Source organism: Microbacterium sp. CCNWLW41, from assembly GCF_037083505.1.
Genome location: NZ_JBAOJP010000011.1, coordinates 228,651 through 330,087, shown reverse-complemented (window position 1 = coordinate 330,087; position 101,437 = coordinate 228,651). Strand labels below are relative to the sequence as shown.

The 101,437-nt window shown below is 72.2% G+C and carries 97 protein-coding genes, 1 tRNA gene and 1 riboswitch (1 of these 99 running past the window's edge); of the genes, 36 read left to right on the top strand and 62 right to left on the bottom strand.

The window, feature by feature from the left end:
* The 4 genes from V6R91_RS31400 to V6R91_RS31385 form a co-directional block, all read right to left on the bottom strand.
* A partial coding sequence (locus tag V6R91_RS31400) for a translation initiation factor IF-2 N-terminal domain-containing protein (protein WP_336398608.1) occupies positions 1-305 on the bottom strand: 305 nt, incomplete at its 3' end.
* Positions 306-396: 91 nt separating this feature from the next.
* The gene (locus tag V6R91_RS31395; protein WP_336398607.1) at positions 397-648 is read right to left on the bottom strand and encodes a YlxR family protein; all 252 of its coding nucleotides are present in this window, start codon (positions 646-648) and stop codon (positions 397-399) included.
* Positions 649-682: 34 nt separating this feature from the next.
* A complete protein-coding gene (gene nusA / locus V6R91_RS31390) occupies positions 683-1,672 on the bottom strand; it encodes a transcription termination factor NusA (RefSeq protein ID WP_336398606.1) in 990 nt (329 codons plus the stop codon).
* A 103-nt stretch (positions 1,673-1,775) separates the two neighbouring features.
* Positions 1,776-3,698 carry a lipase family protein gene (locus V6R91_RS31385; RefSeq protein ID WP_442928204.1) on the bottom strand — a complete coding sequence of 641 codons (1,923 nt, stop codon included), beginning with the start codon at positions 3,696-3,698 and terminating at the stop codon, positions 1,776-1,778.
* Between the two features lie 109 nt (positions 3,699-3,807).
* Between V6R91_RS31385 and V6R91_RS31380 the strand changes: the two genes are divergently transcribed.
* Entirely contained in the window at positions 3,808-4,644 is an 837-nt protein-coding gene (locus V6R91_RS31380; RefSeq protein ID WP_336398604.1) for a DUF1206 domain-containing protein, read from the top strand.
* A gap of 61 nt (positions 4,645-4,705) precedes the next feature.
* Here the strand turns inward: V6R91_RS31380 and V6R91_RS31375 are convergent, their stop codons facing one another.
* The 5 genes from V6R91_RS31375 to V6R91_RS31355 all read right to left on the bottom strand — a co-directional run bounded on the left by V6R91_RS31375 (position 4,706) and on the right by V6R91_RS31355 (position 11,624).
* On the bottom strand, positions 4,706-6,733 hold the full coding sequence (locus V6R91_RS31375) for a PhoX family protein (RefSeq protein ID WP_336398626.1): 2,028 nt from the start codon (positions 6,731-6,733) through the stop codon (positions 4,706-4,708).
* Between the two features lie 152 nt (positions 6,734-6,885).
* Positions 6,886-7,932, bottom strand: coding sequence for a TIGR00730 family Rossman fold protein (locus V6R91_RS31370; RefSeq protein WP_336398603.1), 1,047 nt, complete (start codon positions 7,930-7,932; stop codon positions 6,886-6,888).
* A 125-nt stretch (positions 7,933-8,057) separates the two neighbouring features.
* A complete protein-coding gene (locus V6R91_RS31365; RefSeq protein WP_336398602.1) occupies positions 8,058-9,857 on the bottom strand; it encodes a proline--tRNA ligase in 1,800 nt (599 codons plus the stop codon).
* Positions 9,858-9,897: 40 nt separating this feature from the next.
* Positions 9,898-11,091 carry a hypothetical protein gene (locus tag V6R91_RS31360; protein WP_336398601.1) on the bottom strand — a complete coding sequence of 398 codons (1,194 nt, stop codon included), beginning with the start codon at positions 11,089-11,091 and terminating at the stop codon, positions 9,898-9,900.
* Positions 11,088-11,624, bottom strand: a complete 537-nt coding sequence (locus tag V6R91_RS31355) for an RNA polymerase sigma factor (protein ID WP_336398600.1) — start codon at positions 11,622-11,624, stop codon at positions 11,088-11,090. Before V6R91_RS31355 ends, V6R91_RS31360 begins: the two co-directional genes overlap by 4 nt.
* A 106-nt stretch (positions 11,625-11,730) precedes the next feature.
* Between V6R91_RS31355 and V6R91_RS31350 the strand changes: the two genes are divergently transcribed.
* Both V6R91_RS31350 and pcp read left to right on the top strand, forming a co-directional pair.
* Positions 11,731-13,170: an RNB domain-containing ribonuclease gene (locus V6R91_RS31350; RefSeq protein WP_336398599.1), complete on the top strand. Its 1,440-nt coding sequence runs from the start codon at positions 11,731-11,733 to the stop codon at positions 13,168-13,170.
* A gap of 9 nt (positions 13,171-13,179) precedes the next feature.
* Entirely contained in the window at positions 13,180-13,815 is a 636-nt protein-coding gene (gene pcp / locus V6R91_RS31345) for a pyroglutamyl-peptidase I (RefSeq protein ID WP_336398598.1), read from the top strand.
* Between the two features lie 9 nt (positions 13,816-13,824).
* On the opposite strand, the gene V6R91_RS31340 is transcribed toward pcp, so the two are convergent.
* From V6R91_RS31340 to ispG, 3 genes are read right to left on the bottom strand one after another with little or no spacing between them, the layout of a single operon-like run.
* Complete coding sequence (locus V6R91_RS31340) at positions 13,825-15,030, bottom strand: benzoate/H(+) symporter BenE family transporter (protein ID WP_336398597.1); 1,206 nt, start codon at positions 15,028-15,030, stop codon at positions 13,825-13,827.
* Positions 15,027-15,923: a phosphotransferase gene (locus V6R91_RS31335; RefSeq protein ID WP_336398596.1), complete on the bottom strand. Its 897-nt coding sequence runs from the start codon at positions 15,921-15,923 to the stop codon at positions 15,027-15,029. Before V6R91_RS31335 ends, V6R91_RS31340 begins: the two co-directional genes overlap by 4 nt.
* Positions 15,923-17,074, bottom strand: a complete 1,152-nt coding sequence (gene ispG / locus V6R91_RS31330) for a flavodoxin-dependent (E)-4-hydroxy-3-methylbut-2-enyl-diphosphate synthase (protein WP_336398595.1) — start codon at positions 17,072-17,074, stop codon at positions 15,923-15,925. Before ispG ends, V6R91_RS31335 begins: the two co-directional genes overlap by 1 nt.
* 123 nt (positions 17,075-17,197) lie before the next feature.
* Between ispG and V6R91_RS31325 the strand changes: the two genes are divergently transcribed.
* The gene (locus V6R91_RS31325) at positions 17,198-18,430 is read left to right on the top strand and encodes a low temperature requirement protein A (RefSeq protein WP_336398594.1); all 1,233 of its coding nucleotides are present in this window, start codon (positions 17,198-17,200) and stop codon (positions 18,428-18,430) included.
* A gap of 7 nt (positions 18,431-18,437) precedes the next feature.
* Here V6R91_RS31325 and nhaA read toward each other — a convergent pair whose 3' ends face one another.
* The gene (nhaA, locus tag V6R91_RS31320; RefSeq protein WP_336398625.1) at positions 18,438-20,258 is read right to left on the bottom strand and encodes a Na+/H+ antiporter NhaA; all 1,821 of its coding nucleotides are present in this window, start codon (positions 20,256-20,258) and stop codon (positions 18,438-18,440) included.
* A gap of 334 nt (positions 20,259-20,592) precedes the next feature.
* Between nhaA and V6R91_RS31315 the strand changes: the two genes are divergently transcribed.
* Positions 20,593-22,536 carry an anthranilate synthase family protein gene (locus V6R91_RS31315; RefSeq protein ID WP_336398593.1) on the top strand — a complete coding sequence of 648 codons (1,944 nt, stop codon included), beginning with the start codon at positions 20,593-20,595 and terminating at the stop codon, positions 22,534-22,536.
* Between the two features lie 132 nt (positions 22,537-22,668).
* Here V6R91_RS31315 and V6R91_RS31310 read toward each other — a convergent pair whose 3' ends face one another.
* A complete protein-coding gene (locus V6R91_RS31310) occupies positions 22,669-23,964 on the bottom strand; it encodes a M50 family metallopeptidase (protein WP_336398592.1) in 1,296 nt (431 codons plus the stop codon).
* Between the two features lie 118 nt (positions 23,965-24,082).
* On the opposite strand from V6R91_RS31310, the gene V6R91_RS31305 reads away from it, so the two are divergent.
* The 3 genes from V6R91_RS31305 to V6R91_RS31295 all read left to right on the top strand — a co-directional run bounded on the left by V6R91_RS31305 (position 24,083) and on the right by V6R91_RS31295 (position 27,279).
* Complete coding sequence (locus V6R91_RS31305; RefSeq protein WP_336398591.1) at positions 24,083-24,658, top strand: hypothetical protein; 576 nt, start codon at positions 24,083-24,085, stop codon at positions 24,656-24,658.
* Between the two features lie 114 nt (positions 24,659-24,772).
* Positions 24,773-25,501, top strand: a complete 729-nt coding sequence (locus tag V6R91_RS31300; RefSeq protein WP_336398590.1) for a YcnI family protein — start codon at positions 24,773-24,775, stop codon at positions 25,499-25,501.
* A 113-nt stretch (positions 25,502-25,614) separates the two neighbouring features.
* Positions 25,615-27,279: a Mur ligase family protein gene (locus tag V6R91_RS31295; protein ID WP_336398589.1), complete on the top strand. Its 1,665-nt coding sequence runs from the start codon at positions 25,615-25,617 to the stop codon at positions 27,277-27,279.
* Between the two features lie 66 nt (positions 27,280-27,345).
* On the opposite strand, the gene dxr is transcribed toward V6R91_RS31295, so the two are convergent.
* Together dxr and V6R91_RS31285 are read right to left on the bottom strand one after the other, a co-directional pair.
* The gene (gene dxr / locus V6R91_RS31290) at positions 27,346-28,431 is read right to left on the bottom strand and encodes a 1-deoxy-D-xylulose-5-phosphate reductoisomerase (RefSeq protein ID WP_336398588.1); all 1,086 of its coding nucleotides are present in this window, start codon (positions 28,429-28,431) and stop codon (positions 27,346-27,348) included.
* Positions 28,432-28,468: 37 nt separating this feature from the next.
* Positions 28,469-29,440, bottom strand: coding sequence for an FKBP-type peptidyl-prolyl cis-trans isomerase (locus V6R91_RS31285; protein WP_336398587.1), 972 nt, complete (start codon positions 29,438-29,440; stop codon positions 28,469-28,471).
* A 75-nt stretch (positions 29,441-29,515) separates the two neighbouring features.
* On the opposite strand from V6R91_RS31285, the gene V6R91_RS31280 reads away from it, so the two are divergent.
* A complete protein-coding gene (locus V6R91_RS31280; RefSeq protein WP_378882783.1) occupies positions 29,516-30,340 on the top strand; it encodes a lysophospholipid acyltransferase family protein in 825 nt (274 codons plus the stop codon).
* Positions 30,341-30,385: 45 nt separating this feature from the next.
* On the opposite strand, the gene V6R91_RS31275 is transcribed toward V6R91_RS31280, so the two are convergent.
* Positions 30,386-30,865, bottom strand: a complete 480-nt coding sequence (locus V6R91_RS31275; RefSeq protein WP_336398586.1) for an OsmC family protein — start codon at positions 30,863-30,865, stop codon at positions 30,386-30,388.
* Positions 30,866-30,917: 52 nt separating this feature from the next.
* Here V6R91_RS31275 and V6R91_RS31270 point away from each other — a divergent pair, with 52 nt between their 5' ends.
* Together V6R91_RS31270 and ald are read left to right on the top strand one after the other, a co-directional pair.
* Entirely contained in the window at positions 30,918-31,907 is a 990-nt protein-coding gene (locus V6R91_RS31270; protein WP_336398585.1) for an asparaginase, read from the top strand.
* A 56-nt stretch (positions 31,908-31,963) separates the two neighbouring features.
* A complete protein-coding gene (gene ald / locus V6R91_RS31265) occupies positions 31,964-33,079 on the top strand; it encodes an alanine dehydrogenase (RefSeq protein ID WP_336398584.1) in 1,116 nt (371 codons plus the stop codon).
* 88 nt (positions 33,080-33,167) lie between these two features.
* On the opposite strand, the gene V6R91_RS31260 is transcribed toward ald, so the two are convergent.
* From V6R91_RS31260 to V6R91_RS31245, 4 genes are all read right to left on the bottom strand, one after another.
* Positions 33,168-36,035: an FtsK/SpoIIIE domain-containing protein gene (locus V6R91_RS31260; protein WP_336398583.1), complete on the bottom strand. Its 2,868-nt coding sequence runs from the start codon at positions 36,033-36,035 to the stop codon at positions 33,168-33,170.
* A gap of 67 nt (positions 36,036-36,102) precedes the next feature.
* On the bottom strand, positions 36,103-36,915 hold the full coding sequence (locus tag V6R91_RS31255; RefSeq protein ID WP_336398582.1) for a PP2C family protein-serine/threonine phosphatase: 813 nt from the start codon (positions 36,913-36,915) through the stop codon (positions 36,103-36,105).
* Between the two features lie 136 nt (positions 36,916-37,051).
* Positions 37,052-38,029: an aldo/keto reductase gene (locus tag V6R91_RS31250; RefSeq protein WP_336398581.1), complete on the bottom strand. Its 978-nt coding sequence runs from the start codon at positions 38,027-38,029 to the stop codon at positions 37,052-37,054.
* A gap of 88 nt (positions 38,030-38,117) precedes the next feature.
* Positions 38,118-38,891 (bottom strand): large exoprotein, encoded by a 774-nt coding sequence (locus tag V6R91_RS31245; protein ID WP_336398580.1) that lies wholly within the window; start codon positions 38,889-38,891, stop codon positions 38,118-38,120.
* Between the two features lie 189 nt (positions 38,892-39,080).
* Here V6R91_RS31245 and V6R91_RS31240 point away from each other — a divergent pair, with 189 nt between their 5' ends.
* Positions 39,081-39,533 (top strand): DUF4282 domain-containing protein, encoded by a 453-nt coding sequence (locus V6R91_RS31240; RefSeq protein ID WP_336398579.1) that lies wholly within the window; start codon positions 39,081-39,083, stop codon positions 39,531-39,533.
* Between the two features lie 13 nt (positions 39,534-39,546).
* Here V6R91_RS31240 and V6R91_RS31235 read toward each other — a convergent pair whose 3' ends face one another.
* The 13 genes from V6R91_RS31235 to prmC all read right to left on the bottom strand — a co-directional run bounded on the left by V6R91_RS31235 (position 39,547) and on the right by prmC (position 50,830).
* On the bottom strand, positions 39,547-40,323 hold the full coding sequence (locus V6R91_RS31235) for a YaaA family protein (RefSeq protein WP_336398578.1): 777 nt from the start codon (positions 40,321-40,323) through the stop codon (positions 39,547-39,549).
* A gap of 88 nt (positions 40,324-40,411) precedes the next feature.
* Entirely contained in the window at positions 40,412-40,672 is a 261-nt protein-coding gene (locus V6R91_RS31230; protein WP_194397897.1) for a F0F1 ATP synthase subunit epsilon, read from the bottom strand.
* Between the two features lies 1 nt (position 40,673).
* Positions 40,674-42,119 (bottom strand): F0F1 ATP synthase subunit beta, encoded by a 1,446-nt coding sequence (gene atpD / locus V6R91_RS31225; protein WP_336398577.1) that lies wholly within the window; start codon positions 42,117-42,119, stop codon positions 40,674-40,676.
* 22 nt (positions 42,120-42,141) lie between these two features.
* Positions 42,142-43,038 (bottom strand): F0F1 ATP synthase subunit gamma, encoded by an 897-nt coding sequence (locus V6R91_RS31220; protein WP_336398576.1) that lies wholly within the window; start codon positions 43,036-43,038, stop codon positions 42,142-42,144.
* 20 nt (positions 43,039-43,058) lie between these two features.
* Positions 43,059-44,696, bottom strand: coding sequence for a F0F1 ATP synthase subunit alpha (gene atpA / locus V6R91_RS31215; RefSeq protein WP_336398575.1), 1,638 nt, complete (start codon positions 44,694-44,696; stop codon positions 43,059-43,061).
* Positions 44,697-44,758: 62 nt separating this feature from the next.
* Positions 44,759-45,550 carry a F0F1 ATP synthase subunit delta gene (locus V6R91_RS31210; protein ID WP_336398574.1) on the bottom strand — a complete coding sequence of 264 codons (792 nt, stop codon included), beginning with the start codon at positions 45,548-45,550 and terminating at the stop codon, positions 44,759-44,761.
* Positions 45,550-46,104 (bottom strand): F0F1 ATP synthase subunit B, encoded by a 555-nt coding sequence (locus V6R91_RS31205; RefSeq protein ID WP_336398573.1) that lies wholly within the window; start codon positions 46,102-46,104, stop codon positions 45,550-45,552. The genes V6R91_RS31210 and V6R91_RS31205 overlap by 1 nt, the downstream gene beginning before the upstream one ends.
* A gap of 29 nt (positions 46,105-46,133) precedes the next feature.
* Entirely contained in the window at positions 46,134-46,367 is a 234-nt protein-coding gene (gene atpE, locus V6R91_RS31200) for an ATP synthase F0 subunit C (protein WP_292728372.1), read from the bottom strand.
* A 62-nt stretch (positions 46,368-46,429) separates the two neighbouring features.
* Complete coding sequence (gene atpB / locus V6R91_RS31195) at positions 46,430-47,224, bottom strand: F0F1 ATP synthase subunit A (protein WP_336398623.1); 795 nt, start codon at positions 47,222-47,224, stop codon at positions 46,430-46,432.
* 169 nt (positions 47,225-47,393) lie between these two features.
* Positions 47,394-47,882 (bottom strand): hypothetical protein, encoded by a 489-nt coding sequence (locus tag V6R91_RS31190; protein ID WP_336398572.1) that lies wholly within the window; start codon positions 47,880-47,882, stop codon positions 47,394-47,396.
* Positions 47,879-49,075 carry an MraY family glycosyltransferase gene (locus V6R91_RS31185; protein ID WP_336398571.1) on the bottom strand — a complete coding sequence of 399 codons (1,197 nt, stop codon included), beginning with the start codon at positions 49,073-49,075 and terminating at the stop codon, positions 47,879-47,881. Before V6R91_RS31185 ends, V6R91_RS31190 begins: the two co-directional genes overlap by 4 nt.
* Positions 49,072-49,869, bottom strand: a complete 798-nt coding sequence (locus tag V6R91_RS31180) for an L-threonylcarbamoyladenylate synthase (protein ID WP_336398570.1) — start codon at positions 49,867-49,869, stop codon at positions 49,072-49,074. Before V6R91_RS31180 ends, V6R91_RS31185 begins: the two co-directional genes overlap by 4 nt.
* A gap of 82 nt (positions 49,870-49,951) precedes the next feature.
* Positions 49,952-50,830, bottom strand: coding sequence for a peptide chain release factor N(5)-glutamine methyltransferase (gene prmC / locus V6R91_RS31175; RefSeq protein ID WP_336398569.1), 879 nt, complete (start codon positions 50,828-50,830; stop codon positions 49,952-49,954).
* Positions 50,831-50,956: 126 nt separating this feature from the next.
* Between prmC and cysK (V6R91_RS31170) the strand changes: the two genes are divergently transcribed.
* From cysK (V6R91_RS31170) to epsC, 3 genes are all read left to right on the top strand, one after another.
* Complete coding sequence (gene cysK / locus V6R91_RS31170; protein ID WP_336398568.1) at positions 50,957-51,895, top strand: cysteine synthase A; 939 nt, start codon at positions 50,957-50,959, stop codon at positions 51,893-51,895.
* Between the two features lie 86 nt (positions 51,896-51,981).
* The gene (cysK, locus tag V6R91_RS31165) at positions 51,982-52,935 is read left to right on the top strand and encodes a cysteine synthase A (protein ID WP_336398567.1); all 954 of its coding nucleotides are present in this window, start codon (positions 51,982-51,984) and stop codon (positions 52,933-52,935) included.
* Complete coding sequence (gene epsC, locus V6R91_RS31160; RefSeq protein WP_336398566.1) at positions 52,932-53,516, top strand: serine O-acetyltransferase EpsC; 585 nt, start codon at positions 52,932-52,934, stop codon at positions 53,514-53,516. Before cysK (V6R91_RS31165) ends, epsC begins: the two co-directional genes overlap by 4 nt.
* A 25-nt stretch (positions 53,517-53,541) precedes the next feature.
* On the opposite strand, the gene V6R91_RS31155 is transcribed toward epsC, so the two are convergent.
* The 10 genes from V6R91_RS31155 to V6R91_RS31110 all read right to left on the bottom strand — a co-directional run bounded on the left by V6R91_RS31155 (position 53,542) and on the right by V6R91_RS31110 (position 65,958).
* The gene (locus tag V6R91_RS31155) at positions 53,542-53,943 is read right to left on the bottom strand and encodes a hypothetical protein (protein WP_336398565.1); all 402 of its coding nucleotides are present in this window, start codon (positions 53,941-53,943) and stop codon (positions 53,542-53,544) included.
* A 76-nt stretch (positions 53,944-54,019) separates the two neighbouring features.
* Entirely contained in the window at positions 54,020-55,114 is a 1,095-nt protein-coding gene (gene prfA / locus V6R91_RS31150) for a peptide chain release factor 1 (protein WP_336398564.1), read from the bottom strand.
* A gap of 6 nt (positions 55,115-55,120) precedes the next feature.
* Positions 55,121-57,310 (bottom strand): transcription termination factor Rho, encoded by a 2,190-nt coding sequence (gene rho, locus V6R91_RS31145; RefSeq protein ID WP_442928206.1) that lies wholly within the window; start codon positions 57,308-57,310, stop codon positions 55,121-55,123.
* Positions 57,311-57,519: 209 nt separating this feature from the next.
* A complete protein-coding gene (gene thrB / locus V6R91_RS31140; protein ID WP_336398562.1) occupies positions 57,520-58,467 on the bottom strand; it encodes a homoserine kinase in 948 nt (315 codons plus the stop codon).
* The gene (thrC, locus tag V6R91_RS31135) at positions 58,464-59,552 is read right to left on the bottom strand and encodes a threonine synthase (RefSeq protein WP_336398561.1); all 1,089 of its coding nucleotides are present in this window, start codon (positions 59,550-59,552) and stop codon (positions 58,464-58,466) included. The genes thrB and thrC overlap by 4 nt, the downstream gene beginning before the upstream one ends.
* 22 nt (positions 59,553-59,574) lie before the next feature.
* Positions 59,575-60,927: a homoserine dehydrogenase gene (locus V6R91_RS31130; protein WP_336398560.1), complete on the bottom strand. Its 1,353-nt coding sequence runs from the start codon at positions 60,925-60,927 to the stop codon at positions 59,575-59,577.
* Entirely contained in the window at positions 60,924-62,378 is a 1,455-nt protein-coding gene (gene lysA / locus V6R91_RS31125; RefSeq protein WP_336398559.1) for a diaminopimelate decarboxylase, read from the bottom strand. Before lysA ends, V6R91_RS31130 begins: the two co-directional genes overlap by 4 nt.
* 150 nt (positions 62,379-62,528) lie before the next feature.
* Entirely contained in the window at positions 62,529-63,350 is an 822-nt protein-coding gene (locus tag V6R91_RS31120) for an LmeA family phospholipid-binding protein (RefSeq protein WP_336398558.1), read from the bottom strand.
* 2 nt (positions 63,351-63,352) lie between these two features.
* Positions 63,353-65,020, bottom strand: coding sequence for an arginine--tRNA ligase (argS, locus tag V6R91_RS31115; protein WP_336398557.1), 1,668 nt, complete (start codon positions 65,018-65,020; stop codon positions 63,353-63,355).
* Between the two features lie 83 nt (positions 65,021-65,103).
* Positions 65,104-65,958, bottom strand: a complete 855-nt coding sequence (locus tag V6R91_RS31110) for a transglutaminase-like domain-containing protein (RefSeq protein WP_336398556.1) — start codon at positions 65,956-65,958, stop codon at positions 65,104-65,106.
* Positions 65,959-66,117: 159 nt separating this feature from the next.
* Between V6R91_RS31110 and V6R91_RS31105 the strand changes: the two genes are divergently transcribed.
* The 4 genes from V6R91_RS31105 (at position 66,118) to V6R91_RS31090 (ending at position 67,943) form a co-directional block, all read left to right on the top strand.
* Complete coding sequence (locus V6R91_RS31105; RefSeq protein WP_336398555.1) at positions 66,118-66,942, top strand: SGNH/GDSL hydrolase family protein; 825 nt, start codon at positions 66,118-66,120, stop codon at positions 66,940-66,942.
* A 43-nt stretch (positions 66,943-66,985) separates the two neighbouring features.
* Positions 66,986-67,058 (top strand) — tRNA-Arg (locus V6R91_RS31100).
* Between the two features lie 200 nt (positions 67,059-67,258).
* On the top strand, positions 67,259-67,597 hold the full coding sequence (locus V6R91_RS31095) for a DUF7882 family protein (protein WP_194397877.1): 339 nt from the start codon (positions 67,259-67,261) through the stop codon (positions 67,595-67,597).
* An 82-nt stretch (positions 67,598-67,679) separates the two neighbouring features.
* Positions 67,680-67,943 carry a hypothetical protein gene (locus V6R91_RS31090; protein WP_336398554.1) on the top strand — a complete coding sequence of 88 codons (264 nt, stop codon included), beginning with the start codon at positions 67,680-67,682 and terminating at the stop codon, positions 67,941-67,943.
* A 326-nt stretch (positions 67,944-68,269) separates the two neighbouring features.
* On the opposite strand, the gene V6R91_RS31085 is transcribed toward V6R91_RS31090, so the two are convergent.
* From V6R91_RS31085 to V6R91_RS31070, 4 genes are all read right to left on the bottom strand, one after another.
* Entirely contained in the window at positions 68,270-68,590 is a 321-nt protein-coding gene (locus tag V6R91_RS31085; RefSeq protein ID WP_336398553.1) for a DMT family transporter, read from the bottom strand.
* Between the two features lie 10 nt (positions 68,591-68,600).
* Positions 68,601-68,664, bottom strand: a riboswitch (guanidine-III (ykkC-III) riboswitch).
* A gap of 61 nt (positions 68,665-68,725) precedes the next feature.
* Complete coding sequence (locus tag V6R91_RS31080; RefSeq protein ID WP_336398552.1) at positions 68,726-69,634, bottom strand: CPBP family intramembrane glutamic endopeptidase; 909 nt, start codon at positions 69,632-69,634, stop codon at positions 68,726-68,728.
* A gap of 15 nt (positions 69,635-69,649) precedes the next feature.
* Positions 69,650-70,414 (bottom strand): tRNA (guanosine(46)-N7)-methyltransferase TrmB, encoded by a 765-nt coding sequence (gene trmB, locus V6R91_RS31075; RefSeq protein WP_442928203.1) that lies wholly within the window; start codon positions 70,412-70,414, stop codon positions 69,650-69,652.
* Positions 70,415-70,423: 9 nt separating this feature from the next.
* Positions 70,424-71,281 (bottom strand): DUF3097 family protein, encoded by an 858-nt coding sequence (locus V6R91_RS31070; protein ID WP_336398551.1) that lies wholly within the window; start codon positions 71,279-71,281, stop codon positions 70,424-70,426.
* Positions 71,282-71,510: 229 nt separating this feature from the next.
* Between V6R91_RS31070 and V6R91_RS31065 the strand changes: the two genes are divergently transcribed.
* From V6R91_RS31065 to V6R91_RS31050, 4 genes are all read left to right on the top strand, one after another.
* A complete protein-coding gene (locus V6R91_RS31065) occupies positions 71,511-73,550 on the top strand; it encodes a TPM domain-containing protein (RefSeq protein ID WP_336398550.1) in 2,040 nt (679 codons plus the stop codon).
* A gap of 96 nt (positions 73,551-73,646) precedes the next feature.
* On the top strand, positions 73,647-74,387 hold the full coding sequence (locus V6R91_RS31060; protein ID WP_336398549.1) for a PspA/IM30 family protein: 741 nt from the start codon (positions 73,647-73,649) through the stop codon (positions 74,385-74,387).
* 223 nt (positions 74,388-74,610) lie between these two features.
* The gene (locus tag V6R91_RS31055; protein ID WP_336398548.1) at positions 74,611-75,447 is read left to right on the top strand and encodes an arginase family protein; all 837 of its coding nucleotides are present in this window, start codon (positions 74,611-74,613) and stop codon (positions 75,445-75,447) included.
* Positions 75,444-75,899: a Fe-S oxidoreductase gene (locus V6R91_RS31050; RefSeq protein ID WP_336398547.1), complete on the top strand. Its 456-nt coding sequence runs from the start codon at positions 75,444-75,446 to the stop codon at positions 75,897-75,899. Before V6R91_RS31055 ends, V6R91_RS31050 begins: the two co-directional genes overlap by 4 nt.
* Before the next feature lie 4 nt (positions 75,900-75,903).
* On the opposite strand, the gene V6R91_RS31045 is transcribed toward V6R91_RS31050, so the two are convergent.
* The 3 genes from V6R91_RS31045 to V6R91_RS31035 form a co-directional block, all read right to left on the bottom strand.
* Complete coding sequence (locus V6R91_RS31045) at positions 75,904-76,380, bottom strand: SIP domain-containing protein (RefSeq protein WP_336398546.1); 477 nt, start codon at positions 76,378-76,380, stop codon at positions 75,904-75,906.
* Between the two features lie 77 nt (positions 76,381-76,457).
* A complete protein-coding gene (locus V6R91_RS31040; RefSeq protein WP_336398545.1) occupies positions 76,458-77,240 on the bottom strand; it encodes a tyrosine-protein phosphatase in 783 nt (260 codons plus the stop codon).
* A complete protein-coding gene (locus tag V6R91_RS31035; protein WP_336398544.1) occupies positions 77,237-77,746 on the bottom strand; it encodes a carboxymuconolactone decarboxylase family protein in 510 nt (169 codons plus the stop codon). Before V6R91_RS31035 ends, V6R91_RS31040 begins: the two co-directional genes overlap by 4 nt.
* Before the next feature lie 67 nt (positions 77,747-77,813).
* Here V6R91_RS31035 and V6R91_RS31030 point away from each other — a divergent pair, with 67 nt between their 5' ends.
* From V6R91_RS31030 to V6R91_RS30995, 8 genes are all read left to right on the top strand, one after another.
* The gene (locus V6R91_RS31030) at positions 77,814-78,794 is read left to right on the top strand and encodes an alpha/beta fold hydrolase (protein WP_336398543.1); all 981 of its coding nucleotides are present in this window, start codon (positions 77,814-77,816) and stop codon (positions 78,792-78,794) included.
* 185 nt (positions 78,795-78,979) lie between these two features.
* Positions 78,980-80,494: an ABC transporter substrate-binding protein gene (locus V6R91_RS31025; RefSeq protein ID WP_336398542.1), complete on the top strand. Its 1,515-nt coding sequence runs from the start codon at positions 78,980-78,982 to the stop codon at positions 80,492-80,494.
* Complete coding sequence (locus tag V6R91_RS31020) at positions 80,491-81,441, top strand: ABC transporter permease (RefSeq protein WP_336398541.1); 951 nt, start codon at positions 80,491-80,493, stop codon at positions 81,439-81,441. The genes V6R91_RS31025 and V6R91_RS31020 overlap by 4 nt, the downstream gene beginning before the upstream one ends.
* On the top strand, positions 81,438-82,394 hold the full coding sequence (locus tag V6R91_RS31015; protein WP_336398540.1) for an ABC transporter permease: 957 nt from the start codon (positions 81,438-81,440) through the stop codon (positions 82,392-82,394). The genes V6R91_RS31020 and V6R91_RS31015 overlap by 4 nt, the downstream gene beginning before the upstream one ends.
* The gene (locus V6R91_RS31010; RefSeq protein ID WP_336398539.1) at positions 82,391-83,179 is read left to right on the top strand and encodes an ABC transporter ATP-binding protein; all 789 of its coding nucleotides are present in this window, start codon (positions 82,391-82,393) and stop codon (positions 83,177-83,179) included. Before V6R91_RS31015 ends, V6R91_RS31010 begins: the two co-directional genes overlap by 4 nt.
* Positions 83,176-83,988 carry an ATP-binding cassette domain-containing protein gene (locus V6R91_RS31005; protein ID WP_336398538.1) on the top strand — a complete coding sequence of 271 codons (813 nt, stop codon included), beginning with the start codon at positions 83,176-83,178 and terminating at the stop codon, positions 83,986-83,988. The genes V6R91_RS31010 and V6R91_RS31005 overlap by 4 nt, the downstream gene beginning before the upstream one ends.
* Before the next feature lie 35 nt (positions 83,989-84,023).
* A complete protein-coding gene (locus V6R91_RS31000; RefSeq protein WP_336398537.1) occupies positions 84,024-85,103 on the top strand; it encodes a M4 family metallopeptidase in 1,080 nt (359 codons plus the stop codon).
* On the top strand, positions 85,072-85,524 hold the full coding sequence (locus V6R91_RS30995) for a hypothetical protein (protein ID WP_336398536.1): 453 nt from the start codon (positions 85,072-85,074) through the stop codon (positions 85,522-85,524). The genes V6R91_RS31000 and V6R91_RS30995 overlap by 32 nt, the downstream gene beginning before the upstream one ends.
* A gap of 3 nt (positions 85,525-85,527) precedes the next feature.
* On the opposite strand, the gene V6R91_RS30990 is transcribed toward V6R91_RS30995, so the two are convergent.
* The 4 genes from V6R91_RS30990 to V6R91_RS30975 are packed head-to-tail and all read right to left on the bottom strand — an operon-like array spanning position 85,528 to position 88,557.
* Positions 85,528-86,166 (bottom strand): GNAT family N-acetyltransferase, encoded by a 639-nt coding sequence (locus V6R91_RS30990; RefSeq protein ID WP_336398535.1) that lies wholly within the window; start codon positions 86,164-86,166, stop codon positions 85,528-85,530.
* 45 nt (positions 86,167-86,211) lie between these two features.
* Positions 86,212-86,904 (bottom strand): uracil-DNA glycosylase, encoded by a 693-nt coding sequence (locus V6R91_RS30985; RefSeq protein WP_336398534.1) that lies wholly within the window; start codon positions 86,902-86,904, stop codon positions 86,212-86,214.
* A gap of 1 nt (position 86,905) precedes the next feature.
* Positions 86,906-87,772 (bottom strand): metal-dependent hydrolase, encoded by an 867-nt coding sequence (locus tag V6R91_RS30980; protein WP_336398533.1) that lies wholly within the window; start codon positions 87,770-87,772, stop codon positions 86,906-86,908.
* The gene (locus V6R91_RS30975; RefSeq protein ID WP_336398532.1) at positions 87,769-88,557 is read right to left on the bottom strand and encodes an SDR family oxidoreductase; all 789 of its coding nucleotides are present in this window, start codon (positions 88,555-88,557) and stop codon (positions 87,769-87,771) included. Before V6R91_RS30975 ends, V6R91_RS30980 begins: the two co-directional genes overlap by 4 nt.
* A 237-nt stretch (positions 88,558-88,794) precedes the next feature.
* Between V6R91_RS30975 and V6R91_RS30970 the strand changes: the two genes are divergently transcribed.
* From V6R91_RS30970 to V6R91_RS30960, 3 genes are all read left to right on the top strand, one after another.
* On the top strand, positions 88,795-90,117 hold the full coding sequence (locus V6R91_RS30970; RefSeq protein WP_336398531.1) for a bifunctional o-acetylhomoserine/o-acetylserine sulfhydrylase: 1,323 nt from the start codon (positions 88,795-88,797) through the stop codon (positions 90,115-90,117).
* Between the two features lie 115 nt (positions 90,118-90,232).
* A complete protein-coding gene (gene metX, locus V6R91_RS30965; protein ID WP_336398530.1) occupies positions 90,233-91,438 on the top strand; it encodes a homoserine O-acetyltransferase MetX in 1,206 nt (401 codons plus the stop codon).
* 71 nt (positions 91,439-91,509) lie between these two features.
* A complete protein-coding gene (locus tag V6R91_RS30960) occupies positions 91,510-93,165 on the top strand; it encodes a peroxidase family protein (protein ID WP_336398529.1) in 1,656 nt (551 codons plus the stop codon).
* Positions 93,166-93,172: 7 nt separating this feature from the next.
* Here V6R91_RS30960 and V6R91_RS30955 read toward each other — a convergent pair whose 3' ends face one another.
* The 4 genes from V6R91_RS30955 to V6R91_RS30940 all read right to left on the bottom strand — a co-directional run bounded on the left by V6R91_RS30955 (position 93,173) and on the right by V6R91_RS30940 (position 96,452).
* The gene (locus V6R91_RS30955) at positions 93,173-93,895 is read right to left on the bottom strand and encodes an NUDIX hydrolase (RefSeq protein WP_336398528.1); all 723 of its coding nucleotides are present in this window, start codon (positions 93,893-93,895) and stop codon (positions 93,173-93,175) included.
* A 4-nt stretch (positions 93,896-93,899) separates the two neighbouring features.
* Complete coding sequence (locus V6R91_RS30950) at positions 93,900-94,214, bottom strand: thiamine-binding protein (RefSeq protein ID WP_336398527.1); 315 nt, start codon at positions 94,212-94,214, stop codon at positions 93,900-93,902.
* A 96-nt stretch (positions 94,215-94,310) separates the two neighbouring features.
* Positions 94,311-95,522, bottom strand: coding sequence for a hypothetical protein (locus tag V6R91_RS30945; RefSeq protein ID WP_336398526.1), 1,212 nt, complete (start codon positions 95,520-95,522; stop codon positions 94,311-94,313).
* 54 nt (positions 95,523-95,576) lie between these two features.
* The gene (locus tag V6R91_RS30940) at positions 95,577-96,452 is read right to left on the bottom strand and encodes an ADP-dependent NAD(P)H-hydrate dehydratase (RefSeq protein ID WP_336398525.1); all 876 of its coding nucleotides are present in this window, start codon (positions 96,450-96,452) and stop codon (positions 95,577-95,579) included.
* A gap of 43 nt (positions 96,453-96,495) precedes the next feature.
* Here V6R91_RS30940 and V6R91_RS30935 point away from each other — a divergent pair, with 43 nt between their 5' ends.
* On the top strand, positions 96,496-97,566 hold the full coding sequence (locus V6R91_RS30935; protein WP_336398524.1) for an NADH:flavin oxidoreductase/NADH oxidase: 1,071 nt from the start codon (positions 96,496-96,498) through the stop codon (positions 97,564-97,566).
* A 43-nt stretch (positions 97,567-97,609) separates the two neighbouring features.
* On the opposite strand, the gene V6R91_RS30930 is transcribed toward V6R91_RS30935, so the two are convergent.
* The gene (locus V6R91_RS30930) at positions 97,610-98,668 is read right to left on the bottom strand and encodes a hemolysin family protein (protein ID WP_336398523.1); all 1,059 of its coding nucleotides are present in this window, start codon (positions 98,666-98,668) and stop codon (positions 97,610-97,612) included.
* Complete coding sequence (locus V6R91_RS30925; protein ID WP_336398621.1) at positions 98,665-99,996, bottom strand: hemolysin family protein; 1,332 nt, start codon at positions 99,994-99,996, stop codon at positions 98,665-98,667. Before V6R91_RS30925 ends, V6R91_RS30930 begins: the two co-directional genes overlap by 4 nt.
* Positions 99,997-100,218: 222 nt before the next feature.
* On the opposite strand from V6R91_RS30925, the gene V6R91_RS30920 reads away from it, so the two are divergent.
* Positions 100,219-101,319 (top strand): YihY/virulence factor BrkB family protein, encoded by a 1,101-nt coding sequence (locus V6R91_RS30920; RefSeq protein ID WP_336398522.1) that lies wholly within the window; start codon positions 100,219-100,221, stop codon positions 101,317-101,319.
* A gap of 40 nt (positions 101,320-101,359) precedes the next feature.
* Here V6R91_RS30920 and V6R91_RS30915 read toward each other — a convergent pair whose 3' ends face one another.
* Positions 101,360-101,437 carry the 3' portion of a GuaB1 family IMP dehydrogenase-related protein gene (locus tag V6R91_RS30915; protein ID WP_336398521.1) on the bottom strand. Its footprint extends 1,380 nt past the window's final position, so 78 of the gene's 1,458 nt are visible here — the last part of the coding sequence; its start codon lies off the right edge, out of view; the stop codon is at positions 101,360-101,362.

Below are 101,437 nucleotides of genomic sequence, written 5' to 3'. Positions count from 1 at the left end.
TCGGCGGCCGGAGCGGCCGGGCGCGCGGGTCCCGGCTTGCGGGCCGGACCGGGCTTCGCCGCGGCTGCGCCGGGCTTCGCAGGGGCGCCGGGCGTGGCGGGCTTCGCCGCCGCGGGCGCTGCGGCAGCGCCCTTGCCTGCACCGTCCGCCTCGAGGGCGGCGCGGAGCTTGCGAGCCACGGGGGGCTCGATGGTCGACGAGGGGCTCTTGACGTATTCGCCGAGCGCCTTCAGCTTCTCGAGCGCGACCTTGCTGTCGACGCCGAGCTCGGAGGCGATCTCGTGCACGCGTGGTTTGGCAGCCACAAATTCTCCTGTCTGGGTCCACCCAGACAGGGCAGACCGTTAGTCGCGGACGGGTCTCATTTCGAGCCGTTCACTTTGTTTCCATAGCCGTTCAGCCTTTTCGCTGGATGTGCTCTTCGATGGTCTGCGTGTCAAGCGGGCCTGACACACGCAATGCCCGCACGAAGGCGCGGCGCCGGATGGCGGCATCCACGCACTCCTGCGTCTCGTGCACCCACGCGCCTCGTCCGGGCATCGATGCGCGCTCGTCGAGGACGAGGACGGATTCGATGGAGACCACTCTCAGAAGAGCGGACCGGGGAGCACGCGTGCGGCATCCGACGCACGTTCGTACAGGATCCATGGTACACCGACCGGCTGGGAGCCAGCGCCGACGGTCACCCCTCCTCGAGGATGGAGTCGGGCTGGATGTCGATCTTCGCGCCGGTGAGCTTGGCCGCAAGGCGTGCGTTCTGCCCCTCCTTGCCGATCGCGAGCGACAGCTGGTAGTCCGGCACGAGCGCGCGCACGGCCTTGCTCGAGGCGTCCAGCACGAAGCTCGACGTGACCTTCGCCGGCGACAGGGCGTTCGCCACGAACTTCGCCAGCTCCGGGTCGTAGTCCACGATGTCGATCTTCTCGCCGCCGAGCTCCTCGGTGACGGCCCGGACGCGCCGGCCCAGCTCGCCGATGCAGGCGCCCTTGGCGTTGATCGAGGGGTCGTTGGCCTTGACCGCGATCTTCGTGCGATGACCCGCCTCGCGGGCGAGCGAGACGATCTCGACGAGGCCGGCGGGGATCTCGGGGACCTCGAGGGCGAAGAGCTTGCGCACGAGGCCGGGGTGCGTGCGCGAGACCGTGATCGAGGGGCCCTTCGCGCCCTTGGCCACCGACGTCACGTAGACGCGCAGGCGGGAGCCGTGGGCGTAGTCCTCGCCCGGCACCTGCTCCTCCGGCGGCAGGATCGCCTCGACGGTGCCGAGGTCGACGTGCACCATCCGGGGGTTCGGGCCCTGCTGCACGACGCCGGCGACGATGTCGCCCTCTTTGCCGCGGAACTCCCCGAGCACGGCGTCGTCGGCGATGTCGCGCAGACGCTGGCTGATGACCTGCTTCGCCGCGAAGGCCGCGATGCGCCCGAAGTCCTCCGGGGTCGACTCCTCCTCGCCGATGACGGCGCCCTCGTCGTCGCGGAGCGGGATGAACACGGCCACGTGACCGGTCTTGCGGTCGAGCTGCGCCCGTGCGCCCTCGGGCAGCTCGCCGGTGGGCGAGGTGTGCTTGGCGTAGGCGGTCAGGATCGCCTGCTCGATGATCCGCACCAGCTCGTCGAAGGGGATCTCCTTCTCGCGCTCGACAGTCCGCAGCAGTCCGAGATCGATGTCCACAATGGCCTCCGTATTCAGCTCTCACCGGCGCGCGCCGCGCGCCGGAACCCTACAACGTTACCGGATGCCGACTCCCCCGGCGCGAGGAGCCGGTCGGCGCCGATCACCGCGGGCAGTCGTCGACGTGCGTGGCCGCGCGACCGAATCGCGCCTCGGTCCAGTCGATGATCACGGGCACGAAGGCGGAGCCGGGCAGCAGTGGACGGAGGTGGTCGTAGCCGCGGTACTCGAGGCTGCGCACCTGCTCCCCCAGCGCGCACAGGCGGTCCACGAAGTCCTGCTGCAGGCGGGGCGGGATGACTTCGTCCTGGTCGCCCCAGGCGATGAGGATCGGATGCCCCCAGGGCCCCGTCGGCGTGTTGTCCTCGAGCCGGCGGCCCAGGGGTCCCGCGGTGAGGTCGCCGACGTACAGCGGGCGGTCCTCCGACACCCCCAGCGCGGTCGCCACCGACACGACGACGCCGGGCTCCGAGGGGCAGCGCTGCGTCATCTCCCGGACGATCGCCTCCGAGCCCGGGGCGATGTAGCGGTTCAGGTCGACGTCGGGATACGTGTCGGCGTACGGGACGAGCACCCAGGAGATCAGGATGGACAGCAGCACGTTGGCATCGCCGCGCGTCAGCTCCTCCGCGAGCTTCACCGGCTCTGCCGCGGGGGCGAGCAGCGCCGTCCCGAGGATGTCGAGGTCGGGCGCGTAGTCGCCGGCGACCTGCGACATCCAGAGAGCCGCGTGGCCGCCCTGCGAGTGGCCCCACACCACCGTCCGGCGGGAGAGGGTGAGACCCTCCAGCTCGTCGGCCGCGATCACCGCGTCCAGTGACGACCGCGCTTCCCCGCGCCCGATGAGGTAGGGGAAGACCCCGGGCGCGCCCTGGCCGGAGTAGTCCGAGGCCACGACCACCCAGCCCTCGGCCACCGCCCGATCGAGCCCCGGGATCGCCCATCTCGTCGCCGAGGCGTCCCGCAGGCTCGGGGCGCAGCCGCGCGCGACGCCGGTCGTCCCGTGGTTCCACGCGACCACCGGGCGCGGACCCGGCGGCGGGTCCTGCGGGATGATCACGAGGGCGCTCGCGACGGCCGGCTGCCCGAGCGCGTCGCGCGTCGTGTAGAGGATGCGCCGCACGTCGGCGTCCGGCGGCTTCTGACCGGAGAAGTCGTCCGAGCGGATCAGACGGCCGTGCTCGTACGGCACGACCTCGGGCGGATCGTAGAACCCGTCCACCACCTGCGCGCCGTCCTGGAACCAGGAGTTCGCCCACCAGCCGCCCGCGGCCAGCCCGACCAGGAGCGCCGCCAGCGCGTAGCGGCCCGCGGCGAGCCAGGCGGCGCGGGTGCGCGACGGCCGCTTCGGCGGGGTGGCGTCGCGGGCGGCCGACGACGGGCGCGAGGGCGCGGCATCCGCCTTCCGACGATGGCCCCGCACCCCGCCCTGCGCACCCGACGGCACGGTCCGTCGCCCCTCGACGAACGCGCGGACCGCGCGCACGAGCAGCGTCGCGCCGAAGACGATCGTGCGCACGCCGAACACCACCGCCACGACGAGCACCGTGACGTCCGGCCATGCGTACGAGAGGATGCCGAACGCGATCTGCGCACCGCCCCACACCGCCGCCAGCACGCGCTGGCTGACCGTGCCGCGGGCGATCGCGTCGTACAGCGAGGCCAGCCCGCCGAGCACCAGCAGCACGGCGATGAGCTGGGGCAGCAGCTCGAGCGTGCGGCCGAGGCCGAGCAGGACGGCGAGGCCGAGCGCGACCCACGCCGCGCCGAACAGCACCCGCGACCACAGCGGCGTCTCGGGCGCCGAGAGCATGCGGGCGACGCCGGAGAAGATCGCACTCAGACCGACGTAGATCGTCAGCAGCAGCAGCGACGTCAGCGGCCGCGTGACGATCAGCAGCCCGGTCAGCAGCGCGAGGGCGCCCACGACGACCAGCACGACCGGTGAGGCACCGCGCACCACGCGCGGGACGATGCTCCATCCGGACGCGGCAGCCCTGAGGTCCGCGCGCATCATCCGCACCATTTTAGGTCAGCCGTCCGGCGAGCCCTCCCGCGGTCGCCCGTCCGATGGACCATCCCGGCACCCGCGTCAAGCCCGTGCAGGGGCCGGGAGCGCGGTCTAGCGTGAGGGGGTGGAGAGCACCGACGGCGTGAGGCAGGGCGCCAAGCAGCTCGCGCGCGAGGCCGAGTCGAACACCGTCTTCGAGGTGATGGCGCGCGCCGGCTACGCGGCCAACGGCGTGATCCACGCCCTCATCGGGATCATCGTCCTCGTCATCGCCTCCGGGGGTGACGGCGACGGCGACCAGGCCGGCGCGCTCAAAGCCGTCGCGGGCGCGCCCGCCGGCTTCGTGCTGCTGTGGCTGGTAGCGGTCGGGCTGTGGGCGCTGGCTGTCTGGCGCGCCGGTCAAGGGCTGCTGGCTCGCGACTGGACCGGCGACACGAAGGGAGCCGCCCGCAAGTGGGGGCGGCGGGTGGCCGAGTGGGGCCAGGCGGCCGTCTTCGCGGCACTCGGCGCGATCGCCGCCGCCGTGGCGCTGGGCGCCCGACCGGACGGCGAGCAGGCCGCCGAGACGGCGAGCCAGATGCTGCTGCGGATCTGGGGCGGGTCGATCGTGCTGTTCCTCATCGGGCTCGGCATCGGCATCGGCGGGATCGCGTTCATCGTCATGGGCGTGCGCCGGAGCTTCCGCAAGCGGATCCGGATCCCCGAGGGCAAGCGCGGACGCAGCGTCACCATGCTGGGCATCGCGGGCTTCGTGGCCAAGGGTGTCGCACTGACCATCGTCGGCGTGCTCCTGGTGGTCGCGGCCGTCGGCACGGACGCCGAGGTCGCGGGTGGCCTGGACGGCGCGGTGGATGCGCTCCTGGACCTCTTCCTCGGTCCGGCGCTCGCATGGATCGTCGGTCTGGGGCTGATCGCCTACGCCGTGTTCACCATCGCACGGGCCCGCCTCGCCCGGATGTGACCGCGCGACGAGGGCGACGCGCGCCCCCGGGTAGGAGGCGCGGCGTCGCAGTGGGGACGGGTCAGGCGCGGTACACCTGCACGACCGAGGGGCGCGGCGCGTTCGGCGCATCGCCGGGCGCGGCGGAGCCGTAGTCGGGGAACCGCGACGTCGGGGCGGCGTACGAGCCGTCCTCGCCCGGATGCTGCACCGCGACGAAGACGAGTCCCTCGGCATCGTGGATCACGGGGCCGCACGTCTCGGCATCCCGCGGCACCGCGAGGAACTGCTGCACGTGACCGCGCTCGGCCCCCTCGAGCGGCACGAGGAACAGCCCGTCGTTGTAGCCGATGGTGCTCGGGGCGCCGTCGGTCGAGATCCACAGATTCCCCGCCGAGTCGAACGCGACGTTGTCGGGGCACGAGATCGGCGAGACCAGCTCCTTCGGGAAGCCCGCGAAGTACGAGTTCGCGAACACGGCGGGATCGCCGCACAGGAGCAGGATGCTCCACCCGAACGTGGTGCCCGACTGGCCCTCGGTCTCGGTGAGCTCGACGACGTGGCCGTAGCGGTTCCCCGTGATGGGGTTCGCCTCGTCGAGCGTCGCAACGGAGCGGGCCGAGTTGTTCGTGAGCGCCAGGTAGACCTTGCCGGTCGTGGGGTGGGGCTCGACGTCCTCGGGGCGGTCCATCTTCGTCGCGCCCACGGCATCCGCCGCCAGACGCGTGTAGACGAGCACCTCCTCGGTCGAGAAGCCGGGGACGACCGACTGCCCGTTCTGCGTGAGCGGGATCCACGTGCCGGAGCCGTCGAACAGGCCGTCGGCCGGGAGGACGCCGGTGCCGGTGATCTGCGCGGCCGGCGAGTTGCCCGCGAACTTCGCGACGTACAGGTCGCCCTCGCTGAGCAGCTCGAGGTTCTTCTTGCGCGACCCGGAGATCCGGTTCTTCGAGACGAACTTGTACAGGTAGTCGTTGCGCTCGTCGTCGCCCATGTAGGCCACGACGCGGCCGTCCTCGGCGACGGTGACGTTGGCGCCCTCGTGCTTGAAACGGCCCATCGCAGTGTGCTTGCGCGGCGTCGAGGTCGGGTCCTGCGGGTCGATCTCGACGATGTAGCCGAACCGGTTCGGCTCGTTGACGTAGTCGGGGCTGTGCGCGTCGAAGCGCGGGTCGTAGGTCTCCCACCGGGTGGACGTCGAGGTCGACGACGTGGACTGGTAGCGCTTCTGCGCGGGGGCGTCCGCCGCCCAGGCGAAGTACCCGTTGAAGTTCTCCTCACCGGAGAGGATCGTGCCCCACGGCGTCGTCCCGCCCGCGCAGTTGCCGAGCGTTCCGTGCACCCAGCGACCCTCGGGGTCGGCGGCCGTCTTCACGAGGTCGCTGCCGGCTGCGGGGCCCGTGAGCTCGAAGACGGTCTCGACGGTGATCCGGCGGTTGCGCGTGCCGCCGACGACGTACGACCACGGCTCGCCGGTGCGCGTGCGCGTGATCTCCACCACCGACATGCCCATCGCGGCCTTGTAGATGTCGCCGCGACGCCGCCGCTCGGCCGGGTCGGTCGTGGGCGGGAACATGATGTCGGGGTTCACGTACTCGTGGTTGGTGACGAGCACGCCGGTCTTGCCGCTCGGGTCCGCGAGGATGTCGAGGTAATCGCAGTTGTAGCCGAACTGCAGGGCCTGCGTCGTGGGCGTCTGGGCGGCGATGTCGAACACCGGAGCGTGGGAGAACAGCGGGTCGCCCCAGCGGATGATCGGCTGCCACGTGTAGCCCGAGGGCACGACGACCTCGTCGACGAAGCGGTTGACCGGCGCGATCGGGTCGAACGCAAGGCCCCCGCTCACCGGACGGGCGAACGCGGCACCCGCTCCCCCGACGCCGGCCGAGCCCGGGCCCGAGAGCGGCGCCTGCCCGCGCGTGGCCCCCACCGCGATCGCGACCGCGCCGGCGGCGCCGAGGCCGAGCAGCGCGCGCCGCGACAGCGCGGCGGCGGCGACCTGCTGGAACGTCTCGTTCTGCGACGGGTTGCATTCGGGCCCCAGGCACGCGTTGGCGCACTTGTACTGGCACGTGACCGCGAGGCGCTTGCCTCGCGCGTGGTCGGCCATGGGGAGGGAGCGGCGGAATCCTTCGACGATACTCACGATCGTCCTCTCTGCGTTCGAGACGGTTCGGTGGGACTGGCCGAAGCCTCGCCGCGCGTGGCGACGTCCACCGGAACGCCGAGTGAACGGCCGGAGACGAGCGTGTGAGAACCGGCTCATGCCGGCGCGGCAGCCGACCCGAGCGCGTTCACGGCCCGGATGAGTCGGTACAGCTCCCCCACGCGGAACTGGTCGAGCCGCAGCACCAGCCGCGGCAGATCGACCCTGTCGGCGTCCTCGCGCTCGATCGTGAGCGGGCCGCGGCGCTCGATGCCACCCTCGGTGAGCATCGGGGCGAACTCCTCGTTGAGTGCGGCCACCTCCTCGTCCGTCGGCTCGGCTCGCAGCCGCAGGACGAGCCGCTTGCCCACCCATCGCAGCGAGTCGTAGTTGCGGTAGAAGCCCGTGAGCTCGTCCACGGCCTCGGTGACCGAGTCCGTGATGAGCACGCGGTCGAAGTCGCCGTCCGAGATGACGCCCGAGCTGAGCAGGTGGTCGTCGATGAACCGCCGCAGGCCCTCCCAGAAACCGCCGCCGGGTGCGTCGAGCAGCACGATCGGCACCGGATCGGCCTTGCCGGTCTGCTGCAGGGTGAGCAGCTCGAACATCTCGTCGAGCGTGCCGAAGCCGCCGGGCACGCACACGAACCCGCGCGACTCCTTCACCAGCATGAGCTTGCGGGTGAAGAAGTACTTCATCGCGACGTTGCGCGCACTCGCGCCGACGACCGCGTTCGGCTTCTCCTCGAAGGGCAGCCGGATCGACACGCCCAGGGAGTTGTGCGGGCCGGCGCCTTCCGCGGCGGCCTGCATGATGCCCGGACCTGCGCCGGTCACCACGAGCCACCCGCGGGCGGCGAGCGCTGCGGCCACCTCGGATGCCTGGCGGTAGAGCGCGTCATCGGGCCTGGTCCGTGCGGAGCCGAAGATCGTGGCCTTGGGTGCGTCGTCGTAGGGCGCGAAGAGCCGGAACGCCGCGCGCATCTCGGTCAGCGCAGAGCTGGCGATCTTGAGGTCGAGTCGATCGGCGCCGTCCATCCCGAGCCCGATCCCGGTGGCGAGGATGCGCGCGACGAGGTCGGCGTTGTCGCTGATGCCGGCGTCGGCGAGGATCCGGCGCAGATCCTCGGTGACCTCGGAGGGAACCACGGTGCTGTCGGCCATGCCTCCACGTTGCCACGTCGGAGCACCGGCCGGGCCCGATGTGCGCAGGGGTTGCGTGCGACCGCCGGCCGTGGAAGACGCCGGCGCCGCCGGCCGTCGTCAGCCGCGGCGGCCCCGCGCGCGCGTCAGCGCGCCGTGAGGCGCGCCACCGCGTCGGCGACCGGCACGACCTCGCGGTCGCCGGTGCGGCGGTCCCACAGCTCGACCTGGCCGTCGGCGGCGCCGCGGCCGGCGATGACGATGCGCGGCACGCCGACGAGCTCCGCGTCGCCGAACTTGACCCCCGGCGACACCTTCGGCCGGTCGTCGTAGACCACGTCGAGACCGGATGCCTCCAGGTCGGCGGCGAGCGTCGCCGCGAGGTCGTACGCGACCTGGTCCTTGCCGGTGGCGACCACGTGCACGTCGAACGGCGCCACGGCCGGCGGCCAGATGAGACCGCGCTCGTCGTTGTTGAGCTCGGCGATGATCGCGAGGATGCGCGTGACGCCGATGCCGTACGAGCCCATCGTGACGGTCACGAGCTTGCCGTTCTCGTCGAGGACCTTCAGGCCCAGCGTCTCGGCGAAGAAGCGGCCGAGCTGGAAGACGTGGCCGATCTCCATGCCGCGTGCCAGCTCCACGGGACCCGACCCGTCGGGCGCCGGGTCGCCGTCGCGCACGTTCGCCACGTCGATGAACCCGTCGCCGGTGAAATCGCGACCCGCGACGAGCGTGTGCACGTGCTTCTGGTCGATGTTGGCGCCGGTGACCCAGGCGGTGCCGTCGACGACGCGCGGGTCCAGCAGGTACCGGATGCCGGTCGCCGACTCTTCGCCGAGGACCGGCCCGGTCTCGGACCAGGGGCCGATGTAGCCCTTCACCAGCAGCGGGTTGCTCTCGAAGTCCTGCTCGGTCGCGGGCTCGACGGCGGCGGGGGCGAAGGCGACCTCGACGCGCTTGTCGTCGACGTCGCGGTCGCCGGGGATGCCGACGATCACGAGCTCGCGGCGCCCGTCGAGGTGGGTGAGCGCGAGGACCACGTTCTTGAGCGTGTGCGCGGCCGTCCACTCGGACGCCCCGTCGGTGGCGGGACCGGCGATGCCCGACGCGGGAGCGTCGAGGTGCGTGTTCGCGTGGTTCACGAGCGTCTCGATCGTCGGCGTGTTCGGCGAGTCGAAGATCACGGGGGCGCCGATCCCGTCGAACGGGATCGGGTCGGGCGCGATCGTGGTGAACGCCTCGACGTTAGCCGCGTAGCCGCCGGCGGAGCGGACGAAGGTGTCCTCGCCCACGGCCGTGGGGTGCAGGAACTCCTCGGAGCGCGCACCCCCCATCAGGCCGTTGTCGGCGGCCACGATGACGTACTCCAGCCCGAGCTTCTGGAAGATCCGCTCGTAGGCGTCGCGCTGCGACTGGTACGAGGCATCCTGTCCCTCGTCGGTGTAGTCGAACGAGTAGGCGTCCTTCATGGTGAACTCGCGCCCGCGGAGCAGGCCGGCGCGCGGACGGGCCTCGTCGCGGTACTTGTCCTGGATCTGGTAGATCGTCAGGGGCAGGTCCTTGTACGACGAGTAGAGGTCCTTCACGAGAAGCGTGAACATCTCCTCGTGCGTCGGCGCCAGCAGGTAGTCGGAGCCCCTGCGGTCCTGCAGCCGGAAGATGCCGTCGCCGTAGGAGGTCCAGCGGCCGGACGCCTCGTACGGCTCCCGCGGCAGCAGCGCCGGGAAGTGCACCTCGTAGGCGCCGGCGCCGGCCATCTCCTCGCGGATGACCGCTTCGATCCTCGCCTTGACCTTCAGGCCCAACGGCAGCCAGGTGAAGACGCCGGGCGCGGCACGCCGGATGTAGCCGGCGCGCACGAGCAGCCGGTGACTCGTGACCTCGGCGTCGGCGGGGTCTTCACGGAGCGTGCGGAGGAAGTAGTGCGACAGACGGGTGACCACGAGGGTCAAGTGTATGACGAGCGGCTGCAGCGCCCTCGCGTCACGGGTGCATGAGTGCGAACACGTCGGCCGTCAGCGCCAGGGCATCGGTCGTCGGACGGATGAAGTCCGGCGTCACCAGGAGGACGTTCACGCCGTCCGTCGCGACGACCACCGCGCCGGAGCCCTCGTAGCGGTCCAGTCCCGGTGCGATGACCGCGGCCTGGGCGCCGTCGACGGTCACCGGCTCCGCGCCCGCCGCGGCGAGCGCCGTCGGGAACGCGATCGCGCCGCCCGGGACGACGTCGACACGGACGACTTCGCCGGAGCTCGTGTCGCCGCTGCCCGAGGTGAAGTGCAGTTCGCACCAGCTGGTCGCCTCGGCGAAGAGGGCGATGCCCTCGAGCCGCTCCGTCGCCTCGCCCCGGCTGCTCTGGCCGAGCAGCGCCACGCGCTCGAAGCCGTACACCGCGGGATCGACGGATGCCGCGACCTCGGCGCAGTCCGGGAGCGACCACCACTGCGGGGTGCGCAGGGCGGGGCTGGGGGTCGGGTGATCGGCCAGCCGCGTGGACGCCTCGGCGAAGAGGCCGGCGACGCCCGCGGCCGTCACGGCGTCCGTGTCACCGGCGGCGCGCACCACCATCCAGGTGCCGTCCACCGTGCCCGCCTGGGTGCACTCGACGCGGGCGCCGTCCTCGATGGACGCGCAGCCGGTCGGCGTGCCGGCGCGCAGATCCTCGCCCACCACCGCCTCGGGGTAGGCGAACAGGTGCGCCGTGGCAGCGAGATAGACGCCGTCCGACACCCACACGCAGTCGATTCCGCCGAGCACGTCGTCGGCGCCCGTCCTCCACCGGTAGTCCGAGAGCATCATGTCGATCCCGGCGACCGCCTCGACCGAGGCCTCGTCCAGGGCGGCGGCGCAGTCCCCGGCGAAGGGCGTGACGCCCTCGGGTGGGGCGGCCGGCGCCGTCGGCTGCGGCGTGGGCTCGGGGGTCGGCTCGGGCGTCGGCGTCGGCGTCGGCGTGGGCGTGGGCTCGGTCTGGCTCGTCGTGGGCGCAGGACGGGCGTCCGTGCCGAGGAGCGCCGCCGTCGTGACGGCGCCGCCGCCCACCGCCCCGACGAGCACGAGCGCGATCGCACCCGCGGCGATCCGCGACCGCCGCCTGTCCGCGGGGCGGATGCGCTGGGCGCCGGCGAGGACGAGGTCGCGCAGCTCGCCGCGCTCCCGCGGTGTCAGGTCCTCGTTCATGTCCATGCCCCCTCGATCGATGCCATCTCATCGCGCAGCCTCGCCTTGGCGCGGGACAGTCGGGACTTCACGGTGCCGACCGGGATGCCGAGCGTCTCGGCCGCGGCGCGGTCGGGATAGCCCTCGAGCACCGTCAGGACGACGACGCTCTGCTCGCGGGCCGGCAGTCGCTTCAGTGCGGCGAGCACGCCGCTCTCGTCCGAGCCCTGGGGTGCACCCGGGTTCGGCGCGACCGGCGTGCGCGCCAGGAGCGCGCGGTACCGGCGGCCCGAGCGCTCGAGGTTTCGGGCGCAGTTCGACACGGCGTTCAGCAGCCACGGCAGCGGTGAGCCGTCGACCAGCCGGACCGACTCGCGCTTGCGCCAGAGCTCGAAGAACCCGATCGTCACGGCATCCTTCGCGTCCTCGCGCGCGGTCAGCAGGCGTCGCGCGTGGCGGAAGAGACGCGCCTCGTGGCGGTCGAACAGCGCCGCCAGCGCGGCCTCGTCGCCGGCCAGGACCCGCTCCCACAGGGAGGCGTCATCAGCGTCCATACCCTGTAGTGTCCGCGTTCGCGCGGAAGGTTCCCACCCCGCCGTACAACGGCCGGATCGACCGCGTCCGCGGCGCCTCCCGCACACCGGTGCCTACACTGTTCGCGTGCCCGCACACCGCTCCCGACTCGTTCCCGCCCGCGCGCACGACGAGCTGGTCGAGTCGCTGCGCCGGCTGCGCGACGAGCTGGATCTTCCCGGCGCCTTCCCCCCGGAGGTGGAGGCCGAGGCGCAGCAGGCCGCCGCGTCGGTGTCCACCGAACCCGGCGGGGAACTGGACGACCTGCGGGACCTCGACTTCCTCACGATCGACCCCGCCGGCTCGACCGACCTCGACCAGGCGCTGCACATCGAGCGGACGCGCACCGGGGCGGTGCTGCACTACGCGATCGCCGATGTGCCGGCCTTCGTCCGGCCGGGAGGCGCCGTCGACGTCGAGGCGCGTCGACGGGGCCGGACGCTGTACGCGGTCGACGGACGGGTGCCGCTGCACCCCGCGCCGATCAGCCACGACGCCGCTTCGCTGCTGCCGGGCGTGCAGCGCAGCGCCTACGTGTGGCGCTTCGTGCTCGACGACGTCGCGCGTCCCGTGGAGGCATCCGTGCGACGTGCGACGATCCGGTCGCGGGCGCAGTGGACCTACGTGGACGCGCAGGCCGCGCTGGACGCCGGGACGGCGCCGCCGAGCCTGGCGGCGCTGGCATGGCTCGGCCCCCTCCGCCTGGAGCGGGAGGCCGAGCGCGGCGGCGCGAGCCTCAACGTGCCCGAGACGCGCATCGTCGCGGACGGCGACCGGTACCGGCTCGAGCGCGACGCGCCGCTGCCGGTCGAGGACTGGAACGCGCAGGTGTCGCTGATGACCGGGATGGCCGCGGCCGACATCATGCTCGCGGGCCGCGTCGGCATCCTCCGCACCATGCCGGCGGCGGAACCCGACGACGTCGCGGCCTTCCGGGCGCAGACCTCGGTGCTCGGCATCCCCTGGCCGTCGGGCATCACGTACGGCGACTACCTCCGCGGTCTCGACCGCCGCGCCCCTGCCGCGCTGGCGATCCTGGCCGCCGCGGGCGGGCTCTTCCGCGGCGCCGGCTACGTCGCGTTCGACGGGGAGCCGCCCGCGGATCCCTCCCAGGCCGCGATCGGCGCCCCTTACGCGCACACCACCGCGCCGTTGCGCCGGCTCGTCGACCGCTGGTCCCTCGTCGTCTGCGAGGCGCTCACCGCCGGCGACGAGGTGCCGGCGTGGGCGCGCGAGAGCCTGGCCTCGCTGCCCAAGACCATGGACCGCAGCGGCGGCCTCGCCGCTCGGCTCGAGGCGGCGACCCTGGACCGGGTCGAGGCCGCCCTGCTCTCGGGCAGCGAGGGTGCGGTCTTCGACGCGATGGTGCTGGGCAGACGCAACGGCGCCGCAAGAGTGCAGCTGGTCCAGCCCCCGGTGACCGCGAAGGTCGCCGATCTCGACGCGGTTCCGGGCACCACGGTGCGGGTGCGGCTGCGCACGGCCGACATCGCCACCGGAACCGTGGTGCTGGAGCCCACCGCATAGCCTGGTGCGATGGCCACCGTCCTCCTCACCGGATTCGAGCCGTTCGGCGGCGACGCCGTCAATCCGTCCGGCGAGGCGGTGCACCTGGTCGCGGAGCGCTGGAGCGGACCGGAGCGCCTCGTCACCGCGGTGCTGCCGGTGACGTTCGCCGGGGCGGCGGATCGACTGCGAGCCCTGATGGCCGAGCATCGGCCGGAAGCCGTGATCGCGGCGGGCCTCGCCGGTGGGCGCGAGGCCATCGGCGTCGAGCGCGTCGCCGTGAACCTCGTCGACGCGCGGATCCCCGACAACGACGGCGCGCAGCCGGTCGATCAGCCGAGCGTCCCGGACGCGCCGCCCGCACGTTTCGCCACCCTGCCGGTCAAGGAGATCGCCCGGCGGATCGCCGCCGCCGGCATCCCCGCCGAGGTCTCGTACACGGCGGGCACGTTCGTCTGCAACCACGTCTTCTTCACCGCCCTCGAGGTCGCGGCATCCGGCACCCGCGCGGGCTTCGTGCACGTGCCGTGGTCCGCCGAGCACGCGCCCTCGGCGGGGTCCGCGACCCTTCCGGTGGCCGACATCGCCCGGGCCCTCGAGATCGCCGTGCGCACGAGCCTGGACGTCGCCGCGGACGCCGCGGTGCCCGGCGGGGCGCTGCACTGACTCCGCTCGTCAGCGCGCGCGGCGGCCGAGGTGCAGCACCTCGCGCACGACGAGCCCCGCGATGAGCGCCCAGAACGCCGCGCTCACGCCGGCGACGGCGACTCCCGACGCCGCGACGAGGAACGTCACGACCGCCGGCAGCCGCTCGCCGGGGTCGTCGATCGCCTGCTGCACCGACGATCCGAAGGCCGCGAACAGCGCGATGCCGGCGACGGCGGGGATGACGGCGTCCGGCGCCACCACCACCAGCGCCACCAGTGCGGCCGACAGTCCGCCGAGCACCATGCCGCTGATCCCCGTCGACACTCCCGCCACCCACCGTCGGGCTGGGTCCGGGTCGGCGTCGGGCGCGGCGGCGAGCGCGGCGCTGATCGCGGCGAGGTTGATCGCGTGCCCGCCGGCCGTCGCGCCGACCGCCGTGCCGACGCCGGTGACCACCATCGCGGGACGCCACGGCACCCGGTAGCCGAAGCTGCGCATGATCGCGACGCCGGGCACGTTCTGCGACGCCATCGTGACCAGGAAGAGGGGCAGCGCGAGTCCCACGACCGCTCCCACGGTGAGGGTGGGCGCGGTGAACTCCAGCCGCGGAACCAGCAGGGCCGGGTCGAACGCGGCGCCGCGGGCCATGACGTCGACCGCGACGACGACGGACGCGGCGACGAAGGCCAGCGGCACCGCCCACCGCGGCGCGAGCCGCACGAAGACGAGCCACGTGATGACGACCGGCGCCACGCCCCACGGGTTGGTCACGAGCCCGGTGACCGGCGCGAGGCACAGCGGAAGCAGGACGCCCGCCAGCATGGCCTGCGCGATCGAGGGCGGGATCCGGGCGATCAGCCGCCCGAGCTGCGGCCACAGGGCCGTGAGCAGGATGAGTCCCGCCGTGACGAGGAACGCACCGACGGCGGCCGGCCAGCCGCCGTCGACGGCACCCGTGGCCGCGAGCACCGCGGCGCCCGGCGTCGACCACGCCACGGTGATCGGCATGCGGTGGCGCCACGCCAGGAGCAGACCCGAGGCGCCCATCGTGAGGCAGAGGATCAGCAGCCCGCTCCCGGCCTGCGCGGGGGTCGCACCCACGGCGTCGAGACCGGTCAGCACGACCGCGAACGTGCTCGTCACCCCGACGAGCGCCGTGACGATGCCGGCGACGATCGGGCGGGACAGGGGTGCCGACGCGGGTGCGGTCGCGACGGACTCGGCGTCGGTCATGACATCGGATCCTGCCACGACGGACGGCGACCGCCCGCCTGGCCGGCATCGAACTCCGCGAGCGCGTCGGCGATCATGCGGTGCCCCTGCGCCTCGAAGGCCGTGTCGCCCACCTGGTGCGCCCACGCCGCGGTGCCGATCGCCTCGCGCAGCCGCAGGAGGAGCCAATGCGCCGGATTCCTGGGGTCCCGGCCGTAACCGTCGAGGAAGGCCGCCTCGCACGCGGGATCGTCGCGCCACTCCTGCGCGGCGAGCCGGGTGAGGTCGGTCGCCGGCGGCCGGAATGCGAACCGGCCGAAGTCGATGACACGCAGGATGCCACCGTCGGTGAGCCAGTTGCGCGGCTGCCAGTCCCCGTGCGTGGGCACGAGGTCCGCCTCCACGGGCGCGAGGACCGCCAGCGCATGCCGCAGCCGCTCCTCGACGTCGCCGGAGATCGCGTGATCCGCATCGAGCCAGGCGATCGCACGGCCGGTGGCGGCGGCATCCGTCCCCTCCGACGGCCGCGAGGCCTGATCGTGGAACGCGCGCAGCAGCTCCCCCGCGCGGCGGTGCACGTCGGGGTCGGCCGCGGCCGGCGTCCGGTACACCAGCCGGCCCTCGAGCCACTCGGTGACCAGGATGCGCGCCGGGCGATCGGCGTGGAGCAGCCCGGGCGCGCGTCCGGACCGCGCCCACCCCGCGGTGTAGCCGCCCTCGTACGCATCGAGCTCGCGGCCGAGGTGGTGGTTCTGCGCTCCCCCCGCCTTGACGACGAGATCGCGGCCGTCGTGCCGCGCGCGGAGCACGACGGTGTCCGCCTGGTTCCAGCTCAGATCCGCGACGATCTCGACGCCCGGCAGCCACGACGCGACGAGCGCGCGCTGCGCCGCCGACAGGCGGCCGAGGCCCATCAGGCGGTGACGACCTGCGCGGTGCCGACCGGCGCGGCCGGGCCCATCTCGTCGGCGATGCGGTTCGCCTCCTCGATGAGGGTGGCGACGATGTCGGCCTCGGGAACGGTCTTGATGACCTGTCCCTTGACGAAGATCTGCCCCTTGCCGTTGCCGGATGCCACGCCGAGGTCGGCTTCGCGCGCCTCGCCGGGCCCGTTGACGACGCAGCCCATGACGGCGACGCGCAGCGGGACCGTCATGTCCTTGAGCCCCTCCGTGACGGAGTCGGCCAGCGAGTAGACGTCGACCTGGGCGCGTCCGCACGACGGGCACGACACGATCTCGAGCTTGCGCTCACGCAGGTTCAGCGACTGCAGGATCTGGTGGCCGACCTTGACCTCTTCGGCGGGCGGCGCCGACAGCGAGACGCGGATGGTGTCGCCGATGCCCTCCGCCAAGAGGATCCCGAACGCGGTCGCCGACTTGATCGTGCCCTGGAACGCGGGCCCGGCCTCGGTCACCCCGAGGTGGAGCGGCCAGTCGCCGCGCTCGGCGAGCAGGCGGTAGGCCTTGACCATCACGATCGGGTCGTTGTGCTTGACCGAGATCTTGAAGTCGTGGAAGTCGTGCTCCTCGAAGAGGGACGCCTCCCACACCGCGCTCTCGACGAGGGCCTCGGGCGTCGCCTTGCCGTACTTCTCGAGCAGCCGCCGGTCGAGCGAGCCGGCGTTGACGCCGATGCGCAGCGAGACCCCGGCCGCCTTCGCGGCGGCGGCGATCGCGCCGACCTGGTCGTCGAACTTGCGGATGTTGCCCGGGTTGACGCGCACCGCGCCGCAGCCGGCGTCGATGGCCTGGAAGACGTACTTGGGCTGGAAGTGGATGTCGGCGATCACCGGGATCTGGCTCTTCTTCGCGATGATGTGCAGCACATCGGCGTCGTCCTGGGACGGCACCGCGACCCGCACGATCTCGCAGCCGGAGGCGGTCAGCTCGGCGATCTGCTGCAGCGTCGCGTTGATGTTGGTGGTCGGCGTGGTCGTCATCGACTGCACGCTCACCGGCGCGTCGCCGCCGACCAGCACCTTGCCCACCTTGATCTGGCGGGTCTTGCGACGGGGGGCGAGCGTTTCGGGGACCTTGGGCATCCCGAGATTCACGGCTGGCACGGCACCAGCCTACGGGGCGGATCTGACCGTCGGCTCCGAGCCGCCGCCGTCGATGACGGATGCCGCGCGCCGCGGCATCCGTCATCGTGCCGGGCCGTACGGGGGACGGTGTATCTTCCGGGCATGAGCCTGAGCCACCGCATCGGACGCATGACGGGCAGGGACCCGCACGAGGCTCACCGGGCTGCCACGCCGCTGGAGCTGCTTTTCGACCTCGTCTTCGTCGTGGCCTTCAGCCAGATCGGCTCGCAGACGGCGCACCAGCTCGAGCTGGGACACCTGCCCACCGCCCTCGTCGGGTTCGCCTTCACGACGTTCGCCGTGACGTGGGCCTGGATCAACTACTCCTGGCTCGCCTCGGCGTACGACAACGACGACCTCTTCTTCCGCCTCGCGACGATGGTCGTCATGATCGGCGTCCTGGTCGTCGCGCTCGGCGTGCCGCCGGTGTTCCACTCGCTGGAGGAGGGGCGGATCTTCGACAACACCGTCATGGTGGCGGGCTACGTGGTCATGCGGCTGGCGACGGTGGCGCTGTGGGCCCGCGTGGCGATGCACGACGAGGCCCGACGCCGCACTGCGATCGCCTACATCGTGAACATCTCGATCGCCCAGCTGGGGTGGATCGCACTCATCTTCCTGAACATGCCGATCGGGATCACGCTCGTCGTCACGACGCTGCTCACCCTGTTCGAACTGGCCGGGCCGCTCTTCGCAGAACTGCGCTTCGGGCGCACGCCGTGGCATGCGCACCACATCGCCGAGCGGTACGGGCTGCTGGTGATCATCACGCTCGGCGAGGTGATCCTCGGGACCATCCTTGCGATCTCGGCCGTGCTGGAGGTCGACGGGTGGACCCTCGAGACCGGCGTCGTCGCCTTCTCGGGCGTGGCGCTCGCCTTCGGGATGTGGTGGATCTACTTCGCCATCCCCTGGGGCCGGGTGCTGGCGCGGCATCCGGAACGGAGCTTCGCGTGGGGCTACCTGCAGATCGCGCTCTTCGGCGCGCTCGTGGGCGTGGGGGCGGGTCTGCACGTCGCCGCGTACGTGATCGGCGGCGACGCGCACGTGGACGCGACGTTCGCCGCGCTGACCATCGCGGTGCCGGTGCTGGCGTTCGAGACGCTGCTCTTCGTGCTCTACGCGGTGCTGGTGAGGCAGTTCGACGGCTTCCACCTCGTGCTGTGGCTCGGCGTCGTCGCGGTCCTCGCCGTGGGTGTGGGCGCGGTCGCGCTGGGCGCGTCGCTCGCCATCGGCATGCTCCTCATCGCCTGCTCGCCGGCGGTGGTCGTCGTCGGGTACGAGACGGTGGGCTGGCGCCACGGCGCCGCGATGCTCGAGCGCGCGACCGCCTGACCGGCGGTCACCGCCCGGCGTCGGGCATGCCCGGCTCGGCGACCCCGCCGGGCTCGGCGGGGTCGGGCGCGGAGCTCGTGAGCGCGCGGATCAGCGTCTGCGCGTCGTACGGGCCGGTGTGACGGATGCCGTTGACGAAGAACGTGGGGACCGACGTGATGTCCATCGCCTCGGCGTCGAGCATGTCGTCGCGCACCCGGCCGGTGACCTTCGGGGAGGCGAGGTCCTCTTCGAAGCGGTCGACGTCCAGTCCCAGCTCGCGGGCGCGCCGGATGATGTCGGACGGCAGCTGGTGCTCCTGGTCGGCGAACAGGCTCCGCGAGAACTCCGGCAGCCTCCCCTGCAGCGCCGCCGCCTCCGCCGCCTCGGCCGCGGCGAGCGCATTCGGATGCTGACGCTCGAGCGGCGCGTGACGCCACACGTACCGCAGACGGTCGCCGAGCTCGCGGCGCACCTCTTCGATCGAGCCGGAGGCCTTGAGGCAGAACGGGCACTGGAAGTCCCCGTACTCCACGATCGTCAGCGGGGCGTTCACGTCGCCGTAGATGTGGTCGCGCTGGGGGTCCACCGGCCGCACGAGCGTGCGGCCGCCGTCGTCGTCGGGCCGTCGGGCGTCGGAGATGCGGAACATGACCGCCGCCAGCACGAACGCCAGCAGGGAGGCCGCCAGCACGCCCACGCGCGCCTCGTTCTGCACGCCGGGATCGTCGATCGCGAGGTCGATGATGAACAGCGAGATCGTGAAGCCGATGCCGCACAGCATGGCACCGCCCGCGACACGGTCCAGGGTCAGCCCCAGCCCGAACTCGCCGAGCCTGAACACCTTCATGACCAGCGCCGCGCCGAACACGCCGACGAACTTGCCCGCGACGAGGCCGACGACGATGGCCCAGGTGACCGGCGACTGCACCGCCGCGGCGAGGATCGGCCCCGACACCTCGACGCCCGCGTTGGCGAGGGCGAACAGCGGCAGGATCACGTAGGCGACATAGGGCGCGTACGCCGACTGGAGGCGCTCGTTGATCGAGATCGACTCGCGCAGGCTGTTCGCGGCCTGGCGCGCGTACTCGCTGTTCGGGGACTGCCGGAAGATGCGCGCCAGCTCCAGCGCCTGCTCGACGTCGCGGCGGTTGGGCCGGTACACCGGGATGAGCAGCGCGATCGCGACCCCCGCCAGTGTGGGATGCACGCCGGAGGCGAGGAACGCGAGCCACACGATGATCGACAGCGTCGCGTAGATCGGCCCCCGCCCGCGGGGCACGTAGCGCGTGAAGAAGATGGCGGCGAGACCGGCGGCGGCGATCAGCAGCGGCAGCGGCGTGAAGCTCTCGGTGTAGAAGAGCGCGATGATGCTCAGCGCGCCGATGTCGTCGACGACCGCGAGGGCCAGCAGGAACACCCGGAGCCGGCCCGACGCGCGCGGGCCGATGAGGGCGAGCGCGCCCACCAGGAACGCGGTGTCGGTCGAGATGACGACACCCCACGCGTGCTCCTGCCCGGTGCCCGCGGCGATCGCCAGGAACAGGGCCGCCGGCACGACGAGACCCGCCACCGCCGCCATCACCGGGATCATGGCCCGGGACCAGCTCGTCAGCTCGCCGATCGCGAACTCCCGGCGCACCTCGAGGCCGACGGTGAAGAAGAAGACGGCCATCAGGGCATCGTTGACCAGTGCGTGGAGCGTGAACTCCAGCTCGATGTCGCCGAAGCCGATCGAGAGGTCGGTCTCCCAGAAGTCGTGGTACGACGCCGCCCCGAGGTTGGCCCACACGATCGCCGCGAGGGTCGCGAGCACCAGCAGGAGCGCGCCGGTGCGCTGCTCCCCCATGTTCTGGATGCGGTCGGCGATCGACGGGCGCGTTCGGTCGTGCGCCCGGGCCGGGTCGGGCCGGCGCTCGGTGATGGGGAGTCGGGTCAAGACGGGCCTCCGCGGCGCGAGGATGCGAGGAAACGGTCGGCCTCAGTATGGAGCGAAACGCGCCGCCCGTGGGCCGTCACGCCCAGATGAGCCGATCCCGGCTGTGATAGGTTCGGCGCATGTCCGCTCGCCTCTCCTGGTGGCTCACCGCATAGGCGGTGGGTTTCGAGCGACTCAGACCGCCCTCGGGGCGGTCTTCTTTTTCGTAAGGGATGCCTCCCCCCCACGACGAAAGACCACAGCCATGACCGGGCCCGCCCACCCTTCGCTTCGCGAGATCGCCGAGCGCGGCATCCCCTTCGCCCTCATCGCACGCGACGGCTCCACCGTCGAACTGCTCACCGGCGACGTGGTCGACGTCGAGCTGCTCGCCGACATCCCGCTCACCGACGCCTCCGGTGCGCCGCGCGAGGTGCTCGCGCTGGTGCCGTTCCGGCAGGTCCGCGAGCGCGGCTTCGAGTGCCATGACGACGGCGCGCCGCTGCGCTGCCTGATCGTGGCCGAGCGCGTGGCGCTCCCTCGCGAGGAGGTCTTGGCGCAACTGCCCGCCGACCCGGTCGCGCTCGAGGACGCCGGCTTCGACATCGCCGACGAGGAGTACGCCGACATCGTGCGCCGCGTGATCGCCGATGAGATCGGCCGGGGCGAGGGCGCGAACTTCGTGATCCGCCGCGACTTCACCGCGGGCGTCGGGTCGGATGCCGCCACCGCCGCGCTCACGTGGTTCCGAGCGCTCCTCGAGCACGAGCGGGGCGCGTACTGGACGTTCGCCGTCGTCACCCCGGGGCACGTCGCCGTCGGGGCGAGCCCCGAGGCGCACGTCAGCGCGCGCGACGGCGTGGTGACCATGAACCCCATCTCGGGCACGTTCCGCCACCCCGCCGGCGGCGCCACCCCCGAGACGCTCGCCGAGTTCCTGCGCTCCACGAAGGAGACCGAGGAGCTGTTCATGGTGGTCGACGAGGAGCTGAAGATGATGAGCGCCGTCTGCTCCGACGGCGGCCGCATCACCGGGCCGCATCTCAAGGAGATGTCGCGGCTCACCCACACCGAGTACGTGCTGCGGGGCCGCAGCAGGCTCGACCCCCGTGACATCCTGCGCGAGACGATGTTCGCGCCGACGGTGACGGGGTCACCGATGCAGAACGCCTGCACGGTGATCAAGCGCCACGAGACGACGCCCCGCGGGTACTACTCGGGCGTGGCGGCGCTCTTCACGCCGCGGCTCACCCTCGCCGCCGGCGAGGCGACCCACGACCTCGACGCGCCGATCCTCATCCGCACGGCCTACCTCCAGGACGGCCGCCTGCGCGTCCCGGTCGGCGCCACCCTCGTGCGCCACTCCGACCCGTACGGCGAGGTCGGCGAGACCCACGGCAAGGCGGCCGGCGTGCTCGGCGCGATCGGTGCCGTCCCGCGCGACGCCGCCGCCGAGGCGGCGATCGTGCCGGTGCCCGACGGCGACGTGATCGACGAGGACGCCCCGGCTCCGGCGCCGCGCCGGCTCGCCGACGACCCGGCGATCGCCGAGCTGCTCGCGTCGCGCAACGCGCGGCTGGCGGAGTTCTGGCTGAACCCGCAGGGCTCCGACGAGGTCGGCCCGTTCACGGGACGCTCCGCCCTCGTGGTCGACGCCGAAGACCGCTTCACCACGATGCTCGCCCACCAGCTGCGGCACCTGGGGCTCGACGCCCGCATCGCGCCGTGGAGCGAGGTCACCGACGAGCAGGTCGACGCCGCGGAGCTGCTGGTCTCGGGGCCGGGACCCGGCGACCCCCGGGACGCCTCCAGCCCCCGCATCCGGCGGATGCGCGAGGTCGTGGCCCGGCGGCGGGAGACCGGCCGTCCGATCCTCGCGGTCTGCCTCAGCCACCAGATCCTCGCCGACTCGCTCGGGATCGACCTCGCGTCGCTGGACGCGCCGCACCAGGGGCTCCAGAAGTCGGTCGACGTGTTCGGCGTGCCCGCATCGATCGGGTTCTACAACACGTTCACCGCTCGGGTCCCCGCCGGGACGCAGCGCGTGGGCGAGGCCGAGGTCGCCGCCGACGCGACGGGCGACGTCTACGCCCTGCGCGGCCCCGGATTCGCGTCGGTGCAGGGCCACCTCGAGTCGATCCTGTCGCGCGACGGCATGACGACGCTCCGCCGGCTCGTCGAGCACGCCCTCACCCCCGTCGACGCCTGACGGCTGCCTTCCCCCTCGCACGTCTCCGGGTTCGGGGCGCGTCGTGAACGTCCGGGGCGCACCCCGCGCGCCCCGAGCGCACGCCGGGCGCCCCGAACCCGGAGAGGACGACGGATGCCGCGGCTCAGGTGATCAGAAGATCGAGACCGGGTTGACGATGTCGGCGAGGATCAGCACGCCGCCCATCGCGATGAGCCCGATCACGACGATGAACGTGACGGGCACGAGCTTGGTCGCGTCGACGGGCTTCGGCGGCGGACGGCGGAACAGCTTCGCCCAGACCCGCTTCAGCCCGTCCCACAGCGCCACGGCGATGTGCCCGCCGTCCAGCGGCAGCAGCGGGATGAGGTTGAAGACGAACAGCGCGATGTTGAGGGAGGCCAGCAGCGACAGGAAGCCGGCGACCCGGTTGAGGATCGGCGCCTCCGCGGCGGCGACCTCGCCCGACAGGCGCCCGGCCCCGACGATGCTGAGCGGTCCGTTCGGGTCGCGCTCCTGGCCCGTCACCAGGCTCACCCCGGTGTCCCAGACCTTGACCGGCAGCTGCCAGATGATGGCCGCGACGGCGCCGACGTTCTGCAGCGCCATCTGCGGACCGACCCAGATCGGCTGGCGCACGTACTCGACCACGGGTCCGACGCCGAGGAACCCGACCTCTTCCGTCGTCGTCGTGCCGTCGGCGGCCGTCGTCTCGGACTCGATGGTGGCGGGCGTGACGGTGAAGGATCGGTCGGCACCGTCGCGCTCGACGACGAACGTGAGCGCCTCACCGGGCGACGAGCGGATGATGGCGGATGCCTCTGCGAAATCGGCGACCGGCTCGCCGTCGATGGACACGAGGGTGTCGCCGGGGAGGATGCCGGCCGTGGCGGCGGGAGCGGCGGGATCGGATGCCGTGCACTCGCTCGCGCTCGTGGCCGGCACGCACTCGGACAGGCGGGCGACCGTGGTCGTCGCCGTCTGCACGCCGATGCCGGTGAGCAGGATCGCGAACAGCACGATCGCGAAGAGCAGGTTCATCACCGGCCCGCCGAGCATCACGACGACGCGCTTCCAGACCGGAAGCCGGTAGAACACCCGGGTGTCGTCGCCGGCGTGGAGCGTCTCGTCGTTGGCGTCGCGGGCGTCCTGGACCATCGTGGCGAAGAACCCGCCTCCAGCGCGCCCGGCGCGGCTCTCGGCCTGCGGAGACGGAGGGTACATGCCCGCCATCGAGATGTAGCCGCCGAGCGGGACCGCCTTGACGCCGTACTCGGTCTCACCGATGCGCCGCGACCACAGCGTCGGGCCGAACCCGATCATGTACTGCCCCACGCGGACGCCGAACTTCTTCGCGGGCCAGAGGTGGCCCAGCTCGTGCAGGGCGATCGACACCGCCAGGCCCACGACCATGAGCACGACGCCGATGACGAACGCGAGGACTTCCACACGCTCACGGTACCCGCGTCAGGCTTTGAGTTGGGTGTGACCGTCGACCGCCGCCGGGGCGCCGTGCGGGCGCGAGACGGGCCGTATCCGTCCCGTAGGCTCGACGCGAGGAGGAGCCGTGACCCCACGCCACGTCCGCGCGCTGCGCGGGACCGCGGGCGCGTGGGTCGCGACGATCGTCGCCGCAGCCGCTCATACGCTCGGCGGCGGCGGAGCTCCGCCCGTCGCGCTGGTGGCGGCCACTGGGGTGCTGGCCGCCCCGTTCGCCGTGGCGATCGCGGGGCGGCGCCTGGCGATGTGGCGCGTGGCAGCCACGGTGCTCGCCGCCCAGGCGCTCTTCCACGTCTCGTTCGCCGTCACCGCCGGCACCGATCCGGCCGCGCTCCACGGACACCATGTCGCGCACCTCGGCGCCGACCTCAGCGCCCTCGTCCTCCCGGACGCCCCCATGCTGGTCGCCCATGCGATCGCGGGCGCCGTCACCGTGGCCGTGCTTCACGGCGGTGAGCGGGTGCTGCGGGCCCTGGGCCGCGGCATCCGCTCGGTGCTCTCGCGCGCCCGCGCCATCGCCCCGCGCGCGCCGATGCCCGCCCGGATCGGCATCGTCGTCTCGCGGCCTCGCCTCACGGTCGCCGTCGTACTGTCGGACGTCTCGCGACGCGGCCCGCCCGCTCTCGTCACCGCGGCGCGCTGAGCGCCGCACGTCACCCGGACACGCGCCCGCGTGGACCGGTTCCTGTGCGTGCCCCTCCGAGCACGCGTCGATCGGCGCGCCCGACGACACGAGACGAAAGACGAAAGAACCGACATGGACAACACCTCCCGCCTTCCCCGCACCCGCACCCTCACCGCCGCCCTGGGCCTCGCGGCCGGCCTCGCCCTGGTCGTCGGGGCGCCGCTGGCGGCCGCAGCCCACGTGCACGTGTCCCCCGATGCCGCCCCTGCCGGCGGAACCCGGACGCTCGCGTTCTCGTTCAGCCACGGCTGCGACGGCTCTGCCACGACCGCGCTCTCGATCGGCATCCCCGACGGGGTCGCCAACGCCACGCCGATCGTGCAGGGCGGCTGGACCATCTCGCGCGAGCCGGGTGCCGACGGCGTGCCGACGCACGTCGTGTTCACGAGCGACAGCCCCGTCGAGGACGGGCTCAAGGCCGCCGTCTCGATCGACGTCCTGTTCGCCGAGGACGCCGCCGGCACGACGCTCGCCTTCCCGGTGACCCAGACGTGCGTGGTCGGCGAGACCGCGTGGTCGCAGCTGGCCGAGGAGGGCGAGGACCCGCACGACCTCGACGCGCCCGCGCCGCTGGTGATGGTGACGGATGCCGCAGACGCCGTCGACGGACACGCCCCGGGAACCGCGACCGCCGACGGCGACGGCGACGAGCACGCCGCGCATGACGCCGCGGCGGCCGACGCGGATGCCGCGGCATCCGGCACCTCCGCCGACCCGGCCGCCCGCTGGCTGGCAGCCGGCGGACTGGCCGCGGGACTCGCCGCGCTCACCGTCGTGCTGGTGCGCCGCCGCCGGTCGTGACCGCGCCGGGCGCGTCCGCCGCAAGGCGGGCGCGCCCCCACCCCGCCCCCGCCTCGCGCCCGGGGTCGCGTGCGGAGGCCGGCCGCGGGGCGCCGTGCGAAGATGGATGCGCCATGCCGACCGACGCGCCCTCCAACCTGCCCCCGGTACTCCGCCCCGACGCGCCGCCGACCCATTCCCTCGCCGACCTCGCGGCGCTCCTGGGCACCGAGGTGCGCGGCGACGCCGACGGGGTGACGCTCACGGGCATCACCCTCGCGACGGCCGACCTCCGCCCCGGCGACGTGTTCGTCGCCGTGCAGGGCGTCAACCGTCACGGTGCCGAGTTCGCCGCGGCGGCCGCCGAGAGGGGCGCCGTCGCGGTCGTGACGGATGCCGCCGGCGCCGACGACGCCGCGTCGAGCGGCCTGCCCGTCATCGTGGTCGAGGACCCGCGTGCGCTGCTCGGCGAGCTGTCGGCGTGGGTTTACCGCACCGGCCGCGACGACCGGCTGCCGACGCTGTTCGGCACGACGGGCACCAACGGCAAGACGAGCGTGTCGCACCTGCTCGAGGGCATCCTCGGCCAGCTGGGCGTCACCACCGGCCTGTCGTCGACGGCCGAGCGTCACATCGCAGGACAGGTCGTCGTGTCGCGCCTGACCACCCCCGAGGCGTACGAGATGCACGCGCTCCTGGCGCTCATGCGCGAGCGCGGCGTCGAGGCCGTGGCCGTCGAGGTGAGCGCCCAGGCGCTGAGCCGGCGCCGCGTGGACGGGATCATGTTCGACGTCGCGGGCTTCACGAACCTCACCCACGATCACCTCGACGACTACGCCGACATGCGCGAGTACTTCGAGGCGAAGCTGCCGCTGTTCCGCCCCGACCGCGCGCGCCGCGCCGTCGTGTGCATCGACTCCGAGCCGGGCGCGGAGGTCGTCGCCCGCAGCGAGGTGCCGACGGTGACCGTCGGCACCCCGGACCTGGCGTCCGACGCGGCGACCGCGGCCGCCGCCGACTGGGTGGTCGAGATCCTCGACGAGCGCCCGGTGGGCACCGAGTTCCGCCTGACCGCGCGCGACGGGCGCACGCTGACGACGCTCGTCCCGGTGATCGGACGCCATATGGCCGCCAACGCCGGCCTCGCCATCGTGATGATCCTCGAGGGCGGCTACGCCTGGGAGCGTCTCGTCGCCGCTCTGGACGGCGGGCGCATCGAGGCCTATCTCCCCGGCCGCACGGAGCTCGTCTCGGGCGAGACGGGTCCGGCCGTCTACGTGGACTTCGGCCACTCCCCCGACGCGTTCGAGAAGACCCTCGCCGCGGTGCGGCGCGTGACGCCGGGCAAGGTCGTCATGCTCTTCGGCGCCGACGGCGACCGCGACGCCACCAAGCGCCATGACATGGGCCGCACCGGCGTCGAGGGCAGCGACATCCTCGTGATCACCGACCACCACCCCCGTCACGAGGACCCCGACTCGATCCGCGCCACCCTCATCGAGGGCGCGCGCCGCGCCCGCCCGGATGCCGAGATCCACGAGTACTCGCCCCCGGAGCGCGCGATCATCGAAGCCGTCGCGCTCGTCGGCGACGGGGACGCGATCCTGTGGGCCGGTCCCGGCCACCAGGACTACCGCGACATCCGCGGCGTCCGCACCCCGTACTCGGCGCGGGAGCTGGCCCGCCGAGCCCTCCGCGACGCCGGCTGGCCGGTGCCCGAGCCTCACTGGCCGGTGCCGTACCCGGACGCCGAGACGCCGGCATCCGATCCCCTCCGTCCGGCTTTCCCCACGGCCTGACCCCTCTGCCGCCCCACGCGGGCGAGCGCACGACCCGGTGCGGAGGAGTGCCGGGCGGCGACAGGGTCAGGATGCCGCGGCGATCGCCTCGTCGGCGGTGCGGCGGGCCCACGCCTCGGCCTCGGAGAGCGAGTCGCGGGTGAGGGCGTCGGGCGCCTCGTGCGCGTCGACCACGCGCGCGACGGTGTCGACGATGGCCAGGAAGGCGAGCCGGCCCTCGTGGAAGGCGTCGACCGCCTGCTCGTTCGCGGCGTTGAAGACCGCCGGGTAGGTGCCGCCGGCGCGACCCACCTGCTTCGCGAGGCGGACGGCGGGAAAGGCGTCGTCGTCGAGCGGCTCGAACGTCCACGAGGCCGCCGTCGTCCAGTCCAACGGGCGCCCGACCCCCGCGACGCGGTGGGGCCAGTCCAGACCGAGCGAGATGGGCAGCCTCATGTCGGGCGGGGATGCCTGGGCGATCGTGGAGCCGTCGACGAACTCGACCATGGAGTGGACGATCGACTGCGGGTGGACCACCACGTCGATCTGGGCGTACGGGATGCCGAACAGCAGATGCGCCTCGATGACCTCGAGGCCCTTGTTCACGAGCGTGGCCGAGTTCGTCGTCACGACGCGTCCCATGTCCCACGTGGGGTGGGCGAGCGCCTCCGCCGGCGTCACGCTCTCAAGGGACGCGCGGCTACGACCTCGGAAAGGGCCGCCGGATGCCGTCAGCACGAGCCGACGCACCTCCTCGGGCTCGCCGCAGCGCAGCGCCTGCGCGATCGCGGAGTGCTCGGAGTCGACGGGGACGATCTGCCCCGGCCGGGCGAGGGCGGTGACGAGGTCGCCGCCGACGATGAGGGACTCCTTGTTGGCCAGAGCCAGGGTGCGTCCCGTCTCGAGCGCCGCGAGCGTGGGACCGAGGCCGACCGAGCCGGTGATGCCGTTGAGCACCACGTCCGCTTCCACGTCGCGGACGAGCTGCTCCGCCTCGGCGGCGCCCAGCGCGGTGTGCTCGACGTGGAACTCGTCGGCCTGGGCGGACAGCGCGGTCCTGTCGGAACCGGCTGCGAGACCGACCACCTCGAATCGCCGCGGGTTGGCCCGCACGACGTCGAGCGCCTGCGTGCCGATGGAGCCGGTCGAGCCGAGGATGAGGACGCGCCGCATCGGGCCAGCCTATCGACCGGCCGGACGCGGCCGGCGTCTACTGCTGGGCTGCGCGCTGGACGCCCAGGATGTCGATGACGAAAACCAAGGTCTCGCCGGTGAGGTCGGCGTCGTTGATCTCGCCCTCGCCGTAGCCGAAGGCCGGCGGGATGACCACGAGCACCTGCGAGCCGACGGCCTGACCCTCCAGCGCCTGCTGGAATCCCTCGACGACGCCGGTCGTCGCGAAGGCGGCGGGCTGTCCGCGCTCCCAGCTCGAGTCGAAGACCGTGCCGTCCGACCACTTCGCACCGCTGTACTGCACGAAGACGGTGTCGCCGGGCTCCACGACCGGGCCGTCGCCGGTCTTCAGCTCGTCCAGCTGCACCTCGGCGGGCGGCTCCGTGTCGGGGATGGTGACGGTCGGGGCGCCCTCTTCGGAGAACTCCACGGTCGGGAAGCCGTCGGCCGGCTCCTGCTCCTCGCCGCCGGCGGTCGTCGGAATGAGCTGGGTGGTCTCGGCGACGATCACCACAGGCGAGGCACCCTCGCCGAAGGCGCTGCCGGGAATGGACATCGCGACCGTCGACCCGAGCGGAGCGCACTCGAGAGCGGCGACGAACAGCGAGTAGTTCTGCGGGTCCAGGAGGATCGGGACCTCGCCGGAGTCGTCGGGCGACGAGTCGGAGGAGTCCTGCAGCAGCTCGCCGGTCGAGCCGTCGTACACCGAGTAGAAGCCGCTGACGAGCTCGCCGGCCGCGAGGTCGTCGTCCGAGCCCTCGGTCACGATGGTGCGCTCGATGTCCTCGAAGGCCAGCGAGTCCGGCACGGTGGCGGCGAGGTCGGCGCCGGAGCCGGTGACCTCGATCGCGTCCGAGTCGGCACCCGACTGCGCATCGAGGAGGCACGTGGAGTCGGCGCTCGACGACGGCGACGGGGTCGTGTCGGGATCCCCCGAGCCCGAGCAACCGGCGAGCACGAGTGCCGACAGCGCGGCGGCGGACAGGGCGGCGAGCGGGCGAATGCGCACGGAGAGACCTCGAGTCGATGTAAGGGGAGCCTCCATCCTTTCGCATCTTTTCTCGGATCGCGCTGAGAACCGGTCATGCCGACGCCGGAATGCGACGGGGAGTACCCTCTACGGGTGACTTCCGACCTCGTACCAGGCACAGACGACAGGGCCGACGAGACGGCAGAAGCGCAGGACTCCGCACCGGGCGCCGTCCGGATGGGATCGACGTACGCGCTGGGCCGATCCATCATCACGCCGCTCGCCCGCCTCGCCTACCGGCCGCGTGTCGAGGGCAAGGGGAACGTCCCGAGGACCGGTCCGGTGATCTTCGCGAGCAACCACCTGTCGTTCATCGACTCCGTGGCGATCCCCGTCGCCGCCCCGCGGCCCGTGCACTTCCTCGCCAAGGCGAGCTACTTCGAGAAGCCGGCGTCCCGCTGGTTCTTCACCGCGATCGGCGCCATCCCGGTGCAGCGCGGTGCGGGGCAGGCCGCGCTGGACGCCCTCGATCAGCAGCGGGCCCTGCTCGAGGAGGGCAGCGCGGTCGCGCTGTACCCCGAGGGGACGCGCTCGCTCGACGGGCGCCTGTACAAGGGACGCACCGGCGTGGCCTTCCTCGCCCTGCAGACCGGAGCGCCCGTCGTGCCGGTGGGGCTCATCGGGACCGACAAGGTGATGCCCGTCGGCGCGAAGAAGCCCTCGATGAAGCACCGCGTGACGGTGAGGTTCGGCGAGCCGCTCGACCTCTCGCACCACGGTCCCGCGTCGTCGGGGCGGGCGCGACGCCTCGCCACCGACGAGATCATGGCCGCCATCCACGCGCTCTCCGGTCAGGAGCTCGCCCACGCCTACAACGAGGTTCCGGCCCAGAACCCGATCGAGCGCATCCGCCAGGTCCTCCCCCACGAGCGGCGCTGACCCTTCGCCGGCCGGCCGGTCGGCAGGATCGGGTCGCCGGCCGGATCAGCCCGCGTCGGCGACGACCACGGTGGGCTCGTGCCGCACCGGGAAGTTGACCGAGTTCGCGATGAAGCACCACTCGTTCGCCTGTGCGTGCGCGGCGGTCGCGGCATCCGTCATCGCGGCGTCCGCGACGGTCACGCGCGGGCGGAGCACGACCTCGCGGAACGCGCCGCCGCCGCGCCCGTCCTCCACCATGAGACCGGATGCCTCGTCCTCGTAGCCGACGACCACGACGCCCGCCTTCACGCACGCGTGCAGGTACGACAGGAGGTGGCACTCGCTGAGAGCCGCGAGGAGCAGGTCCTCGGGGTTCCAGCGGGCAGGGTCGCCGCGGAACGGCTTGTCGGCGGAGGCGGCGATGGCCGGCTTGCCGTCGATCTCGAGCGTGACGGACCGGTCGTAGTCGCGGTACCCGGAGGTTCCGGTGCCTCGATCACCCGTCCAGGTGGTCCGGACGGAGTATCGATGCTCGCCCCACATGAGCACAGTCTGTCATGCAGGACCATCGCGGGCGCGACGGTAGGCTGGCGGGGTGCCGCAGACCTTCGCCGCAGCCGACGCCGTCGAGCTCGCCGTCGTCGATCGCAGCGGTTTCATCGAATCACGCCACGCCGGGATCGCCGTCGTCCTCCGCGCCGACGGCACGATCGCCGAGAAGCTCGGCGATCCGTCGTCCCTCGTGCTGCCGCGATCGAGCCTGAAGCCGCTCCAGGCGCTCGCGTGCCTGTCGGCGGGCGCCCCGCTCGAGGGTGACCGGCTCGGCCTCGCCACGGCGAGCCACTCCGGAACGGACCGCCATGTCGCGGTGGTGCGTGAGATCCTCGCCGCCGCCGAGCTCAGCGAAGACGCCCTCGGCTGCCCTGCGGCGTGGCCCGGCGACACGGCCACGCGCGACGAGCTCGTGCGGGAGCTCGGCCGGCCGCAGCGGGTGCGCATGAACTGCTCGGGCAAGCACGCCACGATGCTCCTCACGAGCGTCGTCAACGGGTGGGATCCCGAGGGGTATCTGTCGCCCGCCCACCCGGTGCAGCAGCTCATCCGCGACACGATCGAGCGGCTCATCGGCGAGAAGGCCGCAGCGGTCGCCGTCGACGGGTGCGGCGCCCCCGTGTACGCCATGACGCTGTTCGGGCTCGCGCGGGCGATCCACCGCATCGGCAACTCGTCGACCACCTCCCCGTTCGCCCTGCACCGCAGCGCCGGCGCGCTCGTCGAGGCCGTGCGCGCGGCGCCGTGGACGATCGACGGCCCCGGCCGCCCCGACACGATCGTGATCGAGCGACTCGGCGTCTTCGCGAAGGGTGGTGCGGAGGGCGTCATGGTCATGGTCGCCCCCGACGGCACCACCGTCGCGCTGAAGATGCTCGACGGCAGCGGCCGCGCCGCCACCGCGGTCGCGCTGCGGCTGCTCGAGCGGCACGGCGCACTCGCGTCGGCCGACGTCGCCGACGCGATGTCGAAGCTTCCGCTGACCATCACCGGCGGCGGACAGGATGTCGGGGCCATCCGCCCCGCCTTCTAGAGGCGCTCCCACGAGGAGCCCGAGCGCTCCAACGGCGGAGCGGAAAGGATGACGCGATGAGGATCAGCGTCCCCACCGAGGTGAAGAACAACGAGTACCGGGTCGCCCTCACCCCCGCGGGCGTGCACGACCTGGTGGCGGCAGGCCATGAGGTCTTCGTGCAGCGCGGCGCGGGCGAGGGCTCGTCGATGCCCGACGCCGAGTACGAGGCCGCCGGCGCGGAGATGCTCGACGACGCCGCGGAGGTGTGGGCCCACGCGGAGCTGCTGCTGAAGGTCAAGGAGCCGATCGCCGGCGAGTACGGCTACTTCCGCGACGACCTCGTGCTCTTCACGTACCTGCACCTGGCCGCCGACCGCCCGCTGACCGAGCGCCTCGTGGCCGACCGCGTCACGGCGATCGCCTACGAGACCGTGCAGCTTCCCGGCGGCGGGCTTCCCCTCCTCGCCCCGATGAGCGAGGTCGCCGGCCGGCTGGCTCCCATGGTCGGCGCCAACACGCTCATGCGCTCGGCGGGGGGCCTCGGCCTGCTGATGTCGGGGGTGCCCGGCACGCGTCCCGCGACCGTGACGGTGATCGGCGGCGGCGTCGCCGGCGCGAACGCCGCGGTGATCGCGGTCGGCATGGGTGCGGACGTCACCGTCTTCGACACCAACGTGCAGCGCCTGCGCTATCTCGACGACCACTTCCAGGGCCGGGTGAAGACCGCCGCCTCCAATCCCCTCGACCTGGACCGCGCGGTCGCTGCCTCGGATCTCGTCATCGGCTCGGTGCTGATCCCCGGCGCGAAGGCGCCCAAGCTCGTGACGAACGACATGGTCGCGCGCATGCGACCGGGTTCGGTGCTCGTGGACATCGCGGTCGACCAGGGCGGCTGCTTCGAGGACACGCACCCGACCACCCACGCCGACCCGACCTTCCCGGTCCACGGCAGCATCTTCTACTGCGTGGCCAACATGCCCGGCGCCGTGCCGAACACCTCGACGTCCGCGCTCACCAACGCGACGCTCCCCTACATCCGCCAGATCGCCCGACGCGGCTGGACGGAGGCGCTGCGAGCGGATGCCGCCCTCGCGGCCGGTCTCAACACCCACGGCGGGCGGGTCGCCAACGCCGGCGTTGCGACCGCGCACGGCTTCGAGGTCGCACCCCTGGAGGGCGTGCTCGTCTGACGCGCCTGCGGGCGGAGGATCCCCGGGTCGCCGACGCGCCCGGGGATCGTGCGTGCGGGGATCGTGCGTGGCATCCGAGGCCGGCGGGCTACGCCCGGCGGGCGCCGGTCCATGGCGCGCTCTGACGGTTCGGCGGGACGTCCGCGGCGGGCAGCACGATGCGGACGGGATCCGCGCCCGCGACGATGAGCCACGCCCGCGCCCGCCCCGGCTCGCAGTACGGGGGCACGCCGCGGAAGCCGGCCAGCACGCGCAGCTCGGCGGCGCAGGACGTGTCGACCACCAGCTCGTGGTCTCCGCGGACGTCCGCGAGCAGTCGCCAGTGCCGCTGCCAGTCGTCCGGCTCCCCCGCCACCACGACGGGCCCGTCCGCCACGCGCGCGGGCGCGGCGGCATACTCCTCGAGGCCGAGGACCGTCACGCCGCGCTGCTCCCACGCGGCGAGCGCCCGGCGCCCGGCCGGCGACCTGCGGGCCACGAGACCTGTCAGCCGGCCCTCCGGCGTCCACGTCGCGTCGGCAGCGGCGGGCGTCACCGGCGCCGCCGGTGCGAGCGCCAGCTGCACCGGGCGCCCGTCGAGGCGTCCGCGGCCGGCCGGCGCGGAAGGGTCGTGGGCCGCGGGGTCGCCTCCCGCGGCGGCGTGGTCGATGCGCGTCGCATAGGGAAGCACGATGCGGCGCGGAAACAGCTCGGCGATCCTGGACACGGCGCCCGTCACGCGGTGGGCGCCGGCGACGACGAGCACACCGCTGTCGCCGGATCGCCGCACGAAGAGCTCCACCCGCTCGAGGACGGCCTGCGCATGCTCGGGAGGGAAGCGCAGCGCCACCGCGTCGAGGTCGTCCAGGAGCACGATCGTCCCCGGCGCCGGAGGCTCCTCGGACAGTCTGGCCACGGCATCCCACATCCCCTCCAGCCCCGCGGGCACGCGCTCGACGGCGCCCGGCGCCTGCGCATGGATGAGGTCCAGCGCATTCGAGACGCCGGAGCCCGGTCCGCCGAGTACGAGGATCGCCCGATCGCCGGCGGCCACCGTGACGACCGGCTGCCGCTGCCGGTCGGGCTCGTCGGCGATTCCGAGCAGCACCCCGCCGCGCGCCGCCGGATCCGCCGCAGCCCGGCTCGCGAGCTCGTCGAGCCCGACGACGCGAGGAAGCTCCGGCAGCCAGGGCCTGGACGGCGCGCTGGTGCCGCCCCGCAGCGACGCCGCCGCGACGTCCTGCGCCCCCGATAGGGCGACCCGCACCGGCTGCGGAGCCGCGTCGCCGGCACGGCGCACGTATGCCGTGCCGCGCCTCTCTGCACCGCTGGGCAGCTTCGCCGCATCGTCGGTGCCGATCACGGCCCTGCTGTCGGCGGCGTCCGTCACGCGCAGGCTGATGCGCAGCGGGCAGTTGGCGAGGAGGTTGTCGCGGATCACCCCGGCGGCGCGCTGCGTGCCGAGGATGAGGTGGATCCCGAGCGCTCGGCCGCGCGCGGCGAGGTCGGCGAACAGGCCGTGCAGCTCCGGCTGATCCGCGAGCAGCGCGGCGAACTCGTCGACGACGACGACCAGCCTCGGCAGGCGCACGCGCGGGTCGACGATGTCTCGCGCCCCTGCGGCGGCGATGGCCGCCTCGCGACGCCGGAGCTCGGCTCGCAGGCTCTCGATGGCGCGCCGCGCGCCCGAGCCGTCGAGGTCGGTGATCACGCCGGTGATGTGCGGAACGCCGGCGAGTCCGTCGAACGCCGTGCCGCCCTTGAAATCGGCGAGGAGGAAGGTCACCTCGTCGGCGGACCGCGTCGCGCACAGCGCCAGGATCCACGTGATGAGCAACTCGCTCTTGCCTGCTCCGGTGACGCCGGCGACGACGGCGTGGGGGCCGTCGGCGACGAGATCGACGACCGCCGCGTCGCCGGCCGTCACTCCGATGACCGCGGGCAGCCCGCCCCCGATCGCCTCGGGCGTCGCGGGGAGCAGCGGCGACAGTGCGATCGGGCCGTCGTCCTCGCGCGTCATCCCGAGCGTGGCCTCGGCGCGCGCGGTGAGATCGGCGGCGATCTCCTCGGCCTGCAGGCGGGAGACGGCCTCGACGGCGAGCGTGACGACCTCGCCGCCGTATTCGAGGCGCGCGGAGGCGGGCGCGGTCACGGTGATCACCGCCTGGCAGCGCGGTGGCGGCGGATCGCCCGGACGACACCGTGCAAGGACGATGTCGGCGTGGGCGGGCACGAGCTCGCCGGGGCCGACGATGGCCAGGCCCGATCCGGAGGCCGCGGCGCGGTGCGGCAGCGTCTCGGCCCACTCCATGCCGCGGCCGAGGGGGCCGACGATGCGCACGTCACCGGGAGCGAGCGCAAGGCACAGCTGCAGGGCGAGCGCCCGCTGCACGGCGGCGCCGACCGTCTCGCCGCCGACGACGGCGACGCCGGCCTCGAGCGGCACGGTGATCGGCGCGCCTTCCACCCGGGCGGCGCGGCGGCGCAGCAGGGCGGCAGCCGGATCGCCGTCGCCGCCGCTCACGCGCACCGCGCTCGCGCGCTCCCCCTCCCCGACGACGAGCGAGGCGATCCGCCCCGAACGCCACACGTCGCCGGGTCGCCGCAGGAGACGCGCCGCATCCGGATGCCGGGACCACAGCTGGGCGCGCTCGGTCTCGTGGCGGGCGGCCACCGCCGAGGACACCGCCTCGCGTGCGCGTGCCGCCTCGGCGCTCGCGCGCCTGCCGTCGCGCCGCGCCGCGCGGCGGGCGTCGGCGACGGCCGCCCCGGCGATGAGCGGGCCGAGGAGGGCGAACCAGAGCGAGTACACCGAGCCGGTCACGAGCCACAGCACGACGGCGCCCACGACCGGGACGACGGCGGCGACGACGGGCAGCGGCGGTCGGGCGGGCGGCGCCCAGGCCGCAGGGAGGGTCAGCGGCTCGTCGTCGATCGCGAGGGGAGCCTCGGTGGCTGGAGAAGCGGGCGCGCGCATGCGCCCAGTCCACAGCGGCGGGGCTCGCCCGCCGTGACGCCTGCGCGGATCTGTGGATGCGGCGGGGTCACTCCCCCGCTGTGGAGGAGTCCCTGTCGTCGGCGCCGCCTGCGGCCGGCCGGCCGACGTCGAGCACGACGATCGTGATGTTGTCGCGCCCGCCGTTCTCCAGCGCTGCGTCGAGCATGGCCATCACGGCGTCACCCGGATCGGGGTTCTCGTCGAGGAAGTGGCGGATGCCGTAGTCGGTGAGCTCCTTCGTCAGCCCATCCGAGCAGATCACGAACCGGTCGCCCTCCAGGACGTCCAGGCGCACGTAGTCCGGCGTCACGCCGTCGCTCGGGCCGACGGCACGCGTGATGACGTTGCCGTACGGGTGGTTCTCGGCCTCTTCGGGACTCAGACGGCCTGCCGCGACGAGCTCCTGCACCACCGAGTGGTCCGTCGTGATCTGCACGATGGCCCCGTCGCGCACGAGGTACACGCGGGAGTCGCCGATGTTGAGGGTCACCCAGTGCGGCGCGTCGCCCGACGTGTCGAGGAAGACACCCGTGACCGTGGTGCCCGTGCCGTCGTCCGTGGCCTCGGGGTGGGACGCGATGTCCTTCACCGCCCGCGCAAGCGCCTTCTCGATGGTCTTGGGCGTGACGTTGCCGCTGCCGGCGACCGCCCGGAGCCGCTCGATCGTGCTCGCACTGGCGATCTCGCCGCCGACGTGCCCGCCCATCCCGTCGGCGACGACGAACAGCGGGTACTCCGCGAAGACGGCGTCCTGGTTCACCTCGCGGCGGCGGCCCGTGTCGGTGACGGCCGCCCAAGCGAGCTCCAGCGCACCGCCCGGAACCGGAACGGTGAGCGACTGGGTGGATACCTCGGGCACGCCGTGTCCTCTTCGTCGCTGCCGCGGAAGCCCGTCGCCTCCGCGTCATCACATACTAGTCGGTTACTCGCGGGGGTCCTCGGACGCGGCGAGCGCCGCTACAATGATCCGCGCGCCCGCGCGCCGGCCCGGCGGCTCACGCCGTGGCGGGCGGCGGGAAGATCCCGTCGATCGCCTCGAGGTCCGCCGCCGTCGGCGTCCAGGCCGTCGCCGCCTCGGCGTTCGCGCGCACCTGCTCCGGGCTGGTGGCACCCGCGATCACGCTCGAGAGCCCCGGCCGGGCCAGCAGCCAGCCGAACGTCGCCTGCAGCATCGTTATGCCCCGCTCGTCGCAGAACGCCTGGAAGGCCTCGAGCGCGTCCCACGGTGCGTCCCGGTAGAGGTGGGGGCGCTGCCGCATGATGCGGGAGTCGGCGGGCGCGGCATCCCTCGTGAACTTGCCCGTCAGCAGGCCGTTGTGCAGCGGGAAGTACGGCAGGAACCCGACGCCGTACCGCTCGACCGCCGGCAGCAGGTCGAGCTCCGCACCGCGCGCCAGCAGGCTGTAGTGGTTCTGGGCCGACACGAAGGGCACGCTGTGGCGCATGAGCGCGGTGAAGTGCGCCTCGGCGACCTGCCACCCCGCGAAGTTCGAGTGACCGATGTAGCGCACCTTGCCCTCGCGCACGAGGTCGCCCAGCGCGTCGAGCGTCTCTTCGACGGGGGTGGCCGGGTCGGGCACGTGCAGCTGGTACAGGTCGATCCAGTCCGTCTGCAGCCGGGTGAGGGATGCCTCGACCGCGCGCCGCACGTACGAGCGCGAGCCCTTCGACCCGGTCGTCGGGTAGCCCATGTCGCGCGTCTGCCCGAACTTGGTCGCGAGCGTGACCCGATCGCGCCGCCCCTTCAGCGCCTCTCCCATCAGCGTCTCGGAGAGCCCCGGCTCGCGCCCGTACATGTCCGCGGTGTCGAGGAAGGTCACACCCGCGTCGATCGCGGCGTCGAGCACGGCGCGCGTGCCGTCGAGGGTCTCGGTCCGGGTCCCCTCGCGGCCGAAGTTGTTGCAGCCCAGTCCGACGGCGGAGACGAGGAGACCGGACGCGCCCATGCGGCGCAGCGGAACAGTGGAGGTCATTCCTCCACGTTAGCCGCGGGTCGGCGGCCCGCCGGAAGACGCGACAGCCCCTCGCCGGATCGGCGAGGGGCTGTCGGAGCGGTCGTCGCTACGGCTTCGCGGGAGCCGGCGGCTCCGGGGCCGGCGGCTCCGTGGCGGGAGGCTCCGCCGAGGGCGAGGTCGCCCCAGGCTCGGCGGCGGGCGGAGTGGCCGGCGCGGCCGGAGCTGCGGGCGGCGGCGCGTAGCCTGCCGGCGGTGCCGGCGGCGCAGCGGACGCGGTCGGCGCGGGCGGAGGTGCCGAGTATCCCGCGGGCGGCTCGTACGCCGCCGGGGCGGCGCCGTATCCGGGTGCTGTGGCGGGGTTCGCCGGGTAGCCGCCCGCCGGGGTCTGCGCGGGAACGCCGCTCCACACCGTCTTGTCGGCGAGGAAGCTCCCCGCCCAGGGCGCGGCCGGGATCGCGGTGTTCCAGCGCGAGCGGTCGAACGCGTTGATGCCCAGCCAGACGATCGCGAGGAAGAAGTACAGGATGAGCCAGACGGCTTCCTTCTGCAGCTTCAGCCCCACGCGCCACGCGGCGAGGAGCGTGTACAGGAAGGCGGCGAGGCCGATGAGCGAGCCGAGCACCGGCACCCAGCCGAGCACGATCCCGCCACCCCACAGGATCAGCAGCCACCACGGGTTGAGGTCGCCGAGCTTGACGAAGATCAGGGTGTTGTAGACGGGCACCCAGGCGCGCCAGCGCCCCTGCACCCCTGCCTTGTCGAAGATCTTCATGAGGAACCAGGAGCCGATGACGTAGCCGGCGATGGCGATGAGGAAGAGGAAGGGGGCGATGATGAGCCAGGCGAGGAGCGCCCCGGCGCCGCCGTCGTTGTAGTCCATGGTGGAGCGACCTCCGAGAGAGTCGATTCGGGTCGCATCGCGACGCGACGCGACCGCGGAGCCCCTGCTCCGCTGGACACATGCTATCGACGCTCTCAGCGAACTGTCAGCATTGACGCCACGATCCGGGGGATGGCCCGGCCGCCCGGCGGTGGATAGCCTGAGCAGAACTCGATCCGAAGGACCGTCATGACAGACCAGAACCCGTCCGCGCCCACGCCGCCGCCGCTTCCTCCGCAGTCCGCCGCAGAGGCCGCGCGCGCGACCGACCCCGACGACACCGGTGTCCCCCGCGTCGGCGGCGACGCCGGCGACGTCAGCCGCGGGTTCTTCTCCGCGCTGTTCGACCTGTCGTTCCGGACCTTCATCACGCGCCGCCTCGCGAGCGTGTTCTACTTCGTCGGTCTCATCGCGATCGGCATCGGGTTCATCGTGTACTTCGCCGGCGGGATCATCAACGCGATCTCGGTGATGTGGCTCAACGTCGGCGCGGGGGTCACGGGGCTGATCGCCACCATCATCGTGGTGCCGGTGCTGACGTTCCTCTCGATCATCCTGCTCAGGTTCGTCATCGAGGCGGTCGTCGCCCTCATCGCGATCGCGGAGAACACCGAGCGCACGGCGCAGCACACGCGGCGCTGAGGCCTCGACCGGTTCAGCGATCGGTCGGCGAGCCGGGCGCAGGGGCGAAGAGCTCGAGCTCGCCCTCACCGCCCTCGTGCACGCGCAGACCGGATGATTCCGCCCACCGGAGGAACGCGGCCGGGGACGAGATGCGGGGACGCTCCTGGGCGAGCCGCCGCACGAGAGCGCCCTTGGCGTGCTTGTTGAAGTGATTGAGCGCCCGCACCGCGCCGTCGCCGCCTTCGCTCACGACACGCACGTACCGCGACGCGACGCCGGCCGGCACCGGGCCGAGGGCGGCGTAGGCCTCCGAGCGCAGGTCGAGCACGAAGCGGGGCGCGAGGTCGGCGATCGCGGCGGTCGTCGCCTCGGCCCAGAGGCGCCGCAGCGGAGGAAGGCCGGGCAGGGACGCGCCGGCGCCGAGCCGGTAGGCCGGAATGGGGTCGAGCGCCCACACCGGGCCCAGTGGCGCGGAGTGGATCATGACATGGGCACCCAGCCAGCGACGAGCCGTCGCAGGGAGGGATGCCGCGTCCAGCGCGTCGAAGAGGACGCCCGTGTAGCGGTCGACCGCGGCCATGGTCGACGCGTCGCGCACCGCGGCGTTCACGGCGACCTCGCCGCGCTGGCGGGGACCGAGCTTGAGCACGCGGGCGGACTCCTCCTCGTCCGCAGCCAGGGCGACGAGGGCGGAGAGGACGGCCTCGCGCAGCGGGGCGAGCTGGGCGAGCGCCAGCCCGCCCGGGTCCAGCCGCGCGCCCGAGCCACCGGGACGCTTCGTCTCGGACGGCGGCAGGAGGATCAGCATGGTGCTCCGGAGCGGATCGATGGGCGGGGCGGGAACACGACTCGGCCGGCCCCCGCGGGGGCCGGCCGAGTGCGTGTACAGCGGGTGATCAGGAGATCAGGGCGGCGTTTCCGGCCACGATCGTCAGATCGTCGCCCTCCATCGACAGGAAGCCGTCCTGCGCGTTGGCGATGATCTTCGTGCCGGAGGTCTGCGTGATGCGCACCTGGCCCTCGGCGAGGATCGCGAGCACCGGCTCGTGCCCGGTCATGAAGCCGATCTCGCCCTCGACGGTCTTGGCGACGACGAGCGACGCCTCACCCGACCAGACCTCCGCGTCGGCGGAGACCAGGCTCACCTTGAGCGGCATGTCAGCCGTTCTCCTTCTGGATGCGAGCCCACGCCTCTTCGACGTCCGAGATCCCGCCGACGTTGAAGAAGGCCTGCTCGGCGACGTGGTCGAAGTCGCCCTTGACGATCGCGTCGAACGACTCGATGGTCTCCTTGATCGGGACGGTCGACCCCTCGACACCGGTGAACTTCTTCGCCATGTAGGTGTTCTGCGAGAGGAACTGCTGGATGCGGCGCGCGCGGGCGACGACGATCTTGTCCTCTTCCGAGAGCTCGTCGACACCGAGGATCGCGATGATCTCCTGCAGCTCCTTGTTCTTCTGGAGGATCTGCTTCACGGCGGTGGCCACGCGGTAGTGGTCCTCACCGATGTACCGCGGGTCGAGGATGCGGCTCGTCGACGACAGCGGGTCGACCGCGGGGTACAGGCCCTTGGACGCGATCTCGCGCGAGAGCTCGGTGGTCGCATCGAGGTGGGCGAACGTGGTCGCCGGCGCCGGGTCGGTGTAGTCGTCGGCGGGCACGTAGATCGCCTGCAGCGAGGTGATCGAGTGGCCGCGCGTCGAGGTGATGCGCTCCTGCAGGATGCCCATCTCGTCGGCCAGGTTCGGCTGGTAGCCCACCGCGGACGGCATGCGGCCGAGCAGCGTCGACACCTCGGAGCCCGCCTGCGTGAAGCGGAAGATGTTGTCGATGAAGAGCAGCACGTCCTGCTTCTGGACGTCGCGGAAGTACTCCGCCATCGTCAGGGCCGAGAGGGCCACGCGCAGACGGGTCCCCGGCGGCTCGTCCATCTGGCCGAACACGAGGGCGGTCTTGTCGAAGACGCCCGCCTCCTCCATCTCGCCGATGAGGTCGTTGCCCTCACGGGTGCGCTCGCCGACGCCTGCGAACACCGACACGCCGCCGTGGTCCTGCGCGACGCGCTGGATCATCTCCTGGATGAGGACGGTCTTGCCGACGCCCGCACCGCCGAAGAGGCCGATCTTGCCACCCTGCACGTACGGGGTGAGGAGGTCGATGACCTTGATGCCGGTCTCGAACATCTCGGTCTTCGACTCGAGCTGGTCGAACGACGGCGCCTGACGGTGGATGCCCCAGCGCTCGGTGACCTCGATGGTCTCACCGGGTGCGGCGTTGAGGACGTCGCCGGTGACGTTGAACACCTTGCCCTTGGTGACGTCGCCGACGGGCACCGTGATGGGGCCGCCGGTGTTGCGCACCTCCTGGCCGCGGACCATGCCGTCGGTCGGCTTCAGGGAGATGGCGCGCACGAGGTCGTCGCCGAGGTGCTGGGCGACCTCGAGCGTGATCTCGGTGGACTCGCCGTCGATCGTGATGGTGGTCTTCAGCGCGTTGTAGATGTCGGGGATCGAGTCGTGCGGGAACTCGATGTCGACGACCGGGCCGGTGACGCGCGCGACGCGTCCGACCGCGGTCGCGGTCTTCTCAGCGGTGAGGCTCATGGCTTCTTCTCTTTCGTGTGGTCTATTTGCCCGACGCCAGGGCGTCGGCGCCGCCGACGATCTCGGCGATCTGCTGCGTGATCTCGGCCTGGCGCGCGTTGTTGCGCAGGCGGGTGTAGTCGGTGATGAGCTTGTCGGCGTTGTCGCTGGCCGACTTCATCGCCTTCTGGGTCGCGGCGTGCTTCGCGGCCGATGACTGGAGGAGGGCGTTGAAGACGCGGCTCTGGATGTACACCGGCAGGAGCGCGTCCAGGACGGTCGCGGCATCCGGCTCGAACTCGTACAGCGGGTAGACCTGCGCCGACGACGACTCCTCGGCCTCGACGACCTCCAGCGGAAGCAGGCGCACCGTCTCGGGCGTCTGCGTCATCATGCTGACGAAGCGGTTGTAGACGAGGTGGATCTCGTCGACCCCGTTCTCTTCGCCACCGCGGTCGTACGCGTCCAGCAGTGTGGCGGCGATCTCCTCGGCCGTCGAGAAGTGCGGCGTGTCGGTGTCACCCGTCCACTCGGCCGCGGCCTCCATCCGCCGGAACTGGAAGTAGCCGACGGCCTTGCGGCCGACGAGGTAGAACACCGGCTCGCGGCCCTCCTCGCGCAGCAGCTGCGCCAGCTCGAGGCCCTCGCGGAGGATCTGCGAGTTGAACGCACCGGCGAGGCCGCGGTCGGACGAGAAGATCACGACCGCGGAGCGGCGGATCGTCTCGCGTTCGACGGTCAGCGGGTGGTCGACGTTGGAGTGCGTCGCCACGGCGGAGACGGCCCGCGTCACGGCACGCGCGAACGGCGACGATGCGCGCACACGCGCCATCGCCTTCTGGATGCGCGAAGCCGCGATGAGTTCCATCGCCTTCGTGATCTTCTTGGTCGTCTGAGCAGAGCTGATCTTCTGCTTGTAGACCCGGAGTTGTGCGCCCATGGTTTATGCCCAGGCCCGCCTCAGCGGCGGCCCTTGACGATCTTCTCCTGGTTCACGTCCTCGGCCTGCGCCGCCGCGACCTCTTCGTGGCCGGGCTTGCCGATGGCCTGGCCCTTGCCTGCCTGGAACTCCAGGATGAACTCGTCGGTCTTCTTCGCGAGCTCGGCGACGGTGTCGTCGTCCAGGACGTTGGTCTCGCGCAGCGTGTCGAGGATCGACGTGTTGCGACGGAGGTAGTCCAGCAGTTCGCGCTCGAAGGACAGCACGTCCTCGACCTCGATCGAGTCCAGCTTGCCGTTGGTGCCCGCCCAGATCGAGACGACCTGCTCCTCGACCGGGTACGGCGAGTACTGCGGCTGCTTGAGCAGCTCGGTCAGACGCGCGCCTCGGGCGAGCTGACGACGCGAGGCCGCGTCGAGGTCGGACGCGAACATCGCGAACGCCTCGAGCGAACGGTACTGCGCGAGCTCCAGCTTGAGCGTTCCGGAGACCTTCTTGATCGACTTCACCTGGGCGTCGCCACCGACGCGCGACACCGAGATGCCGACGTCCACCGCGGGACGCTGGTTGGCGTTGAAGAGGTCGGACTGCAGGAAGATCTGGCCGTCGGTGATCGAGATCACGTTCGTCGGGATGTACGCCGAGACGTCGTTCGCCTTCGTCTCGATGATCGGAAGACCGGTCATCGAGCCGGCGCCGAGCTCGTCGGAGAGCTTCGCGCAGCGCTCGAGCAGACGCGAGTGCAGGTAGAAGACGTCACCGGGGTACGCCTCGCGGCCCGGCGGGCGGCGGAGCAGGAGCGACACGGCGCGGTAGGCCTCGGCCTGCTTGGACAGGTCGTCGAAGATGATCAGGACGTGCTTGCCCTCGTACATCCAGTGCTGGCCGATGGCCGAGCCGGTGTAGGGGGCGAGGTACTTGAAGCCGGCGGGGTCCGAGGCGGGAGCCGCGACGATCGTCGTGTACTCCATGGCCCCGGCGTCCTCGAGGGCGCCCTTCACGGCGGCGATCGTCGAGCCCTTCTGGCCGATCGCGACGTAGATGCAGCGGACCTGCTTGCTGACGTCGCCCGACTCCCAGTTGGACTTCTGGTTGATGATCGTGTCGATCGCGATGGCCGTCTTGCCCGTCTGGCGGTCCCCGATGATGAGCTGGCGCTGTCCGCGGCCGACGGGGATCATCGCGTCGATCGCCTTGATGCCGGTCTGGAGGGGCTCGTGCACCGACTTGCGCTGCATGACGCCGGGCGCCTGGAGCTCGAGGGCACGACGGCCGACGGTCGCGACCTCGCCGAGACCGTCGATGGGGTTGCCGAGCGGGTCGACCACGCGGCCGAGGTAGCCGTCGCCGACGGCGACCGACAGCACCTCGCCGGTGCGCGTCACCTGGGTCCCGGCCTCGATGCCGGCGAAGTCGCCGAGCACGACGACACCGATCTCGTGCTCGTCGAGGTTGAGGGCGAGGCCCTGGGTGCCGTCCTGGAACGTCACGAGCTCGTTCGCCATGACGCCCGGCAGGCCCTCGACGTGCGCGATGCCGTCGGCGGCGTCGATGACGGTGCCGACCTCGGTGGCCGCGCCGCCCGTGGGCTCATAGGCGGCGACGAAGTCCTTCAGCGCGTCACGGATGACATCGGGGCTGATAGTGAGATCTGCCATTGTTTTCCTTCGTTCATGGGGCCGCGGCCCCGAAATCTCCACCCTCGGGCGGGAAGTCTGTGTCAGCCTGCGAGCCGCTGACGGAGGTCGGCCAGACGCGACGACACGCTGGCGTCGATCACGTCGTCGGCGATCTGCACGCGCAGGCCGCCCACCACGCCCGGGTCGACGATGGTGTTCAGCGCTACGCGCTTGCCGTAGCGCTTCGTCAGCGCTGCGACGAGGCGCTCGCTCTGGGCGGCGCTCAGCGGCGCCGCCGCCACGACGGTGGCGACGGTGCGTCCGCGCTGGTCGGCGACGAGCTTCATCGCACGCGACAGCAGCTGGCGCACCCGCCGCTCGCGCGACTGCCGGACGAGGGACGACACGATGAGCGTCGCCGCCTCGCTCGCGCGCCCCGTGAACAGCGTCTCGATGAGCGCGCCCTTCGACGTCGAGTCACCCAGGCGGCTGCCGAGAGCGAGCTCGAGCTCCGCGTTGTCGGCGACGGTGCGCGAGAAGGCGAACAGCTCGCCCTCGATGTCGGAGTTCGCGTCGGCGACGGCCGTCGCCCGCACCGCGAGCTCTTCGATCCCCTCGACCAGGTCGTCGGACGACGACCAGCGCTGCGCGACCACGGTCGCCAGCAGCGACGCGGTCGTGGGCTTCACGGTCGGTCCGAAGACGGCGAGGACGACGTTGCGGCGGGCCTCGGCAGGCGCCGCCGAGTCGGCGAGCGCGCCGCTCAGCTGCGACGAGTCGCCCACGGTGCGCGCCGCGGCGAACAGCTCGCGGGCGACGTCGAGGTCGACGTCGGCGGCGGCGTCCAGCGCCGCCGTCGTCGCCGCAACGGCCTGAGTGGTCGCGCTGCCCATTACGCCTTGGCCCCTTCGGACTCCTCGAGCTCGGCGAGGAAGCGATCGACGACGGCCTGAGCCTTCGCGTCGTCGGACAGCGTCTCGCCGATCACGCCACCGGCGAGGTCGAGGGCGAGCGTGCCCACCTCGCTGCGCAGCGACACGAGCGCCGACTGGCGCTCCGCCTCGATCTGAGCGTGGGCGGTCGAGGTGAGACGGGCGGCCTCGGAGGCAGCGGTCTCCTTCGCCTCGGCGAGGATCTTCTTGCCGTCCTCACGGGCGGCGTCGCGGATCTCACCGGCTTCCTTGCGGGCGTCGGCGAGCTGGGCGGTGTACTCCTCGAGCGCCGCCTCGGCCTTTCGCTGGGCCTCGTCGGCCTTCGCGATGTTGCCTTCGATCGCCGCCGAGCGCTCGTCGAGCATCTTCTTCATCCGCGGAAGCGCGATCTTCCAGAAGAGGAAGAGGATGATGACGAAGCAGACCGACGACCAGATGATGTCGTACCAGGCGGGGATGAGGGGGTTATGGGTCTCCCCCTCCTCCGCGGCGTACGCGACAAGAGCGTGCAGCATCCTGTCTCCTTAGGACTGAGATTCGGCGATCAGACGAAGATGAAGTAGGTCGCGATGCCGATGAAGGCGAGCGCCTCGGTGAAGGCGATACCGATCCACATGAGCACCTGCAGGCGGCCGGCGAGCTCGGGCTGGCGAGCCACGCCCTCGATCGTCTTGCCGACGACGATGCCCACGCCGATGGCCGGGCCGATCGCAGCGAGGCCGTAGCCCATCGTCGCGACGTTGCCGGTGACCTGTGCGAGAACCGTAGTTGCGTCCACGGGGGTTTTTCCTTTCGGTTGTGGGCGGCCCTGTGTCGTTCTGGACGGAGGGGCCGACCCGCTTAGTGCTCTTCCGCGACCGCGAGCTGGATGTAGACCGCGGTGAGGAGAGCGAAGACGTACGCCTGGAGGACCGCCACCAGGATTTCGAACAGCGTGAAGACGAAGCCGAAGGCGAGGCTGCCGGCGCCGAGCGCCGTCCACCAGCCGCCGAGGTCGACGACGAAGAACTGCGTGGCTGCGAAGAACAGCACCAGCAGCAGGTGGCCGACCATCATGTTCATGAGGAGTCGGAGCGTCAGCGTCACGGGGCGGATGATGAACGTCGAGATGAGCTCGATCGGCGTGACGATGATGTAGATCGGCCACGGCACACCCGACGGGAAGAGCGAGTTCTTGAAGAAGTTCTTCGGGCTCTTCTTGATGCCGGCGTAGATGAAGGTGACGTAGCTCACGACCGCGAGCGTCAGCGGCACCGCGATGATGCTCGTTCCGGCGATGTTCAGGAACGGGATGATGCCCGTGATGTTCATGAACAGCACCATGAAGAAGATCGTGGTGAGGATCGGCAGGAAGCGCTGGGCGTCCTTCTTGCCCAGGAGGTCTTCGCCGATGTTGACGCGGACGAAGTCCAGGCCCATCTCGACGAGGCTCTGGAACCGACCGGGGACGACGCGCATGCGGCGCGTGCCGAGCCAGAAGATCAGGACGATCGCGATGGTCGCGAGGAACTGGATCAGGTGGATCCGGTGGACCGGGATGATGCCGAACGCGGTGAAGAGGATCTCGGGGAAGAACTCTTCGATCGACGGCCCGTGGAACTCCGGGGGCGCGTCAGCGGCAAGGGGGGCGATCAGGGTCGCAGCTTGAGTAAACAGCGCTGGCTCCAGCTTCGGGGCATCGGTGAAGGACCGTTGCGACGATGGTCGGTGAGCGTCACTCCGCAGGCGCTCACAACAGGGTGGGCGGGCGGGCGCTCGTTCAGCCTATCAAACTTGAGAGGTCCCTGAATCCGCCCGCGAGGCGTCACGCGGGCGTGCCCGGCCCGTCGGTGCGCTCCCCCGCGTCGGGGTCGGTCGGGAGCTCGACGTCGCTCGCGTGCGGCACGCGCATGCGCATGAGCACGACGACGTCGATGAGGAGCGAGGCGAGCACGCTCGCCACCAGCGCGAGGAAGAACACCGGTCCGACGATCCACGGCTGGTCCCGCAGCACGAACAGCGCGACGAGGAACACGACGAACTTCAGGATCCAGCCGCCGAGCACGATCCCGAAGAAGATCGGCACGTACAGCGCGTCGCCGAACCAGCGGTTGGCGATGAGGATGCTCGCGGCGGTGATGGCGAGGAAGACGGCCGCGATGAGGACGCCGGCCAGGGCGCTCCACAGTCCGTCCACTCCCGCCACGAGGTAGCCGACGAGGCCGCCCAGCACGAGGAGTGCGGCGGTGACGGTTCCCGACCACACCAGGACGGTGCGAAGGATCGGGGTGCTGGAGATGGGGGTGGAGCTCATCGGGCGTCCTCCTGTGCGGGCGCGGGATCGTGCAGGGCGGTGGATGGGGCGGCCTCGATCGCGTGGGCGGCACGTCGATGCGACGGCAGCAGGGTCACGATCAGGCAGGCGGCGATGCCGACGACGCCGTACGCCACGCCGAGGAGGTAGTCGCCCGGCCACTCCAGCGTCGTGCCGATGTACATCAGCAGCACCGCGAGGCTCACCAGAGCGGTCCAGGCGTAGAAGATGAGCACGGCGTCGCGGTCGGAGTGGCCCATGTCGAGCATGCGGTGGTGCAGGTGGCGGCGATCGGGTGAGAACGGCGACTTGCCCTTGCTCATCCGACGGACCACCGCCAGTCCGAAGTCGAGCAGGGGCAGCAGCACGACGACGACCGGCAGCAGGATCGGGATGAACGCACCGAGGAGCTGCGAGCGGCCGAACTCGTCGTTGTCGGCGACCATCGCCGGGTTGATGTTGCCGGTGATCGCGATCGCCGACGAGGCCATGAGCAGGCCGAGCATGAGCGCCCCGGCATCCCCCATGAACAGCCGCGCGGGACTCCAGTTCATCGGCAGGAACCCGATGCACACGCCGATCAGCACGGCGGCGATGAAGGACGCGAGGTTGAAGTAGGTGCTCGCCCCGATGTCGCGCACCATCATGTACGAGTACGCGAAGAACACCACGTTGGCGATGAGGCAGACGCCCGCGACAAGGCCGTCCAGGCCGTCGATGAAGTTCACGGCGTTCATCACGACGACGATCGAGAAGACGGTCAGTGTGAAGCTGGCCCAGCTCGAGATCGTCATGCCGCCGAGCGGCAGCGTGTAGATCTGCAGCTGGCCGAACCAGGCGATGAGGCCCGCCGCGAGGAACTGCGCGCCGAGCTTGATCATCCAATCGAGGTCCCACACGTCGTCGAGGACGCCGATCACCACGATGAGGGCCGTCGCGCCCAGCAGCGCGTACACCTGCTCGGGCTCGGTCCAGATGATGGCGAAGAACGGATGCTGCGACGACACCGCGAACGCCGCGAGCACGCCGATGAACATGGCGATGCCGCCGAGGCGCGGCGTCGGGGTCTTGTGGACGTCGCGCTCGCGGATCCCCGGATACAGCTCGTACTTCAGGCTCAGCCGCCAGACCGCCCACGACAGGACGAACGTGATGGCCGCCGTGAGGAGGATGGTGAAGACGTACTGCTTCACGAGCTGCCGGGGACGCTCTGGGCGTCGGCATCCGTCACGCCTGCGGCCGTCGGCCCCGCCTCGGCGCCGGACGGCTCGGCCTCGGCGTCGGGCTCCGCTTCCCGGCCCGACGGCTCGGGCTCCGCACCCGGGTCGGCCTCGAGGAGGTCGCGCAGCACCTCGCGCAGCTGTTCGCGGCTGACCGCGCCCTCGCGGAGCACGCGCACCAGCGGCTCCTCGCCGCCGACGAGGCTCGTGGCGTCGACGATGGTGGACGGCACGCCGTCGCGCGACGGTCCGTCGCCGAGGTACACGGCAACGCTGTCCTTCAGCATCTCCTCCGCGTCCTCGGCCGTGATGCCCGCCGCCATGCCCGTGAGGTTCGCGCTGGAGACCGCCAGCGGGCCGGTCTCCTCGAGGAGCTCCAGGGCGATGCGGTGCGCGGGCATCCGCACGGCGACGGTGCCCCGGGTCTCGCCGAGATCCCATGACAGCGACGGCTGGGCCGGCAGCACGATCGTGAGGCCACCGGGCCAGAACGAATCGATCAGGCGCTCGACGGGCTCGGGCACGTCGGCGACGAGGGCACGGAGCGTGGTGACGCCGGCTACGAGCACGGGCGGCGGCGACTGGCGCCCGCGGCCCTTGGCGGCGAGAAGTCGGGCGACGGCCTGGTGGTCGAAGGCGTCGGCGGCCACACCGTAGACGGTGTCGGTGGGGATGACGACGAGCTCGCCGCGGCCGATGGCCTGGCGCGCCCTGCGCATGCCGGCGAGCAGCTGGGCCTCGTCGCGGCAGTCGAAGATGGGGGACATGTCGCCGGACAGTTTAGTCGGGGCGCGGCTGTGCGTTCACGGCGTCGCTGGATGCTCCGTCCGCGGGGCGGTGCCGACGGTGTCAGGGGCGCAGCGCGGTGGTGGCGCGATCGCGCATCGTGAGGTCGGGGTGCGTCGCCGCCGCGCGCCATCCGTCGGCCGCGAGGAGCTCGCGGATCGCCTCCCCCTGCCACTCGCCGTGCTCGATGACGATCATCCCCCCGGGATGCGCGAGGCGCAGACCCACGCCGCTCAGCACCCGCACGACGTCCAGCCCGTCCTCGCCGCCGTAGAGCGCGGCGGGCGGGTCGAAGAACCGCACCTCCGGGTCGCGTGGGATCGCGGCATCCGGCACGTACGGAGGGTTGGAGGCGACCACCGAGACCGTGCCGTCGAGCTCGGGGAACGCGTGCGCGAGGTCGATGAAGGCCAGCCGCGCGTTGTCGGCGCCGACCATCGCGAAGTTCTCCTTCGTCCACAGGAACGCCTCCACCGAGTTCTCGGCCGCGAAGACCCGCGCGTGCGGCACCTCGGTCGCCATCGCCAGCGCGATCGCGCCGCTTCCGGTGCCGAGATCCACCGCGATCGGGGACTCGGATGCCGCGGCCCGGAGCGCGTCGATCGCCAGCTGCGCGACGAGCTCGGTCTCGGGGCGGGGCACGAAGACACCCGGCCCCACGCGGAGCTCCAGATGGCGGAAGGGCGCCGTCCCGGTGATGTGCTGCAGCGGCTCGCGGGTGGCGCGCCGGGTCACCAGCTCCTCGAGGCGCTCGGCGTCGGCCGTGGCGATGCGGTCGCCGCGGATCGCGGACGCCTGCACTCCCCCTCGCCCGAGCCCCAGGACGAAGGCCGCCAGCAGCTCGGCGTCGACCGCGGGGTCGGCGATGCCCGCGGCGCCCAGGCGCGCCGCGGCGTGCGCGATCGCGGCGGCCAGGGCGGTTGGTTCTTCGGGGGAGGACATGACCGCACCACCCTACGCCCCGGAGGGTAGCGCGCCGCCGCCACCTCCCTGTCACAGAAGGACTCACATGGATGCCGTCCCCCTAGGCTGGTGCTGATCAGCCGTGAACCCGCGAAAGGCCCCGACATGACCGGCATCCATCCCGACATCACCTCCGCTTTCGGCAACACTCCGCTCGTCCGGCTGAACCGCGTCGCGGGAGGCGTCGGCGGCAACGTGCTGGCCAAGCTGGAGTTCTACAACCCCGCCTCGAGCGTCAAGGATCGCCTCGGCATCGCGATCGTCGATGCGGCGGAGGCGTCGGGCGAGCTCGAGCCGGGCGGCACGATCGTCGAGGCGACCAGCGGCAACACCGGCATCGCCCTCGCGATGGTGGGTGCGGCCCGCGGCTACCGCGTGGTGCTGGCCATGCCCTCCTCCATGTCGATCGAGCGCCGCCTGCTGCTGAAGGCATACGGCGCGGAGCTGGTCCTCACCGACCCCGCCGGCGGCATGAAGGGCGCCATCGCCAAGGCCGAGGAGCTCGTCGCGGAGCTGCCGGGCGCCATCCTCGCCCGCCAGTTCGAGAACCAGGCCAACGTCGAGATCCACCGCAAGACGACCGCGGAGGAGATCCTCCGCGACACCGACGGCAAGGTCGACTACTTCGTCGCCGGCATCGGCACGGGCGGCACGATCACCGGTGTCGGCCAGGTCCTCAAGGAGCGCGTGCCCGACGCCAAGGTGGTCGCCGTCGAGCCGGCCGACTCGCCGCTGCTGACCAAGGGCACCCCCGGTCCGCACAAGATCCAGGGCATCGGCCCGAACTTCGTCCCGGCGATCCTCGACCGGGGCGTGATCGACGAGGTCATCGACGTCGAGTTCCCCGACGCCATCTCCACGGCTCGCGCGGTCGGCACCCAGGACGGCATCCTCGTGGGCATCTCCTCCGGCGCCGCCATCTGGGCGGCGCTCCAGGTCGCCGCGCGACCCGAGGCCGCGGGCAAGAACATCGTCGTCATCGTGCCGTCCTTCGGTGAGCGCTACCTGTCGACTGCGCTCTACGAGGATCTGCGCGAAGATTGATCCGTCACGACGGCGCGACGGCGAACCGATCTGATCGGCCGCCGCCGCGCCGTCGTCGTGTGGACCCCGACGAGAGAGGGAGCTTCGTGCCCGGCATCCATCCCGACATCACCACCGCGTTCGGTCAGACCCCGCTGGTGCGCCTCAACGCGCTGACGGAGGGGCTCGGCGCGGAGGTGCTCGCCAAACTCGAGTTCTACAATCCGGGCTCGTCCGTGAAGGACCGGCTGGGCTACGCCCTCGTGGCTGCGGCCGAGGAGGCCGGTGAGCTGCAGCCGGGCGGCACGATCGTCGAGTCCACCAGCGGCAACACCGGCATCGCGCTGGCCCTCATCGGCGCCGCGCGCGGGTACCGGGTGATCCTCACCATGCCCGCCTCGATGTCGAAGGAACGGCGCACGCTGCTCAAGGCGTACGGCGCCGAACTGGTCCTCACCGACCCGTACAAGGGCATGACCGAGGCCGTCGACGTCGCCCGGCGGATCGTCGCCGAGACGCCGGGAGCGATCCTCGCCAGGCAGTTCGAGCACGAGGCCAACGCCGCGATCCACCGCAGGACCACCGCCGAGGAGATCTGGAACGACACCCACGGCAGCGTGGACTGGTTCGTCGCCGGATCCGGGACCGGCGGCACCATCACGGGCGTCGGGCAGGTGCTGAAGGAGCGCAACCCCGACGTGAGGATCGCGCTCGTCGAGCCCAAGGACTCCCCCGTCCTCACGGAGGGCCGCGCGGGCGGGCACCGCATCCAGGGCATCGGCCCCAACTTCGTGCCCGACGTGCTGGACCGGTCGGTGGTCGACGAGATCTTCGACGTCGAGTTCGACGACGCGATCCGCGTCGCGCGCGAGCTGGCCACGCGCGAGGGCATCCTCGGCGGCATGTCGGCGGGCGCCGCCGTGTGGGCGGCCCTGCAGATCGCCGCGCGCCCGGAGGCCGCGGGGAAGCGCATCGTCGTCATCGTCCCCGACTCGGGCGAGCGGTACCTGTCCACGGCGCTGTACGAGCATCTGCGCGACCCGGAGGGTGAGAAGAGATGACCGACGAACGCATCGGATTCCTGGCGCGCGTGCGCGAAGACGTCGCCGCCGCGAAGCTGCGCGACCCGGCGGCGCGCAGCGGCCTCGAGATCGCCCTGCTCTACCCCGGGCTCCACGCGATCTGGGCCCACCGCGTGTGGCATGCGCTCTGGGTGCGCGACGCGCGGTTCGTGGCCCGCGCGGGCTCGCAGGTGACGCGCTGGCTCACCGGCATCGAGATCCACCCGGGCGCCACGATCGGGCGCCGCTTCTTCATCGACCACGGCATGGGCGTCGTGGTCGGCGAGACCGCCGAGGTGGGTGACGACGTCATGCTGTACCACGGGGTCACGCTCGGCGGGCGTCAGCGCGAGGGCGGCAAGCGTCACCCCACGCTGGGCGACGGCGTCGCCGTCGGGGCCGGCGCGAAGATCCTCGGACCTGTCGTCATCGGCGAGGGCTCCGTCGTCGGCGCGAACGCCGTCGTCACGAAGGACGCCCCCGCCGACAGCGTCCTGGTGGGCGTGCCCGCCAAGCCGCGCGCCCGCCGCGTCGGCGAGGAGACGCGCGCCCTGCTGACCACGCCCGAGTACCACATCTGACACGGGTCCCGCCGGACGCGGGGTGTCAGGACCTCGCGCGGTCCTGCACCTTGCGCCGGATGAACAGCGGCGGCAGCAGCCAGGACGCGAGAGCCGTCACGAGCCACACGATGAGCGTCCCGATGATCCACGCGACGGGCCCGTCGATCCCGATCCCCGCCTGCGGGATCAGCACGGCGATCAGCAGCGCGACGAACGTCGACAGCAGGCCGATGCCGCCGATGAGGGCGTTCGCGTGGCGCCGGGTGATCTTCAGCAGCCACGGCGCGAGGACGCTCTGCAGCACCGCGAAGATGACGACGGCGAGCAGGATGCCCCACCAGTCGTCCCAGTGCAGCGTGAAGCCGTCGAGGATGAGGTCGGCCGCGATGAGTCCCAGCGCTGCCGAGACGAGGAAGATCAGCGCGCGGATGAGGAGCGTGAGCACGCTCGAAGCCTAGCGCCGCGGCATCCGTCCCCCTCGCGAAGCGCCAGTCCGGACGGGAGCGTCAGAGGCGGGGGCGTCAGGCGTCGGCGCCGAGGGCGGCCAGGCGCGCCTCTTCGTCGGCCTGGATCGCGGACTCGATGATCGGCTCGAGGGCGCCGTCCATCACCTGGTCGAGGTTGTAGGCCTTGTAGCCGGTGCGGTGATCGGCGATGCGGTTCTCGGGGAAGTTGTACGTGCGGATGCGCTCGGAACGGTCCATGCCGCGGATCTGCGACCTGCGGGCGTCGGATGCCGCCGCCTCGAGCTCCTCCTGCTGCCGGGCGAGCAGGCGCGCGCGGAGGACGCGCATGCCGGCCTCGCGGTTCTGCAGCTGCGACTTCTCGTTCTGCATCGAGACGACGATGCCGGTCGGCACGTGCGTGATGCGCACCGCGGAGTCCGTCGTGTTCACGGACTGCCCGCCGGGGCCGGACGAGCGGAAGACGTCGATCTTCAGCTCGTTCGGATCGATGTGGATCTCCTCGGGCTCGTCGACCTCGGGGAACACCAGCACACCCGTGGTCGACGTGTGGATCCGCCCCTGCGACTCGGTCGCCGGCACGCGCTGGACGCGGTGGACGCCGCCCTCGTACTTCAGGTGCGCCCACACCCCCTGCGCCGGGTCGGACGAAGAGCCCTTGATCGCGACCTGGACGTCCTTGTACCCGCCGAGGTCGGACTCGTTGCGCTCGAGGAGCTCGGTCTTCCAGCCCTTGGAGGCGGCGTACTGCAGGTACATGCGCAGCAGGTCCGCCGCGAACAAGGCCGACTCGGCGCCGCCCTCGCCCTGCTTGATCTCCATGATCACGTCGCGGGCGTCGTCGGGGTCACGCGGAATGAGCAGGCGCCGCAGGCGCTCCTGCGTCTCGGCGAGCCTCGCCTCCAGCGCCGGCACCTCTTCGGCGAAGGCCTCGTCGTCGCGCGCGAGCTCGCGGGCGGCATCCAGATCATCGGATGCCGCCACCCAGTCCTCGTGCGCCTTGACGATGCGCGACAGCTCGGCGTAGCGCCGGTTGACCCGCTTGGCGCGCGCCGCATCGGCGTGCACCGCGGGGTCGGAGAGCTCCTCCTGCACCGCGCGGTGCTCGTCGATCAGCGCCCGCACGGAATCGAACATCGCGGGTTCGACCATGGGGGATCAGCGGATGCTGTTGTCGTCCGCGTGGCTGCGTCCGCCGCTGTGACCGGTGGTGGGAGCCGGGATCGACTTCTGCATCTGCACCAGGAACTCGACGTTGGACTGCGTCTCCTTGAGCTTGCCGAGCACGACCTCGAGGGCCTGCTGGGGCTCGAGGCCGGCCAGCGCGCGGCGGAGCTTCCAGGTGATCTTCACCTCGTCGGGCGACAGCAGCATCTCCTCGCGGCGGGTGCTCGACGCGTTGACGTCGACCGCCGGGAAGATCCGCTTGTCGGCGAGCTGGCGGTTCAGGCGCAGCTCGCTGTTGCCGGTGCCCTTGAACTCCTCGAAGATCACGTCGTCCATCTTGGAGCCGGTCTCCACGAGCGCCGTGGCGAGGATGGTGAGCGACCCGCCGTTCTCGATGTTGCGCGCAGCGCCGAAGAAGCGCTTGGGCGGGTACAGCGCCGACGCGTCGACGCCGCCGGTGAGCACGCGGCCCGAGGTGGGCGCCGAGATGTTGTAGGCGCGGCCGAGGCGGGTGATCGAGTCGAGCAGCACGACGACGTCGCGACCGAGCTCGACCAGGCGCTTGGCGCGCTCGATCGCGAGCTCGGCGACCGTGGTGTGGTCCTCGGCGGGACGGTCGAAGGTCGAGGCGATGACCTCGCCCTTCACCGTGCGCTGCATGTCGGTGACCTCTTCGGGGCGCTCGTCGACGAGCACGACCATCAGGTGCACCTCGGGGTTGTTGATCGCGATCGCGTTGGCGATCTGCTGCAGCACGATCGTCTTGCCGGCCTTGGGCGGCGCGACGATGAGGCCGCGCTGCCCCTTGCCGATCGGGGCGACGAGGTCGATGATGCGCTGCGTCAGCTTCTCGGGCGCGGTCTCGAGGCGCAGGCGCTCCTGCGGGTAAAGCGGGGTGAGCTTGCCGAACTCGACGCGCGTGGCGGCGTCGTCGACCGACAGGCCGTTGATCGCGTCGACCTTGACCAGCGCGTTGTACTTCTGACGACTGGACTGCTCGCCCTCGCGCGGCTGCTTGATCGCGCCGACGACGGCGTCGCCCTTGCGCAGGTTGTACTTCTTCACCTGGCCCAGCGACACGTAGACGTCGCTGGTCCCGGGCAGGTAGCCCGTGGTGCGGACGAAGGCGTAGTTGTCGAGCACGTCGAGGATGCCGGCGATCGGGATGAGGACGTCGTCCTCGCCGATCTCGGTGTCGAACTCGTCGCCCGTGGTCTGCGCGCCGCGGCGCTTGTTGCGCTGGCGACCGCGCCCGTTGCCCTGGGCGGGCTGCTCCTCGTCGGCGGGCTCGGCCTTCGCGGGCTCCGCCGCGGGCTTCGCATTCTGGCTCTGGCCGCCGCCCTGGGCGTTCTGAGCACCGCCCTGGGCGCTCTGGCCGCCGTCGGCGTTCTGGCCGCCCTGGTCCTTGGCGCCGTTGCGGCTGCGGCTGCGGCTGCGGCTGCGGCTGCGGCTGCGCGACGTCGTCTGCTCGCCTTCGCCCTCGGTCGCCTGCTCGCCCGCGTCGGCGGACGCCGTCTCGGCGGCGGGCGCGTCAGCGGGGGCGGATGCCTCGGCGGCGGATGCCTCGTCGGCGCCCTGGTCGCCGGCGGCCGGCGCAGCCTCGGTCGACGCCGCCTGGGCGGGCGCGTCGGCCGCGTCGGAGGACGCATCCGCCGCGGGCTCGGTCGGCGGCGGCACGTCGGTGCTCTTCGCCCGGCGCGGCGCGCGCTTGCGCGGCGCCTTCGCGGGGGCGGCCGGCGCCTCTTCGGCGGCCGGGGCCTCGGCGGCGGAGGCATCCGCCGCGGCTGCCTCGGCGACGGCCTCATCGGCGATGACGTCGGCGACCTCGGCTTCGATGACGGCCTCCACGGCGACGGCATCGGCGACGAGCGCCTCGGCGACCGCTTCCTCGGCGACGGCCTCGGCGGCCTCGGCGGCGATCGGGTCGCCGGACTCGGCGACCGCCACGGCCTCGGCGACAGCCGCTTCGGCGACGGCCTCAGCCTCGACGGCCTCTTCGACCGCCTCTTCGGCGACGGCGTCGGCCTCGACGGCCTCGGCCACGGCCTCTTCGGCGACGGCCTCGGCGGCGGTGCTCTCGGTGCCCTCGACCGCGTCGGTCTGGACGGCGTCGGCGTTCTCGACGGCCTCAGGCGCTTCCGCGCGCTCGTCGGCCGGAACGTCGGCGTGGATCTCGGAGATGGACTCCACGAGTTCTCCCTTGTGAAAACGAACAGGTTATGCACGATCGCACGGCGCAGGGGTGGTGACTGTCTGTCTCACGCAGTTGTCACGCCTGCCGAGACACCCGCCGACGGGGTGAGGGACCGCGAGGGTACTCAGCGGACGTCGGCAGGTCAGAATGCCGTGCGGTGGTTTCGCAGATTTGCGACGGAGGCCAGATTCACGTACTACGTGGAACCCTCCGCGTACTCCCTCACTGTACCACCCTTGAAGTCGACGGCGAGCATGAGGGCCTCCCACGGAGTGTCGGTGACCGCCGCAGCCAGGGACGCCGCCTCCAGGCGGCGCCCGGGTCCGTCTGCGAGCACGAGCACGCTGGGTCCGGCGCCGGAGACGACCGCGGCGAACCCCGCAGCGCGCAGTGCGCGCACGAGACCGTCGGTCTCGGGCATCGCGCTGGCACGGTAGTTCTGGTGGAGCTTGTCCTCGGTGGCGGCCTGCAGCAGCTCCGGGCTCTGGGTGAGCGCCGCGATCAGCAGCGCGGAGCGCGACACGTTGAACACGGCGTCCTCGCGCGGCACCTGCGTGGGCTGGAGGCTGCGCGCAAGAGACGTTGACATGGTGAACTCGGGCACGAAGACCAGCGGCGAGACGCCGCGGTGGACGAGCAGCTTCTTGTGCTGCGGGCCGTCCTCGTCGACCCACGCGATGGTCAGCCCGCCGAAGAGCGCCGGGGCGACGTTGTCGGGATGCCCCTCGAGCTCGGTGGCGAGGCGCAGCAGCGCGTCGGGACCGAGCTCGACGTCACCTTCCAGCAGTCCCTTGGCCGCGAGCAGGCCCGACACGACCGCGGCGCCCGACGAGCCGAGGCCCCGCCCGTGCGGGATCACGTTCCTGGCTTGAAGGCGCAGTCCCGGCATCCGCCGTCCCACCGCCTCATAGGCGTACGCGATCGCGCGCACGACGAGGTGCGACGCGTCGCGCGGCACGTCGGCCGCGCCCGCGCCCTCCACCTCGATCTCGAGCTCGCCCTCCGGCAGCGCGGTGACGTCGAGCTCGTCGTACACGCTCAGCGCGAGGCCGAGCGTGTCGAACCCGGGCCCGAGGTTGGCGCTCGTGGCCGGAACGCGGACCACGACACGCCGGCCGGGAGCGGGCACGACGGCTGCGCTCACGCGGTCGCCGCCGCAGGGGCGAGGTCGAGGACGGATGCCACCTCCGACGTCGTCGCATCGACCACCGTCGGCTCGACCTCGGAGCCGTCGGCGTTGCGCAGCGCCCAGTGCGGGTCCTTCAGGCCGTGGCCGGTCACCGTGAGCACCACGCGCGCGCCCTGCGGGACGACGCCGGCCTCGACGCGGTCCAGGAGGCCGGCGACGCTGATCGCGGACGCCGGCTCGACGAAGATGCCCACCTCACCGGAGAGGAGCTTCTGCGCCGCCAGGATGCGGTCGTCGTCGATCGCCCCGAACCAGCCGCCGGTCGCCGCGCGCGCCTCGAGCGCGAGGTCCCACGACGCCGGGTTGCCGATGCGGATCGCGCTGGCGACCGTCTCGGGGTTCTTGACGACCTCGCCGCGCACGAGCGGCGCGGAGCCTTCGGCCTGGAACCCGAACATGCGGGGCACGCGGGTGGACACGCCGGCCGCGGCCTCCTCGGTGTAGCCGCGCGTGTAGGCGGTGTAGTTGCCGGCGTTGCCGACCGGGATGAAGTGGAAGTCGGGAGCGTCGCCGAGCTGCTCGACGATCTCGTACGCGGCGGTCTTCTGGCCGTCGATGCGGTCGGGGTTGACCGAGTTGACCAGGTGCACCGGGTAGTTGTCGGCGAGCTCCCGCGCGATCTCGAGGCAGTCGTCGAAGTTGCCGCGGATCTGGATGAGGCGCCCGTTGTGCGCCACGGCCTGGCTGAGCTTGCCCATCGCGATCTTGCCCTCGGGCACGAGGACGGCCGCCGTGATGCCGGCGTGCGCGGCGTACGCGGCCGCCGAGGCCGACGTGTTGCCCGTGGACGCGCAGATGACAGCCTTCGCGCCGTGCTCGATCGCGCGCGAGACGGCGACGGTCATGCCGCGGTCCTTGAACGAGCCGGTCGGGTTCATGCCCTCGAACTTCACCCACACGTCGGTGCCGGTGCGGCGCGAGAGCGCCGGAGCCGGGAGCAGCGGCGTGCCGCCCTCCCCGAGGGTGACGACGGTGGAGGCATCCGTGACGCCCAGTCGATCTGCGTACTCGCGGAGGACTCCGCGCCAAACATGTGCCATGTCAGTTCTCCTTCAGAAGCCTTCAGTTGCCTTCGACGCGCAGCACCGAGACGACGCGCTCCACGACGCCGCTCGCGGCGAGGCGCGCGACGGTGTCGCTGAGGTCCTGCTCGCGCGCCTTGTGCGTGCCGATCACCAGGCGCGCCACACCGGGCTCGCCCGCATCGTCCTGCGACCCGGTCTGCCCCGAGCCTGTCGCGGCGCCCTCTTCGACGACGGTCTGCTCCACGGTCGCGATCGACACGCGCCCGTCGCTCAGGATTCCCGCCACCGTCGCCAGCACGCCGGGTTCGTCGTCGACCTCGAGCGTGATCTGGTAGCTCGTGGTCACGCGGCCGACGGGGACGATCGGCAGGTTCGCCAGCGTCGACTCGCCCACGCCGACACCGCCGGCGATGTGGCGGCGTGCCGCCGAGACGACGTCGCCGAGCACGGCCGATGCGGTCTGCACGCCGCCGGCCCCGGCGCCGTAGAACATGAGGTTGCCGGCGGCCTCCGCCTGCACGAAGACCGCGTTGTTGGCGCCGTGGACGCTGGCGAGGGGGTGCGCACGGTCGATGAGCGCGGGATACACGCGCACGGAGATGGCCTCGCCGGATGCCTCGCTCAGCCGCTCGCACACGGCCAGCAGCTTGATGACGTAGCCGGCGTGGCGCGCGGCATCCATCATCGACTTGTCGATCGAGGTGATGCCCTCGCGGTGGACCGCCTCGAGCGGGACGGTGGTGTGGAACGCGAGGCTCGCGAGGATCGCGGCCTTCTGCGCGGCGTCGTAGCCCTCGACGTCGGCGGTGGGGTCGGCCTCCGCGTAGCCGAGGCGCTGGGCGTCGGCGAGCACGTCGGCGAATTCCGCGCCCTCGGTGTCCATGCGGTCGAGGATGTAGTTCGTGGTGCCGTTGACGATCCCCATGATGCGCTGCACGCGGTCGCCCGCCAGCGAGTCCCGCAGCGGTCGGATGATGGGGATGGCGCCCGCGGCGGCCGCCTCGTAGTAGACCTCGGCACCGACCTGATCGGCGGCGTCGAAGATCTCGGGACCGTGCGTGGCGAGCAGCGCCTTGTTGGCGGTCACGACGTCGGCACCCGAGTTGATCGCGTGCAGCAGGTACGCCCGCGCCGGCTCGATGCCCCCCATGAGCTCGATCACGATGTCGGACCCCACGATGAGCGACTCGGCGTCGGTGGTGAAGAGGTCCTTGGGAAGGTCCACGTCGCGCTTGGCGTCGACGTCGCGCACCGCGATGCCGACCAGCTCCAGCCGCGCTCCCGCCCGATCGGCGAGCTCGTCGGCGTGCTGGCGCAGCAGCGACGCGACCTGCGAGCCGACGGCTCCGGCTCCCAGGAGTGCGACGCGGAGGCGGCGGTAGTCGGTCATGCGGTCCCTTCCATCGGTGCGCCCTCGAGGGGACGCCCAGCTTCGAACACGGCCGTCTCGAGGCCCGCGTCGCGGGCGAGCAGGTCGTCGACCGTCTCGCCGCGCACGATGACGCGCGCCTCTCCCCCGCGCAGCGCCACGACCGGCGGGCGGGGGACGTAGTTGTAGTTGCTGGCGAGCGAGAAGCAGTAGGCACCGGTGGCCGGCACCGCCAGCAGATCACCGGCGGCGACGTCGGCCGGAAGGTACTCGGCCTCCACGACGATGTCGCCCGACTCGCAGTGCTTGCCGACCACGCGCGCGAGCGCAGGCTCGGCCTCGCTCGTGCGCGAGGCGATGCGCGCCGAGAACTGCGCCCCGTACAGGGCGGGACGCGCGTTGTCGCTCATGCCTCCGTCGACGCTGACATAGAGCCGGGAGTCGCCGCTCTCGAGCGCGACCGGCTTCGTCGTGCCGACCTCGTACAGCGTGACACCGGCGCGGCCGACGATGGCCCGGCCCGGCTCGAAGGCGAGGTTCGGCATCGGGATGCCGCGCACCTCGCACTCGCGCGCCACGGCCTCGGCGATGCCCAGGGCCAGCACCTCGATGGGCGTCGGGTCGTCGACCGACGTGTAGGCGATGCCGAAGCCGCCGCCGAGGTTGAGCACGGGCAGCTCGCCGCCCTGACGCAGCTGGGCGTGCAGCTCGACGATGCGGGCGGCCGACTCCTCGAAGCCGGCGGTGCCGAAGATCTGCGAGCCGATGTGGCAGTGCAGTCCCACGAACTCCAGGCCGGGCAGCTCGCGGATGCGCGCGACGGCCGCCGGGGCGTCCTCGAGCGTGAAGCCGAACTTCTGGTCCTCGTGGGCCGTGGCCAGGAAGTCGTGCGTCTCGGCGTGCACGCCGCTGTTGACCCGGACCAGCACGGACTGCGTGCCGCCGCGGCGCTCGACGATCGCCGCGAGCCGCTCGATCTCGATGAGACTGTCGATGACGATCGACCCGATCCCGACATCGACCGCGCGCTCGAGCTCGGCGACCGACTTGTTGTTGCCGTGGAAGCCGAGACGCGCGGGATCGGCCCCCGCCGCGAGCGCCACGGCGAGCTCGCCGCCGGTGCACACGTCGACCGCGAGCCCCTCTTCGGTGACCCACCGCACCACCTCGGTGCTGAGGAACGCCTTGCCGGCGTAGTAGACCCGCGCCTGCACGCCGTGCAGCGCCGCCGCGGCGCGGAACGCGTCGAGCGTCCGCCGCGCGGTGGCGCGCACCTCGTCCTCGTCCAGGATGTACAGGGGCGTTCCGAAGCGCTCGCGGAGCGTCGTGGCGGGGATGCCGCCGAGAGACAGGATTCCCGCATCGTCGCGGCGGGCCGCCGCGGGCCACACGGCGGGCGCAAGGCCGTTCGCATCGGCGGGCGGATGGAGCCAGGCCGGAGCGACGGTGCGGGTGTGCGGGTCGGCGGACACGGTGGACCAATCGGTGGGGGCTTCGACGCTGTGGCCGTCCGGGCGACCGGGTGCGGCGCGAATGCCGGGCCGGCGGAGTCACGCCCCTGGCAGTGCTAGCAGTCTAGGGCACGCGGCTGCGGGCCCCCGTGCCGTGTGACGCCCGGCGTCTCAGGCGCAGGTGCCGTTCTCCTGCAGCGCGGGGTCGGAGGCGATGCCGCCGTCGATGTCGAAGCCGGCCACGAGCGTCTCGCCCTCGACGGCGACCGACGTCAGGGTCACCCCGGCGGGGAGGTACTCCGCGACGCAGACGTCCCAGTCGCGCAGCACGCCGTCGGCGATCCGCCCGAAGCGGTCCTGGAGCTCCTCGGCCGACACCTCCGCACCGCCGATCTGGAGGGACGCGGGGGTCAGCACGAGATCGCCCTCGGCGGCGGACGGGGTGAGTGCGGCGCCGACGGCGACCGTCGCGCCGAAGATCGTCAGGTCCGTGGTCGCCGTGATGTCGGGGGCCGCGAGCCCGAGGCTGTCGGCCGGGAATCCCTCGACACCGGACATGAGCGTCCTCAGCTGCTGCTCGTCGAGCACCAGCGTGCCCTCGGCTCCGGCGATGCCGCCGCTGCCACGCACGGGCACGCCCTGCGCGACCACCGACATGTCCCCCTCGACGCTGCCCAGCACCACGTCCTGCGACGAGATGGTGAGCTCGGTCAGCGTCCCCGCGATGAGCTGCGGCAGCACCGGCTCGACGAGGACGACGTCGATCGCCTGGTCGTCGGGCAGCGCGAGCTGCGTGCGCACCTGGTCGCGCACCACGCCGACCACGATCTGCCGGGCGATGAGCTCGGCGGCGAACCAGGCGGCCACCGCGAGCAGTGCGACGAGGGCGAAGCCGACGAACCAGGGCCACGATCCGCGCCGGCGCCGGGGCGACGCGGACGCCGCCGTCCGCTCCGGGAGGGGCTCGGTGGGCTGCGTGTCCGCTGCGCTCATCGCTACATCCGCTCGGGCGCGCCGACGCCGAGCAGGTCGAGGCCGTTGCGCAGCACCTGTCCGGTGGCGTCGTTGAGCCACAGGCGCGTGCGGTGCACCGGCTCGACGGGCTCGTCGCCGAGCGGGATGACGCGGCAGTTGTCGTACCAGCGGTGGTACAGGCCCGCCAGCTCCTCCAGGTAGCGGGCGACGCGGTGCGGCTCGCGCACCTCGGCGGCGAACGCGACGATGCGCGGGAACTCCTGCAGCGCCCCCAGGAGCGCCGACTCGGTCTCGTGCGTGAGCAGCTCGGGAGCGAACTCGGAGCGGTCGACGCCCGAGCCGTGCGCGTTGCGGCCGACGTTGTGCGTGCGGGCGTGCGCGTACTGCACGTAGAAGACCGGGTTGTCGTTGGTGCGCTTGCGCAGGATCTCGGGGTCGAGGGTCAGCGGCGAGTCGGCGGGGTAGCGCGCCAGCGAGTACCGCAGCGCGTCGGTGCCGATCCAGTCGCGCAGGTCGTCGAGCTCGATGATGTTGCCCGCCCGCTTGGACAGCCGCGCCCCGTTGACCGACACGAGCTGCCCGATGAGCACCTCGATGTCCTTGTCGGGGTCGTCGCCGGCGGCGCCCGCGAGCGCCTTCAGGCGGTGGACGTAGCCGTGATGGTCGGCGCCCAGCAGGTAGATCTTGTGCGCGAAGCCGCGGTCGCCCTTGTTCAGGTAGTACGCCGCGTCGGCGGCGAAGTAGGTGTACTCGCCGTTGGTGCGGCGGATGACGCGATCCTTGTCGTCGCCGAAGTCGGTGGTGCGGACCCACACCGCTCCGTCCTCGTCGAACACGTGTCCCTGCTCGCGAAGGCGGTCGACCGCCTCGTCGACGAGGCTCGGCTCGCCGTTGGGGCCCTTGGCGTGCAGCGTGCGCTCGCTGAAGAACACGTCGAAGTGGACGTTGAACCGCTCCAGCGAGACCTGGAGGTCGCCCAGCTGGAAGTCGTAAGCGCGATCGCGGGCCACGCGGAGCTGCTCGTCCTCGGGCAGCGACAGAAGCTCGGGCTCCGCGGCGAGCACGCGCCGCGCGAGGTCGTCGATGTACGAGCCCGGGTAGCCGTCCTCGGGCGTGGGCTCGCCCTTCACGGCCGCGAGCACCGAGCGCCCGAACCGCTCCATCTGCGCGCCGGCGTCGTTGACGTAGAACTCGCGGACCAGCGTCGCGCCGCTGGCGAGCAGCAGCCGCGCCATCGAGTCGCCCAGTGCGGCCCAGCGGGTGTGGCCGATGTGCATCGGCCCGGTCGGGTTCGCGCTCACGAACTCGAGGTTGATCGTGTTGCCGCGCTGCGACTCGTTCGTGCCGAACGCCGCGCCGGCCTCGACGATCGTCCTGGCGAGGGCGCCGGCGGCCGCGGCATCCAGCCGGATGTTGATGAACCCGGGACCGGCCACCTCGACGCCCGCGACACCCTCGACCTCGGCGAGGCCACGGGCGATGTCGGCGGCGAACTCGCGCGGGTTCGCACCCACGGCCTTCGCGAGCTTGAGCGCCGCGTTGGACGCCCAGTCGCCGTGGTCGCGGTTCTTCGGCCGCTCCAGCGGCAGGTCGGCGGCGGTGAGCCCAGCCGCCGCACCGGGGCGTCGGGCCTCCGCCAGCGGAGCGACGACGGCGAGCAGAGCGGCGGAGAGGGCTTCGGGGTTCATAACCGGATCATTCTAGTTGGGCCGGTGGCGGCCCCCGTCCGGCGCGGCACCGCCGTCGGCAAGGCCGTCGGCGGGCCGGGCTCTCAGGAGATCTGCACGAGCGCGCCGAAGTCGTCGGAGGCGGGATCCGCCGCCTCGGGGAGGGCATCGGGAAGCGTGTCCAGTCCCTCCAGCGTCGCCGCCTCGGGCACCACCCAGGCGTCGACGCGCAGGCGCTCGAGCCCCACGTAGCCGCCGTGGTAGCTGAGGAACGCGCAGTCCGCGGCGTCGCGTCCGGTGGCGATGCGCACCAGCGACCTGCGATTCGCGAGCCTCGTCGCGTCGATCACGTACCAGGCGCCGTCGAGATAGGCCTCCGCCACGGCGTGGAAGTCCATCGGGCGCAGCCCCGGCGCGTAGCAGGCGGCGTAGCGGGCCGGCATGTCCATCGCCCGCAGCAGGGCGATCACGACGTGCGCGTAGTCCCGGCACACGCCCTGCCCCGTCATGAGCGTGGTCACGGCGCTGTCGGTGCCGTGACTGAGGCCAGGCGTGTACGTGGTGCTGGACGCGACGAACTCGGACACCGCCGCGATGAGGTCGTGACCCGAGAGGCCCTTGAACTGACGGCGCGCCTGCTGGAAAACCTCGTCGGACTGCGCGTACCGGCTGGGGCGCAGGTACGTGATGGCCTCGAGGTCGCTCGTCCGGCTCGACGCGGCCTGACCTTCGACGGTCGCCTCGTAGCGGATCTCGAGCCGTCCGGGCTCGCCCGTGAGGCGGTGCAGCCGGCTTCCGGACTGGTCGACGATCTCGGTCGGCGTGTACACGCGATCACCCTGCGTGAACGTCAGCTGCTCATTCGAGACCGGCACCGCCTGGGAGGCTGCGATCTGGAAGATGAGGTCGACGGATGCCCCCAGTTCGAGGTCCATCTCAGCGGTCACGACGCGTTGCACCGAAGTATCCTCGCATGCCGCGAGGCGCCTCGACGCGGGGCTGTGGAGGTTCCCGGGTGAGCGGCCAGCAAGGACACGGAGGCTCAGGATCCGCCTGTCCTTTCCCGAGCTCCCGGCACTGTGGACGAGACTCCCGGGGAGATGACTTACCCTCTTCACATGCACGCGCCCGGCCGCTTCCGCGCACGGCGGCTGTGGCTCCCCCTGTCGGTCGCCGCGATCGCCGTGGCCGCGCTGTGCGCGGTGGCCCTCCTGCGTCCGGGTGTGGCGCCCGAACCCGTCGCACAGGTGGCCGTCTCGGAGGGCGACGCGCCGGCCGCGGCATCCGTCCCCCTCGCTCCCCTCCTCCTCGACGACGACGCCCGCGTGCTCGTGTTCGGCGACTCGTGGGTGTACGGATCTGCGGCGACGACGCCGACGCTCGGGTTCGCGTACCGGCTCGCCGACGAGCTCGGGGTGGAGACCGTCGTCGACGGCGTCCGCGGCAGCGGCTACCTGAAGCCCGGGATCGACGGACCGTCCTACGGCGAGCGCATCGCCGCGCTCGACCCGGCGCTCGATCCCGACGTGATCATCGTCGAGGGGTCCATCAACGATCGCCGGCTGTATCCGGACGGGTACCGGGATGCCGTGAAGGCCGCGTGGGACGCGCTGGACGCCCGGTATCCCGACGCCGACATCGTGATCCTCGGTCCGGCCCCGCAGGTGCTGCCCGTGGAGCGCAGCACGCGGAGCATCGACGCCGATCTCGGCGAGCTCGCCTCCGCCCGCGGGTGGTGGTACATCTCCCCCATCGCCGAGGACTGGATCACGCAGGCGAACTACCTCGACGTCATCGACACCGGGCCGGTCGGCCGCGACCACCCCTCCACGGACGGTCACGCCTACCTCGCCGGGCGCGTCGCGGACGCGATCGAGCGCATGGCGGATCAGCCTGCGATCGTGGCCGACGCCCCGCACGACGACGCCGTCCCGGCACCGTGACTGGCGGGAGCCGCCCGTCCGGGATGGTAATCTCGATCGGCACGCCTCCGTAGCTCAGGGGATAGAGCGTTGGTTTCCGGTACCAAAGGTCGCAGGTTCGATTCCTGTCGGGGGCACGCACGGTGAGGGACCGGTCCACACGGACCGGTCCTTTCGTGTTCTTCGGCCGGCACACCGTTGGCCACCTGCGCGGGGTGTCAAGGGGTGTCCAAACCACCCCGACCGGAGGAGCATGAGCGGTGGAGCTGACCGACGTCCCCCACAGGCGACCCCCACGGCGCTGCGTTCGCCGGCAGTCTCCGGGCGGAGGCAGTCGATGGGAAAGCTGATCTACGAAGGGGCTGTGAAGGTCGACTTCGATGACCGTACGCTCGCGCACCTTCAGCTGGTGATCGGCACCAAGCTGCGGCGAGGAGAGCCCTTCCACTTCACATGGCGCGACGACGCCAGCATCGGCGACGGACGCACGACGATCTGGGTCCACCCCCGATGCGCGCTGGTGTACAAGTTCTACGGCAGCCGGAAACCGCAGCTCAACCCCGCGTGGATCGACGCGCTCGCCCACACCGCGAACTCGCCGTCCGGTCTCTACCTCGTCCCCGAGCCCGCCATGCCGATCGCCGTGGAGCCGCAGGAGCACGATGTGATCGCCTGACCGCGCACCCGCGCGGGCGACGGCCCCTCGCGCCGATTCGCGAACAGGGACGGCCGAGACGGCCAGGGACGACAGGAGCGGGATGAAGCGGATCGACATCTACTACGACGGCGAGCACTACAGCGTGGGCGGCCGCCGGTTGGACGATCTCCTGCGCGAGGTGGAGGCGGGCCTGGCGAAGGGCTTCTTCTGGCTCGAGGTCAACGACGGCGAGGGCACGATGCGGCCCGCCCATCTGCTCATCACCCCTGGCGTGCCGCTCGCCGTCATCCCGATTCCGGGCGACGATGCCGCTCCGCCGGCGGACGCCGCAGAGCCAGAGCAGGGCGGGCGGTCCGCCGGCTGACGACGGGTGCTCCGCCCGCACGAGGCCGCCTGCGGGCGCGTCGCCGGGGCCCCGGCTTCGCGCGAGCCCCGGCGCTCCGCCCTCGGCGCAGAAAACGATGATCCCCTCGGTGCCGAAGCGCCGGGGGGATCGTCAGTGCGATTTCTGGTTTCCGTGTCCGGTTCCCTTTCGGGTACCTCGTTCCTGTTGTCTGTTCGCACTCTCGAATCTCCTCCTGTCCGACCGCGCCGTCAAGGGGGCGGGCAGAAGTCGCCTCGACGTCAACGTGAGGGTGAAGGACAGGGGGCGGGAGATGGGAGCGGATGCCGCAGCATCCGCTCCTTCGATCACTCGTGTCCGACGACCTTCAGTCCCACGACGCAGCCGACCAGGCCGAGGATGAGCAGCATCTTGACGACCGAGAACGCCTCGGCACCGGTGATCATCGCGTAGGCGACGGTGAGCGCCGCGCCGATCCCGACCCAGACGGCGTAGGCGGTGCCGGTGGAGATGTCGCGCATCGCCCACGCGAGGCCGCCCATGCTGGCTACGAGCGCGACGCCGAAGACGACGGTGGGCCAGAGCTTGGTGAAGCCCTCGGTCTTGCCAAGCGCGGTGGCCCACACGGCTTCGAGGATGCCCGAGAGGATGAGGATGACCCACGACATGACTGCGACTCCTGGCCAGTCTTGTCGCTCACCGGGTACTGATCCGTCGTCCGGGGGTCCGGTCGGGACCCGTCTGAGACCTTACCCGTCCGGCCTGGGCAGGCCCTGAGCAGCCGCACCGCCCCGCACGCACGCTCAGACGAGGAAGAGCCCGTCCAGCATGCCCGGGTTGTGCGCGTGCACGAGGACCAGGAAGACGACCGCGTCGAACAGCAGGTGCACCGTGACGACGTAGGCCAGCGAGCGCGTCTTCATGAAGATGAAGCCCTGCAGGAGCGCGAACGGGATCGTGAGAAGCGGCCCCCACGCCTGGTAGCCCAGCTCCCACAGGAACGACACGAACACGACGGCCTGGAGCACGTTGGCCTGCCAGAACGGGAAGTGCCGGCGCAGCAGCGCGAAGCAGGTGCAGATGAAGAAGAGCTCGTCCCAGATGCCGACCGCGCCCACGCCGACGAAGAGGCGCCCGATCAGATCGGGGGTGTCCACCACGGGCCAGTTGAGGTACACCCCCGAGGTGATGAAGTAGAACGGCAGGATCAGCCAGCCCAGCAGCAGCACGGCCACCAGCCATGTCCACTGGAATGCCGTCCACCGGCCTCCGCCGCGCCAGGGGAACCGGATGGCGCGGTCACGGTACACCCATCGCGAGATCACGTAGGGCACCGCCACCGCGCCGCCGAGAGCAAGGGCGAACCGGAGGATGGCGAGGTTGTCGAGCTCGGCCTTCAACGGGATCACGCTGACGATCAGCATGCCCACCGCGATGAGCGAGAGGTCCCGCACCAGGGACGGGCGACGGATGCCGTTCTCCTGGGTCGCCGGTGCGCTCGCGCCGGCACCCTGGCGCACCTGCTGGGACGCCGGGACGCGCTCCATGGCCACCGCGACGGCCATCCCGGCGGCCAGCAGCACCCAGCCGACCCACGGGACCCGCAGCACGAAGAACGCGGGGGCGGCCAGGCACACGAGGAGGGCGGGGGCGAGGCGCCACGACCACGCCGGGACGACCGGCGCGGGTGCGGCGTCGGGATGTGCGGGCATGAGGGCGGCTCCGGATCAGTCGTCGAGCGGGCGGGCGGTCCGTCGGACCCGACGGTAGGACAGATCGCGGATGTCGCGCCCGACGCGGGCGCCCTTGCGCTCGAACGCGGTGAGCACGCGGCCCTCGAACCGGGGCGCCCACTCCCCCTCGTAGGCCGCCTCGAAGTCGGGTGCCGCACCCATGACCTCGCGCATCTGCAGCGCGTAGTCCTCCCAGTCGGTCGCCAGGCGCAGCATGCCGCCGTCCTTCAGCGCGCGCGCTGCGAGCTCGGCGAACCCGTCGGCGACGAGGCGCCGCTTGGTGTGCTTCTTCTTGTGCCACGGGTCGGGGAAGAAGACCCAGAGCTCGTCGACGGATGCCGCGGGCAGCAGGTGCTCGAGCACCTCGGGAGCGTTGGCCTCCACCAGGCGCAGGTTGCGCGCGCCGACGCGCTCCGCGTCGAGCATCGTGCGCGCGAGCCCCGCCCTGAAGACCTCGATCGCGAGGAAGTCCTCGTCGGGACGCGACGACGCCGCGTGCACGATGGCGTGGCCCTGGCCGGAGCCGATCTCGACGACCAGCGGCGCCTCGCGGCCCCACACCGCGGCGGGGTCGATCTCTGAGCCGGGCAGGATGCTCGTGGCCGCCACGTCCCTCGGGACGGTCACGACGTAGCGGGGCGCGAGCTCGCTCCACGCCCGCTCCTGCGCCTCCGACATCCGGCCGTTGCGACGCACGAACGACACCGGCTTCTCGCGGAAGGTTCGGGCGTCGGAGGTCGGCGGCGCGGGGTCGGTCACGCCTCCAGGCTACCGAGAGGCGTCGGCCGGGCCGACCGTGACGAAGTCGATGAGCTCCTCCACGCGGCCGAGGAAGGCGGGCTCGAGGTCGCGGTAGGTCGTGACCGACGCGAGGATCCGCTGCCAGGCCTGCGCCAGGTCGGCCTGGTCGCGAGCGGGCCAGCCGAGGGCGCGGCACACGCCGACCTTGAACTCGATGCCCCGCGGCACGTCCGGCCAGCGCTCGATGCCGACCGCGCGGGGCGTGACGCACTGCCAGACGTCGATCCAGGGGTGGCCGACGATCAGCACGTGCGCGCCGTGACGGCCGCGTGCGACGGCGTCGGCGATGCGGGACTCCTTCGAGCCGGGCACGAGGTGGTCCACGAGCACGCCGTACCGGCGCTGCGCCGACGGCGGCTCCTCGTCCAGCGTGGCATCGAGCAGGTCGATGCCCTGCAGATACTCCACGACGACGCCCTCGGCGCGCAGGTCGTCGCCCCACACCCGCTCCACCAGCTCGGCGTCGTGCCGCCCCTCGACGAGGATGCGACTGGCCCGCGCGGTCCTCGCCCGCGCGTCCGGCGCGGCGAACGACCCCGAGGCGGTGCGGCGAGGACCCGTGGCCGCCGGCGCCGGCGCGGGCGGCCCCAGCACGATGTCCCTGCCGTCGATCAGGAATCCCGCCCCGAGCGGGAACACGCGCCTCCGACCGCGGCGGTCCTCCAGCTCGACCATGCCGCCCGACACGCCGACCACCGCGCCGCAATAGCCGTCGGCGGCGACCTCGACCACGAGATCGCGGGATGCCGCGACCCGGGGAAGCTCGCGCACCCCGTGGCCCTTCCACCCCGTGGCCAGCACATCCGCGCCGTAGCGATCGTCCATCCTCGTCCTCCGGATCCGAAACGCTACCCGCTCGCCGCGGGCGCGTATCGCAGCGACCCGCCCGGCAGCCGATCTCCTCCCCGCTCCGCCGGCGGGTAGCCCGTCTGCGCCGGCGCGCCGCGTGCTCTCGGCGAACACACAACCTGCGCCCGCCGTGCGGGCTACCCTCGTATGCCCGGGCCTGAATAGACTCGGCCGGGGGGTCACCCGAGTCCCAGAGGGGGGATCGATGCGACGGCGATGGGCTGCGGCACTCGCGTCCGCTGCGGTGGTCGCGGCCACAGCGATCGGCGGGGCGGCGGCCTCGGCGACACCCCCGGTGACGCTCGGCTCCGGGTACGTCCTCGACGACGCCGACGTGCTCTCGACGGACGAAGAGACCGAGGCGCAGCAGCGCCTCGAGCAGCTCAAGACCGACACCGGACTCGACCTGTGGGTCGTGTACGTGGACCAGTTCACCGATCCGGACGACGCCGGCCAGTGGGCCAACCAGACCGCCGACGACAACGGGCTCGGCACCACCCAGTACCTGCTCGCCGTCTCGGTCGACGGCCGCCAGTACTACCTGTCCGGCTACTCCAACGGACCGCTGAGCGAGGAGCAGCTCTCCACGATCGAGACCCAGCGCATCCAGCCCGCTCTGCAGCGCGACGACTGGCTCGGCGCGGTCGATGCGGCGGCGGACGGCATGACGGACGCCGCCGACGGCGGCTCCGGGGCGGGCGCCTCCGACGTGCCGGGGGGCGGCGGATGGCTCACGTGGGTGCTGCTCGCGGCCGCGGTCGTCGTGGGCATCGTGCTGCTGGTGATGTTCCTGCGGCGCCGGCGCTCCGGCACGGCGGGGCCGCAGGTCCCCGGCGCGCCGCCGCAGGTCAGCATCGAGGACCTCGAGAAGCGGGCCGCGTCGCTCCTGGTCGAGACGGACGACGCGCTCAAGACCAGCGCCCAGGAGCTCGGCTTCGCCAAGGCGCAGTTCGGAGATGCCGCGACCGTCGAGTTCGAGACCGCGCTGGCCACCGCGAAGCAGAACCTCGACGAGGCGTTCGGCCTCCGCCAGCAGCTCGACGACGCGACGCCCGACTCCGAGCAGGACACCCGGGCCTGGAACGAGCGCATCATCGCGCTGTGCGAGGCCTCGAACGCGCTCCTGGACGAGAAGGCGGCGGCGTTCGACGAGCTGCGGAAGCTCGAGCAGAACGCCCCCGAGGCGCTGGCCCGCGTGCAGGCCGAGCGGGCGCGCGCCGCGGCATCCCTCGATCAGGCGGCGGCGCGTCTGCAGACCCTTCGCTCGGCGTACGCGCCGGAGGCCCTCGCGACCGTCGCCGACAACCCCGAGCAGGCCCGGCAGCGGCTCGGCTTCGCCGACGAGCAGCTCGCCGCGGCGCAGACCGCGATCGGGGCCGGAGACGGCGGCGAGGCGGCGGTCGGCATCCGTGCGGCGGAGGAGGCGGTCGGTCAGGCGACCCTCCTCGAGGACGCGATCGAGAAGCTCGCGAACGACCTCGCCGAGGGCGAGCGCAGCGCAGCCGCCCTTCTCACCGAGCTGCAGAGCGACATCGCCGCGGCGTCAGCGCTGCCCGATGCCGACGGCCGGATCGCGGCCGTCATCGCCGCGACGCGCCAGCAGCTCGACACCGCCCGCGCCCAGCTGACCGGCGCGGCCAAGCGCCCCCTCGCGGCGCTGCAGGCGCTGGAGGCGGCCGACGCCCAGATCGACTCGCTCGTGCAGGGCGTTCGCGACGCCCAGGCACAGGCACAGCGCGCCCACCAGATGCTCGCCCAGGTGATGACGCAGGCGCAGGCCCAGGTCTCCGCCGCGGAGGACTACATCACGGCGCGGCGCGGCGCCGTCGGCGCCGAGGCCCGCACGCGACTCGCCGAAGCGGGCGCCTCGCTCGCACGGGCCCACGCCCTGCAGGCCGTCGATCCGCAGCAGGCGATGCAGCAGGCGCAGCGGGCGGACCAGCTCGCGGGTCTCGCCATCCAGCTGGCCCAGAACGACGTCGGCGCCTTCGGCGGCGGAATGGGCGGCATGTTCGGCGGCGGCGGCCAGCAGAGCGGCGGGAACAACGGGATGCTCGGCGCCGTGCTGGGCGGCATCGTGCTCAACTCCATGCTCGGCGGCAGTCGCTCGGGGGGCGGCGGCGGCGGCTTCGGCGGCGGGCTGGGCGGCATGCTCGGCGGCGGTCGCTCGGGCGGCGGCGGATTCCGGCCGGGCAGCTTCGGCGGCGGTGGAACCCGCATGCGCCGAGGGGGTGGCCGCTTCTGACCCGCACCGTCCAGCCGTCCGTGCACCGCGGGGAGCGGCATCCGTCATCCGACATCGATCCAGACCAGAACTGAAGTCCGACAGGAAGGAAATCCGATGGCGAAGCAGTCCATCTTCGGTCGCATCTCGACCCTCATGAAGGCGAACATCAACGCACTCCTCGACTCTGCCGAGGACCCGCAGAAGATGCTCGATCAGCTCGTGCGCGACTACACGAACTCCATCGCCGACGCCGAGTCGGCCATCGCCGAGACGATCGGCAACCTGCGCCTGCTCGAGCGCGACCACCAGGAGGACGTGCAGGCGGCCACCGAGTGGGGCAACAAGGCCCTCGCCGCCAGCCGCAAGGCCGACGAGCTGCGCCGGGTCGGCAACACGGCCGACGCCGACAAGTTCGACAACCTCGCCAAGATCGCGCTGCAGCGTCAGATCAGCGAGGAGAACGAGGCCAAGGCGATCGCGCCCACCATCGCCTCGCAGAACGAGGTCGTCGACAAGCTCAAAGAGGGCCTCAACGGCATGAAGCAGAAGCTGGAGCAGCTGCGGTCCAAGCGCTCCGAGCTGCTCGCGCGCGCGAAGACCGCCGAGGCGCAGAACAAGGTGCACGACGCCGTCAAGTCGATCGACGTGCTCGACCCGACCAGCGAGCTCGGGCGCTTCGAGGACAAGGTGCGGCGCCAGGAGGCGCTCGCGGCCGGGAAGCAGGAGCTCGCGGCGTCCAGCCTGGACGCGCAGTTCAACGCCCTCGAGGACGTCGGCGAGCTGACCGAGGTCGAGGCGCGCCTGGCCGCCCTGAAGTCCGGCGCGACGCCGCAGCAGGCCGCGATCGAGAACTGATCGCACCACGCGCCGGAGGGCGCCGGGTCCCCACGGACCCGGCGCCCTCCCGTGTTCTCCGCGGCACCCTGCCCTTCCCCCACTTCTTGCCGACATCGCGGTTTCTCGGCGAACGACCACGCTCTCGTCGCCCACAACGTGGACTTTCGCCGACATCGCGGTTTCTCGGCGAAGAAGGCGGAGGGCGGATGCCGCGACCGCGGCTGTGCGCGAAGATGAGGGGATGACGCGATACCTCGTGGTCCCGCAGTGGCAGGGAAGCCCCTCCTCGCGCGCGATGCAGCTCATCGACGGGGCGCAGGCGATCGCCGGCGACCTGCCCCGGGCCTCGACCACCGTGCTGGACGTGCCGATGGAGGCGGGCGAGTCGCTCGGCACCGGCATCCACCGCTTGAGCGCGCTGCAGCGCGTGCACGGCATGGTCGCGGAGGCCCTCGCAGCACACGGCTCGGCGGCTCCCGACGAGCCGGTGCTGACGATCGGCGGGGACTGCGGCATCGCCCTGGCACCCATCGCGCACGCCGCGCGCCGGGCTCCCGCGCTCGCGGTGGTGTGGATCGACGCTCACCCCGACCTCAACTCGCCCGAGACCTCGCCGTCCGGGGCGTTCGCCGGCATGGTGCTGCGCGCCGTCGTCGGCGACGGCGTGCCGGGGCTCGCCCTGCCCGGTGGGACGGTGGTCCCGGGTCGCGTCGTCATCGGCGGCGCACGGTCGTTCGACGATCCCGAGCTGACGGCGGTGGCGGACTTCGGCATCACCTCCCTCGCGGTCGACCGGTTCGCGGAGGCCGACGCGCTCGCCGACGCCGTCGCGGCCACGGGCGCGGACGCGGTGTACGTGCACGTCGACATCGACGCGCTGGATCCCGCCGAGATCGCCGGCAACGCCCACCCGGAGCCGTTCGGGATCACGGTCGCGGAGCTCACCGTCGCACTCGCCCGCCTGCGCGCGCGCGTCCCGCTGGTCGGAGCCTCCCTCGCGGGCTACTCCCCCACGTCGGCCACGGCCGCGACCGACGATCTCGGGGCGATCCTGCGGGTGATCGGGGCGCTCGCGTGAGCCCCATCGCCACGCCGCCGCCCGGATGGCGCGCCCGCGCCGAGCGTGCCGTCATCCGCGGCCGCCGCCTGGACGCGTTCATCCCGGCCTTCCTGCTGGACTCGCCGGTCAGCCGCGTCGGCTACTGGTACGGCAGCACCGTGGGGTGGATCTGGGGCACGCTGTGGAGCACGGGCGCGATCGAGAGACGCGAGGGCCTGTGGGTCTTCCGCGGGATGCCGCGATGGTCCTTCCCTCGGGGCGGCGTGTGCGTCGGCGGCTGCTTCCTCACCGGGGACGGGCGCGTCACCGCCGCGCTGCTGCGCCACGAAGCCGTGCACAAGCGCCAGTGGCGGCGGTACGGCTTCCTGATGCCGCTGCTGTATCTGCTCGCCGGGCGGGACCCGCTGCGCAACCGGTTCGAGATCGAGGCGGACCTGGCCGACGGCAACTACGTGCCGCGCGGGGCCTGAACGCTCAGCGGGCGGTCGTCAGGCCGTACTGCGCGGGCGTGTGGACGGCATCGGCGCGCACGCCGAGCCCCACGAGGTGGTCGAGGATGTCTGCGGTGCCGAGGTAGCCGCCCAGCAGGTGGATGCGGGTCTGGTCGTCCTCGGCGCAGAGCATCTCGTCGGACCAGGCCGTGACCGCACGCGTCAGCGCCTCCCCCGAGCCGCAGCCGCGACCGGTACCGGGCGCGCCGGAGCGCTGCGACCGGTCGAGCCACGTCACGACCATCCGGCTGGGCGCCGCGATCTCGGCGAGCCACGAGGCATCCGGGATCTCGATGAAGACCCGGCCCGTCGAGCAGATCGGAAGCGTCGCGAGCAGCGCCTCGAGTTCGGTCAGCGATGTCTCGTCGGCCGTGATGAGGTGCTGGACGCGCGTGTGGCGAGACGCACGGCACGCCGACGCACTGTGCGTGGCGGACGGGTGTGCGGTGGTGTGCGACATGACACCTCCACTATACCCGCTTATGAAGGGTTGCCTTACCTCAGTGACGCACGATGACATCACCGCCCGGCCCCGCGCTACGCGTCGGGCCGCAGCAGCACGCGGCGCAGCTCCGCGATCTCGTCGTCGGCGAGGCCGTGCGCGCGCAGGTACTCCGCCGACGACCCGAAGCGCTCCGCGATGCTCACGAGCAGCGCCTCCATGACGGGCGCCGGCGAGCGCATGACGAGGTCCTCGACGTTCACGGCCCGGGGGTGCATCGAGCGCAGCAGCGTCACGACATAGCGATTGCGCCGGGCCGGCAGCAGCCCCTCCGTGCGCGCGTAGTCGGCGACGACGGCGTCGACGTCGACGCCGGCGGCCGAGAGCGTGAGCGCGACGGTCACGCCGGTGCGGTCCTTGCCCGCGGTGCAGTGCACGAGAACCGGCTGATCGGCGAGGATGCCGCGTACGACCGTGACCACGCCCTCGGCCGAGTCGTCGACGATGCGGCGGTACATCTCGTCGAGGCTGAGGTCGTCGCGGAAGAACGACTCGACCGAGCCGAGGAACAGCGGTACGCGCTGCGTGACGATGTCCAGACCCGAGACGCGACTCGGATCGCGTGCGATCTCGTCGTCGGCGCGCAGGTCGATGATGCGGCGCAGCCCGAGCCCTGCCAGCGCGCGCCTGCCCTTGCCGCCCAGACGCGCGAGATTGCCCGAGCGGAACAGGACGCCGTAGCGCGTCGTCGTCTCCCCCGCCCGCAGCCCGCCGACATCGCGGAGGTTCACGGCGCCGGGGACGACCGGATCGGAGAACTCCAGGCGACCGGAGCCCGCCGGGGTCACCGGCTCCACGGCGTCCGGGTCGTCGGTCACCACGCCGCGCCCGCGGCGGCGTCCTTGTCTTCGCCGGCGAGGTCGTCGCGCGGCGGCACGCTGTACCGGCCGGCGATCGCGATGCGGTTGAACGCGTTGATGGAGACGAGGATCCAGCTGAGGGCCACGTACTCCTTCTCGGTGAGCACGCCGCCGACGCGGTCGTAGACGTCGTCGGGGATCCCGTCGTCGTGGATGAACACGAACGCCTCGGCGAGCTCGAGCCCCGCGCGCTCGCGCTCGGAGAACACGCCCGAGTCCCGCCACACGGGCAGCTGTGCGATCTCGTCAGCGGACACGCCGGCCGCCGTCGCACGCTCGACGTGCACGCGGACGCAGTAGGCGCAGCCGTTGAGCTGCGAGGCGTGGATCTGCACCAGCTCCTTGAGCCGGTCGTCGACGCCGTTCTCGGCCGCGATGCCGCCCACGCTCTTCGAGAAGGCCGAGAGGGCCTGGTAGGCGGGTCGCGCCGCTCGCGAGAGGTGCACGCGGTGTTCAGCCGTCATGACGCCAGACTACCCAGCCGTGCACACCACGCGGACCGGCGCCCGTGCGGTGCGGCATGATGAGCGGGTGAGCGACCCCATCGACGAGTTCTCGTTCCTTCCCGAGCAGGCGGCGGAGGCCGGCATCGACTCCCCGCTCCCCCGCGGCCGGCGCCTCACCCTGACGCTCGAGAGCGGCCGCCGCCTGAGCGCGCTGCACTACGCCCCCGCCGACGCGCCCGACACGCCACCCGTGGTGACCCTGCTCCACGGCGCCGGCCTGAACGCGCACACCTGGGACACCACGATCCTCGCGCTCGGACTGCCCGCGCTGGCGATCGATCTGCCCGGCCACGGCGACTCGTCCTGGCGCGACGATGCGGCGTACCTCGCGCGGGTGCTGGCCGCCGACGTCGCGGCGGGGATGGACGCGTGGACCGCCGAGCCGCAGGTGCTCGTCGGGCAGTCGCTGGGCGGGCTGACGGCCGCCGCGGTCGCGGCATCCCGTCCGGATCTGGTGCGCGAGCTGGTCGTCATCGACATCACGCCCGGCGTGGACGCGAACGCCGGCCCCACGCAGATCCGGGAGTTCTTCGCGGGTCCGGTCGACTGGGCCTCGCGCGACGAGCTGGTCGACCGGGCTCTCGCCTTCGGCCTGGGCGGCGGCACCCGCCGCAAGGCGGAGCGCGGCGTGTTCCACAACTCGCGGGTGCGCCCGGACGGACGCGTCGAGTGGAAGCACCATTTCGCGCACCTGGCGAACGCCGCGTCCGCCGCGCACGCGGGCGACGGACCCGTCGACGCGCCGTCCGCGGTGCCTCCTGCCGGCGGGACGGATGCCGTCGCGTCGGTGCTCGGCGAATCCGGCTGGGAGGACCTCGCCGCGGTGCTCGCCCCGACGACACTCATCCGGGGCGACCGCGGCTACGTCACCGACGCCGACGCCGAGGTCTTCGCGCGGCGGCTGCCGGCGGCATCCGTCGTCTCCGTCCCCGCGGGGCACAACGTGCAGGAGGACATCCCGGCGGACCTCGCCGCCCTCCTCCGCAGGCGCGCGCTGGACGCGTGATCGGCGAGAGGCGCGGCAGGACCCCGCGGGAATCGGCCGTTCGGGAAGCGATATCACTTGTATTGCGTTCCGAGTAGCGGTTGCCGCGCGCCGACGCGATATCCCTAGGCTGATATCCGCCCCCGGGCCGTCCCCACAGAACGGTCCGCCCCACAGCACGCGGGACCCTCCCCGAAAGGACCTCCATGCTCCGTCGCACCACCCTTGCCGCGACCTCCCTGCTCGCCGCCGGCCTCCTCGCCCTGACCGCGTGCAGCGGCAGCGGAGCCGAGCCGACCCCGACGGTGATCGGCGACCCCGATCCCGACGCCTCGGTGGCGATCCGCCTCGTGCTGGAGCCCGGCAACCTCGACATCCGGCAGACGGCGGGCTCGGCCCTGGACCAGATCCTCGTCGACAACATCTACCAGGGCCTGGTCGCGCGCACCCCGGAGCAGGACATCGTCCCGGCGCTGGCCGGCGACTGGACCGTCTCCCCCGACGGTCTCACCTACACCTTCACGCTGCGGGAGGGCGTCACCTTCCACGACGGCCAGCCGCTCACCCCGCAGGACGTCGTGTGGTCGCTGACCACCCGTCGCGACACCGCGGAGTGGCGGGACTCCGACCGCCTCTCGGGCGTCACGGCGATCGAGGCGGAGGGCCAGGAGGTCACACTCACCCTCGACGCCCCGGACTCGAGCCTGCTGTGGAACCTCACCGGTCGCGCGGGGATCATCCTCAAGGAAGGCGACACCGTCGACTACCAGACCGAGGCGAACGGCACCGGGCCGTTCGTGCTCGGCGACTGGCGGCAGGGCGACAGCATCACGTTCGTCCGCAACGAGGCCTACTGGGACGAGCCGTCCGGCGCCGCCGAGGTCGTCTTCGACTACATCCCCGACAACCAGGCGGCCCTCAACGCGGCCCTCGCCGGCGAGGTCGACGTGCTGACGGGCTTCGACGCGAACCTCCGCGAGCAGATCGAGGCGAACGGCGACTTCGCCCTCGTGCTCGGCCGGTCGACCGACAAGGGGACGCTCGCGTTCAACCAGGCGCCGGGCAGCCCCCTCGAGGACGAGCGCGTGCGGCAGGCGATCCGTCAGGCCATCGACCACGACGCGATCATCGAGGCGCTGGCGTCGGGGCAGGCCCAGTACGGGCCGATCCCCGAGCTCGACCCGGGCTACGAGGACCTGTCGGACGTCGCGCCGTTCGATCCCGAAGCGGCGCGGGCGCTCCTCGAGGAGGCCGGCGCCGAGGACCTCGAGCTGACGCTGACCATTCCGAACTTCTACTCGACGACCATCCCGCAGATCCTCGTGTCGGATCTCGACGAGGTCGGCATCACGCTCGAGGTCGAGTCGGTGGACTTCACGACGTGGCTGACCGACGTGTACACGAACCAGGACTACGACCTGAGCTTCGTGCTGCACACCGAGGCCCGCGACTTCGAGAACTGGGCGAACCCGGACTACTACTTCACCTACGACAACCCCGAGGTGCAGGAGCTCTACGCCCGGTCGCTCGCGGCGACCGATGAGACAGAGGCCGCCGACCTGCTGCAGGAGGCCGCGCGGATCGTGGCCGAGGATCACGCGGCGGACTGGCTGTACAACGGCGCCTCGGTCATCGCGGTCGGCACTAACATCACCGGTATGCCCTCGATCAACGTGAACGAGCGCCTCAACGTCGCCGAGATCGGCAAGAGCAACGGGTGATCCGCTACACGCTGACCCGATTCGCCCTGCTCCTGCTCGGGCTTCTCGTCGCCAGCGTGCTGATCTTCGTGACGCTCCGCGTGCTCCCCGGCGACGTCGCCTCGGTCATCGCCGGGGTCGGCTCGACGCCTGAGCAGCAGGGCGCCATCCGCGCGCGCCTCGGGCTGGACAGGCCGCTTCCCGCGCAGTACCTGGACTGGATCGGCGGCCTGTTCCGGGGCGACCTGGGCACGTCCCTCCTGACCGGGTCCAGCGTCGTGGACCAGCTCGCGCAGAAGGCCGAGGTGACGGTGCCGCTCGGGGTGCTGTCGCTCCTCATCGCCGTCGTGATCAGCGTGCCGCTGGGCGTGCTCTCGGCGATGCGCCGCGGCCGCGCCGACGGCACCGCGCTCAGCGTCGGCGCCCAGGCGCTCGCCGCCGTGCCCGTGGTGTGGGCGGGGATGATGCTCGTCGTCGTCTTCGCGGTGTGGCTCGGCTGGCTTCCGGCGCAGGGCTTCCCGCGGGCCGGGTGGGAGGACCCGGCCGCCGCGCTGCGCGCGCTGATCCTCCCCGCGCTGACGATCGGCATCGTCGAGGGCGCGATGCTGCTGCGCTTCGTGCGCAGCGCGACGCTCCAGGCCGTCGGTCAGGACTTCGTCCGCACGGCCGCCGCGAAGGGCCTCACCAGGGACCAGGCGCTCATCCGCCACGGACTGCCCGTCGTGGGGCTGTCGGTGATCACCGTGCTCGGCCTGCAGGTCGCGGGCATCATCGTGGGCGCGGTGGTGATCGAGCAGCTGTTCTCCCTCCCCGGCATCGGCCGCATGCTGGTCTCCGACGTCGCCGCGCGCGACCTTCCGATGGTGCAGGGCGAGCTGCTGGCGCTCACCGGCTTCGTGCTCGTCGTCGGCTTCGCCGTCGACCTGGTGCACCGCTTCATCGACCCGCGGCAGCGGGAGGCGGCATGATCCCCTCGACGAGCGCAGGGGCTCCCGACGCGGATGCCGCACCCGAGGTCCCGCCCCGGCGCCGCCGGTCGCGCTGGGCGTGGCTGCGGCGGCTGTGGGCGCTGTCGACCGGACGGTTCGGCCTCATCGTGGTCGGCGTCGTCGTGGCAACCGCCGTCGTCGCGCAGGTGTGGACGCCGTTCGATCCCCAGCAGGTCGACATCTCCGGCCGCTGGGCGCCGCCCGGATGGCCGCACCTGCTGGGGACCGACGGGTCGGGGCGCGACATCCTCAGCCTCCTCATGGCCGGCGCCCGCACCACCGTGCTGGTCGCCGTGGGCGCGGGAGCGGTGGCCACCGTCATCGGCATCGCGCTCGCGGCCCTCGGCGCACTCACCGCCCGGTGGGTGCGCGAGTCGGTCGCGGTCCTGGTCGACATCCTGATCGCGTTCCCCGTGCTCATCATCGCCATGATGATCTCCGCCGTCTGGGGCGGGTCGCTGTGGGTCGTGATCTGGGCGGTCGGCATCGGCTTCGGCGTCAACATCGCCCGCGTGACGCGGCCGGAGCTGCGGCGGGTTCTGCACAGCGACTTCGTGCTCGCCGGCCGCGCGAGCGGACTGACGCCCGCGCAGAACCTGTGGCGCCACCTCCTGCCCAACGTCGCCCCGGTGTTCATCGTGCAGCTGTCGTGGGGCATGGCGGTGGCGGTGCTCGCCGAGGCGGGGCTGTCGTACCTGGGCTTCGGTGCGCCGGTCACCGAGCCCTCCTGGGGGCTGCTGCTGGCCGAGCTGCAGCAGTTCATCACGGTGCATCCGCTGTCGGTGGTGTGGCCGGGTCTTGCCATCACCCTCACCGTGCTCGGGCTGAACCTCCTCGGCGACGGCCTGCGCGAGGCGACCGACCCGACCCTGTCCCGCAGCCCCTTCGCCACCCGACGCGCACGCCTGCACATCCCGGAGGTCGTGTCGTGACCCTCGACGTGCAGGACCTCAGCATCGAGATCGGCGGCCGCGTCGTGGTGGACGGCGTCTCGTTCGGCGTCCCCGACGGCGCGCGCGTGGGACTCATCGGCGAGTCCGGATCGGGCAAGTCGCTCACGGCCCTCGCGATCCTCGGGCTCCTGCCCGACGGCGCGACCGCGTCGGGCAGCATCCGCTGGAACGGCCGCGAGATCCTCGCGCTCGACGACGCCGAGCTCGCCGAGCTCCGCGGCGACGAGATCGGGATCGTGTTCCAGGAGCCCCGTACCGCGCTCAACCCCATCCGCACCGTGGGACGCCAGATCGCCGAGTCGGTGCGGATCCACGAGGGCCTGTCGAAGCGGGATGCCGCAGCCCGCGCCGTCGCCGAGGCCTCCCGGGTCGCGCTCCCCGACCCCGGCCGCATCGTCTCGCGGTACCCGCATCAACTGTCGGGGGGCCAGCGGCAGCGTGTCGCGATCGCGATGGCGCTCGCGTGCCGGCCGCGGCTGCTGATCGCCGACGAGCCGACCACCGCGCTGGACGTCACGATCCAGGCCGAGATCCTCGACCTGCTCCTGGGGCTCGTGCGCGACGACGGCATGTCGCTGGTGTTCATCACGCACGACCTCGCCGTGCTGTCGCAGATCGCGACGCACGGCGTCGTGCTCGAGCGCGGGCGCGTCGTCGAGGCGGCGCCCGTGGCTCAGCTGCTCTCCGCCCCGGCATCCGTGGTCACCCAGGAGCTGCTGCGCGATGCGACCGCCACGCTGTGGCGCCCGGGGGGTGCGCCGTGAACGTGCTGATCAGCGGTCGCGGGCTGACCCGCCGCTACCCCGCGCCGAAGAGCCGGCTGTTCGGCGCGCGCACCTTCACCACGGGCCTGGAGGATGCCGACATCGACGTGCGGGAGGGATCCGCCGTGGGGGTCATCGGCGAGTCCGGCTCGGGCAAGTCCACCCTCGTGCGCCTGCTGCTGGCGCTGGACGCGCCCACCGCGGGGACCGTCGAGTTCGACGGGCAGGCGGTGGACGCGAACGCCTCGGCGCGATCGCTGCACTGGCTGCGCCGGCAGACCGGCATCGTCTTCCAGGACCCCTACGCCTCTCTCGACCCCCGGATGAGCGTCGGCCGCATCGTCGGCGAGCCGCTGTGGGCGCTCGGCGTCGACGGGGACCGGCGCGCGCGCGTGCGCAACGTGCTGGAGGACGTGGGACTGGATGCCGCGATGGCCGACCGCTTCCCCCACGAGTTCTCGGGCGGCCAGCGGCAGCGCATCGCCCTGGCACGGGCGATCGTGCACCGGCCGCGGCTGCTCGTCGGCGACGAGCCGCTGTCGGCCCTGGACGTGACGGTGCGCGCGCAGATCCTCGAGCTACTCGGCGAGCTGCGCGCCCGCGACGGGCTCACCCTGCTGCTGGTGTCGCACGACATCGGCGTGGTGCAGAACCTGTGCGACGAGGTGGTCGTGATGAAGGACGGCCGCATCGTCGAGGAGGGACCGACCGAGAAGGTGCTGCTGCAGCCGCAGGTCTCGTACACCCGGCGGCTGCTGGCCTCGATCCCCGTCATCGACGCCCCCGGGCGGGATGTGAGCCCGGCCTGACGCTGGGCGTCGGCGGGCGGCGTTAGGTTCGGAGCATGGCTCCCGGAATCGTCCCGCCCTATCTCCTCGCCCGCATCGCCGCCGTGCGGGAGGAGGGCTGGGCCAAGGCCGCGCAGGCCGCCCGCGCCACCCTCGCCGCCCCGCGCGACTACCGGCCGGCCCGCTCCCGGCTGCGCCTGTCGATCGAGGAGCCGGGAACGCTGGTCGCCGAGACCACGCCCGCGCCGGATCGCGAGATCTCCGACGCGCAGGAGCGCGAGGTGCTGCCGGGCGTGCGGGTGCGCGGCGAGGACGACCCGGCGACCGGCGACGCGTCCGTCGACGAGGCCTTCGACGGCCTCGGAGCGACGTTCGACTTCTGGTGGGACGCGTACCGGCGCGACGGCATCGACGGTGCGGGCGGTTCGCTTCTGGCCACCGTGCACTACGGCCGCGACTACGACAACGCCTTCTGGAACGGCGAGCGGATGGTGTTCGGCGACGGCGACGGCGAGATCTTCGCGGGGTTCACCGGCTCGCTGAGCGTCATCGCCCACGAGCTCGCCCACGGCGTCATCGAGGACGAGGGCGGGCTGCTCTACCGCGGCCAGTCCGGCGCGCTCAACGAATCCGTCGCCGACGTCTTCGGTGCGCTCGCCGAGCAGCACCGCGAAGCCCAGACCGTCGAGACCGCGAGCTGGCTGATCGGCGAAGGCATCTTCACGGATGCCGTGCAGGGAACGGCGCTCCGATCGCTCGCCGCCCCCGGCACGGCGTACGACGACGACGTGCTGGGCAAGGACCCGCAGCCGGCCCACATGCGCGACTTCGTCGTGACCCGAGACGACAACGGCGGCGTGCACATCAACTCCGGCATCCCCAACCACGCCTTCTACCTCACCGCCACCGCCCTGGGCGGGCGGGCGTGGGACCGCGCCGGCCTCATCTGGTACCGCACGCTCACATCGGGCACGGTGCCCGCCACCGCCGACTTCACGACGTTCGCACGGGCCACGGTCACGGCGGCGAGCACGGAGTACGGTGAGGACTCGGAGGAGGTCGACGCCGTCCGCGCCGGGTGGACGAGCGTCGGAGTGATCGCGGATGATCAAGACGACCCGACCACGCGATGCTGACGCGGGCGCACCCGACCCCGCGCTCGAGGTCGACGTGGCCCGCACCGGCGGTATCGCCGGCATGACGCGACGCTGGTCGGCGCAGCCTCCCGCCGCGGAGGCGCCGGAATGGCGCTCGCTCATCGAGCGCTGCCCGTGGGACGACGTCCCCCCGCCCTGGGCGCCGGAGGAGGGCGCGCACTCGGCCCCGACGGCGACGACGAGCGGCCCGGAGGAGCCCCCGGTCCTGTCGGCGGAGGACCGCGGCCGACCGCCCGTGCCGGACGGCTTCGTGTGGCTGATCCGCGCCAGCTGGGCGGGATCCGACCCGCGCGAGGCAGAGCTCTTCGACGACCAGGTCGTCGGGGCGTGGCGCGAGCTCATCGACGCCGTCCGCGACTGGAGCAGGCAGCGGCCGGGACCGGAGCGGCCCGGACGCTGAGGATCAGCGCCCGAACAATCCCTTCTTGGGGGTGCCGGGCTTCTTGCCCGCCCCCCTCTTCGGATTGAGCGACTTCTGCAGGTAGATGGTGCCCAGCCAGCGGTCGAACTTGAAGCCCACCCGGCCCATGCGCCCGACCTCGACGAACCCCAGCTTCTCGTGCAGCGCGACCGAGCCCTCGGCCCCCTTGTCGCTGATCACGGCGACCATCTGGCGGATGCCGACCTCTTCGCAGGCCTCGATGAGGGCGTGAAGCAGTGCGCGGCCGAGCCCCTTGCCGGTCGCGGCCTGGCCGAGGTAGATGGAGTTCTCCACCGAGAAGCGGTAGGCGGACTTGCTCGACATCGGCTGGACCAGCGCGTAGCCTAGGATCTGACCGGACGGGGACTCGGCGACGAGGAACGGCAGCCCGAGCCTGCGGAGGTGGTCGCGTTTCTTGCGCCACTTCGAGACCGACCAGGTGTCTTCATCGAAGGTCACCACCGAGTTGGTGACGTAGTAGTTGTAGATCTCGCGGATGTCGGGGATGTCCCGGTCCTCCACGGGACGGATCCGGAACGTGAAGGGCAGCTCGGGCTCCGGCTGGCGCTGCAGATGGCGCGGCAGCCGTCGGCGGTCCTTCTCGTATTCCTCCTCGAGCATGCGCCCTCCTGATGTGTGCGGCCGGCCCTGGGCAGCGGGACGAGCCTACGCGGGCAGCCGCCAGTCCACCGGCTCGGCACCCTGGATCGCGAGCAGCTCGTTCGCTCGCGAGAACGGCCTGGAGCCGAAGAAGCCCCGGCTCGCAGAGAGCGGGGACGGGTGCGCCGATTCGATGACGGGTGTGTCCCCGAGCAGAGGCCGCAGGTTCGCGGCATCCCTCCCCCACAGGATCGCCACGAGCGGCCTGTCACGGGCGACGAGCGTGCGGATGGCGTGCTCGGTCACCTTCTCCCACCCCCAGCCGCGGTGCGACGCCGGTGCCCCCGGGGCGACCGTCAGGACGCGGTTGAGGAGCATGACGCCCTGGTCGCTCCAGGCCGACAGGTCGCCGTGGGGCGCCCGGGGGATGCCGAGGTCGGCCTCCAGCTCCTGGTAGATGTTGACGAGGCTCCTGGGCAGCGGACGCACGTGCGCGTCCACGGCGAACGAGAGGCCGATCGGATGCCCCGGCGTCGGGTACGGGTCCTGCCCGACGATGAGCACCTTGACGTCGGCGAGCGGGCGCTGGAAGGCCCGCAGGACGCGGTCGCCGGACGGCAGGTAGGGGCGTCCGGCGGCGACCTCCGCCCGCAGGCGGTCGCCGAGCGCCGCGATGTCGGGGGCGACCGGCTCGAGCGCCGCCGACCAGCCGGCGTCGATGAGCCCCGCGCCGGCGAGCTCGGGGAGGGTCATCGCCATGTCAGGCACGCTCGGCCGCGGTGGTCATCACGAGCTCGAGTCCGCCGTCTGTCGCGGTCGTCGCGAACGAGACCGACACCGAGGCGAGCTCGGCGAGGGAGGCGACGTGCGTCCCGCCGCAGGGGATGCGGACCTCGGCGCCGGGGAGCTGACACACCCACGTCCGCCGGTCGGCGAGCGCCTCACCGTCGCGGACGATGCGCACGGCGCCGTCGGCTGCGACCCACTCGGCCAGCAGGGCGTCCACCCGGGCGGCGAGCGACCCGAGGTCCTCCAACGCCGCGGGGTCGAAGCCCTTGCGACGCAGCGACTTGCCGATGCGGTAGACGTCGCGGGACCCCTCGGGGAGGATGCGCGACTCCTGGATGGCCAGTGCGTCGAAGGCCGGTGCACCGAGCGCGTCCAGCGGTGCCGGCTTGCGCCACGCGTCCGCGAGCGCCGCGTCCAGCGCCAGGGAGGCGAGGTGGCACGCGGTGTGGCCGCGCGAGAGGGCGGCGCGGTAGGCGGCATCCGCCTCCACCTCGACGCTCGCGCCGGGGGCGACCCCGTCACCGGCGACGACGTGGGCGACGACGAAGCTCCACCCCTCGGTCCCGGTGCGCACGGGGACGTCGGCGCCGAGGAGGAGCTGCTCGCCCTGCGCGGCGCCCACCACCGCGTCGACGACCGGGAGCTCGACGCCGCCGATGCGGAGGACGCCTCTGTCTGCGGGCTGGTCGGGCCAGGCCGTGTCGACCGGGTGGAACGCGGTGCGGTCGAGGATGACGGCGGTGCGCCCGTCGCCGGCCGGGGCGACGTGCACCACCGTTCCGTGCGAGACGGTCGCCCCGTCCGGGTAGGTGACGACCGTGCCGCGGTCGAGCGTCACGGTGCGTCCACGCCGCGCGGACGCAGCGGACCGCGCGCGAGCAGGTGCTGCGCCGACTGCGCGACGGGGCGCATGGTCACCAGGTCCAGATTCACGTGGCCGGGAGCGTTGAGCGCGTACGCGATCACGTCGGCCACGTCGTCTGCCGTGAGGGGCTCGCGCACGCCTTCGTACACGCGCTCGGCGGCGACGGTGTCACCGCCCAGGCGGTTGAGCGTGAACTCGGGCGTGTGCACCATCCCCGGCGCGATCTCGACCACGCGGATCGGCTCTCCGTTGAGCTCGAGGCGCAGCGCGTGCGCGAGCATCGCCTCGGCCGCCTTCGCCGCGTTGTAGCCGGCGCCGCCCGCGTAGGCGTGCTGGGCGGCCGTCGAGGTCACGAAGAGCGTGTCGGCGTGACCGTCGGATGCCGCGGCCCGGCGCAGCTGCGGCAGCAGGGCCGCCACGAGGCGCTGGGCCGACAGCACGTTGGCCTCGAACATCCACTGCCAGTCCTCGACGCGCCCGTCCTCGACCCGGTCCGTGCCGCGGGCGCCCCCGGCGACGTGCACCAGCGCGTGCACCGGGCCGGAGCCGTCGAGGAACGCCGCGAGCGCCTCGACATCGGCATCCGTCGTCAGATCGGCGGCGAACGCGACGGCGCCGGTCTCGTCCTCGAGCGCCGCGAGGCGGTCGGCCCGCCGCGCCACCCCCACCACGTCCCAGCCGGTCGCGCGCAGCGCGCGCACGGCCGCCTCTCCGATCCCCGAGCTCGCCCCGGTCACCACAGCACGTCTGTTCGCCATGACCTCCACGCTACCCACAGTCCCCAGCCCCGTTCACTTGCGCTGAATGCACGCGACACGCCGGGGACGCCGTACATTCAGCGCAGGCGAACGAGGGGGGCGGGCCGTCCGGGGAGGAGGGGGCGGTGAGCGCGTTACGTCACATTTCCCCCGCGTTGTCGACAACCGCGGTTCTCCGTACTGTCGAACCCGGCTGGGGGCGCCTGCTCCCGGCATCCGAACCCGCAGGAGCAAGCCATGTCCGCACCCGAGAACTGGCGTTTCGAGACCAAGCAGATCCACTCGGGGGCCCAGCCCGACCCGGTGACCAAGGCTCGTGCGACGCCGATCTACCAGACCACGTCGTACGTCTTCGACAACGCCGACCACGCGGCGAACCTCTTCGCGCTGGCCGAGTTCGGCAACATCTACACGCGCATCCAGAACCCGACGCAGGCGGTCGTCGAGGAGCGCCTCGCCGCGCTCGAGGGCGGCACCGGCGCTCTGCTCCTCGCGAGCGGCCAGGCGGCGGCGACCTTCGCGGTGCTGAACATCGCCGAGGCCGGCGACCACATCGTCTCGTCGAGCTCGATCTACGGCGGCACGTACAACCTCTTCAAGTACACCCTCGCCAAGCTCGGCATCGAGACCACGTTCGTCGAGAACCAGGACGACGCCGAGGAGTGGCGCCGCGCGGTGCGCCCCAACACGAAGCTGTTCTTCGCCGAGACCATCGGCAACCCGAAGATCAACGTGCTCGACATCCGCACCGTCGCCGACATCGCCCACGAGAGCGGCGTGCCGCTCATCGTCGACAACACGATCGCGACGCCGTACCTCATCAAGCCGTTCGAGCACGGCGCCGACATCGTGGTGCACTCGGCCACCAAGTTCCTCGGCGGCCACGGCACGACCATCGGCGGCGTGATCGTCGACGGCGGCACCTTCGCGTGGTCCAAGAACGTCGAGAAGTTCCCCGGCCTCACGGTTCCGGACCCCTCGTACCACGGCGCGTCGTACACCGCCGCGGTCGGCGACGGCCTGGCCTACATCATCAAGGCGCGCGTGCAGCTGCTCCGCGACCTCGGCTCGGCCATCTCGCCGAACAGCGCGTGGCTGCTGATCCAGGGCATCGAGACGCTGTCGCTGCGCGTCGAGCGTCACGTGCAGAACGCGCAGGAGATCGCGGAGTGGCTCGAGAACCACGGCGACGTCGCGTCGGTGAACTACTCGGGCCTGCCCACCTCGCCGTGGTACGCCGCCGCGAACACGTACGCCCCGAAGGGCGTCGGCGCGGTGCTGTCGTTCGAGCTGAAGGGCGGCGTCGAGGCCGGCCGCGAGTTCGTCAACTCGCTGACGCTGTTCAGCCACCTGGCCAACATCGGCGACGTGCGCTCGCTCGTCATCCACCCGGCCTCGACGACGCACTCGCAGCTCACGCCCGAGCAGCAGCTCACCGCCGGGGTCACCCCTGGCCTGGTGCGCCTCTCGGTGGGCCTCGAGAACATCGACGACCTCAAGGCCGACCTCGAGCAGGCTCTCGCGGCCGCACGCCGCGTCTCGGAGGCCGCTCGCGCCTGACCCCCTCCTCGGGATGACGGATGCCCCGTCCCGGCGCGCGGCGCCGGGACGGGGCATCCGTCATCCCGCCCGTAACACGCGGCCTGCCCGCGACCCGGCACGCGAGAATGGACCGATGGACTGGCAGACCTCCGAGGACACGGTGCCGAGCGCGCCCGTGACGGAGGCCGACGCCCGCCTGCTGGGCGGGCGCCCGCCCGCCACCGGCGCCTGGCGCGACGGCGACCCGCCGGGCGACCGGCACTTCGCCGCCTTCGGGGCGTTCCGCACCGAGGGCGGCCGCGAGCTGCCCGCCTACCGGCTCGCGTACGAGACGTGGGGCGAGCTGAACGCCACCCGCGACAACGCCGTACTGGTGCTCCACGCGCTCACCGGCGACAGCCACGTCCGCGGGCCGGCCGGGGCGGGGCACCCGACCTCCGGCTGGTGGGACGACATCGTGGCCCCGGGCGGCCCGATAGACACCGATCGCTGGTTCGTCGTCGCACCGAACATGCTGGGCGGATGCCAGGGCTCGACGGGTCCCGCATCCATCGGTCCCGACGGCTACGAGTGGGCCTCGCGCTTCCCGTACCTGACGATCCGCGACCAGGTGGCGGCCCAGGTGCGCCTCGCGGATGCGCTGGGGATCGACGTCTGGGCGGCCGTCGTCGGCGGATCGATGGGCGGCATGCACGCCCTGGAGTGGGCGGTGTCGCTGCCCGAGCGCGTCGCGCGCGTGGGGATCCTGTCGTCGCCGCCGGTCAACACCGCCGACCAGATCGCGCTGAACTCGGTGCAGCTGGAGGCCATCCGCATCGACCCGCGGTTCCAGAGCGGCGAGTACTACGACGCCGCCGACGGGGACGGGCCGACGCGCGGCCTCGCGCTGGCCCGCCGGATGGCGCTGCTGAACTACCGCTCCCCCACCGAGCTGAACCAGCGGTTCCAGCGGTCGTGGCAGTCCGGCGTCAGCCCGCTCGGGCGCGGCGGCCGGTTCGCCGTGGAGTCTTATCTCGACTTCCACGGCAACAAGTTCACGCGGCGCTTCGACGCGAACGCGTACATCACGCTCGTGGAGGCGATGAACTCGCACGACGTCGGGCGCGACCGCGGCGGTGTCGAGGACGCGCTCGCCCGCGTCACCGCGACGGCGCTCGTGCTCGGCATCGACAGCGACCGCCTCTTCCCGATCGACGGGCAGCACCGCATCGCCCGCGGCATCCGCAACACGCTCGACGGAGACCGCGCCGTCGTGCTCTCGAGCGACTTCGGCCACGACGGTTTCCTCATCGAGACGCACGCGGTGGGGACCCACCTGCGCCGGCTGCTCGAGTCCTGATTCGCGTCGCCGCGGTATCACCGTCCGCGAGGCGCTCCTCTCCCACTGGGCAAAGTCCCAAGGAGGGAATCATGAGCACTGACACCAAGCCGGGCGCCGAGTCGCCCGAAGACGCCTTCGCGGCCCAGCCCTTTCTCCGCGAACAGCTCGGCGTGAACGGCACCCGGGAGCGGTCGCCCGGCGAGCGGCGGGCACCGCGGCTGCCGGTGGACATCCGCTCCTCGCTGGAGGCGGTGCGGCCCGAGCACGGGAGGTTCCACGGCGCGAAGTTCTCGCTCGGATACTTCCCCGCGCACGAGGTGTTCTCCTCCGCCGCCGACAAGTTCGGCTACCTGACCAAGGCCAGGGTGCGCAAGGCCAGCCGGCTGCCCCTCGACGACACCTCGCGGGATCTGCTGACGCAGCTGGGCAACCTGATGGCCAACAGCGGACGCGAGACGGCGTCCGACTCCGCGACCCCGTCGGGTTTCACCTACGTCGGGCAGTTCGTCGACCACGACATCACCCTCGACGTGTCGTCGGCCCTCGACTCGCCGACGCTGGTCGACGCGGGCGTCATCAACAACATGCGCTCGCCGATGCTCGACCTCGACAGCGTGTACGGGCGAGGACCGGCGGTGGATGCCTTCCTGTACGCCGCACCGGCGCCCGGCGAGCCGGCCTCCGCATTCCGCATGCTCATCGGCACGAACCTGTCCAGCGGCGTCGGCGGTGCCGGCGGGGCTGCCGGCGCGGCCGGCATGGTCGAGCACACCGACTGCGACGTTCCCCGCACCTCGGCCCTCACAGCGATCATCGGCGACCCGCGCAACAACGAGAACCTCATCGTGTCGCAGCTGCACCACGCGATGCTGCGGTTCCACAACGCGATCGTCGACTCCCTGGTCGCGTCCGGATTCCCCGGCGACGTCTTCGTCGAGGCCAAGCGGCAGGCGACGCTGCACTACCAGTGGGCGGTGCTCAACGACTTCCTGCCCCGCATCTGCGGCCAGGCGGCCGTCGACGCGGCGATCGCCGGTGTATCGGCTCCGATCGGCGGCGCGTTCCAGATGCCGGTGGAGTTCTCCGTCGCCGCGTACCGGTTCGGCCACAGCATGATCCGCGACGACTACTGGCTGAACTTCGAGCTGCGCACCAAGCCGATGTCGGACGTGTTCGCGTTCATCCACGAACCCCACCTGCCGGTGCGCTCGAACTGGGTGGTCGACTTCAACGCGTTCTTCGAGACGGGCTTCGCCGTACCGGTGTTCAACAACGCGCGCAAGATCGACAGCGTGCTCGCGAGCGCGCTCGAGGATCTCGACGGCAGCGGCACGAACGCGCTCATGAGCATCCTCGCGACCCGCAATCTGCTGCGCGGTCTCGTGCTCGGGCTCCCCAGCGGGCAGGCCACGGCGGCGGCGCTCGGCGTGCCCGTGCTCAGTGCGGCCGAGCTCACGGGCGGGCTCCCCGCCGACGAGGTGGCCGTCCTGCAGCAGCAGGGCGGACTCCTGCTCGAGAAGACGCCGCTGTGGTACTACATCCTGCGCGAGGCGATGGTCGCGACGGGCGGCGAGCACCTCGGGCCGTTGGGGGCGAAGATCGTGGCGGACACGTTCGTGACCATGCTCCGCCGCGACGCCCTGTCGCTCCTCAACGTCGGCTTCACCCCGACGCTTCCGAGCACGGTCGCCGGCGACTTCACGTTCGCGGACCTCGTGCGCGTCGCCGGGGTGCTGGAGCCGTGACGACCGCTCAGCCGGTGCGCTGGTAGCGCCACGGCAGCGCCCCGATCTCGAGGCGATGACGCGATCCGGATGCCTCGGCCGAGGCATCCGGATCGTAGTCGTCGTCGCCCTGCCACAGCAGGACGGGGCCGTCGCCGCCGCGGCGCGCGACCGTCTCGAAGCGCTGCACGCCGCCGAGGCGCGCCGCGCCGACGACCGACGCGGTGTCGTCGTGCTCGGCCAGGCCGTGGAGTGTCACCCACGTCGGCGGATACAGCGTGAAGGCCCCGCGCCCGTGACGGGCCAGCGCCTCGGACGGGCGGATCCACTCCGTCGCGACGGCCTCGTCCGCCGCGGGTGTCAGCACGCCGGTCGCGGCCGTCGCCACGAAGAACCACGTGCGGATCCGCAGTGCGAGACCCGGTGGCGGGTCCCAGCACGACAGCGTCACGAGGGCGTCGCGATCCACCGACAGCCCCGTCTCTTCGCGCGTCTCCCGCACGCCTGCACGCCGGGCCGCAGCCTCCTCGGGCTCGGCGGGGTCGGGTCCGCGGTCGGCATCCTCGAGCTTTCCGCCCGGGAACACCCACGCCCCCGCGAACGAGCCGCGGTCGGGTCGCTCGAGCATGAGCACCTCGAGGCCGGCCCGCTCCACGCCGTCGCGCAGCAGCACGACCGTGGCGGCGACGGGGATCGCGGGGTCGGTCGCGTCGTCGGGGCGTCGCGACCGGTCGCCGAGCGGGAGGTCCATCGCCTCAGTCGGCGTCGTCGCGCCGCAGCGCGCGCTCGAGGCGCTCGATCTTGCCGTCCAGCTCTCCCGAGTACCCGGGGCGGATGTCGGCCTTGAGCACGAGCGAGACGCGCGAGCCGTAGGGCGCCACCGCGTCGCAGGCGCGCTTGACGACCCCGAAGACCTCGTCCCACTCCCCCTCGATCTCGGTGAACATCGACGTCGTGCGGTGCGGCAGCCCGCTGTCACGGACGACGCGCACCGCGGCGGCGACCGCATCGTGCACCGAGCCGTCGGCGCGGCCGGTGCCGCTCGGGGCGACGGAGAAGGCGACGAGCATGGGGACCTCCGGTTCAGGGGATGAGGATGGCGGGCGGCAGGCGCCGAGGCCGGCCTGCGCGCTGCGCCGGCGACGGCCGGCGCAGCCGGCCCACGTCTACTCTGTCACGCGGCGGCGCACGGCCGGCCGCACGCGCACCCGCACGAGTCGGACCACGACCCACGCGAAGAGCGCGAGCAGGAGCAGGTTGCGCGCGACGAGGAGCCCGACCCCGGCCGGCGCGAGGACGAGCAGCGCGTCGTACCAGAACGGGAAGATCAGCTGCGTGAGGACGAGGATCGCCAGCGTGAGGGCAGCCGGTGCCCACCAGCGGCGGCGATCGAGCACGAGGCCCAGGACGAGCGGTGCGACCAGCCACGTCATGTACTGGGGCGAGCCGACCTTGTTGAGGACGATGAAGCCGAGCACCAGGGCCGCGGCGAGGGCGGGGAACAGCGCGACGAAGCTCGCGCCCCGCCACGCCTTCAGCGCGCCCGCCGCCGCGATCGCGAGCATGCCCACGACGAGGATGGGCGTCATCACGGCGATGACCCCCTCCACGCCCGGGCCGTCGACCTGGAAGGTGATGAGGTCGAAGTCGTAGACCACCTCGACGCCCGGCACGCCCGCGGCGGCCATCACCATGTACACCGTGCTCACCGGTGCCTCGATCTGCAGCCCGCGCGACGTCTGGTCGCCGACGAAGCCGAGAAGGTGTGCCCCGCCGCCCGCGACGAAGACGGCGAGCGCCACGGTGGCGGACACCGCCGCCGCCGCCCCGAGGACCGCGAGCCGCCGCCGCACCGCGATGACGGCCGCGGCGAGCAGCGCGGCCGGCCACACCTTGATCCACGTGGCCACGGCGAGCAGCGCCGATCCGAGCCATGGGCGACCGACGAGCCACAGCGAGCCGGCGACAGCGAGGGGCACCGTGACCGCGTCCAGGCGGAACATCCCGACGCCGCCGAGGGCGAGGATCGCCGCCAGCCAGAACCATGCGGCCGCCATCCGGCCTCGGGAGCGGCCGCGCCCGACGAGGACGCCGAACGCGGCGGCGTCGAGCGCCGTCACGAGCAGGCCCCACGCGAAGACGTAGTCGAGCAGCCCGGCGACGGCGCCGGCGGTCAGGATCGGCAGCTGGGCGAGGACGGGGTAGATCCAGTCCGCGGTGATCCCCGGGAACGCCTCCCCGGTGAGCGCGAGCCCTGCCCACCACCGGTACAGCTGATCGACGTCCCACGAGGCGGCGCGATCGTCGGCGAACCCCAGCCAGACCACGACGGCGTGGACCAGGACGAACGCGATCCACACCACCGCCCGCCCAGACACGCCCTCCATCCTAGGGACGCGCCACGGCCGCCCGTCACGCGAACGGGGCGCGGGTCAGGCCGCGAGCGCCTCGGCGACCACGCGCGGCAGCGCCTCGGCCACGTCGAGCGCCGTGATCGGCCCGCCGCCCGAGGACGCCGGGCCACCGGCGGTCGAGCCCGCGCCGGCGGCGGCGATCGCCCCCGCACGGCCGTGCAGCCAGGCGCCGGAGGCCGCGAGCGCGGCGAGGGAGGCGGCATCCGCCGTCTGGTCGTGCGCCATCGCCCCCGCCACGAGCGCCCCGATGACGCCCGCGAGCACGTCGCCGGTGCCCGCCGTCGCGAGCCACGGGGTGCCGGCCTCGACCGTCGCCGCCCACCCGTCGGGAGCGGCCACGACGGTCACGGCCCCTTTGAGCAGCACGACGGCGCCGGTCGCCGCCGCGGTCTCGCGCGCAGCCACGACCCGGTCCGTCGGCGTGTGGCCGAGCCCGAGGGCCGCACGCAGCCGGGCATGCTCACGGTCGTGCGGCGTCAGGATGCGCGGCGCGGTGGCCTCGGCGGCGAGATCGAGGGCCCCGGCGTCGACGACGACGGGATCGGTGTCGGACAGCAGGCCGCGCAGCGCCGCGGTGTCGGACTCGGTGCGGACGGCGGCATCCGTCCCCGATCCGATCACCCACGCCTGCACGCGGCCGTCCGCGGTCACGGTCTCGGGCCGGCGGGCGAGCACGAGCGCCGTCGGGTGCTCGGGGCCGAGGTAGCGCACCATGCCGAGGCCGGTGCGCCAGGCGGCCTCGACGCCCAGCACGGCGGCACCGGGATACGCCTCGGACCCGGTGCGCATGCCCAGCACGCCTCGGGAATACTTGTCATCGGCGCCCGTCGGCCGCCGCAGGGCCCGCGCGGCGTCGGCCTGCGACCATGCCCGCAGCGAGTGAGACCGCTCCATGCCGTCACAGTACCGCTCCCCCGAACCCGGCCCGGAAGACCCCATGCCCCGACTGTTCTCCCCGATCACCCTCCGCGACGTCACGATCCGCAATCGCCTGTGGGTGTCGCCCATGTGCCAGTACAGCGCGGTGGACGGCGTGCCGCAGGAATGGCACCACACGCATCTCGCGCAGTTCGCGTCGGGAGGGGCGGGGCTGATCGTGGCGGAGGCGACCGCGGTGTCGCCCGAAGGGCGCATCTCGCCCGAGGACGTCGGACTGTGGACGGACGAGCAGCGCGACGCGTGGGCGCCGATCGTGGCGGCCATCCGTCGCCGTGGGGCGGTGGCCGGCGTCCAGCTCGCGCACGCGGGGCGCAAGGCCTCCACCTGGTCGCCGTTCTCCGGACGCCGCGGCTCGGTGCCGGCCGAGGAGGGCGGCTGGACCACCGTCGCACCCTCGGCGGACGCCTACGACGGCTACGCGGCGCCTGTCGCCCTCGACCTCGCGGGCATCGACCGCATCATCGCCGCCTTCGCCTCGGCGGCCCGCCGCGCCGTCGACGCGGGATTCCAGGTGCTCGAGCTGCACGCGGCCCACGGCTACCTGCTGCACCAGTTCCTCTCGCCGCTGTCCAACTTTCGCGACGACGAGTACGGCGGCTCGCTGCGCAATCGCGCGCGGCTCCTCCTCCGCGTGCTGGAGGCGGTGACGGATGCCGCGCCCGGCGTTCCGCTCATCGTGAGGTTCTCCGCCACCGACTGGGCGCCCGGCGGCTGGGACGCCGACGACACCGTCACGGTGGCGCGCTGGGCCGCCGACCGCGGCGCGGACTTCTTCGACATCTCCAGCGGGGGCCTCGTCTCGCACCAGCGGCTCACGACGGGCCCCGGCTACCAGGTGGGCCTCGCGGCGCGCGTGCGCCGCGAGGCGGGTGTGCCGGTGAACGCCGTCGGCATGATCGACGACGCCGTCCATGCGGAGCGGGTGCTGGAGGAGGGGGCGGCCGACGCCGTCATGGCCGGACGCGAGTGGCTCCGCGATCCGCACTACGGCCTGCGGGCCGCCACCGAGCTCGGCGCCGACATCGAGTACTGGCCGGCGCAGTACCTCCGGGCGCGGCCGGCCTCCTGACGGCGACGGCGAATCCCCGGGATACCCGGGGCTCCGCCGCGCGTCAGAAGCCGCGACGACGGGTCGCGTCCTGCACCTCGCCGATGAGCTCTTCGATGATGTCCTCCAGGAAGAGCACCGCCGTGGTCTCGCCGGCCTCGTTGCGCACCTGTGCGAGATGGCGGCCGGCCCGGCGCATGACGGCGAGGGCGTCCTCCAGGTCGGTGGTCTCGAGCACGGGCACCATGTGGTGGACGCGACGGGTCGTGATGGGGCGCGCGACGTCGGTGGCGGCATCCGGCCCCTCCGCCGCCCGCAGGATGTCCTTCAGGTGCACGTAGCCCAGCGGCGCACCCTCGTCGTCGACGATCACGTAGCGCGAGAAGCCGTGCTTGGCCACGGCGCGCTCGATCTCGTCGGGCGTCGTCCGCTCGGGGAGCGTCACGAGCTGCGACAGCGGCACCGCCACCTCGGCGGCCTTCTTGTCGGTGAACTCGACGGCGGCGGCGACCGTTCCGGCCGCGTCGTCGAGCACGCCCTCGATGCGCGACTGATTGACGATCGTCGCGACCTCCTCGAGCGTGAACGTCGAGGCGGCCTCATCCTTCGGCTCGACGCGGAACAACCGCACGATGTGGTTCGCGATCCAGTTCAGGGTCACGATCACCGGGTGGAAGAGCTTGGACACCCACACCAGCGGCGTGGCGAGCATGAGCACGGCGCGGTCGGGCACCGAGAACGCGAGGTTCTTCGGCACCATCTCGCCGAACACGACGTGCAGGTACGACACCAGCAGCAGGGCGATCGCGAACGCGACGCCGTCGACGACGGCCTCCGACCAGCCGGTGAGCCCGAGCGGCTCGGCGAGCAGGTGGTGGATGGCGGGCTCGGACACGTTCAGGATCAGCAGCGAGCAGATCGTGATGCCCAGCTGGCTGGTCGCGAGCATCAGCGTCGCGTGCTCCATCGCGTACAGCGCGGTCTTGGCCGAGCGGGAGCCCTTCTCTGCCAACGGCTCGATCTGCGAGCGGCGGGCGGAGATGACGGCGAACTCGGCGCCGACGAAGAAGGCGTTGGCGATGAGCAGCACCACGAGCCATGCGATTCCGGCCCAGTCGTTCATCGACGCTCACCCCCTTCCGTCGTCGCCGCCGCGTGCGGCATCGGCGTCGGGACGAACCGCACCCGCTCCACGCGGCGTCCGGCCATGCGCTGCACCTCGAGGGTGCCGTCCTCGATCTCGACGGTGTCGCCGACGGCAGGGATGCGCTCGAGGACGCTCATGATGTAGCCGCCCACGGTGTCGTAGACGTCGCCCTCGGGGATGCGGATGCCGGTGCGATCGCGCACCTCGTCGGGCCGCAGCTCGCCGGGGAACACCACGGTGTCATCGACGCGGACGATGCCCGCGCGGCGCCGGTCGTGCTCGTCGAGCACCTCGCCGACGATCTCCTCGACCAGGTCCTCCAGCGTCACCACGCCCGCGGTGCCGCCGTACTCGTCGACCACGACGGCCATCTGGTAGCCCCGAGCGCGCAGCTCGGCGACGAGGACGTCGAGGTGCACCGCCTCGGGGAACCGCAGCGGCTCGGTCGCCAGCGCGGCGGCGGGCACGTCCGCGCGGCGCTCCCGCGGCACGCCGACGGCGGCCTTGAGGTGCACGATGCCGGTGATGTCGTCCATCGACTCGCCGTAGACGGGGAAGCGGCTGTGCCCGGTGCGGCGCGCGAGCTGGATGACGTCCTCCGCGGAGTCGTCCGCGGCGAGCGCATGGATGCTCGGGCGGGGCGTCATGACGTCGGCCGCGCTCAGGCGCGCGAAGGTGAGGCTGCGGTCGAGCAGCGACGCGGTGTCCTCCTCCAGCACGCCGGCGCTGGCGGAGCGGCGCACGAGGCTCGACAGCTCCTCGGCCGTCCGCGCGCCCGAGAGCTCCTCCTTGGGCTCGACGCCCATCGCCCGCAGCACGCCGTTCGCGCTGCCGTTGAGCACGACGATCGCCGGGCGGAACACCGTCGTGAACCCCACCTGGAAGGGCATGACCAGCTTCGCGGTCTGCCTCGGGATCGCCAGGGCGAAGTTCTTGGGGACCAGCTCGCCGATGATCATCGAGAACACGGTCGCGATCGAGACGCCGATGACCGCGGCGAGGGGCCGCGACACGCCCTCGGGGATGCCCCACGCGTCGAAGACCGGAGCGAGCAGGTTCGAGATCGCCGGCTCCATCGTGTAGCCGGTGAGCAGCGTGGTCAGCGTGATGCCCAGCTGCGCACTGGACAGATGCGTCGACGTGATGCGCAGCGCGCCGATGGTCATCGAGAGCCGCGACTCGCCAGCCGCCTGACGGGCCTCGAGGTCGGCGCGGTCGAGGTTCACCAGCGCGAACTCGCTCGCGACGAACAGTCCGGTGCCGATGGTGAGCAGGAGCCCCACGCCCAGCATGACGTAATCCATCACGCGCACCCCCTGTTCGGCCAGGAGTCAGGCCGGTGCATCCGGGAGTCGGGTCGGTGGGGCGATCGTCTGCAACTGGGGGGGTCGTCCATCGTGCCGCCAAGTCTACGACAGGGGTCCGGGCGCGGCCGCGGATCGCTCACGACGAAGGGGCCCTGCGGTCGGCGGGCGCCGGTGTCAACCCCCTCCGCGACCGGGCGCGGGACTGCGCAGGCTGTGGGGATGACCGACACGAGCGCCGACCGGCAGACGGACCCCCGCAACGCTCCGTCACCCGAGCACCCCGACAAGCCCGACACGCCCCGCGAGATCGAGAAGCGCTCCTGGAAATACGTCTTCGTCAAGACGGCCAGGGAGTTCTCAGCCGACGAGTGCACCGACATCGCCGCCGCGCTGACGTTCTACTCGGTCCTGGCGATCTTCCCCGGGCTCGTCGCCGTCTTCTCGATCTTCGGGCTCCTCGCCGGCAGCGGTGAGGCGACCGGCGCGATCATCGGCGTGGTCGAGAGCGTGTCGCCCGAGGCGGCCGACGCGCTGCGCGGCCCGCTCGAGCAGGCGGCCGAGTCCCCCGCCGCCGGATGGGGCCTCGTGCTCGGCCTCCTGCTGGCGATCTGGTCGGCATCGGGCTACGTCGGGGCGTTCAGCCGCGCGATGAACCGGATCTACGAGATCCCGGAGGGCCGGCCCTTCTGGAAGCTGAAGCCGGCCCAGCTGCTGGTCACGGTCATCGGGGTGGCGCTCATCGTGGTCGCGCTCGTGATCCTCGTCGTCTCCGGCCCCGTGGCCGATGCGGTGGGCTCGGCGCTGGGCCTCGGCGAGGTGGCCACCACGGTGTGGTCGATCGTGAAGTGGCCGGTGCTCGCACTCATCGTCGTGCTCATGGTGGCGATCCTCTACTACGCGACGCCCAACGCGAAGCAGCCGAAGTTCCGCTGGATCAGCATGGGATCGCTGCTGGCGATCCTCACCCTCGTGCTGGCGTCGGTGGCGTTCGGCATCTACGTGGGGAACTTCTCGAACTACGACCGCACGTACGGCTCGCTCGCGGGGGTGATCGTCTTCCTGCTGTGGCTGTGGATCGCCAACATCGCGCTGCTGTTCGGAGCCGAGTTCGATGCCGAGCTCGAACGCGGGCGCCAGCTGCAGGCCGGGATCGAGGCGGAGGAGGACATCCAGCTGCCGCCCCGCGACACCCGCAAGAGCGATAAGGCCGCGCAGAAGGAGAAGAAGGACGTCGAGGAGGGCAGGCGCATCCGCCTGCAGCACGCGGACGAAGACGACGACGAGCCGGCGCACACCGGCGGGAGCAGCGGCGAACGCTGAGGCCGGGACGGATGCCGCAGGCCGCGGCATCCGTCATCCCTCACCAGCTGACGGGAAGCGCCTTGCCCTCCTCGTACCCCGCCGCCGACTGCAGTCCCACCCGCGCGCGGTCGTGGAA

What these genes read in the sequence shown, in the direction of transcription:
- V6R91_RS30935 (WP_336398524.1), top strand. Translation starts at nt 96,496, where the DNA reads ATGCCCCGACTGTTCTCCCCGATCACCCTCCGCGACGTCACGATCCGC.
- V6R91_RS31065 (WP_336398550.1), top strand. Translation starts at nt 71,511, where the DNA reads ATGCGACGGCGATGGGCTGCGGCACTCGCGTCCGCTGCGGTGGTCGCG.
- V6R91_RS31090 (WP_336398554.1), top strand. Translation starts at nt 67,680, where the DNA reads ATGAAGCGGATCGACATCTACTACGACGGCGAGCACTACAGCGTGGGC.
- V6R91_RS31095 (WP_194397877.1), top strand. Translation starts at nt 67,259, where the DNA reads ATGGGAAAGCTGATCTACGAAGGGGCTGTGAAGGTCGACTTCGATGAC.
- V6R91_RS31325 (WP_336398594.1), top strand. Translation starts at nt 17,198, where the DNA reads ATGAGCCTGAGCCACCGCATCGGACGCATGACGGGCAGGGACCCGCAC.
- V6R91_RS31025 (WP_336398542.1), top strand. Translation starts at nt 78,980, where the DNA reads ATGCTCCGTCGCACCACCCTTGCCGCGACCTCCCTGCTCGCCGCCGGC.
- cysK (WP_336398568.1), top strand. Translation starts at nt 50,957, where the DNA reads ATGACCGGCATCCATCCCGACATCACCTCCGCTTTCGGCAACACTCCG.
- atpA (WP_336398575.1), bottom strand. Translation starts at nt 44,696, where the DNA reads ATGGCAGATCTCACTATCAGCCCCGATGTCATCCGTGACGCGCTGAAG.
- V6R91_RS31240 (WP_336398579.1), top strand. Translation starts at nt 39,081, where the DNA reads ATGACAGACCAGAACCCGTCCGCGCCCACGCCGCCGCCGCTTCCTCCG.
- V6R91_RS31220 (WP_336398576.1), bottom strand. Translation starts at nt 43,038, where the DNA reads ATGGGCGCACAACTCCGGGTCTACAAGCAGAAGATCAGCTCTGCTCAG.
- V6R91_RS31370 (WP_336398603.1), bottom strand. Translation starts at nt 7,932, where the DNA reads ATGGCCGACAGCACCGTGGTTCCCTCCGAGGTCACCGAGGATCTGCGC.
- V6R91_RS31060 (WP_336398549.1), top strand. Translation starts at nt 73,647, where the DNA reads ATGGCGAAGCAGTCCATCTTCGGTCGCATCTCGACCCTCATGAAGGCG.
- metX (WP_336398530.1), top strand. Translation starts at nt 90,233, where the DNA reads ATGGACTGGCAGACCTCCGAGGACACGGTGCCGAGCGCGCCCGTGACG.
- prfA (WP_336398564.1), bottom strand. Translation starts at nt 55,114, where the DNA reads ATGGTCGAACCCGCGATGTTCGATTCCGTGCGGGCGCTGATCGACGAG.
- V6R91_RS30930 (WP_336398523.1), bottom strand. Translation starts at nt 98,668, where the DNA reads ATGAACGACTGGGCCGGAATCGCATGGCTCGTGGTGCTGCTCATCGCC.
- V6R91_RS30970 (WP_336398531.1), top strand. Translation starts at nt 88,795, where the DNA reads ATGTCCGCACCCGAGAACTGGCGTTTCGAGACCAAGCAGATCCACTCG.
- atpD (WP_336398577.1), bottom strand. Translation starts at nt 42,119, where the DNA reads ATGAGCCTCACCGCTGAGAAGACCGCGACCGCGGTCGGACGCGTCGCG.
- V6R91_RS31275 (WP_336398586.1), bottom strand. Translation starts at nt 30,865, where the DNA reads ATGTGGGGCGAGCATCGATACTCCGTCCGGACCACCTGGACGGGTGAT.
- V6R91_RS30995 (WP_336398536.1), top strand. Translation starts at nt 85,072, where the DNA reads ATGATCAAGACGACCCGACCACGCGATGCTGACGCGGGCGCACCCGAC.
- V6R91_RS31070 (WP_336398551.1), bottom strand. Translation starts at nt 71,281, where the DNA reads ATGGACGATCGCTACGGCGCGGATGTGCTGGCCACGGGGTGGAAGGGC.
- V6R91_RS31375 (WP_336398626.1), bottom strand. Translation starts at nt 6,733, where the DNA reads ATGGCCGACCACGCGCGAGGCAAGCGCCTCGCGGTCACGTGCCAGTAC.
- V6R91_RS31085 (WP_336398553.1), bottom strand. Translation starts at nt 68,590, where the DNA reads ATGTCGTGGGTCATCCTCATCCTCTCGGGCATCCTCGAAGCCGTGTGG.
- V6R91_RS31205 (WP_336398573.1), bottom strand. Translation starts at nt 46,104, where the DNA reads ATGCTGCACGCTCTTGTCGCGTACGCCGCGGAGGAGGGGGAGACCCAT.
- V6R91_RS30990 (WP_336398535.1), bottom strand. Translation starts at nt 86,166, where the DNA reads ATGCTCGAGGAGGAATACGAGAAGGACCGCCGACGGCTGCCGCGCCAT.
- V6R91_RS31190 (WP_336398572.1), bottom strand. Translation starts at nt 47,882, where the DNA reads ATGAGCTCCACCCCCATCTCCAGCACCCCGATCCTTCGCACCGTCCTG.
- V6R91_RS31245 (WP_336398580.1), bottom strand. Translation starts at nt 38,891, where the DNA reads ATGGACTACAACGACGGCGGCGCCGGGGCGCTCCTCGCCTGGCTCATC.
- V6R91_RS31355 (WP_336398600.1), bottom strand. Translation starts at nt 11,624, where the DNA reads ATGGACGCTGATGACGCCTCCCTGTGGGAGCGGGTCCTGGCCGGCGAC.
- V6R91_RS31120 (WP_336398558.1), bottom strand. Translation starts at nt 63,350, where the DNA reads ATGAGCGCAGCGGACACGCAGCCCACCGAGCCCCTCCCGGAGCGGACG.
- pcp (WP_336398598.1), top strand. Translation starts at nt 13,180, where the DNA reads ATGGCCACCGTCCTCCTCACCGGATTCGAGCCGTTCGGCGGCGACGCC.
- V6R91_RS31180 (WP_336398570.1), bottom strand. Translation starts at nt 49,869, where the DNA reads ATGTCCCCCATCTTCGACTGCCGCGACGAGGCCCAGCTGCTCGCCGGC.
- V6R91_RS30955 (WP_336398528.1), bottom strand. Translation starts at nt 93,895, where the DNA reads ATGGACCTCCCGCTCGGCGACCGGTCGCGACGCCCCGACGACGCGACC.
- V6R91_RS31295 (WP_336398589.1), top strand. Translation starts at nt 25,615, where the DNA reads ATGCCGACCGACGCGCCCTCCAACCTGCCCCCGGTACTCCGCCCCGAC.
- V6R91_RS31045 (WP_336398546.1), bottom strand. Translation starts at nt 76,380, where the DNA reads ATGTCGCACACCACCGCACACCCGTCCGCCACGCACAGTGCGTCGGCG.
- V6R91_RS30975 (WP_336398532.1), bottom strand. Translation starts at nt 88,557, where the DNA reads ATGGCGAACAGACGTGCTGTGGTGACCGGGGCGAGCTCGGGGATCGGA.
- V6R91_RS31000 (WP_336398537.1), top strand. Translation starts at nt 84,024, where the DNA reads ATGGCTCCCGGAATCGTCCCGCCCTATCTCCTCGCCCGCATCGCCGCC.
- argS (WP_336398557.1), bottom strand. Translation starts at nt 65,020, where the DNA reads ATGAACCCCGAAGCCCTCTCCGCCGCTCTGCTCGCCGTCGTCGCTCCG.
- V6R91_RS31300 (WP_336398590.1), top strand. Translation starts at nt 24,773, where the DNA reads ATGGACAACACCTCCCGCCTTCCCCGCACCCGCACCCTCACCGCCGCC.
- epsC (WP_336398566.1), top strand. Translation starts at nt 52,932, where the DNA reads ATGACCGACGAACGCATCGGATTCCTGGCGCGCGTGCGCGAAGACGTC.
- V6R91_RS31015 (WP_336398540.1), top strand. Translation starts at nt 81,438, where the DNA reads ATGATCCCCTCGACGAGCGCAGGGGCTCCCGACGCGGATGCCGCACCC.
- V6R91_RS30960 (WP_336398529.1), top strand. Translation starts at nt 91,510, where the DNA reads ATGAGCACTGACACCAAGCCGGGCGCCGAGTCGCCCGAAGACGCCTTC.
- V6R91_RS31280 (WP_378882783.1), top strand. Translation starts at nt 29,516, where the DNA reads ATGCCGACGCCGGAATGCGACGGGGAGTACCCTCTACGGGTGACTTCC.
- V6R91_RS31230 (WP_194397897.1), bottom strand. Translation starts at nt 40,672, where the DNA reads ATGCCGCTCAAGGTGAGCCTGGTCTCCGCCGACGCGGAGGTCTGGTCG.
- V6R91_RS31340 (WP_336398597.1), bottom strand. Translation starts at nt 15,030, where the DNA reads ATGACCGACGCCGAGTCCGTCGCGACCGCACCCGCGTCGGCACCCCTG.
- V6R91_RS30940 (WP_336398525.1), bottom strand. Translation starts at nt 96,452, where the DNA reads ATGGAGCGGTCTCACTCGCTGCGGGCATGGTCGCAGGCCGACGCCGCG.
- V6R91_RS31315 (WP_336398593.1), top strand. Translation starts at nt 20,593, where the DNA reads ATGACCGGGCCCGCCCACCCTTCGCTTCGCGAGATCGCCGAGCGCGGC.
- V6R91_RS31250 (WP_336398581.1), bottom strand. Translation starts at nt 38,029, where the DNA reads ATGACCTCCACTGTTCCGCTGCGCCGCATGGGCGCGTCCGGTCTCCTC.
- V6R91_RS31055 (WP_336398548.1), top strand. Translation starts at nt 74,611, where the DNA reads ATGACGCGATACCTCGTGGTCCCGCAGTGGCAGGGAAGCCCCTCCTCG.
- V6R91_RS30950 (WP_336398527.1), bottom strand. Translation starts at nt 94,214, where the DNA reads ATGCTCGTCGCCTTCTCCGTCGCCCCGAGCGGCACCGGCCGCGCCGAC.
- V6R91_RS31235 (WP_336398578.1), bottom strand. Translation starts at nt 40,323, where the DNA reads ATGCTGATCCTCCTGCCGCCGTCCGAGACGAAGCGTCCCGGTGGCTCG.
- V6R91_RS31105 (WP_336398555.1), top strand. Translation starts at nt 66,118, where the DNA reads ATGCACGCGCCCGGCCGCTTCCGCGCACGGCGGCTGTGGCTCCCCCTG.
- nhaA (WP_336398625.1), bottom strand. Translation starts at nt 20,258, where the DNA reads ATGGGGGAGCAGCGCACCGGCGCGCTCCTGCTGGTGCTCGCGACCCTC.
- V6R91_RS31360 (WP_336398601.1), bottom strand. Translation starts at nt 11,091, where the DNA reads ATGAACGAGGACCTGACACCGCGGGAGCGCGGCGAGCTGCGCGACCTC.
- V6R91_RS31035 (WP_336398544.1), bottom strand. Translation starts at nt 77,746, where the DNA reads ATGACGGCTGAACACCGCGTGCACCTCTCGCGAGCGGCGCGACCCGCC.
- V6R91_RS31080 (WP_336398552.1), bottom strand. Translation starts at nt 69,634, where the DNA reads ATGCCCGCACATCCCGACGCCGCACCCGCGCCGGTCGTCCCGGCGTGG.
- V6R91_RS30985 (WP_336398534.1), bottom strand. Translation starts at nt 86,904, where the DNA reads ATGGCGATGACCCTCCCCGAGCTCGCCGGCGCGGGGCTCATCGACGCC.
- V6R91_RS30920 (WP_336398522.1), top strand. Translation starts at nt 100,219, where the DNA reads ATGACCGACACGAGCGCCGACCGGCAGACGGACCCCCGCAACGCTCCG.
- V6R91_RS31130 (WP_336398560.1), bottom strand. Translation starts at nt 60,927, where the DNA reads ATGACCGACTACCGCCGCCTCCGCGTCGCACTCCTGGGAGCCGGAGCC.
- V6R91_RS31210 (WP_336398574.1), bottom strand. Translation starts at nt 45,550, where the DNA reads ATGGGCAGCGCGACCACTCAGGCCGTTGCGGCGACGACGGCGGCGCTG.
- V6R91_RS31385 (WP_442928204.1), bottom strand. Translation starts at nt 3,698, where the DNA reads ATGGTGCGGATGATGCGCGCGGACCTCAGGGCTGCCGCGTCCGGATGG.
- dxr (WP_336398588.1), bottom strand. Translation starts at nt 28,431, where the DNA reads ATGCGGCGCGTCCTCATCCTCGGCTCGACCGGCTCCATCGGCACGCAG.
- V6R91_RS31395 (WP_336398607.1), bottom strand. Translation starts at nt 648, where the DNA reads ATGGATCCTGTACGAACGTGCGTCGGATGCCGCACGCGTGCTCCCCGG.
- V6R91_RS31335 (WP_336398596.1), bottom strand. Translation starts at nt 15,923, where the DNA reads ATGGGCCTCGGCCGCCTGTCGGCGGCGCAGCGCGCGCTCGTCGCGTCG.
- thrC (WP_336398561.1), bottom strand. Translation starts at nt 59,552, where the DNA reads ATGGCACATGTTTGGCGCGGAGTCCTCCGCGAGTACGCAGATCGACTG.
- V6R91_RS30925 (WP_336398621.1), bottom strand. Translation starts at nt 99,996, where the DNA reads ATGGATTACGTCATGCTGGGCGTGGGGCTCCTGCTCACCATCGGCACC.
- V6R91_RS31260 (WP_336398583.1), bottom strand. Translation starts at nt 36,035, where the DNA reads ATGCGCGCGCCCGCTTCTCCAGCCACCGAGGCTCCCCTCGCGATCGAC.
- ald (WP_336398584.1), top strand. Translation starts at nt 31,964, where the DNA reads ATGAGGATCAGCGTCCCCACCGAGGTGAAGAACAACGAGTACCGGGTC.
- prmC (WP_336398569.1), bottom strand. Translation starts at nt 50,830, where the DNA reads ATGTCCTCCCCCGAAGAACCAACCGCCCTGGCCGCCGCGATCGCGCAC.